Source organism: Paenibacillus favisporus, assembly GCF_040545415.1.
Lineage (GTDB): Bacteria > Bacillota > Bacilli > Paenibacillales > Paenibacillaceae > Paenibacillus_AQ > Paenibacillus_AQ favisporus.
Window position 1 is genome coordinate 860,072 of sequence record NZ_JBEPLV010000001.1, and the last position, 115,343, is coordinate 975,414.

Annotated in this window: 105 protein-coding genes and 1 riboswitch (2 of these 106 running past the window's edge); of the genes, 87 read left to right on the top strand and 18 right to left on the bottom strand. The window is 53.1% G+C overall.

Annotated features, from left to right (window positions below; translation table 11 throughout):
• Both glnA and ABID47_RS04135 read left to right on the top strand, forming a co-directional pair.
• Nucleotides 1-634: the 3' portion of a type I glutamate--ammonia ligase gene (gene glnA / locus ABID47_RS04130; RefSeq protein WP_076171222.1), read on the top strand. The gene continues 695 nt to the left of window position 1, outside the view; the window shows 634 of its 1,329 coding nt (coding positions 696-1,329); its start codon lies off the left edge, out of view; its stop codon occupies nucleotides 632-634.
• Nucleotides 635-789: 155 nt separating this feature from the next.
• A complete protein-coding gene (locus tag ABID47_RS04135) occupies nucleotides 790-915 on the top strand; it encodes a sporulation protein YjcZ (RefSeq protein ID WP_143811875.1) in 126 nt (41 codons plus the stop codon).
• A 169-nt stretch (nucleotides 916-1,084) separates the two neighbouring features.
• On the opposite strand, the gene ABID47_RS04140 is transcribed toward ABID47_RS04135, so the two are convergent.
• Nucleotides 1,085-1,261: a hypothetical protein gene (locus ABID47_RS04140; RefSeq protein ID WP_354495009.1), complete on the bottom strand. Its 177-nt coding sequence runs from the start codon at nucleotides 1,259-1,261 to the stop codon at nucleotides 1,085-1,087.
• Nucleotides 1,262-1,481: 220 nt separating this feature from the next.
• On the opposite strand from ABID47_RS04140, the gene catA reads away from it, so the two are divergent.
• The 6 genes from catA (at nucleotide 1,482) to ABID47_RS04170 (ending at nucleotide 8,687) form a co-directional block, all read left to right on the top strand.
• On the top strand, nucleotides 1,482-2,132 hold the full coding sequence (gene catA / locus ABID47_RS04145) for a type A chloramphenicol O-acetyltransferase (RefSeq protein ID WP_354495010.1): 651 nt from the start codon (nucleotides 1,482-1,484) through the stop codon (nucleotides 2,130-2,132).
• Between the two features lie 228 nt (nucleotides 2,133-2,360).
• The gene (locus ABID47_RS04150; RefSeq protein ID WP_145024182.1) at nucleotides 2,361-3,713 is read left to right on the top strand and encodes an extracellular solute-binding protein; all 1,353 of its coding nucleotides are present in this window, start codon (nucleotides 2,361-2,363) and stop codon (nucleotides 3,711-3,713) included.
• Nucleotides 3,714-3,840: 127 nt separating this feature from the next.
• Nucleotides 3,841-4,731, top strand: a complete 891-nt coding sequence (locus tag ABID47_RS04155; RefSeq protein ID WP_076171233.1) for a carbohydrate ABC transporter permease — start codon at nucleotides 3,841-3,843, stop codon at nucleotides 4,729-4,731.
• Nucleotides 4,732-4,746: 15 nt separating this feature from the next.
• Nucleotides 4,747-5,625, top strand: coding sequence for a carbohydrate ABC transporter permease (locus ABID47_RS04160; protein ID WP_084203932.1), 879 nt, complete (start codon nucleotides 4,747-4,749; stop codon nucleotides 5,623-5,625).
• Between the two features lie 67 nt (nucleotides 5,626-5,692).
• Entirely contained in the window at nucleotides 5,693-7,522 is a 1,830-nt protein-coding gene (locus ABID47_RS04165) for a sensor histidine kinase (protein WP_354495011.1), read from the top strand.
• On the top strand, nucleotides 7,497-8,687 hold the full coding sequence (locus tag ABID47_RS04170) for a response regulator transcription factor (RefSeq protein WP_354495012.1): 1,191 nt from the start codon (nucleotides 7,497-7,499) through the stop codon (nucleotides 8,685-8,687). Before ABID47_RS04165 ends, ABID47_RS04170 begins: the two co-directional genes overlap by 26 nt.
• 95 nt (nucleotides 8,688-8,782) lie before the next feature.
• On the opposite strand, the gene lexA is transcribed toward ABID47_RS04170, so the two are convergent.
• Nucleotides 8,783-9,409: a transcriptional repressor LexA gene (lexA, locus tag ABID47_RS04175; protein WP_076171240.1), complete on the bottom strand. Its 627-nt coding sequence runs from the start codon at nucleotides 9,407-9,409 to the stop codon at nucleotides 8,783-8,785.
• A gap of 239 nt (nucleotides 9,410-9,648) precedes the next feature.
• Between lexA and ABID47_RS04180 the strand changes: the two genes are divergently transcribed.
• From ABID47_RS04180 to ABID47_RS04200, 5 genes are all read left to right on the top strand, one after another.
• Entirely contained in the window at nucleotides 9,649-10,029 is a 381-nt protein-coding gene (locus tag ABID47_RS04180) for a LysM peptidoglycan-binding domain-containing protein (protein ID WP_116229859.1), read from the top strand.
• 101 nt (nucleotides 10,030-10,130) lie between these two features.
• Nucleotides 10,131-10,313 carry a DUF896 domain-containing protein gene (locus tag ABID47_RS04185; protein ID WP_076171246.1) on the top strand — a complete coding sequence of 61 codons (183 nt, stop codon included), beginning with the start codon at nucleotides 10,131-10,133 and terminating at the stop codon, nucleotides 10,311-10,313.
• A 253-nt stretch (nucleotides 10,314-10,566) separates the two neighbouring features.
• The gene (locus ABID47_RS04190) at nucleotides 10,567-11,082 is read left to right on the top strand and encodes a hypothetical protein (RefSeq protein ID WP_354495013.1); all 516 of its coding nucleotides are present in this window, start codon (nucleotides 10,567-10,569) and stop codon (nucleotides 11,080-11,082) included.
• Nucleotides 11,083-11,121: 39 nt separating this feature from the next.
• Complete coding sequence (locus ABID47_RS04195) at nucleotides 11,122-11,916, top strand: HAD family hydrolase (protein WP_354495014.1); 795 nt, start codon at nucleotides 11,122-11,124, stop codon at nucleotides 11,914-11,916.
• A 230-nt stretch (nucleotides 11,917-12,146) separates the two neighbouring features.
• Nucleotides 12,147-12,560: a FixH family protein gene (locus ABID47_RS04200; protein ID WP_354495015.1), complete on the top strand. Its 414-nt coding sequence runs from the start codon at nucleotides 12,147-12,149 to the stop codon at nucleotides 12,558-12,560.
• Between the two features lie 90 nt (nucleotides 12,561-12,650).
• On the opposite strand, the gene ABID47_RS04205 is transcribed toward ABID47_RS04200, so the two are convergent.
• Nucleotides 12,651-13,190 (bottom strand): 1,2-dihydroxy-3-keto-5-methylthiopentene dioxygenase, encoded by a 540-nt coding sequence (locus ABID47_RS04205; protein WP_076171258.1) that lies wholly within the window; start codon nucleotides 13,188-13,190, stop codon nucleotides 12,651-12,653.
• A gap of 205 nt (nucleotides 13,191-13,395) precedes the next feature.
• Here ABID47_RS04205 and metH point away from each other — a divergent pair, with 205 nt between their 5' ends.
• From metH to ABID47_RS04315, 22 genes are all read left to right on the top strand, one after another.
• Nucleotides 13,396-16,812 (top strand): methionine synthase, encoded by a 3,417-nt coding sequence (gene metH / locus ABID47_RS04210; RefSeq protein ID WP_435530597.1) that lies wholly within the window; start codon nucleotides 13,396-13,398, stop codon nucleotides 16,810-16,812.
• 102 nt (nucleotides 16,813-16,914) lie between these two features.
• Entirely contained in the window at nucleotides 16,915-17,847 is a 933-nt protein-coding gene (rnz, locus tag ABID47_RS04215) for a ribonuclease Z (protein WP_354495017.1), read from the top strand.
• A gap of 452 nt (nucleotides 17,848-18,299) precedes the next feature.
• A complete protein-coding gene (locus tag ABID47_RS04220) occupies nucleotides 18,300-19,097 on the top strand; it encodes a TIGR01457 family HAD-type hydrolase (RefSeq protein WP_373318987.1) in 798 nt (265 codons plus the stop codon).
• Between the two features lie 72 nt (nucleotides 19,098-19,169).
• Entirely contained in the window at nucleotides 19,170-19,985 is an 816-nt protein-coding gene (locus ABID47_RS04225) for an Fpg/Nei family DNA glycosylase (RefSeq protein ID WP_354495018.1), read from the top strand.
• A complete protein-coding gene (locus tag ABID47_RS04230; protein WP_163876161.1) occupies nucleotides 19,975-20,832 on the top strand; it encodes a deoxyribonuclease IV in 858 nt (285 codons plus the stop codon). Before ABID47_RS04225 ends, ABID47_RS04230 begins: the two co-directional genes overlap by 11 nt.
• A 39-nt stretch (nucleotides 20,833-20,871) precedes the next feature.
• The gene (locus ABID47_RS04235) at nucleotides 20,872-21,213 is read left to right on the top strand and encodes a cyclic-phosphate processing receiver domain-containing protein (RefSeq protein ID WP_145024202.1); all 342 of its coding nucleotides are present in this window, start codon (nucleotides 20,872-20,874) and stop codon (nucleotides 21,211-21,213) included.
• Nucleotides 21,210-21,530 carry a thioredoxin family protein gene (locus tag ABID47_RS04240; RefSeq protein ID WP_105442235.1) on the top strand — a complete coding sequence of 107 codons (321 nt, stop codon included), beginning with the start codon at nucleotides 21,210-21,212 and terminating at the stop codon, nucleotides 21,528-21,530. The genes ABID47_RS04235 and ABID47_RS04240 overlap by 4 nt, the downstream gene beginning before the upstream one ends.
• Nucleotides 21,527-22,300 (top strand): ABC transporter ATP-binding protein, encoded by a 774-nt coding sequence (locus ABID47_RS04245; RefSeq protein ID WP_354495019.1) that lies wholly within the window; start codon nucleotides 21,527-21,529, stop codon nucleotides 22,298-22,300. The genes ABID47_RS04240 and ABID47_RS04245 overlap by 4 nt, the downstream gene beginning before the upstream one ends.
• Before the next feature lie 7 nt (nucleotides 22,301-22,307).
• The gene (locus ABID47_RS04250; protein WP_354495020.1) at nucleotides 22,308-23,378 is read left to right on the top strand and encodes an SAM-dependent methyltransferase; all 1,071 of its coding nucleotides are present in this window, start codon (nucleotides 22,308-22,310) and stop codon (nucleotides 23,376-23,378) included.
• Between the two features lie 215 nt (nucleotides 23,379-23,593).
• Nucleotides 23,594-25,078 carry a serine/threonine-protein kinase gene (locus tag ABID47_RS04255; RefSeq protein ID WP_354495021.1) on the top strand — a complete coding sequence of 495 codons (1,485 nt, stop codon included), beginning with the start codon at nucleotides 23,594-23,596 and terminating at the stop codon, nucleotides 25,076-25,078.
• 34 nt (nucleotides 25,079-25,112) lie between these two features.
• On the top strand, nucleotides 25,113-26,141 hold the full coding sequence (locus ABID47_RS04260) for an SAF domain-containing protein (protein ID WP_354495022.1): 1,029 nt from the start codon (nucleotides 25,113-25,115) through the stop codon (nucleotides 26,139-26,141).
• 82 nt (nucleotides 26,142-26,223) lie between these two features.
• On the top strand, nucleotides 26,224-26,937 hold the full coding sequence (locus tag ABID47_RS04265; protein ID WP_354495023.1) for a hypothetical protein: 714 nt from the start codon (nucleotides 26,224-26,226) through the stop codon (nucleotides 26,935-26,937).
• On the top strand, nucleotides 26,934-27,779 hold the full coding sequence (locus tag ABID47_RS04270; protein ID WP_354495024.1) for a hypothetical protein: 846 nt from the start codon (nucleotides 26,934-26,936) through the stop codon (nucleotides 27,777-27,779). Before ABID47_RS04265 ends, ABID47_RS04270 begins: the two co-directional genes overlap by 4 nt.
• Nucleotides 27,780-29,687 (top strand): ATPase, T2SS/T4P/T4SS family, encoded by a 1,908-nt coding sequence (locus ABID47_RS04275; protein WP_354495025.1) that lies wholly within the window; start codon nucleotides 27,780-27,782, stop codon nucleotides 29,685-29,687. It begins immediately after the preceding gene.
• Complete coding sequence (locus tag ABID47_RS04280; protein ID WP_354495026.1) at nucleotides 29,677-31,752, top strand: hypothetical protein; 2,076 nt, start codon at nucleotides 29,677-29,679, stop codon at nucleotides 31,750-31,752. Before ABID47_RS04275 ends, ABID47_RS04280 begins: the two co-directional genes overlap by 11 nt.
• Before the next feature lie 14 nt (nucleotides 31,753-31,766).
• Entirely contained in the window at nucleotides 31,767-32,249 is a 483-nt protein-coding gene (locus ABID47_RS04285; RefSeq protein WP_116229876.1) for an ABC transporter permease, read from the top strand.
• 29 nt (nucleotides 32,250-32,278) lie between these two features.
• Entirely contained in the window at nucleotides 32,279-32,692 is a 414-nt protein-coding gene (locus tag ABID47_RS04290) for a hypothetical protein (RefSeq protein WP_354495027.1), read from the top strand.
• Entirely contained in the window at nucleotides 32,685-33,239 is a 555-nt protein-coding gene (locus ABID47_RS04295) for a hypothetical protein (protein WP_354495028.1), read from the top strand. Before ABID47_RS04290 ends, ABID47_RS04295 begins: the two co-directional genes overlap by 8 nt.
• Nucleotides 33,226-34,218, top strand: coding sequence for a hypothetical protein (locus ABID47_RS04300; protein ID WP_354495029.1), 993 nt, complete (start codon nucleotides 33,226-33,228; stop codon nucleotides 34,216-34,218). The genes ABID47_RS04295 and ABID47_RS04300 overlap by 14 nt, the downstream gene beginning before the upstream one ends.
• Before the next feature lie 148 nt (nucleotides 34,219-34,366).
• Entirely contained in the window at nucleotides 34,367-35,920 is a 1,554-nt protein-coding gene (locus ABID47_RS04305; RefSeq protein ID WP_354495030.1) for an ABC-F family ATP-binding cassette domain-containing protein, read from the top strand.
• A gap of 102 nt (nucleotides 35,921-36,022) precedes the next feature.
• Nucleotides 36,023-37,054 carry a thiazole biosynthesis adenylyltransferase ThiF gene (locus ABID47_RS04310; protein WP_354495031.1) on the top strand — a complete coding sequence of 344 codons (1,032 nt, stop codon included), beginning with the start codon at nucleotides 36,023-36,025 and terminating at the stop codon, nucleotides 37,052-37,054.
• Between the two features lie 146 nt (nucleotides 37,055-37,200).
• The gene (locus ABID47_RS04315; protein WP_354495032.1) at nucleotides 37,201-37,890 is read left to right on the top strand and encodes a response regulator transcription factor; all 690 of its coding nucleotides are present in this window, start codon (nucleotides 37,201-37,203) and stop codon (nucleotides 37,888-37,890) included.
• Nucleotides 37,891-37,933: 43 nt separating this feature from the next.
• Here the strand turns inward: ABID47_RS04315 and ABID47_RS04320 are convergent, their stop codons facing one another.
• Both ABID47_RS04320 and ABID47_RS04325 read right to left on the bottom strand, forming a co-directional pair.
• Nucleotides 37,934-38,452: a C40 family peptidase gene (locus tag ABID47_RS04320; protein WP_116229883.1), complete on the bottom strand. Its 519-nt coding sequence runs from the start codon at nucleotides 38,450-38,452 to the stop codon at nucleotides 37,934-37,936.
• 276 nt (nucleotides 38,453-38,728) lie between these two features.
• Entirely contained in the window at nucleotides 38,729-39,370 is a 642-nt protein-coding gene (locus tag ABID47_RS04325; protein WP_116229884.1) for a thiamine diphosphokinase, read from the bottom strand.
• Between the two features lie 178 nt (nucleotides 39,371-39,548).
• Between ABID47_RS04325 and ABID47_RS04330 the strand changes: the two genes are divergently transcribed.
• Nucleotides 39,549-40,202, top strand: coding sequence for a trimeric intracellular cation channel family protein (locus tag ABID47_RS04330; protein ID WP_089550280.1), 654 nt, complete (start codon nucleotides 39,549-39,551; stop codon nucleotides 40,200-40,202).
• Between the two features lie 21 nt (nucleotides 40,203-40,223).
• Nucleotides 40,224-40,688 carry a low molecular weight protein-tyrosine-phosphatase gene (locus tag ABID47_RS04335; protein WP_116229885.1) on the top strand — a complete coding sequence of 155 codons (465 nt, stop codon included), beginning with the start codon at nucleotides 40,224-40,226 and terminating at the stop codon, nucleotides 40,686-40,688.
• 196 nt (nucleotides 40,689-40,884) lie between these two features.
• Here ABID47_RS04335 and ABID47_RS04340 read toward each other — a convergent pair whose 3' ends face one another.
• Nucleotides 40,885-41,616, bottom strand: a complete 732-nt coding sequence (locus ABID47_RS04340) for an alpha/beta hydrolase (RefSeq protein WP_354495033.1) — start codon at nucleotides 41,614-41,616, stop codon at nucleotides 40,885-40,887.
• A gap of 259 nt (nucleotides 41,617-41,875) precedes the next feature.
• Between ABID47_RS04340 and pdhA the strand changes: the two genes are divergently transcribed.
• From pdhA to ABID47_RS04405, 13 genes are all read left to right on the top strand, one after another.
• Nucleotides 41,876-42,943: a pyruvate dehydrogenase (acetyl-transferring) E1 component subunit alpha gene (gene pdhA / locus ABID47_RS04345; RefSeq protein WP_145158804.1), complete on the top strand. Its 1,068-nt coding sequence runs from the start codon at nucleotides 41,876-41,878 to the stop codon at nucleotides 42,941-42,943.
• 54 nt (nucleotides 42,944-42,997) lie between these two features.
• Complete coding sequence (locus ABID47_RS04350) at nucleotides 42,998-43,978, top strand: alpha-ketoacid dehydrogenase subunit beta (protein WP_105442251.1); 981 nt, start codon at nucleotides 42,998-43,000, stop codon at nucleotides 43,976-43,978.
• Between the two features lie 32 nt (nucleotides 43,979-44,010).
• Nucleotides 44,011-45,330: a dihydrolipoamide acetyltransferase family protein gene (locus ABID47_RS04355; protein ID WP_116229889.1), complete on the top strand. Its 1,320-nt coding sequence runs from the start codon at nucleotides 44,011-44,013 to the stop codon at nucleotides 45,328-45,330.
• Between the two features lie 3 nt (nucleotides 45,331-45,333).
• Nucleotides 45,334-46,755 carry a dihydrolipoyl dehydrogenase gene (gene lpdA, locus ABID47_RS04360; protein WP_354495034.1) on the top strand — a complete coding sequence of 474 codons (1,422 nt, stop codon included), beginning with the start codon at nucleotides 45,334-45,336 and terminating at the stop codon, nucleotides 46,753-46,755.
• A 296-nt stretch (nucleotides 46,756-47,051) separates the two neighbouring features.
• On the top strand, nucleotides 47,052-47,921 hold the full coding sequence (locus ABID47_RS04365; RefSeq protein WP_181908926.1) for an AraC family transcriptional regulator: 870 nt from the start codon (nucleotides 47,052-47,054) through the stop codon (nucleotides 47,919-47,921).
• A gap of 163 nt (nucleotides 47,922-48,084) precedes the next feature.
• Nucleotides 48,085-48,381 (top strand): hypothetical protein, encoded by a 297-nt coding sequence (locus tag ABID47_RS04370; protein ID WP_354495035.1) that lies wholly within the window; start codon nucleotides 48,085-48,087, stop codon nucleotides 48,379-48,381.
• Nucleotides 48,356-49,360: an ABC transporter substrate-binding protein gene (locus ABID47_RS04375; RefSeq protein WP_354495036.1), complete on the top strand. Its 1,005-nt coding sequence runs from the start codon at nucleotides 48,356-48,358 to the stop codon at nucleotides 49,358-49,360. The genes ABID47_RS04370 and ABID47_RS04375 overlap by 26 nt, the downstream gene beginning before the upstream one ends.
• A gap of 63 nt (nucleotides 49,361-49,423) precedes the next feature.
• On the top strand, nucleotides 49,424-50,311 hold the full coding sequence (locus tag ABID47_RS04380) for a carbohydrate ABC transporter permease (protein WP_354495037.1): 888 nt from the start codon (nucleotides 49,424-49,426) through the stop codon (nucleotides 50,309-50,311).
• A gap of 16 nt (nucleotides 50,312-50,327) precedes the next feature.
• Nucleotides 50,328-51,203: a carbohydrate ABC transporter permease gene (locus tag ABID47_RS04385; protein ID WP_084203934.1), complete on the top strand. Its 876-nt coding sequence runs from the start codon at nucleotides 50,328-50,330 to the stop codon at nucleotides 51,201-51,203.
• A gap of 252 nt (nucleotides 51,204-51,455) precedes the next feature.
• The gene (gene thyA / locus ABID47_RS04390; RefSeq protein ID WP_354495038.1) at nucleotides 51,456-52,250 is read left to right on the top strand and encodes a thymidylate synthase; all 795 of its coding nucleotides are present in this window, start codon (nucleotides 51,456-51,458) and stop codon (nucleotides 52,248-52,250) included.
• A gap of 37 nt (nucleotides 52,251-52,287) precedes the next feature.
• On the top strand, nucleotides 52,288-52,776 hold the full coding sequence (locus ABID47_RS04395) for a dihydrofolate reductase (RefSeq protein WP_354495039.1): 489 nt from the start codon (nucleotides 52,288-52,290) through the stop codon (nucleotides 52,774-52,776).
• 278 nt (nucleotides 52,777-53,054) lie between these two features.
• Nucleotides 53,055-54,542, top strand: a complete 1,488-nt coding sequence (locus tag ABID47_RS04400; RefSeq protein ID WP_076171352.1) for a glutamate synthase subunit beta — start codon at nucleotides 53,055-53,057, stop codon at nucleotides 54,540-54,542.
• A gap of 109 nt (nucleotides 54,543-54,651) precedes the next feature.
• Nucleotides 54,652-55,095 (top strand): GNAT family N-acetyltransferase, encoded by a 444-nt coding sequence (locus ABID47_RS04405; protein WP_354495040.1) that lies wholly within the window; start codon nucleotides 54,652-54,654, stop codon nucleotides 55,093-55,095.
• A gap of 121 nt (nucleotides 55,096-55,216) precedes the next feature.
• On the opposite strand, the gene ABID47_RS04410 is transcribed toward ABID47_RS04405, so the two are convergent.
• Nucleotides 55,217-56,002 carry a TioE family transcriptional regulator gene (locus ABID47_RS04410; RefSeq protein WP_354495041.1) on the bottom strand — a complete coding sequence of 262 codons (786 nt, stop codon included), beginning with the start codon at nucleotides 56,000-56,002 and terminating at the stop codon, nucleotides 55,217-55,219.
• A gap of 213 nt (nucleotides 56,003-56,215) precedes the next feature.
• Here ABID47_RS04410 and ABID47_RS04415 point away from each other — a divergent pair, with 213 nt between their 5' ends.
• The 3 genes from ABID47_RS04415 to ABID47_RS04425 all read left to right on the top strand — a co-directional run bounded on the left by ABID47_RS04415 (nucleotide 56,216) and on the right by ABID47_RS04425 (nucleotide 60,517).
• Complete coding sequence (locus ABID47_RS04415) at nucleotides 56,216-57,187, top strand: ATP-binding cassette domain-containing protein (protein WP_354495042.1); 972 nt, start codon at nucleotides 56,216-56,218, stop codon at nucleotides 57,185-57,187.
• Entirely contained in the window at nucleotides 57,184-58,005 is an 822-nt protein-coding gene (locus tag ABID47_RS04420; RefSeq protein WP_354495043.1) for an ABC transporter permease, read from the top strand. The genes ABID47_RS04415 and ABID47_RS04420 overlap by 4 nt, the downstream gene beginning before the upstream one ends.
• Nucleotides 58,006-58,255: 250 nt before the next feature.
• Nucleotides 58,256-60,517: a type IA DNA topoisomerase gene (locus ABID47_RS04425; RefSeq protein ID WP_354495044.1), complete on the top strand. Its 2,262-nt coding sequence runs from the start codon at nucleotides 58,256-58,258 to the stop codon at nucleotides 60,515-60,517.
• A gap of 79 nt (nucleotides 60,518-60,596) precedes the next feature.
• Here the strand turns inward: ABID47_RS04425 and ABID47_RS04430 are convergent, their stop codons facing one another.
• Together ABID47_RS04430 and ABID47_RS04435 are read right to left on the bottom strand one after the other, a co-directional pair.
• On the bottom strand, nucleotides 60,597-61,361 hold the full coding sequence (locus ABID47_RS04430; RefSeq protein WP_354495045.1) for an HAD family hydrolase: 765 nt from the start codon (nucleotides 61,359-61,361) through the stop codon (nucleotides 60,597-60,599).
• A 13-nt stretch (nucleotides 61,362-61,374) separates the two neighbouring features.
• Nucleotides 61,375-62,292 carry an ArsR/SmtB family transcription factor gene (locus ABID47_RS04435; RefSeq protein WP_145132321.1) on the bottom strand — a complete coding sequence of 306 codons (918 nt, stop codon included), beginning with the start codon at nucleotides 62,290-62,292 and terminating at the stop codon, nucleotides 61,375-61,377.
• Between the two features lie 121 nt (nucleotides 62,293-62,413).
• Between ABID47_RS04435 and ABID47_RS04440 the strand changes: the two genes are divergently transcribed.
• The 5 genes from ABID47_RS04440 to ABID47_RS04460 all read left to right on the top strand — a co-directional run bounded on the left by ABID47_RS04440 (nucleotide 62,414) and on the right by ABID47_RS04460 (nucleotide 67,956).
• Entirely contained in the window at nucleotides 62,414-63,601 is a 1,188-nt protein-coding gene (locus ABID47_RS04440; RefSeq protein WP_354495046.1) for an MFS transporter, read from the top strand.
• Between the two features lie 117 nt (nucleotides 63,602-63,718).
• Nucleotides 63,719-64,444, top strand: a complete 726-nt coding sequence (locus tag ABID47_RS04445; RefSeq protein ID WP_076171370.1) for a phosphonate ABC transporter ATP-binding protein — start codon at nucleotides 63,719-63,721, stop codon at nucleotides 64,442-64,444.
• A gap of 44 nt (nucleotides 64,445-64,488) precedes the next feature.
• Nucleotides 64,489-65,820 carry an FG-GAP repeat domain-containing protein gene (locus ABID47_RS04450; RefSeq protein WP_354495047.1) on the top strand — a complete coding sequence of 444 codons (1,332 nt, stop codon included), beginning with the start codon at nucleotides 64,489-64,491 and terminating at the stop codon, nucleotides 65,818-65,820.
• Nucleotides 65,813-66,511: a response regulator transcription factor gene (locus tag ABID47_RS04455; protein WP_076171376.1), complete on the top strand. Its 699-nt coding sequence runs from the start codon at nucleotides 65,813-65,815 to the stop codon at nucleotides 66,509-66,511. Before ABID47_RS04450 ends, ABID47_RS04455 begins: the two co-directional genes overlap by 8 nt.
• The gene (locus ABID47_RS04460) at nucleotides 66,508-67,956 is read left to right on the top strand and encodes a sensor histidine kinase (RefSeq protein ID WP_076171378.1); all 1,449 of its coding nucleotides are present in this window, start codon (nucleotides 66,508-66,510) and stop codon (nucleotides 67,954-67,956) included. Before ABID47_RS04455 ends, ABID47_RS04460 begins: the two co-directional genes overlap by 4 nt.
• Before the next feature lie 71 nt (nucleotides 67,957-68,027).
• Here the strand turns inward: ABID47_RS04460 and ABID47_RS04465 are convergent, their stop codons facing one another.
• A complete protein-coding gene (locus tag ABID47_RS04465; RefSeq protein ID WP_212984227.1) occupies nucleotides 68,028-69,248 on the bottom strand; it encodes a glucose-1-phosphate adenylyltransferase in 1,221 nt (406 codons plus the stop codon).
• Nucleotides 69,249-69,444: 196 nt separating this feature from the next.
• Here ABID47_RS04465 and glgB point away from each other — a divergent pair, with 196 nt between their 5' ends.
• Nucleotides 69,445-71,565, top strand: a complete 2,121-nt coding sequence (glgB, locus tag ABID47_RS04470) for a 1,4-alpha-glucan branching protein GlgB (RefSeq protein ID WP_354495712.1) — start codon at nucleotides 69,445-69,447, stop codon at nucleotides 71,563-71,565.
• The gene (gene glgA, locus ABID47_RS04475) at nucleotides 71,562-72,992 is read left to right on the top strand and encodes a glycogen synthase GlgA (RefSeq protein WP_354495048.1); all 1,431 of its coding nucleotides are present in this window, start codon (nucleotides 71,562-71,564) and stop codon (nucleotides 72,990-72,992) included. Before glgB ends, glgA begins: the two co-directional genes overlap by 4 nt.
• A 111-nt stretch (nucleotides 72,993-73,103) precedes the next feature.
• On the opposite strand, the gene ABID47_RS04480 is transcribed toward glgA, so the two are convergent.
• On the bottom strand, nucleotides 73,104-74,852 hold the full coding sequence (locus tag ABID47_RS04480; RefSeq protein WP_354495049.1) for an alpha-glycosidase: 1,749 nt from the start codon (nucleotides 74,850-74,852) through the stop codon (nucleotides 73,104-73,106).
• Nucleotides 74,853-75,323: 471 nt separating this feature from the next.
• On the opposite strand from ABID47_RS04480, the gene ABID47_RS04485 reads away from it, so the two are divergent.
• The 4 genes from ABID47_RS04485 to ABID47_RS04500 all read left to right on the top strand — a co-directional run bounded on the left by ABID47_RS04485 (nucleotide 75,324) and on the right by ABID47_RS04500 (nucleotide 78,725).
• A complete protein-coding gene (locus ABID47_RS04485; RefSeq protein ID WP_354495050.1) occupies nucleotides 75,324-76,133 on the top strand; it encodes a transporter substrate-binding domain-containing protein in 810 nt (269 codons plus the stop codon).
• Nucleotides 76,134-76,302: 169 nt separating this feature from the next.
• Nucleotides 76,303-76,962, top strand: a complete 660-nt coding sequence (locus ABID47_RS04490; protein ID WP_212984223.1) for an amino acid ABC transporter permease — start codon at nucleotides 76,303-76,305, stop codon at nucleotides 76,960-76,962.
• Nucleotides 76,949-77,671 (top strand): amino acid ABC transporter ATP-binding protein, encoded by a 723-nt coding sequence (locus tag ABID47_RS04495; protein ID WP_076171392.1) that lies wholly within the window; start codon nucleotides 76,949-76,951, stop codon nucleotides 77,669-77,671. Before ABID47_RS04490 ends, ABID47_RS04495 begins: the two co-directional genes overlap by 14 nt.
• A gap of 238 nt (nucleotides 77,672-77,909) precedes the next feature.
• A riboswitch (cyclic di-AMP (ydaO/yuaA leader) is annotated at nucleotides 77,910-78,062 on the top strand.
• 3 nt (nucleotides 78,063-78,065) lie between these two features.
• Nucleotides 78,066-78,725 (top strand): 3D domain-containing protein, encoded by a 660-nt coding sequence (locus tag ABID47_RS04500; RefSeq protein ID WP_354495051.1) that lies wholly within the window; start codon nucleotides 78,066-78,068, stop codon nucleotides 78,723-78,725.
• 72 nt (nucleotides 78,726-78,797) lie between these two features.
• On the opposite strand, the gene ABID47_RS04505 is transcribed toward ABID47_RS04500, so the two are convergent.
• A complete protein-coding gene (locus ABID47_RS04505; protein ID WP_354495052.1) occupies nucleotides 78,798-79,652 on the bottom strand; it encodes a polysaccharide deacetylase family protein in 855 nt (284 codons plus the stop codon).
• A 271-nt stretch (nucleotides 79,653-79,923) separates the two neighbouring features.
• On the opposite strand from ABID47_RS04505, the gene ABID47_RS04510 reads away from it, so the two are divergent.
• The 7 genes from ABID47_RS04510 (at nucleotide 79,924) to mobB (ending at nucleotide 85,647) form a co-directional block, all read left to right on the top strand.
• The gene (locus tag ABID47_RS04510) at nucleotides 79,924-80,946 is read left to right on the top strand and encodes an NADH:flavin oxidoreductase/NADH oxidase (protein ID WP_354495053.1); all 1,023 of its coding nucleotides are present in this window, start codon (nucleotides 79,924-79,926) and stop codon (nucleotides 80,944-80,946) included.
• Nucleotides 80,947-81,190: 244 nt separating this feature from the next.
• Nucleotides 81,191-81,859, top strand: coding sequence for a PspA/IM30 family protein (locus ABID47_RS04515; protein ID WP_251676733.1), 669 nt, complete (start codon nucleotides 81,191-81,193; stop codon nucleotides 81,857-81,859).
• Nucleotides 81,860-81,969: 110 nt separating this feature from the next.
• Entirely contained in the window at nucleotides 81,970-82,374 is a 405-nt protein-coding gene (locus ABID47_RS04520) for a DUF350 domain-containing protein (RefSeq protein WP_076171403.1), read from the top strand.
• Between the two features lie 50 nt (nucleotides 82,375-82,424).
• Nucleotides 82,425-82,931, top strand: coding sequence for a DUF4178 domain-containing protein (locus tag ABID47_RS04525; RefSeq protein WP_116229915.1), 507 nt, complete (start codon nucleotides 82,425-82,427; stop codon nucleotides 82,929-82,931).
• A gap of 14 nt (nucleotides 82,932-82,945) precedes the next feature.
• A complete protein-coding gene (locus tag ABID47_RS04530) occupies nucleotides 82,946-83,707 on the top strand; it encodes a DUF4247 domain-containing protein (RefSeq protein ID WP_354495714.1) in 762 nt (253 codons plus the stop codon).
• Between the two features lie 129 nt (nucleotides 83,708-83,836).
• Complete coding sequence (locus ABID47_RS04535) at nucleotides 83,837-85,111, top strand: molybdopterin molybdotransferase MoeA (protein ID WP_354495054.1); 1,275 nt, start codon at nucleotides 83,837-83,839, stop codon at nucleotides 85,109-85,111.
• Nucleotides 85,108-85,647, top strand: a complete 540-nt coding sequence (mobB, locus tag ABID47_RS04540) for a molybdopterin-guanine dinucleotide biosynthesis protein B (protein WP_354495055.1) — start codon at nucleotides 85,108-85,110, stop codon at nucleotides 85,645-85,647. Before ABID47_RS04535 ends, mobB begins: the two co-directional genes overlap by 4 nt.
• 96 nt (nucleotides 85,648-85,743) lie before the next feature.
• Here the strand turns inward: mobB and xerS are convergent, their stop codons facing one another.
• Entirely contained in the window at nucleotides 85,744-86,826 is a 1,083-nt protein-coding gene (gene xerS, locus ABID47_RS04545; RefSeq protein ID WP_354495056.1) for a tyrosine recombinase XerS, read from the bottom strand.
• 184 nt (nucleotides 86,827-87,010) lie between these two features.
• Between xerS and ABID47_RS04550 the strand changes: the two genes are divergently transcribed.
• Both ABID47_RS04550 and ABID47_RS04555 read left to right on the top strand, forming a co-directional pair.
• The gene (locus ABID47_RS04550) at nucleotides 87,011-87,499 is read left to right on the top strand and encodes a GNAT family N-acetyltransferase (protein ID WP_354495057.1); all 489 of its coding nucleotides are present in this window, start codon (nucleotides 87,011-87,013) and stop codon (nucleotides 87,497-87,499) included.
• A gap of 193 nt (nucleotides 87,500-87,692) precedes the next feature.
• On the top strand, nucleotides 87,693-88,583 hold the full coding sequence (locus ABID47_RS04555; RefSeq protein ID WP_354495058.1) for an aldo/keto reductase: 891 nt from the start codon (nucleotides 87,693-87,695) through the stop codon (nucleotides 88,581-88,583).
• Between the two features lie 158 nt (nucleotides 88,584-88,741).
• Here ABID47_RS04555 and ABID47_RS04560 read toward each other — a convergent pair whose 3' ends face one another.
• Nucleotides 88,742-91,081, bottom strand: a complete 2,340-nt coding sequence (locus ABID47_RS04560; protein ID WP_354495059.1) for a helix-turn-helix transcriptional regulator — start codon at nucleotides 91,079-91,081, stop codon at nucleotides 88,742-88,744.
• Between the two features lie 410 nt (nucleotides 91,082-91,491).
• Between ABID47_RS04560 and ABID47_RS04565 the strand changes: the two genes are divergently transcribed.
• Genes ABID47_RS04565 through ABID47_RS04580 form a run of 4 tightly spaced genes read left to right on the top strand, consistent with a single transcriptional unit; the run spans nucleotide 91,492 to nucleotide 96,784 of the window.
• The gene (locus ABID47_RS04565) at nucleotides 91,492-92,481 is read left to right on the top strand and encodes an ABC transporter permease (protein ID WP_354495060.1); all 990 of its coding nucleotides are present in this window, start codon (nucleotides 91,492-91,494) and stop codon (nucleotides 92,479-92,481) included.
• Between the two features lie 31 nt (nucleotides 92,482-92,512).
• Nucleotides 92,513-93,400, top strand: coding sequence for a carbohydrate ABC transporter permease (locus tag ABID47_RS04570; RefSeq protein ID WP_145158854.1), 888 nt, complete (start codon nucleotides 92,513-92,515; stop codon nucleotides 93,398-93,400).
• 39 nt (nucleotides 93,401-93,439) lie between these two features.
• Nucleotides 93,440-94,972 (top strand): extracellular solute-binding protein, encoded by a 1,533-nt coding sequence (locus ABID47_RS04575; protein ID WP_354495061.1) that lies wholly within the window; start codon nucleotides 93,440-93,442, stop codon nucleotides 94,970-94,972.
• 33 nt (nucleotides 94,973-95,005) lie between these two features.
• Nucleotides 95,006-96,784 carry a glycoside hydrolase family 35 protein gene (locus ABID47_RS04580; protein ID WP_354495062.1) on the top strand — a complete coding sequence of 593 codons (1,779 nt, stop codon included), beginning with the start codon at nucleotides 95,006-95,008 and terminating at the stop codon, nucleotides 96,782-96,784.
• A 174-nt stretch (nucleotides 96,785-96,958) separates the two neighbouring features.
• Here the strand turns inward: ABID47_RS04580 and ABID47_RS04585 are convergent, their stop codons facing one another.
• Nucleotides 96,959-98,041 (bottom strand): GntR family transcriptional regulator, encoded by a 1,083-nt coding sequence (locus tag ABID47_RS04585; RefSeq protein WP_354495063.1) that lies wholly within the window; start codon nucleotides 98,039-98,041, stop codon nucleotides 96,959-96,961.
• Between the two features lie 520 nt (nucleotides 98,042-98,561).
• Here ABID47_RS04585 and ABID47_RS04590 point away from each other — a divergent pair.
• The 9 genes from ABID47_RS04590 (at nucleotide 98,562) to ABID47_RS04630 (ending at nucleotide 110,362) form a co-directional block, all read left to right on the top strand.
• Nucleotides 98,562-99,479, top strand: a complete 918-nt coding sequence (locus tag ABID47_RS04590; protein ID WP_373309561.1) for an ABC transporter permease — start codon at nucleotides 98,562-98,564, stop codon at nucleotides 99,477-99,479.
• Between the two features lie 12 nt (nucleotides 99,480-99,491).
• Nucleotides 99,492-100,388: a carbohydrate ABC transporter permease gene (locus ABID47_RS04595; protein WP_354495064.1), complete on the top strand. Its 897-nt coding sequence runs from the start codon at nucleotides 99,492-99,494 to the stop codon at nucleotides 100,386-100,388.
• A gap of 81 nt (nucleotides 100,389-100,469) precedes the next feature.
• Nucleotides 100,470-102,101 carry an extracellular solute-binding protein gene (locus tag ABID47_RS04600; protein WP_354495065.1) on the top strand — a complete coding sequence of 544 codons (1,632 nt, stop codon included), beginning with the start codon at nucleotides 100,470-100,472 and terminating at the stop codon, nucleotides 102,099-102,101.
• A gap of 61 nt (nucleotides 102,102-102,162) precedes the next feature.
• Nucleotides 102,163-103,788 carry a hypothetical protein gene (locus tag ABID47_RS04605; protein ID WP_354495066.1) on the top strand — a complete coding sequence of 542 codons (1,626 nt, stop codon included), beginning with the start codon at nucleotides 102,163-102,165 and terminating at the stop codon, nucleotides 103,786-103,788.
• 67 nt (nucleotides 103,789-103,855) lie between these two features.
• Nucleotides 103,856-105,481 carry a hypothetical protein gene (locus ABID47_RS04610; protein WP_354495067.1) on the top strand — a complete coding sequence of 542 codons (1,626 nt, stop codon included), beginning with the start codon at nucleotides 103,856-103,858 and terminating at the stop codon, nucleotides 105,479-105,481.
• Between the two features lie 72 nt (nucleotides 105,482-105,553).
• The gene (locus ABID47_RS04615; protein WP_354495068.1) at nucleotides 105,554-106,405 is read left to right on the top strand and encodes a sugar phosphate isomerase/epimerase family protein; all 852 of its coding nucleotides are present in this window, start codon (nucleotides 105,554-105,556) and stop codon (nucleotides 106,403-106,405) included.
• A 5-nt stretch (nucleotides 106,406-106,410) separates the two neighbouring features.
• Complete coding sequence (locus ABID47_RS04620) at nucleotides 106,411-106,614, top strand: hypothetical protein (protein ID WP_354495069.1); 204 nt, start codon at nucleotides 106,411-106,413, stop codon at nucleotides 106,612-106,614.
• On the top strand, nucleotides 106,607-109,651 hold the full coding sequence (locus ABID47_RS04625) for an alpha-mannosidase (RefSeq protein WP_354495070.1): 3,045 nt from the start codon (nucleotides 106,607-106,609) through the stop codon (nucleotides 109,649-109,651). The genes ABID47_RS04620 and ABID47_RS04625 overlap by 8 nt, the downstream gene beginning before the upstream one ends.
• Before the next feature lie 42 nt (nucleotides 109,652-109,693).
• Nucleotides 109,694-110,362, top strand: a complete 669-nt coding sequence (locus ABID47_RS04630; RefSeq protein WP_354495071.1) for an SGNH/GDSL hydrolase family protein — start codon at nucleotides 109,694-109,696, stop codon at nucleotides 110,360-110,362.
• Nucleotides 110,363-110,921: 559 nt separating this feature from the next.
• Here ABID47_RS04630 and ABID47_RS04635 read toward each other — a convergent pair.
• The 3 genes from ABID47_RS04635 to ABID47_RS04645 all read right to left on the bottom strand — a co-directional run bounded on the left by ABID47_RS04635 (nucleotide 110,922) and on the right by ABID47_RS04645 (nucleotide 113,799).
• A complete protein-coding gene (locus ABID47_RS04635) occupies nucleotides 110,922-112,508 on the bottom strand; it encodes a PucR family transcriptional regulator (protein ID WP_116229930.1) in 1,587 nt (528 codons plus the stop codon).
• Nucleotides 112,509-112,679: 171 nt separating this feature from the next.
• Nucleotides 112,680-113,216: a chromate transporter gene (locus ABID47_RS04640; protein WP_076171446.1), complete on the bottom strand. Its 537-nt coding sequence runs from the start codon at nucleotides 113,214-113,216 to the stop codon at nucleotides 112,680-112,682.
• A complete protein-coding gene (locus tag ABID47_RS04645; protein WP_354495072.1) occupies nucleotides 113,200-113,799 on the bottom strand; it encodes a chromate transporter in 600 nt (199 codons plus the stop codon). Before ABID47_RS04645 ends, ABID47_RS04640 begins: the two co-directional genes overlap by 17 nt.
• A gap of 268 nt (nucleotides 113,800-114,067) precedes the next feature.
• Between ABID47_RS04645 and ggt the strand changes: the two genes are divergently transcribed.
• Nucleotides 114,068-115,343 carry the 5' portion of a gamma-glutamyltransferase gene (gene ggt, locus ABID47_RS04650; protein WP_354495073.1) on the top strand. It continues 305 nt past the right edge of the window, so 1,276 of the gene's 1,581 nt are visible here — the first part of the coding sequence; the start codon lies at nucleotides 114,068-114,070; its stop codon lies beyond the right edge, outside the window.

Consider the following 115,343-nt stretch of genomic DNA (forward strand, 5'->3'; position numbering starts at 1 on the left):
GCCGCTGTTCGGCGTGAACGGTTCCGGTATGCACTGCCACCAGTCGCTGTTCAAAGGCAACGAGAACGCCTTCTACGACGAGTCCGACGAGCTGGGCCTGAGCGCCACCGCCCGCTATTACATGGCAGGCGTGCTGAAGCATGCCCGCGCCATGGCAGCCATCACGAACCCGACGGTCAACTCTTACAAGCGCCTCGTTCCAGGTTATGAAGCTCCGTGCTACGTGGCTTGGTCCGGCAGCAACCGCAGCCCGATGATCCGGATTCCGGCTTCCCGCGGTTTGAGCACACGCGTTGAAGTTCGTAACCCGGATCCTGCAGCGAACCCGTACCTGGCGCTTGCTGTTATGCTGAGAGCCGGCCTTGACGGCATCAGCAACGAGCTGAAGCTGCCGGCGCCGATCGACCGCAACATCTACGTGATGTCCGAAGAAGAGCGCATTGAAGAAGGCATCCCAAGCCTGCCGGCCGACCTGAAGGAAGCCCTCGGCGAACTCATCCGCGACGAAGTCATCATCGACGCGCTCGGCGAGCATGCCCTGGCTCACTTCTACGAGCTGAAGGAAATCGAATGGGATATGTACCGCACCCAAGTTCATCAATGGGAACGTGATCAATACATCACGCTGTACTAAGAGTGGACAATCCCCTGCACCTGACCGGTGCGGGGGATTTTTTTAAGGCTGCCCGGCAGCTGCCCAATCTCACTGTTCTTACCATTTAGCCTATACCTCTATATACTTTTCGCCATATGAATATGGTGTACCTTATAAATCAAGGAGGTTATCACATGAGCGATGGCGTTGGAGGCGTTGGAGTAGGATACGGTTATGGTGGTCTGTGGGGCGGAGGCGTAGGAGCAATCCTGGTTCTCTTCATCCTGCTGGTCATCATCACGAAAGCCTTTATTTACTAAAATAAAGGGTTCTGAAAGCCCGTTGGCATCTGCCGGCGGGCTTTTCTTGTCGGAACCGGCATCATCCTTTCAGCGATGCACACAGATCACTTTTTCAGCACATTTAAAGCCGCTCTTCATTTTCTGGCAAACGTAACGGGGTTCTCGACGGTTTCCAAATGAAGGTACATCAGTCTCGGCTTTTCAAAGATTGGATCGTGATTTCGTGCTCGGTTTCATAGTTTCTGCCGAGAATTTTGGCATTCAGCTTTCTTTCGATCATGATGGAGCAGCTTTTTCCGTCCGACGTGCCTTTGCCCCCGAGAATGGCGGCCAATCGGTCGCACAGCGTTTTGGAGATGTTCATAACCGGATTTCTCCTTTCATCTCTTGATGATCTAACTTATGTGAAACCGTGCTAGAAAGGGAAAGCAGGAGTCTATAACTCTATAAAATTGTTTTGTTGTCCAGCGAAATTGGATACAATGGCATAGTAACCAATCCTGTACATGGAGTGAGCGTCGTGGTGAAATCCGTTGATTTACCCTCCTAAAATCGCGAAATACACATTTTAGGAGGGTTCATTCATGAAATTTATTCCGATCCAAACCGGGCAGTGGGACAGACAGCCTTATTTTGACCACTATTTCAAACAGAACCGGTGCACCTTCAGCATGACAGCCAACATCGAAATCACCTTGCTGCTGGGCGAGCTGAAGAAGAGGGGGATGAAGCTGTACCCCGCCTTTTTGTACATGCTGTCCAGAATCGTAAATGCGCATGTGGAGTTTCGGATGGATATTCGGGAGGAGCAGGTTGGCTACTGGGAGCAGATGAGTCCGTGTTATACGATTTTTCATCCGGAAAACCATACCTTCTCTGCGATCTGGACGGAGTACAGCAGCAGCTACCGGAGCTTTATGGAACTTTACCGGGAGGATCAGCTCCGTTATGGGGAGAGCATGGGGCTGTTTACGAAAAAAGACATGCCGCCTCATACCTTCTCCGTATCCATGATTCCATGGGTCAGTTTTACCGGCTTTAACCTGAATCTGGATCATGGCGGAAGCTACCTGCTGCCGATCATCACGGGGGGCAAGTATTTTCGGGAAGGGAAGCACGTTCTGCTCCCGGTTTCGCTGCAGGTGCATCATGCCGTCTGTGACGGGTATCATGCCGGGATGTTTCTGCAAGAGCTGCAGCAGCTCGCCGACACCTGCACCGATTGGATGGATTGAGGGATGTACACGCTATAAAAGAGGATGAAAGGATTCTCAGGGGACCCTTACAGGGTTCCTTTTTTTTGTCGATTGTTCAGCAATGCCTCGTTTATAATATTGCATTGTCTGGGGCGATCATTTAAGGGGATCTTTAGAAATTAAACCTATTTCCTGAATTTCTCACCTCCCTTTTCGAGTCGAATCGCGGCATAATGAACCCATACCAAACAAAAAGGGGATAACAAGATGGCAAAGATGTCGAAATTATTAAGCATCGTGCTTACAGGCACCTTGGCGCTTAGTCTTACGGCTTGTGGAAGCGGTAACAAAGAGGATTCTGGCAGCAGCGCATCGGGCGCGGCCGGATCCAACAGCAGCACATCCGACACATCGAAGGACAAGAACATTACGATTACTTTCCAAAACATCTATCCGGACCCGACGGATCCGAAGAACAAGATCATGAACAAGATTGTGGATCAGTATGAGAAAGATCATCCGAATATCAAAATCGAACTGGATTCGCTCAACACCGACCAGCAGAAGCTGAAGCTGAAAACGCAGGCGGCCTCCAAGGAAATTCCGGACATTACGGTCGTGAACCCTGCGGCGCAAATGCAGCCTTTTGTCGATGCCAAGCTGCTGGCTCCGCTTGATGACATGCTGGCCGAGAACGGTCTGAAGGACACGTTCCAGGACGGGCTGCTGGACTGGTACAGCTTTAACGGCAGCACGTATGCGGTACCGGACGGCAACAATATCGGCGTGGTGTATTACAATAAAGAACTGTTTGAAAAGGGCGGCGTGAAGGTTCCAAGCACGTTTGAGGAAATGGTCGACGTCGTCAAAACGCTGAAATCCAAAGGCATTCAGCCGATGGCAATCGGCGAGAAAGACACCTGGACCGGTTCGTTCCTGTTCATGAACATGCTGCTTCGCACGAACAACGGCCCTGGATTCCTGAAGGACGTCCTCGACAAGAAAAAGACGTTTGAAGATCCGGCCTTCGTTGAGGCGGTTGACGCATTCCAAAACCTCGTGCAAGCCGGAGCTTTCCAGGAAGGCGCAACCTCCTTCGATTACAACGCCGGCGAGAACCTGTTCAAAACCGGTAAAGCAGCCATGTACTACATGGGAACCTGGGCAACCGGCGGCATTGAATCGTCTTCCGTCAACGGCAAAGTCGGCGTCTTCAAATTCCCGACGATCGGCGGCAAGGGCAACCCGGACGAATTCATGCTGGCACCGGGCAGCGCGTTCGCGATTGCAGCAGACAGCAAGCATCTTGCAGAAACGAAGGAGTTCCTCAATTACTTCATGCTGAACTTCCCGAAAGAAGCCTTTGAAGCTAAAGGCGCGGTCGGAATCGGTCAGAAAGTGGACGGAGACTTCAAGGCAGCAGGATATTCCGACATGGCGATGGACGTGCTGAACATGTTCAAGGAAGTCAAAGGCGGAGACCTGGCGTTTGACAACACGATGAATCCGGGCACGGCCCAGGTTCACCTCTCCAGCATCCAAAACCTGTTCGCCCAGAAGAAAAATTCGGCGGACGTGGCGAAAGAGCATCAAGCCGGGTTCGAAGATAACAATCAATAAACAACGGATACAGCTAGTTATAGAGAGAACAGGGATTAAACATGAAGGGGACGCATTTCGGATGCCGTTCCCTTCAATTCCCATGAGGAATATTGCAGCCAAGAAGGAGAAGGAGGAGAGGTAAGTCGTGAACGTGCTGAAGGTCTCCCGCTGGACGATTGCCGCGTTTGTGCTTCCTTGCTTAATCATCTATATCGGTATTGTGTTTGTTCCCATCCTCGTATCCATGTACAGCGGTATGCTGGACTGGAACGGGATCGGCGAATCGACGTTTGTGGGTCTGGCCAATTTCAAAAAGCTGCTGTTCCACGACTCGGTATTTTGGCCGTCGGTGCGGAGAACGCTGATGTTTGCGGTGTTCTCCATGGCCGAGATTCCGATCGCACTGCTTGTAGCCATACTGCTGAAGCGTTACGTGCGAAAACCGAATTTTTTGGTTTCCAGCTACTTTTTACCGGTCATCTTATCCGTCGTCGTCGTCGGCCAGCTGTGGAAAACGATCTATAACCCGGCTTCGATGGGCGGTATGCTGAATCAAATCCTGGATGCAGTCGGACTGCATTCCTGGGGCAAAGCCTGGCTCACCGATCCTTCGGTCGCCATGTATTCGCTGTATTTCGTCGCCCTGTGGCAGTACCTGGGTTACCACACCCTCATTCAATTTACAGGCATTTCGAATGTCCCGGACGATGTGTACGAAGCTGCCCGTATCGACGGTGCCGAAGGCTTTAAAGCGGATTGGCACATTACGTTTCCGCTGATTGTCCCGATTTTCAAAATTTCCATCGTGCTGGCCTTCATCGGCTCGCTGCAGGCTTTCGACATGATCATGGTCATGACGGGCGGCGGACCGGCGCATGCCACGGACGTCATTTCCACGCACATGTACAATATGTCGTTCACGTCCATGAAATACGGTTACGGAAGCTCGATCGCCGCATTCCTGGTGGTGCTCTGTCTGGCCGCCACGTTCTGCATCAACTTCATTTTCAACAAACTGGAGAAACGATACTCGTAAAGGAGGAAACCGCCAATGAACACAAGCACTGCCGTCGCTTTGAACAAGCAGGTGGCCGTAACCAGACGCAAACGGTTTTCCGTTACGAAGGCCATCGTGTTTCTGGTGCTGGGCATTCTGTTTGTAACCCAGGTGTATCCACTGTTGTGGCTGCTCCTGTATTCCTTGAAATCCAATGAAGAAATTTTGTCTGGCAGCTTTTTTGCCCTTCCGCATTCGCCGCAGTGGGCCAATTACAGCGCTGCGCTGGAGGGCAACTATTTTCGCTATTTGTTGAACAGCATCTTTGTCACATCCGTGACGATGATTGCGGTCATTATTCTCAGCTCCCTGTGCGCCTATGCGATCAGCCGTTTCCGGTGGCGCTTTGGCGGGGCGGTCATGGTCGTATTCTTGATCGGAATGATGATCCCGATGCAGGCGACGCTGCTGCCGCTCATGATCATTTTCAAAAACATGCATATTCTGAATACGCATCTGTCGATCATTTTGCCGTATGTGGCATTTTCCATGCCGATCGCCATCTTTATTCTGAGCGGGTTCATGAAAACCATTCCGCACGAGATCGAAGAATCCGCGGTGGTGGACGGAGCGGGAATCGGACGCATATTCTCGAGTATCATTTTGCCGATCTCGGTTCCGCCAGTGATGACGGTGTGCATCCTGACATTCATCAACATCTGGAACGAATATATTTTGGCTGCGACGTTTATCTCATCGGAAAAGCTGAAAACACTGCCGTTTGGCGTCAACAGCTTCGTCAGCCAATACTCGGTCAACTATGGGGCCATCGGCGCATTTCTCGTGCTGGGCGCGCTTCCGGTCATCATTATCTACTTCCTGCTGGCGGATAAGATCACCCAAGGTATGGTAGCTGGTGCAGTAAAAGGTTAGTAGGGCAAAGACGGCTTCTGTGATAGAATGACAAGTGGATGACCGGATACGAAAGGGGAATGTATCTGTGGGGCGACATTTTCGTTCGATTCACAGCCGTCTTTTTCTGCTGTTTCTATGCTGCATGACCGGCATATTGATATTGATCAGCGTCGTGTATTATTACCGCACGATTTCCATTATTCATACCAAGGTGAATGATATCGCCGAGAAGAACATTTCGCAGACCGCCGGACTGTTCAACTCGCTGCTTCAAGGCTACAACAGTCTCTCCAAGTCGCTCAACAGCAACTACGAGCTGACCCGGCTGCTTCAGGAGACCCATGTGAAAGAGACCGTCGCCATCGAAAACGAACGAACGATTACGAATATTATCGGAGCAGCTTACTATTCAAGGAACGATATAACGGGTATCCATATTCTGACCGACAGGGGCAAAGTGTACAGCTATGAGCGCCAGTTCGCCGGGGTTATCGACAACAATTACGCCCAGACGTCCTGGTATAACGAGCTGAACGCCTCGTCGGGCAATATGGTCTGGCTCGGGATGATGCCGAGATCGCCGATCAACACGCTGCAGCAGAAAGAGAACGTCTTTGTGTTCGGCCGGAAGCTGTATGATCTGAACACACACAAGCAGCTTGGCATCATGGTCATCGAAGCGAATCCTTCGTCCATCATGGAGGCGATGTCCAATGTGACGATCAGCCCGGGCAGCCGCGTGTACCTGATCGATCAGAACAACAACATCATCGCTTCGACCGGTAAAAAAGGGACGGAGGCGCCGCACTTTGCCAGCATCCCGAAGCCGGGTGCCGAGGACGGTATTCTGGTGGATGACAGCTCAAGCCAACTGGTGGTTGCTGCCAATACGCCTATGGCGGGCTGGACGATCTACGGTTTTACCCCGAAGCACGATATTCAGGCGGAAGTAAACCAGACGACCCAATATCTCGTTATCGTTCTGATCGTGCTGATTATCGTCTCGACGGTTCTGGCCACGCTGGTATCGCGCAACATTGCTTCCCCGCTGAAGCTGCTGATCCGGGAAATGAAAAAGGTGGAGATGGGCAATTTCAGCGGTTCGGTTAATGTCGACTCGTTTGATGAAATCAACAGCCTGGTGTCTTCCTTCAACCGGATGGTGCACCGGATGGATGAGCTGATCGAGACGATCAAGGTCACGACCGTCAGCGAGAAAAACGCGCAGCTGCAGGCGCTGCAATCCCAGGTGAATCCGCACTTTTTGTACAACACGCTGGACATGATTTACTGGATGCTGGATGAAAAGGGGAATGAACGCCTCAGCAGGGTCATTCTGTCGCTGTCGCAAATGTTCCGTTACAGCAGCAACTGGGAGGAGGCCTCCCGGACGACGCTGCGTCAGGAATTGGAGCAGATCCGGCATTATTTGACGATTATCGAGAACCGTCTTGAGGACAGGCTCGTACCGAAGATCGATGTGGATCCACAGTGGATGGACGTCACGCTGCCGAAAATGTCGATTCAGCCGATTATTGAAAACGCTGTAAAATACGGACTGGAGCCGCTGGATCGGCAGGGCATGCTGCTCGTGACGGCGGAGCAGGTCATGGACAATCTGCATGTCGTCGTTCGCGATAACGGGAAGGGAATGAACGAAGACACGCTGATGCGGGTTAGAAGCTTGCTGGAGGGCGGGAACCGCACGTCGCCCAAAGCGGAGGACAGAGACGGCCCCGTGCTTCGCCGTGGCATCGGTTTAAGCAATGTGCATGAGCGGATCCGAATGATGTTCGGCAGTCCGTACGGTTTATACTTGGACAGTCAAGAAGGGGAAGGAACGACGGTAACCATCCGTTTACCAATCCGGCACCAAGGAGGAATGGAAGATGAACATTTTAGTCGTGGACGATGAGCATGTGATCCGTGACGGAATTAAGCGCACCATCCACCGGGCCTATCCGCAGCATTATGTTCACCTGGCGGCGAATCCGGAGGAAGCGGTTCAGCAGCTGCGCAGACACCGGATTGACCTGGTGCTGACCGATATCCTCATGCCGGGAATGACGGGCCTTGAATTGATGCAGCTGTGCCAAGGCAGTTATCCGCATATCAAATGGGTCATTATTTCGGCTTATTCCGAGTTTTCCTACGCCCAAGAAGCTGTCAAGCTTGGGGCTAAGGACTATATGCTCAAGCCGATCGGGAAAGAGCTGCTGCTCTCCATGATATCCGGACTTGCTCAGGAGATGGATCGGGAGAACGAAATCGTGCGCGAGGCGGAGCTGCTGAAGTCTAACCTGAAGTATTTGCGCGAGGCTGTATTTCAGCGCTGGGCGAGCGGACTCGATACCGGGCGCCTTGACGTCGCGTCTATAATTGAGAGCTACCCCGCATTCCAACTGGTGATGGTTAAGATGGAGAGCGACGCGCCGGTGCATCTGGAGCATTTTATTATTGAAAATGTGCTTGGTGAGCTGATTGAAGCGCACGGCTGCGGATTTGTGACAAGCATGGACGAAACGAGCCTGATCGGTCTCGTCTCGCTGGAGGAAGAGGGAGGGATGAAACGCCTGACGGATGAGCTGCGCGCTAACTTGAAACGATGCGTCAAGGTGCCTTTCCAAATTCAGTCGACGGGACTCATCACAGATATTCACCGGGTGCCGGAGGAAGTGCGGCGGATGCGCCAGGAATCGGCATCGCTGGAGTACGAATACAACAACCCGGGCGGTAACCGCGCGATCGAGGTTGCGGTGCAGTACATCAAAGCGCACTATCATACGGATCTGTCCTTGGAAAAGGTAGCTTCGGTCGTGTTCCTGAATCCGGTCTACTTCAGCCAGCTGTTTAAGCAGAAGACGGGAAGCGGCTTCAAGGAATACGTCACCAATCTGCGGATCGAACAAGCCAGCAAGCTGCTGCTGCAAACGCAGTTGAAGCTGGCCGACATTTCGGACAAAGTCGGATATGTGGACGTCAAGCATTTTACCCAGGTGTTTCGCAAAAAAACGGGAAAAACGCCTACGGAGTACCGTCTGGAGCAAACGGCGGATTCCCGTGAGGCGTGTCCCACCTGAATCAACCTGCCTTGATCCCAACGCCGAATAGAGCCCTTGACCTTCCTGAGTAAGGAAGAGCAAGGGCTCTATTGCTGCTTGTCCAGCATCATCTGCTAGTGAATATCGCGGAACAGCCCGACGACTTTGCCCAGAATGGTGACATGGTTCAGACGCAAAGGTTCGTAAGCCGGGTTCTCCGGTTGAAGCCGGATATGGTCTTTCTCCTTGTAAAACGTCTTCACGGTTGCTTCATCCTCATCCGTCATGGCAACGACGATGTCCCCGTTATCGGCTGTCTGTTGCTGTCTCACGATGACGTAGTCGCCGTTATGAATGCCCGCCTCGATCATACTGTCCCCAACGACGGAAAGCATAAATACTTTCTCATCTCCGACATAGTGCTGCGGCAGAGGGAAGTAATCTTCAATGTTCTCCGTTGCCGTGATCGGCACCCCGGCTGTGACCTTGCCTACTACGGGAACTCTGGCGATCGTATGCGTGAACAGATTGCTGCTCTCGGATTCTTCTTGTCCCAACAGTTCAATGGCACGAGGCTTCGTAGGGTCTCTGCGGATCAAGCCTTTCTTCTCCAGTCGGTCCAAATGGCCGTGTACGGTCGAGCTGGAAGCCAACCCTACCGCCTCACCGATCTCTCGGACGGACGGAGGATAACCCTTGGCGCGGACTTCATTTCTGATAAATTCCAATATCGCTTGCTGCCGGCTAGATATCTTTGACATTCCCCATCAACCCCATTTAGTAACGTTTGGTAAAATTATAACATAGAACTGCCGTTCGTACAAACATAAGTTCTAAATGATTTTGCTTTGATGGAGCGGGATTTTTGCGGCTTCTGAATGAAGGAAACCAGCCTCTAAAAACATAGGAACAATTGTTCGAAAAAAGTATTGAACAAAACAAATGTTCGTGTTATATTGTTCTCATAAAACAAGAACAAACGTTTGGAGGCGTAATATTTATGCTGAAACACACTACATACCAAAGTATTTATAATAACCCATCCGTTAATCCATCCATCAATGAAGCTATAGCAACTCCTTGGTTGAAGAAAGTCCAGTCCTTCGTGCCAGGCCCTGCCTTGATCAAACTGATCCTGGCGGCCCTGATTATTTTGGTCGGATGCACAGGTGTCGTTCGCGTATTCGCGGGAACCTCGGATGATGTTCGGTTAGAGAAAAATGTCATCGTTCAGCAAGGCGATACGTTGTGGGGAATCGCTTCTGCCCATAAGCCGGAAGACATGGATATCCGCGCATACATTATGGCGGTGAAGAAGTATAACGATTTAACCAGCAGCGAAATTCAAGCCGGAGAAGTATTGGCACTCCCACAATATTAATAGAAGATAAATGATCAAGAGCTTGGAAAGGTGTGAACCTTGACAAGCTCTTTTTATCATGGCAAAGTTAGGTATGACTTGAATATTGGAGGAGTAATTGTATGGATATCGACAGCGTTGTAGAGAGAATTAATGAGCTTGCGCGCAAGCAAAAGGAATCCGGTTTAACCGAAGAGGAGATCGAAGAACGGGCCAAGCTTCGTGAGAGATACCTTCAGAATGTCCGCAGAAATTTCAGACAGCAGCTGGACTCGATTGAATGGGTGGATGAAGAGAAGAAATAACACCAGCGGCTGGATTAGACTCATACATTCGATCATGGTGTAGAATGACTCAAGGTATTGTATGGCTCACTACCGATAACAGAATGCTTCTATTGTAAGTGCACCAGGTTTCCTTCGTTTGTTTTCAATTATATAGAATGTGAAACTACAGGAATAAATGCTGTAAGCAGTATTGGGCCGTTATATATTAGGAAGTAAATGCAAAACTTTCGTTCAAACTATATAGACGAAAGCATCTTGAGGAGGTTCGTGAATGGCCCGTTCATGGGAAAGACAGGTAAGAAAAAATTCAGCGCAGCTGAACAAGCAGAGAAAGAAAGAGGGAAAGCCTTCCATCTATAGCACGGGAGGTCCTTCGGCTGACATTTATAAAGGAAGAAACTATGTGCTTCCGATTACGATGGTCGCTCTGGCTGCGGTCTACTTTCTGCTCGGGATGATCGGACAGGAGGGTACGGCGGGAAATAGCAGCATGACCTGGATCATTATGGCCATGTACGTGTTCTTGGGCTTGATGATCTTTTTGCGCAGGCCTTTCCTGCGTGTGGAGAAAAACGCCGTATCGACGATCAAGTTCAACCGGGATCGGCGCCTGACTGCAGACAATATCGCCAAGATCAAGCTAGCCAAAGGCTCTGTCGTGATTGAGCCGAAGGGCAAAGGCGGCAATTGGGTGTTCACTCGCCTGATCAACCGCTACGACACCGATGCCATAGGGGAACGTCTGGAGCGTTTTGCGCAGACCCACAATATCCCTTTGGAAAAATAAACAAATATAAGAGATAGCTGATGGAGAGGATGGAAGAGGATGCCGGTACAAGCTGTTTTTTTCGATTTGGACGATACGCTGTTGTGGGATGAGCGCAGCGTGAAGGAATCCTTTGAAGCGGTATGCGAGACGGCCGCCAAGGCGAAGGGCATTGATGCCAAGGAGCTGGAGGAAGCGGTCCGCAATGAAGCAAGGACGTTATATCAATCCTATGACACGTTTGCCTTTACCCAAATGATTGGAATTAACCCGTTTGAAGGGCTCTGGGCCAACTTCAGCGCAGGCGAACAACCTGAATTTCGCAGACTTGAGGAGCTCGCTCCAGGCTACCGCAAGGAATCATGGCGGCGCGGGCTGCTGAAGCTTGGGGTTGACGATGAACAGCTGGCCGGAGAATTGGCCGAACAATTTGCCGCCGAGCGTCGTTCCCGCCCCCATGTATATGAAGAGACCTTCCAGGTGCTGGACGAATTGAAAGGAAACAAGAAGCTGCTTCTTCTGACGAACGGCTGTCCTGCGCTCCAGCAGGAGAAGATCGCCGGCGTTCCTGAGCTTGCCCCATATTTTGACGAGATCGTCATTTCCGGCACATTCGGCAAAGGCAAACCGGATCCGACCATCTTCGAACATGCGCTTTCTTTGCTTGGATTAACACCGGAACAGACACTCATGGTCGGCGACAAGCAGACAACCGATATCAAAGGCGGAAACAGCGCCGGACTGACCACGGTATGGATCAACCGCACTGGAAAAGTTAAAGATCCGTCCATTGAGCCTGATTACGAAATTAAGCATCTGTCCGAGCTGCATCGCATCATTGCCGAACGGTCTTAAGTTGGATTTATACGTTAGCCTGCCCAGAGGGGAATCCCTTCGTCCGGCAGGCTTTTATTATACCTTGTGCATATGAATGCCCCGTTTGCTGAGCAGTATCGACCGCTCTCCGGTCAATTTGTTCCATTTTGTTAACAGTTGGATTGTTTGGGTGAGGCGATAATTATGTATAATGATGAAGAATATGGACAAACAGCATACATAGATAGACGTATAGGGAGTGACTTCGCTTGAGAAAGTACGGTTTTGTTGCTCTGCTGCTGCTGGCGGTATGGAGCATAGCAGGCTGCGGCAGCGGCGGCAGTGGTCATGCGGGCATGGACATGAGCGAGAGCATGATGGATCCGGTGCAGGTGGATCTAAGCTGGACGCCGGAGCAGGCCAAGGTAGGTAACCAAGTTACCATTGAAGTGAACGTAACGCAAAAGGATAAACCAGTCGATAAGGCCGATGAGGTTATGATTGAAATCGCGAAGGAAGGCGACAGCAGCAGCCATGAAAAGGTGGCCGCTCAGAACGCCGGCGGAGGGAAGTATACGCTCGATAAAACCTTCGATCAGGCGGGCACCTACAGCATCACGTCACATGTTACGGTAGGACCACAGCATACGATGCCGACGAAAAAGCTGACCGTGACGGAATAATCATCATCATGATTCGTTTGATAACGACAAGCAACCCCCGTCCTTCCTGGCGAAGGCGGGGGTTGCTGCGTATATCGCTATATTTATGGATTAGGACTGAAAGCTTGGGTCCTGAACCGGATGGGCGACCCAGCCGTTTTCTTCGATAAAGAGGCGGACGGCGATAATTTTACGATTGTCCATCAGCGTAAAGAAGTGGTTTGTATTTTCCGGAACGGAGATGACATCACCGGCTTCGAGCTCTACATTGAAGTAGCCGATGTCGCCTGCGCCCTTGATTACGAAAATTCCTTTGCCGCCCACGATTGCCCGGATTTCGTCTTCGGTGTGGGTATGAACCTCTTCGAATTTATTCAGCAGGTCTTCAAGGTTCGGCGTAGCGTCGGACAGCGTGATGACGTCCCAGATCTTGTAGCCGCGGCGGGCCGCCAGATCACGGATCTCCTCATCGTAGGTGTCCAGGATTTGCTTTTTCTGCTCGTCGTTCAGTTGAAAATTGGTTTGAAGCTCCAGAGGCAGCTTGGAAGCATCCCATTTTTCATAAAGAACGTTTTGATTGTTGAGGAACTCACGAACATTATCGTCGCCGGTAATCCGTTCGTTCGTATTGCGAATCACGATTTCAGCCATCTCTAAACCCTCTTTTCCACTTGGATTAATTCATATTATAGCGAACCATACTTTTGTTGTCGATTATATATTATACGAAAATCAGGCGCAAAACCCTCCCTTAAGGCATTTCTTGCACTTTTCTAATAAGGGCTATTCTGATAAACTAAGATTTAACGTTTGGCAGGGGGGACATACAGTGAACAGACCTGACTTGAAGGAATTAATGAAAGAACGAATATTGATATTGGACGGTGCCATGGGTACCATGATCCAGCAGGTCGACCTTGGCCCTCAGGATTTTGGTGGAGAAGAGCTGGAAGGCTGTAATGAAATGCTGGTCATTACCCGTCCCCATGTGATCGAACAGATCCACGAGAAGTATCTTGAAGCCGGGGCGGATCTCATAGAGACGAATACGTTCGGCGCTACCTCGGTCGTATTGTCTGAATACGACATTCCCGAGAAGGCGCGGGAGATTAATCTGCTTGCTGCGGAAATTGCCCGCAGAGCGGCGGATAAATTCAGCACGCCGGACAAGCCTAGGTACGTAGTCGGCGCGATTGGCCCGACGACGAAGACGCTGTCGGTGACCGGGGGCGTAACTTTTGAAGAGCTCGTGAGCAGCTATGAGGAGCAGGCGGTTGCCCTGATCGAGGGCAAGGTCGACGCCCTCTTACTTGAAACGAGCCAGGATACACTGAATGTTAAGGCTGGCAGCATCGGAATCCGGAATGCCTTTGCAAGCACTGGGATCACGCTGCCGATCATGATTTCCGGTACGATCGAACCGATGGGGACGACCTTGGCCGGGCAGAACATTGAAGCGTTCTACATTTCGCTGGAGCACCTGAATCCGATTTCGGTCGGCCTTAACTGTGCGACAGGTCCGGAATTCATGCGCGATCACATCCGTTCGCTCGCCTCCATGGCCAAAACGGCGGTCAGCTGCTATCCGAATGCCGGCCTTCCGGATGAGAACGGGCATTACCATGAATCTCCGGAGTCGCTGGCCCGGAAGATGGAAGCCTTTGCGGAGCAGGGCTGGCTCAATATTGCCGGCGGCTGCTGCGGAACGACCCCGGATCATATCCGTGCGCTGAACGAGGTCATGAAGGGTTACCAGCCTCGTCAAATGGAAGGGAGCCATCCGCCGGCGCTGTCCGGGATTGAGCCCGTGTACATTGAGTCGGACAACCGGCCATATATGGTGGGAGAGCGGACCAACGTGCTCGGCTCCCGCAAATTCAAGCGCCTGATCGTGGAAGGGAAGTACGAAGAAGCTTCGGAGATCGCCCGGGCCCAGGTCAAAAACGGAGCGCATGTCATCGACGTGTGCGTGCAGGATCCGGACCGGGATGAAGCGGAGGATATCAAACAGTTCCTGGAGCTGGTGGTGAAAAAGGTCAAAGTGCCGCTCATGATCGACACGACCGATCCGAAGGTCATCGACCTTGCGCTCAAATATTCCCAGGGTAAAGCGATTATTAACTCCATTAACCTTGAAGACGGTGAAGAAAAGTTCGAACATGTGGCTCCTCTCATCCACAAATACGGGGCTGCTGTCGTGGTGGGGACCATCGATGAGAGCGGACAGGCCATTGACCGAAACGACAAGCTGAATGTGGCAAAGCGATCCTACGATCTGCTCGTTCATAAATACGGCATTCCCGCTGAGGACCTGATTTTCGACACGCTCGTGTTCCCGGTTGGTACCGGTGATGAGCAGTACATCGGTTCTGCCAAGGAAACGATTGAAGGGATCCGTTTGATCAAGGAAGCGATGCCGGAGTGCCATACGATCCTCGGCATCAGCAACGTCTCGTTCGGTTTGCCGGAAGCGGGCCGCGAAGTATTGAACTCCGTCTTCCTGTACGAGTGTACGAAAGCGGGCCTGGACTATGCCATCGTGAATACTGAGAAGCTGGAGCGCTATGCCTCGATTCCAGAAGCGGAGCGGAAGCTGGCCGAAGAGCTGATTTACAATACGAACGATGAAACGTTGGCCGCGTTTGTGGCGGCGTTCCGGAATAAAAAGGTCGAGAAGAAAGAGAAAATTTCGAACTTGTCGCTGGAAGAACGGCTGGCTACCTATATCGTAGAAGGCACCAAGGAAGGGCTGATTCCCGACCTGGATGCTGCGCTGCAGAAGTACGGTGCCTTAGAGATCATCAACGGGCCGCTCATGGACGGCATGTCCGAAGTCGGTCGTCTGTTCAACAACAATGAGCTGATCGTGGCGGAGGTGCTGCAGAGCGCCGAGGTGATGAAAGCGTCCGTGTCCTATCTGGAGCCTTTTATGGAAAAGAACGAAACGTCCGTCAAAGGGAAGATGCTGCTGGCCACCGTTAAAGGCGACGTGCATGACATCGGTAAAAACCTGGTCGAGATTATCCTCTCGAACAATGGTTACCAAATCGTCAATTTGGGTATAAAAGTACCACCGGAGACGATCATCGAGGCTTACCGGAAGGAGCAGGCCGATTTGATCGGACTATCCGGTCTGCTGGTGAAATCCGCACAGCAAATGGTCGTGACTGCGCAGGATTTGAAAAATGCCGGCGTGAAGGTGCCGATTATGGTTGGCGGAGCAGCATTGACCCGCAGGTTCACCAAAACGCGGATCCGGCCCGAGTATGAAGGCATGGTCGTGTACGCGAAGGACGCCATGGACGGCCTTGACCTGGCAAACAAGCTGATGGATCCCGAGCAGCGCAGTCTGATGCAGGCTGAAATGGACGCGGAGCTCGAAGCGCTTTTGGCGGAAGCTGAAAAGCCGGTCGAGCTGCCGGAACTGACCCGTGCGGCCAAGTCCAACGTGTCGACGGATGTCCCGGTATTTAGTCCGCCCGATTTGGAGCGGCACATCATCCGCAACTATCCGATCGGCCACATCATCCCATACATGAACATGCAGATGCTGCTTGGCCATCATTTGGGGCTGCGCGGTCAGGTCGAGCAACTGCTGGAGAAAGGTGACGAAAAAGCGCTGGATTTGAAAGCAACTGTCGATGACGTACTGGATCAGGCCGCCCGAGAGGGGATTATCCAGGCGCATGCGATGTACCGCTTTTTCCCTGCGCAGTCGAGGGGCAACGACATTGTCATCTACGATCCGGAGGACCACTCCAAGGTGCTGCATACGTTTACGTTCCCGCGCCAAAACGTGGCACCGTTCCTCTGCCTCGCCGATTTCCTGAAATCGGTCGACAGCGGCAAGATGGATTATGTCGGCTTCCTGGTCGTCACCGCGGGACAAGGCATTTCGAAGCTGTCTTCGGAGTGGAAGGATAAAGGGGACTATCTGAAGTCCCATGTCCTGCAATCGGTAGCGCTTGAGACCGCCGAAGCGCTGGCCGAGCGCGTTCACCATATGATGCGCGATACGTGGGGCTTCCCTGACCCGGCCGATATGACGATGAAGCAGCGTCACGGGGCAAGGTATCAAGGCATCCGCGTCTCCTTCGGATATCCGGCATGTCCGGATCTGGAGGATCAGGAGCCGCTCTTCAAGCTGATGAAACCGGAGGATATCGGCGTACATCTGACCGAAGGCTTTATGATGGAGCCTGAAGCTTCGGTGTCGGCGATGGTGTTTGCCCATCCGGAAGCACGGTATTTTAATGTCGACAAGGTAAAATAATATATATTCGGTTCATAGCCGAACCGAAGCAAATGTCAGCAAAACCCTCCGATTGTTCGGGGGTTTTTTGCTGGCGCATTCTTGGAAAGAAGGTATAGCGTTATGGAACTGGAGTTTTTGGGTACCAATGCGGGGGTTCCTTCCCTGCAGCGGAACGTGACATCGATGGCGCTTCGGATGTACGAGGAGCGGCGAAGCTTCTGGATGTTCGATTGCGGCGAAGGCACGCAGCATCAAATTCTGCGGTCTTCATTAAAGCTGAGCAAGCTGGAGAAAATTTTCATTACCCACCTGCACGGTGATCATATATTCGGTCTTCCCGGGCTGCTCTCCAGCAGGTCCAACCAGGGCGGCACCACGCCCTTGCAGCTGTACGGACCTCCGGGGATCAAAAAATACATAGACACGTCGCTTACCCTCAGCCAGTCGCGAATTGAGTTTGAACTTGAGGTGATTGAGCATACGGGGGGAGTCATTTTTGAAGACGGGGAGGTCCGGGTTGAATCCCGTCTGCTGGAACACCGCATTGACAGCTATGGATACCGGATCATGGAAAAAGACAAGCCAGGCAGCTTGGACTTGAAACGCATGGCCGAGTACGGATTAAAACCGGGGCCGATTTACGGTCGTTTGAAGCGCGGGGAGAGCATCGACCTGGGAGACGGCCGGGTGCTGACACCGGCAGACGTGCTTGGTGCGCCGAAGAAGGGGCGCGTCGTTACGATCTTGGGCGATACCCGCCCTTGTGCCAACGTTCTGCCGCTGGCCGAACAGGCGGATCTGCTCGTTCATGAGGCCACGTTTCTGCATGAGCTTCATGAGACCGCACACAACTATCATCACAGCACGGCGCTTCAAGCCGCAGAAGCTGCCCGCGACGCGGGGGCCAAGGAGCTCATTATTACGCACTTCAGCTCACGTTACAAGGATATGGAGCACCTGCAGCCTCTATTGGCGGAAGCCAGGTCACTCTTTCCAAAAACGCTGCTGGCCGAAGAATTGGTGCTGTTTCCGGTGACCCGCCACGAAGAATAGGGAAGACATAGGGCAGGCGATAATGGAATGAAGGCTCCGGGCGAGCCTTTTTTCTTTAAGATTATAGAATTTATAAATTTCAGCGAAGCTGAACCATTCTATAATCGCAAGAAAAACTTCAGCTAAACGCAGTCTGTCTTCTTTGAAAGTACGTCGATAGACGTTTTTCTTACTGCAGCGGTTTATTGCCCGGATAATCATTATTTTCCGGGAAAGCGCAGGAAATGACACAACTTTGCACAATTGGACTTCCCGTGATAGGTTTCAGAGGAAACGCTTGACGAAATAATGGAGATAAACGTCCTTGCCGTCGTGCTTTCGGTTGCCACATTCCTCCGTTTTCTTTTACAATGGAACAAGCTGGGTTACAGGAAGCCTGGAAATCGACCGCTGCAGCGGGAGCCAGGCTTTTCGCAGCCATAAGTTTTACTAGATGAAACGAGGTATGTCCATTGAACACGCTGAGAACTACCCGCGGTCTGCTGATTGACCTGGACGGAACGTTATATCATGGGAAACATATGATACCCGGAGCGGACATTCTGATTCGAACGCTGCAATCGCGGGAAATCCCTTATTTATTCGTGACGAACAATTCTTCGAAAACGCCGGAAATGGTGGCAGCTCATTTGAACGAGATGGGTGTTCCCGCCGACAAAGAGAAGGTTTGCACCTCGTCACTGGCCGCCGCGCGGTATATCGCTGAAGAATCTCCTGGGGCCAGAGTGGCTATGCTAGGGGAAGATGGGCTTCGGCAGGCTTTGATTGAGGAAGGGCTCAAGCTCGTCGACGATGCGCCTGAATTTGTCGTGCAAGGCATCGACCGCTCTTTTACTTACGATACACTCGCCCAGGCCGTTCGCTGGATCCGTGAAGGTGCCCGATCTGTGCTGACCAATCCCGACCTTCTGCTTCCTTCCGATCACGGGCTCGTCCCGGGAGCCGGATCGCTTGGAGCAGCAATTGAAGCAGCTTCCGGTGTCAAACCGGTGATTATCGGGAAGCCTTCGAGCCACTTGATGAAATATGCTACGGATCGGCTGCAGCTGTCCCCGACCGAAGCCACTGTGATCGGTGATAATATGCGTACGGACATTGCGGCAGGGGCTGCCGCGGGATGTCAGACGATTTTGGTCCTGACGGGGCTCACGACGGAGAGCAACTTGCAGATGCACGTCGATGCAGCCGGCATCTCTCCGGACATCATTTGCCGTGATCTGACCGAGCTGACTCAGCTGTTGTGTCCTTGACACCTTCAGGGACCGTTTTATATACATTTACATGAACATCCGTGATGGATTTTGAAAGGATAGATGAACAAGATGCCGGAACTGCCGGAAATGGAAAATTACCGAAGATTGCTGTCAGAACTGATTATCAATGCTCCGATTACGAACGTGGTTGTCAACCGGGAGAAATCCATTAATGTTCCCGTTGAAAGCTTCAAGGAGGAGCTGCTTGGCACGAGAACGATTTTTGTGGAGCGGCGCGGAAAGCATCTCATTTTCCACCTGAACAACGGCCGCAGGCTGCTCCTGCATCTGATGCTGGGCGGCTTGATGTATTACGGAACCGAAGAGGATCGCCCGAAACGTTCTACCCAGATTGAAATTTCGTTTGGAGACCGGACGCTGTATTTTATCGGCCTTCGGCTAGGCCATCTTCATCTGCATTCAGCAAAAGAAGTCGATGAGCTGTTCGCTCCCCTTGGACCGGAACCGCTGGACCGCCGGATGAATCCGGAAAAATTTGCAGGAATATTGCAAGGGCGGCGCGGATCTTTAAAATCGCTGCTGGTCAACCAGCATGTTATTGCCGGCATCGGGAACTGCTATGCGGATGAAATCGCGTATGAAGCCGGTCTTCTGCCTTCGGTGAAGGTTCAGGACTTGACGGAAGCATCGGTTGCGAGGCTGTATGCTGCCATGCAGAAAGTGCTGCGGGAAGCCCTTGAAGGCGGGGGCTATATGGATACTCCGTTTATGGTGGGAGACCAGTTAACCGGCGGCTATGACGATCAGTGCAAAGTGTATGACCGTGAAGGGGAAGCGTGCTACCGCTGCGGCGGTACGATCAACAAATCCGAATTAAACGGGCGGAAGGTTTTTTATTGTCCGTCCTGCCAGCATGAGCAGTAACCAGCTGCTCATCGGCTGCCATGTCAGCACGCGCGGCGGTTATGGGAGAGCTGCCCGGCGGGCATGGGAGATCGGAGCAAGATCGTTTCAATATTTTCCGAAAAATCCCCGCAGCATGTCGATCAAAACGCTGGATGCAACTGCTGCGGCGGACTGCCTTACCTTTTGCCGGGAGCACGGCATGCCAAGCATTGCCCACACCCCGTATCCGATCAACATCGCAATCGGCGACAGCCGGGGCCGGGAGCTGTACGAGCTGACCGTCAAGTCGCTGCAGAACGATCTGATCATCGCCGAGGCTTGCGGCACGGTCGGCATCGTGGTCCACTTCGGACACTTCAAAGGACGCGATGCATTACAAGGCTACAAAAATATAATACAATGTTTAAACGAGACGCTGTCAGGCTGGCAGGGCAGCGCGAAGATTTTGCTGGAAAACCAGGCCGGCACCCCGGGCTCAATGGGCATTACGCTTGATGAGCTGGTAAACATCAGGCGGCTGAGCGATTACCCGGAGAAAATCGGCTTTTGCCTGGATACTTGCCATGCATACGCATCAGGTGTGTGGGATCCGCGTACGACCGATGCCCTCGTTGAGCGGGGCAGAGAGCTTGGATATTGGAGCGATCTGGCCGCAGTCCACCTGAACGATTCCAAATACCCGCTCGGGTCGGGAAAAGACCGCCATGAGCGGATCGGTCAGGGGTATATTGGCGAGGAAGCCTTTCAGGCGCTGCTCTCATATCCGGAATTCCATGGCAAGGCGCTCGTACTGGAGACGGACGCAGGCGAAGACGGTACGCACCGCGGCGATATCGCCAAGGTGAAAAGCTGGCCGATCGATTAGCCGTTTCGTTTTGTTTTTTAGGGAAGGAGGGACCCGAGCGTGATCCATCTGTTTTTGGATGACTATCGCCGTTGTCCGCAAGGCTTTACCCTCGCTCGCAATGCGGAGGAATGCCTTCTGATGCTTAAAGAGTGCGAAGTTGGCATATTGTCGCTTGATTTTGACTTGGGACCCGGTGAAATGACCGGCAAGGATGTGGTCAAGCATATGATTACGGACGCCTTATTCCCGCAGGAGATTTATTTGCATACGTCGAGTATGTGGGGGAAAAAGGAAATGTATGAGCTGCTCTATCATCATAAGCCAGAGCATGTCGTGCTTCATAATGGCCCAATGCCTCCAGATGTGCTTGAGCGGGTTGCGGGAGGGGAACCGCAATGAGGCATCTAAGCGAGCAGGAGCTGCTGAAGGAGCTTTGGACCAAGGGGCAGCCGCTGGCCGTCTTTTTGTATACTCCTTTCTGCGGCACGTGTAAAGCGGCCAGACGAATGCTTGAAGTGGCGGAGCATTTGCTGCCGGAGGGCATCGTGGCGGATGCGGACGTGAACATGCTGCCTCAGGTCGTTCAGCAGTATCAGATCCGCAGCGTGCCTGCGCTCCTCGTCACCGACGCGAACCGCAGCGCCAAGCCGTCCATCCGGTACAGCATGGGCTCCGTGGAGGACCTGCTGCAGGAAATTAGGGGAGTGATATCATGATTTCGATGAAGGACGTGACGCTGAGAAGAGAGGACAACCTCATTCTTGATCATGTGACTCTCGAAATAAAACCCGGGGAGCATTGGGCGATTCTCGGGAGAAACGGCTCGGGTAAAACGACGATGCTGGAAATGATGACGGGTTATCTTTTTCCCAGCTCGGGTACAATTGAAGTACTGGGTAATGTATATGGCGAGTGCGATGTCCGGGAAGTGCGCAAAGAAATCGGCTATATCAGCCCTTCGCTGATCGAAAGGCTGTCACTCAGCGACCCGGTTTGGGAAGTAGTGGCGACCGGAGCGTACGCTTTTTTGCGGTTTTATCAGGAGATTCCGGCGGACGTCAAAGAGAAGGCTTATAGTCTGCTGAAGGATATGCACTTGGGAGGACATGCGGAGCATCCCTTCGGCACGCTCTCTCAGGGCGAACGGAAAAAGGTACTGCTGGCACGCTGCTTGATGGTAGACCCCAAGCTGCTGATCATGGACGAGCCATGTGCGGGCCTGGACTTATATGAGCGGGAAAAGATGCTGGCCGAAGTCGACCGGCTTCGCCAGCGGAATATGACCGTGGTGTATGTGACCCACCATGTGGAAGAGATCGTGCCTCTATTCACCCATGTGGCGCTGATCCGTGACGGCAAAATCGCCGGTTCCGGTCCAAAGCAAGAGGTGTTGACTAACGAACTGATCAAGCGGACTTACGACATTCCTGCCAAACTGGAATGGGATGAAGGACGTCCATGGATTAAAGTGATTTCTGGAGGGTAAACCCATTTTGACTGATCATAACTTATCGAATAATGAAAACAGCGAGGAATCGGCAGATTCCATCTCAAGATTTATATGCACGGCAAACCATGGCTTCGCTCCTTATGCCCAGGAAGAGCTGCGCCGCAAATTCGGCAGCCTGAAAAGCCGCGTGCTCGTGTCGGGAGAGGTGTTCCTGTTAACGCTAAATGAAGAAGCCGGACGGGCCGTAGACATGATTATCAGCAGCCCGCCGATCTTTTTGCGTCACATCCAGCCTGTGCAGCTGGAGCAAAATGCAGAAGATATGGATCAGGCGGTCCGTGAGGTCAGCGCCTTCCTGCGGAACCGAAGGGAGCTTCATGGCGCAGCCGTGTCGCTCCAGGTTCGGAAAGCCGACGACAGCCTGTGGCAGGACAGTGCGGGCAAATTGCGCGAAACGCTGGCCGAGATGCTGAGCGACCTCGGGGCGGATTTCGTCGTGCAGGATCCGGAGTGGATCATTTCTATTTTTGCCGCCGGAAGCATGCTGTACGCCGGGGTTTCACGTCCATCCGGCAACTTGTCGGACTGGAGCGGCGGAGCAATCCGCTTTCAGCGTGAGGAAGGACAGATCTCCAGGGCCAAATTCAAGCTGCTCGAAGCCGAGCAGAGCTTTGGTATCGATTTCACCGCTTTTCACAAGGCGCTTGATATCGGAGCGGCGCCTGGAGGCTGGACGTCCTTTTTGCTGGAGCGCGGTTTACAGGTTACGGCCGTGGACCCTGCTGTCATGCATGAGTCGCTGCAGGGGCATCCCGCGTTGCGGATCCTCCGGAAAAATGCCTCAGAGGTAAAATTCAAGGATGAGGAATTTGATCTTCTTGTCTGCGATATGAGCTGGAGTCCGAAACAGATGGTGAAGCTGGTGAAGGAGCTGCTGCCAAGCCTGGCTGCGGGAGGAACGGCGGTTGTAACGGTGAAGCTGATGCATAAGAAACCGATGGCATTAATTGATGATGTCATTTCGTCGTTTGAGCAGGCTGAGATGCAGGTTCAGAGAGCCAAGCAGCTGTTTCACAATCGGGACGAGATCACACTTTATATGATTAAATATTAATCCCGTTAAATCCTGTGCTCATTAGCCTGAATTAACGAAGTAAATTTGGTTGGAAAATATTTCTTGCGAGATCCGACAATTTATTTTATACTAGTACCAAAATTAACCAAACGATAATATAGGGAAAGCATCCCGGAGTACGATTGTGGCTCAGGCCACGTCTTCATCCAGAGGGTGCTTTCCTTTTTTTGTCGTTCAGAAAGGTTGTGTATACGATGAGTCATCCTTCCAGGCTGCGTCCCGGACAAAGGATTGGAGGGAGGTACGAAGTAATCGCCAGCATTGGTGAAGGGGGTATGAGCCGGGTATACCTGGCAGCGGACCTGAAGCTTCCAGGCAAGCAGTGGGCCGTCAAGGAGACACCGTCGAGGCCCGAGCTGCTTCAGGGCTTGCAGGATGAGGCTGAGCTTCTCATCTCATTGAATCATCCCCGTCTCCCGCGAATCGTCGATTTTTTCGCATCGGATGAAGAAGGGTTCGCTTATTTGGTCATGGACTTCATTCAGGGTGTTACGCTCGAGAAGTATTTTAAGGAGAACCAATACAGGCTCCCGGCTGGAACGATTCTGCAGATCGCGAATCAGCTGCTGGAAGTGCTGGAGTATCTGCATGAGCATGAACCCGCGGTCATTTTTCGCGACTTGAAGCCATCCAACATCATGCTTGCCCGCCAGCTGGAAGTCCGATTGATCGATTTTGGGATCGCCAGAAATTACAAGCAGGATCAATATCAGGACACCGTTAAGCTCGGTACGGTCGGATTTGCGGCCCCGGAGCAGTATGGATTGGGGCAAAGTGACGCAAGGTCGGACTTGTACGGCTTGGGCGCCTTGATGCTGTATTTGTCCACAGGCGGCAAATGCAGCGAATGGAAGGAAGGGGTTCAGGAACTAATCCGCCCCGATATTCCGAAAGGCATGATCCCTATTATCCGCCGCTTGCTGAGCATTGAACCCGAAGACAGGTACCAATCGGCCAAGGAGGTACGCTCGGTCCTGGATTCCAACGGGATGCTGGGTACAGAACCGGTGGGACTGAAAGCGGGGAGGAAGCCGGGATTTCCGGGAACGCTGACGATCGCAGTCATGGGGGCCGGCAGCGGCACGGGGACAACCCATACGGCGATTGCCGTCGCGCATTATTTAGCCCGAAACTACGGCAAAGTAGCCCTTGTCGAGATGAATCTGCAATCGCCGGCGTTCGGCCGGATTCAGAGAATCGCGGCCGGCAGGACAGATAGCGTGCAAACGGGTGAGCGCAAGTTTGAAGTGCAGGGCGTGGATTACTGGCGGCAAACCGGGAGGGCAGACGTGATCTCCCTGCTTGGTGGAAGCTACAGCTTTGTGGTGATGGATCTGGGAGCTTATTTCGGTAATGACCGGCTGGAGGAATTTCTGCGTGCGGATATTCCCATTATTGTCGGATCGGGAGCGGAGTGGAAGCACCAGGATTTGGTCGGGCTCGTCCAGCAATTGTCCAGTCATCCGCAGCATAAGTGGATGTACTTTCTTCCGCTCGCACCGCAGGACGCTGTGCACCGGCTGCGGCGTACGCTGGGCACGTCCCGGGTATTTTCCATCCCTCTACAGGTAGATCCTTTTGACCAATGCGATGAGATGGACCGGGCATTTGTCCGGATATTCCAAGGGCTGCTGCCGGTCGCGGAGCGCAGACGAAAGTTCAGGTTTGGCTTAAGCTGAGATGCGACTATGAAGGAGGGGGTAATCGGGAAGTATGTCAAAGTTAAGGCAGCGAACGAAACATTTGATTTATGCAGGCTTAGCAGGCGCTTCGGCGATGGGACTGCTGTTTGCAGGCTATGCGGTCTGGAACGCGATGGAGCACAACAAACGGGAGGGAGCGATAGAGCGCCACTACCAGCGGCAAATCGCCGATTTGGAGCAGGCTCAGCTCCAGTCGCAGAAGTCAATGGCATCCGGGTGGACCATCTCCCGCGATGTTGCTCCCGGAGAGACGATCAAGCAGGGCGATCTGATTCAGATCAAGCTTCCGCTCGAGGCTGCCCCTGGCAACCTGATCACGGACAAGGACGGAGCTGCGGGAAGGACTGCCAAGATCGAGCTGGGCAAAGGTACGCCGCTAACCGAAGCGATGCTGTATGAAGGCCAGCCGACCGCACCAGATTTAAGAAACCGGGAGATGAAGGCGGTCTCACTGCCCTCCAACCTGAGGCAAGGGGATTCCGTCGACGTACGGATCCAGTTTCCTTCCGGTCAGGACTACATCGTGCTGTCCAAGAAAAAGATAGATAAGCTTGCTTCGCCAACGATGTGGATCAAGATGAACGAGCAGGAGATTTTGTCTTTGTCGAGCGCCATGGTGGATGCCTATTTGCATGATGCCGCATTATATGCGCTCACTTACGTTGAACCGGAAATGCAGAGCAGGGCGGTCCCGACCTATCCGGTAAATAAAGCCGTGATGAAACTGATTGCGAGCGACCCTAACATCGTAAACAAAGCGGAGCAGACGCTGGCTGAGGCCGTGCGCACAGCGCTGGAGAGCGACCTTGCCCGCGCGGATGCACAATCTCCAGGGAACGGCTCATTTTCGGCGTCGGAATATTCTTCAGGGTATGGTCAGGTCTCAGGATCTTCCTCTAGCACGCCAAGCTCGTTCCAGACGGACGGTTCAACCCCTGCCGGGGAGTCAGAGGACTCGTTTACGTTGGACCAACCGCAGCAGAACAAGCTGCTGGAACAGACAGTGAAAGAGGGTGGGAGTTCAACGGATCAACCATAGTTAAGAGCAGCCGGAGCTGTATGTAAGCAAAGCAACACGATGCGTGAACTTTTGAAAAAATCGACTGGCCAGGGGTGATGAGGTGAAGACGTGGATCTTTGCCGGAATATGCGACAAGAGCGAGCTGCTGCTCTATGTGTGCATGCTGCTTCGTGCGGCAGGGCAGAAGGTATTGCTGGTGGATGCGACCGAGAAGCATAAATATCCGCTATATATCGGACAGCTGGACAAACCGCTGTCTATAACGGAATTTTCCGGCTTTGATGTCGCTTCGGGTTTTGCGGATGAATCCGAACTGAGGGAACATCTAGCGTTAGTCGGGACACCGATAGAGCAATACGACGTGGTTGTGTTTGATATGGAGCAGGCGGAATTTTGCCCCCGTGATTCCTGGGAAAGCGCCGCTGCGTTGGTATGGGTCAGCGATTATGAGATTTGGACGCTGGAGCAGGGAAGGGATTGGTTGGAAGACCTGTTACGCGGGCATCTCGGCAGTACCCAGCAGGAATTCTATAAAGTGTACGTCCGGGCAGTGGATGATTTTTTTGATGAAGGGTACGCGGAAGGATATTTCGGCAGCCTCCCTGTGCTATGGAAGGAAGCATCTGTCGTCATCCCGTGGGTCGAGACGGATTATGCCTTGAAGCTGCAGAACGATCATACCCGGAAGGTACGGATCAGACGCCTGAGCCGAATATATAAAAAAAATCTATGCCTGCTGATGAGACTTCTGACAGATATGGAACCGAAAACAATCCATCGCGCCTTACGGAGCGCGGAAAGGAGCAAAGTATGAGTACAGTAGCATTTTGGAGCCCGCTAGAGGGAGGGAGCGGAAGTTCGGCGCACGCAGCAGCGGCTGCGGCTTGCCTCGGTTTGGAATATCGCCTGCGCATCCTTCTCGGTCACGGTGGTACGACGGGGGAACGTGTGGAAGGGGCGTTCCGAAGCAGCAGGCTGGTGCTCGACCATTCCCTCGTGTCGTTTCACGATCACGGTATGGACGCGCTGGAAAGGCTTGCGGTTAACCGGCGTTTATTCAGGGACAATTTCCGGGATTACACGATCCCAGTGCTGCCTGAGCGTCTCGACTTCGTCCAGGGAAATGACCGTCGGGGAGGAACGCTGCCGGGTTATCGCGCGCAATCGGTGCAGTCCATCGTAACGATCGCCAACCAATGTTATGATCTGGTGCTGCTGGATGCCGGGTCCGGGATGGGGGCAGCCGGGGATCCGGGGGACGGTGCGATGCTGGAGCAGGCGGATTTGATCGTCGTCAGCCTGACGCAGAGTGTTCAGGGATTGGAACACTTTTTCAGCGGGAGACACTATCCCGACCAGTTAAAGGATAAGCCGGTTATCCTTGTCCTTGGGCGCTACGACAAAGAATCCCACTGCACGCTTCACAACATTAAACGCAGGTTCGGGTATAAGGGCATTCTTCACGGAGTTCCTTACAATACGGATTTCATGGATGCGTGGAACATGCATGGTGTCATGAACTATATGCAGCGCAGCCGCAATCTAAACGATCGGCACCCATCGGCACACTTCTACTGCAGCATAAGGCAGCTGGCCAAAGACCTGATGAATTTGCTTGAAATACCCGCTTTGAAAATGGTGGGAAGGGGAGCTTGAATGTTTTCCGGACCGCTGTTCAACATTTTGTTTATGGCAATCATTCTATTATTTGCAGCTCTTTTCATTTACTTGAGATGGCTTGATCTGCGCAAACGGCCCCCTGTAGCCGGGACAACCGGCGTTGAATTTACGATCGAAGCGATGACATCCTTCGTCAAACAGACCCTTCATGAGCTGACCCACAGTCAACTAACCGACCTGGGACTGCATGAAGAAGAATACAAGCGCAGGCTGAATCAGCGCAGCGAGCTGCGCAAAGCGCTTAAGAACTGCATTTCCGGAGATGTTCATGAAAAGCAATACGTGAAGCAGTTTATGGCTGACTTGCTGGTCAAAAGTTATGGCGTGACGGAGGGCAACATAGACCAGGCGATTCCGTTTGCGGATCCAAGGCTTTTGGACGTACAGGATCAATTCGAAATTATCTTTTATTTATACAAACTGCAGTATGGCCAGGACGCGCTGTCGATGATGCTCGAACTGCACGGTTTAGCCGAACTGCGCGTGCTTCCTGGTTATGGCGATGAGCCAGTTTATGCTGTAACCGCCAGCGATGTGGAACAAATGTATGCCAATGAATCCCGAAGCCTGACGTTTTCGGAGAAGCTGGAAATTGTAGTTCAGCGTATTTACCAGCAGTTTAAAGGGTTTTCGGTCATCGATGAGCTCAGGGATCAGCGGATTGACGGGGTCAGCGGCGGTGTGAGCGGTATTTTGGCTGACGAGACATTCGCCGCCTCCTATGGACTGGACCCGCTGCGTATGCTGCAAGCTTCGGTTCAGCCGGATCGTAAAGCCAGAATGACCGAAAGCGTGTGGATATTTTACAGGGGCAAAACGATTCATATGGCCTGTCTGTCCTTCGGGACAGAGCTTGAGCTGAAGCGTGTCTGCCAGAACATTTATAAATACAATCACCCCGGTCAGCTGTCGGAAGCTAACGGCTACAAAGTAAACGAAATGAAGGACGGGTCGCGCGTCGTGGTGGTCAGGCCGCCGTTTTCGGAGTCATGGGCTTTTTTCGTCCGTAAGTTTGACATCCGCAGCGCGACGCTGGAGCAGCTGGTCACCGGGGACAACGCCCAGCTTCCGATCCAAATGCTGCGCTATCTCATGAAAGGGAGCCGAATTACGGCAATCACTGGGGCCCAGGGCTCGGGTAAAACGACGCTGCTGATGGCGATGATCGAGCATATCTACCCAACCTATACACTCCGGGTGCAGGAAATGGCGTTCGAGCTCCACCTCCGGAAGATTTACAGCCGCAGAAACATTTTATCGTTCCGGGAGACAGACCGCATTACCGGACAGGAAGGATTGGACCTTCAGAAAAAGACGGACGGCACGGTCAATATATTGGGCGAGGTGGCCAGCGACGGGGTTTCCTCCTGGATGATCCAAATGTCCCAGGTCGCCAGCTTGTTTACCGTATTTACGCATCACGCCAAGACGTTCCGCGATTTGATCTTCTCCCTGCGGAATTCTCTGCTGAAGAGCGGTGTGTTTCACCATGAAGCCGTTGCTGAACAGCAGGTGGTTCAAGTCATCAACTTTGACATTCATTTGAAACGGGATGCTGCCGGCAAACGGTACATCGAACGGATTACCGAATGCATCCCCAAGGAGAAGGAGCCGCTGGGCATGATTGAAGGGGGCACCCACGGGAGCATCAGGAAGATGCTAGGCCACTTCATGGAAATGCAGGCGGAATATTATCGCCGCGTTCATGACCAGAGCACCTTTTCCTCCCGGAACATCATCGAGTTTCGCGACGGAGGATATGTGGCCGCAGAACCCATTTCCGAGAGGAACTTCAGGGAAATGGCCGAGCAGATGAGCGTGGAAGATGCGGTCATGTTCAAGAATTTTGCTCAGACGAACTGGGGGAATGGATATGGAAGTTAGGCGTCTGCTGTTCCTGGTCCTGATCATTTCTCTGGCGTTGTTTGCGGTAGTCTATGCCGTCATGATGTGGCTGAATAACAGGTCGCGGCGGAACCGGCTGGAGCTGCTGAGCGATCCTGCGCGTCCGAAGGATGAATTGATGCTGCGCAAACGATGGCAGCAATTTCTTCAAACCGCTTATATCGTCGGTTGTTCTGTACCGCTTCTTTCAGCCTATATCCGAAAAGTAAGGAAACGGGTAAGCGGCGTTCATGCGTATGAGGAATTTTATCTCCGCCATGAGGTCATGAAGGTTACGCTTTCCATACTGGGGACACTGGGCATTTCAGTTGCGGTGCTGTTTTTGCTGAACCCGAGCTTAAGTTTCCTTCTGCTGGTTCTGCTTACTGCGGTGGTGATCAACAGCCTGTTGATCGACATGGTGGTTAACCGGCTGGAGCGGCGGCTGCTCGTCCAAATGCTCGATCTGTTCTCGGACATCCGCCACCGGTATCATCAGCATGGGATGGTGGATGAGGCGCTGCAGGAGGCGGCTGAATCGGCCGATGACGAGGCAGGCCTTCATACCCGAAAAATTGCCGAGGCGCTGATCAGCAATAACCCTTCCGAAGAATTGGAGAAGTACTATGAAGCTGCACCCAACCGTTTTCTGAAAGCTTTTGCCGGCATTTCTTATATGATCATGGAATTTGGCGACAAGGTGAAGGAGCAGGGCTCCATTTATTTGCAGGGACTTAGCGGGCTGACGAAGGAGATCCATCTGGAAATTTTGCGGCGAAGCAAGCTCGATTATCTGTTAAAAGGCCTCAACGTGATCGCGTTAGTTCCCCTGTTTTTTACCAAGCCGATCGAGCGATGGGCCAGAAGCAGCTTTCCGGCGATGGATGAGTTTTATATGAGCAAGCTTGGGTATGCGGCCAAAATTCTCATTTATATCGTGATTATCCTGTCGTTTGTTTTGCTGCAAAAGCTTCAACAGAATGATGAAACTACATACCGGGCGGGAAGAAACAGCCGCCCATGGGAGAAAGCAATCTCGCGTATTCCGTTATTCCGGGTAATGGCCGCATGGGTCGCCCCCCATCCGGGAAGCGCTGATTATTCCAAAGTGGTCCGCTTGATGAAGGAAACCGGAACCGAGCTGACCTATGAATGGTTTTACATCCGGCGGGTCGTCTACAGCCTCATTGTGTTTGCGGTTACGCTAACGATGACTTTGTATCTTCATCAGATGTCCAGGCATCACATCATGTACGATCCGGTGGTTCAGGACAGCTTCTTCGGGCAGACGACCATCACCCAGCAAGAGGAAGGCAAGCGTCTCAGCAGCCGGGACCAAGAGGTCATGAGAAGGGTGAACATGTCGCCGGAAGCTACCTATGCGGAGATTGCCGAACAGCTGCAGCAGGCTGAAAGCAAAGGCCTCGGCAAAGACGAGCTTGTAGACTCGGCTAACCGGATCCTCGGCAAGCTTCAGGCTTATCACAACGAGTATTTTAAATGGTGGGAGCTTGTGTTGTGCCTCTTCGCCGGCATGCTTGGATACGAATGGCCTTTCTGGCTGCTTCTGTTCCAGAGGAAGCTTCGCTATATGGACATGCGGCATGAAGTCTACCAGTACCAGACCGTCATTTCGATGCTGAGGGAGATGGACCGGATTTCGGTGGAGGAAATTTTGGAGTGGATGGACCGTTTTGCCGTCATATTCAAAATTCCAATTCAGAAGTGTCTCATCCATTATGACCACGGAGGGGAAATGGCTCTCCAGCAATTGAAGGAGGAGGTGCGGTTCACCGAGTTTCAAAGAATCGTGGACAAGCTGCTTCTTTCCGTGGAGAAAATACCGATCAGCCAGGCTTTCGACGATTTGGAAGGTGAGATGTCCTTTTATTTTGAGCAGCGAAAACAGGATTATGAGCGGATCATTGATACAAAAGCGGGTCTTGGCAGGCTGATCGGCTTTGCACCCATGTACTCCTTGATTTTCATCTATTTGGTCATCCCGCTGATTGCGATGAGCTTCATGCAGATGAACATCTATTACGAGCAAATTCAAAAAATATAAGGAGATGTAAACCTATGAACAACGCGTCCAGTGCATTAAAAGTAGCCGCAGGCATTTTTCTGACGATCGCCCTTATTACGATTGTCGTCATTCTGTTTATATCGGCGCAGGAAGCTACAAAAACCGCGCAAAACAATTTCTCGGACATCCAGACCGAGCTGTCCCAGGCTTCGTTTACGGTTTACGACGGAACAAGCATCAGCGGTTCCCAGGTGACGAATGCACTGCGAAAGTTCAAGGATAAGGACCAATTCGGTATTTTGGTGAAAACGGGCAAAAACAGGCAGGGTCAGTGGTACGGCAATCAGCTCAACATCAGCGCCGATATTGCGAGCGACAATTACGGTTCGGTGATCAATACAGGGCAGCGTGTAGGAAACTTGACGCAAACCGCCAACGAGTCCAGCAATGAGTATGTCAATCCAAGCGGAAAGTTTAAGGCAAGCATCGTGAAGGACAGCTCCAATGTAGTACGGGGACTTATATTTGAGCAGTAGGCAGGGACGGTGAAGGAGTGGCTTAGGTTATGAATCAGCACGCAGAAAGCATGATTTCCGTCAGTATAGCATTCATTTTGTTTATCAGCGCCTGCATCTTCGCTCTAAGCTTGACCGGAGAACTGAACCGTGCCGTGAACGGGGCAGGGCTCGCCGCCCAAGGACAGTTGAGAAGCGTACAGCCCGTTTTGGAAGCATCGCATGAGGATTGGGTCAGCGGCTCTCAAGTTGTGTTCAGTATGATGGGGCTTAACGATCCGGGTGTCCGGATTTCGGTAGACGGTGCAATTGTTCCCGGAGGTCCAGGGGAGGATGGGTTTGATTTCTCAATGATCGAGACCGGCGCGCTCTACTCCGTTGCTTATGAGTGGGACGGCTCCGGCGTCCTGACCGGCATCCATTTTGCGAAGTCGGAGAATAGGGAGAAGACCAGCCATGAGTAACGCCATCTCGAAGTTTGCGGCGGTGCTGCTGGCCGTGGTCGTCATGTATATTTATCCGGCAGCGGAAGCTTCGCAGCGGCAGGACGACCTTTCCCGCATCGTCGTTTATAATGCAGTGACGCAGTTCGTGGATGCCGTAAGGAACAAGGGCTATATCAGTCCGGTGATGTATGAGCAATTTCTGGAAGAAATTCAGGCGACGGGCAACGAGTTCGACGTGCAGATGGAGCATCTTCACAAGAAATATCAACCGGAATATACCGACGCGGCTGACCCGGGTACGTTTCAAAACAAGTTCAGCACCGTTTATGACGGATATTACACCTCTGACATTATGGATCATATATTTCCCAACACGACGGACCCCAAAGACGATGAATCGAGAGTCTACAAGCTCACGGCCGGAGACTTTTTTAAAGTTACGGTCAAAAATGTGAACCGGACGGCGGGAACGGTGATGTTCGATTTCGTTACAGGGGCATTGACCGGTGAGGCCGCAGTGATCGCTTTTCCGTATGGAGGCATGGTACTAAATGAAGATTACTGATTTTTGCCTCGTATTCATCGTCATATTCTTTCCGGTCTTTTTGATCGTGGGTTACCATGTTCAGGATCAGCGGAATGTTCGTTTTACCGAGCTGAAGTACGTTACAGCCTTGAGAACAGCCGTTCAGGACGCGGGGAGCATGCTGAACGTCAATGAGCGGCAGGAGTTTGAGTCAGGCTACGGCTCGGCGAAATTTTTTAAAGCGGATAAGGAGCTGGCCCTTGATACGTTTTACCATACACTGTATGCCAATTTGGGAATCGAAGAGGATGCGGCTGCGCAGCAGGTGCTGGACCGTTACATTCCGGCCGTAATTGTGATCGATTATGACGGATACTGGGTGTACGCGGAGGAGGAATATAAGGGAGCTGACGGCATGGCATATGCTAAGCATCTATGGCTTCCGAAAAAGCCGTATAGTTACAGCGACCGGGCAGGCAATCTGGTCCATTTTACGCTCGATAATGTCGTAGAAGCTTATCAAGCCGGCTCGGGCACTTGGATCAGGGGACTTCAAAGGGAGCTCGGACCGACATCGTCCATTCCTTTGCTGCAAGATGGGGTACGGTATGAGCAGGTAAGAAGAACGACCATCGTTCAGGCGATCGAGGACGACCTTGCCAATGTCATTAACAGGCATAATGAAAAGGCAGTCCGAAACGGAGCATCGTACGTGTTTACGCTTCCGCTCATTTCGCAGGAGGAGTGGAATAACTCGATCGACGATATCGGCATCTTGGCGTTTATCCAAGGCATCCCTATCGGCGAGCGAGCTTTGAACAATTACGCGCTAGGCAGCGGGAGATTGGTCAAGTCGACCGTGATCAAGGCGGGGGTGGATCACCGAACAGGTATCCGTTATTATTCCAAAGGTGATTGTGCCGGTGATTTGGACGCTGCGGAGACCTTCACGAGCGCCAAAGAAGCGGCTGCAAACGGCTATTTTGAGAAACCGTGCACACGGGCTTTCGAGCCGTAATGGTTTCTTCAATTAAGAAACCATGATTTCGTGGATTTCTGTTTTACGGCCGGCTCCTTCTTATGATAAAATGATGTCTTGAATGTCATTTCAATGACTTGATGCTAAAAATGAATTTTTATCATAGATAGGAGCGCAAAAAGCAGCTATGAGCTTATTGACAGTCGAAAACGTCTCCCACAATTTCGGGGAACGCACGTTGTTTAAAAACGTATCCTTCCGCCTCCTGGCCGGCGAACATGTAGGTCTCGTCGGTGCCAACGGTGTCGGAAAGTCAACCTTGATGAATATTTTGACGGGGCAGCTGCTGAAGGACAGCGGCAAGGTGGAATGGACGCCGAAGGTCCGCTACGGCTATCTGGACCAGCATACGAAGCTGACGCCGGGCAAAACGATCCGCGATGTGCTTAAGGATGCCTTTCTGCCGCTGCTCGAGCTGGAAAAAGAGATGATGGAGATCACCGAGAAAATGGCCGATGCGTCTCCCGAAGAGCTGGAGCTGCTGCTTGAGCAGATGGGCGATATTCAGGAACAACTGGATATCGGCGATTTCTACATGCTCGACGTTAAAGTGGAAGAGATGGCAAACGGTCTTGGCCTTAATGCGATTGGGCTGGACCGGGACGTGGCCGCCCTCAGCGGTGGTCAGCGCACCAAGGTGCTGCTGGCCAAGCTGCTGCTCGAGAAACCAACCGTTCTTCTCCTCGACGAGCCTACCAACTATTTGGACGTGGAGCATATCGAGTGGCTGACCCAGTATCTGAAAGATTATCCGCATGCCTTTATCTTGATCTCCCACGATACGGAATTCATGAACCAGGTCGTCGATGTCATTTATCATCTGGAATTCGCTAAACTGACCCGGTACTCGGCCAACTACGAGAAGTTTTTGGAGATGGCGGATATTTCAAAAAATCAGCATATCGATGCCTATGAGAAGCAGCAGGAATTTATCAAGAAGCAGGAAGACTTTATCCAGCGGAATAAGGCGCGTTATTCGACCTCCGGCCGGGCGAAGAGCCGTGAGAAGCAGCTGGAGCGCATCGAGCGGATCGATCGTCCGGAAGAAGCGGCCAAGCCGGTGTTTAACTTTAAAGAGGCACGGGCGAGCGGCAAGACGGTGTTTGAAGGGATCGATTTCGAGATCGGTTATACCCACGCCCTGCTTCCCAAAATGAGCATGACGATTGAGCGCGGAGAAAAAATCGCTATCGTCGGCTGCAACGGTGTCGGCAAATCGACGCTCCTGAAGACGATCATGGGTAAAATCCCGCCGATCAGCGGCAAAACGTACCTTGGCGATTTTCTGTATCCGGCCTACTTTGAGCAGGAGGTCCGCCCCGGCAACATCACGCCGATTGACGACGTATGGAATGAGTTTTCGTCTTTGAACCAGCACGAAGTGCGTGCTCACTTGGCCCGCTGCGGCCTGAAGAACGAACACATTACGCGTCCGCTCAATATGCTCAGCGGCGGCGAGCAGGCGAAGGTGCGGTTGTGCAAGCTGATGATGCGTGAAGCGAACTGGATCCTTTTTGACGAGCCGACAAACCATCTTGACGTCGTAGCCAAAGCCGAGCTGAAGCGCGCCCTTCAGGAATTTAAGGGGACGGTGCTGCTCGTTTCCCACGAACCGGATTTTTATGAGGATTGGGTCACCAAAATTTGGAACGTGGAAGAGTGGTCCGCGCAGCGGGCTTAACTGCCTTGTAAATATCGAGCACTCGCAGCAAACAATAACCAAAAGCATATCATAGCCGCTTTCCTTCGGGATGGCGGCTTTTTATGAAAGGAACGATGAGCGATGCAACATACAGGAGACCGTTACTCCCGGCAGGAGCGGTTTGCCCCTTTGGGCAGGGAAGGCCAGCAGAGGCTGGCGGACAGCCACGTTCTTATTATCGGCGCGGGGGCGCTTGGCACTTCGATTGCCGAGACGCTGGCCCGTTCCGGGGTGGGCCATCTCACGATCGCCGACAGGGATTATGTGGAGTGGAGCAATCTTCAGCGGCAGCAGCTGTTTTCCGAGGAAGACGCCCGGCGGCGGCTTCCGAAGGCGGTTGCGGCCAAGCAGCGCCTTGAGGCGATCAATTCGGAGATTGTCATCGACAGCCACATTATGGACGTGCGCGTCGATGAGCTGGAGGAGCTGGTCCGCGGGGTGGATCTGATCATGGACGGTACCGATAATTTCGATACCCGTCTACTGATCAACGATCTCGCCCACAAGCATGACCTCCCCTGGATATATGGGGGCTGTGTCGGCAGCTATGGCATCACCTATACCATTCTTCCCGGCAAGACGCCCTGTCTGAACTGCTTGCTGGGCACAGTCCCGCTCGGTGGAGACACCTGCGACACAGCGGGCATCATTCCACAGGCCGTACAGATGGTGACGGCCCACCAGACTACGGAGGCTATGAAGCTATTAAGCGGACATCCCGAGGCGTTATCGAACAAGCTGGTGTCCTTTGACCTATGGCGCAACGAGTGGATCACGATCGGCGTAGACCATGCGAAAATGGAGGATTGCCCGACCTGTGGTCATCAGCGGACATACCCCTACCTGTCAGCCTCAAATCTGGAGAAAACCGACGTGCTCTGCGGGCGCGACACCGTCCAGATCCGTCCAGGAAGCAAGCGGTCCCTCGATTTGGCGGAAACGGCCGACAGGCTGGCCAAGCTCGGAGAGGGCATCGTCGACGCGAATCCTTTTCTGGTATCGTTTCAATTGGAATCGAAGCGGATGGTCATCTTTGCCGACGGGAGGGTGCTGGTGCACGGCACCAAGGATATTCCCGAGGCGAGGTCGCTGTATCACCGGTATTTTGGGTAAAAGGCATCATTTTCAATTCAGACCATTCCGTACTCCGGAATGGTTTTTTATTTTGTGGCCACCATAAAGGGAAACAATCGGCGTGCTCGCCGGAGCAAGCGGTACTGACCGCACAGCATCAATACTAAAAAAGTCGGTGGGCTGACATGCACGAAAGCATCCTGGCATTGGGACTGGCGAGGGACAGTGAGGTCGTAGACGCTCTTCTGGAAGAGCGGTTCGAAATATATATTGCCGGGGACGAAGAAGAAGCTGCTCAATACGCGCGCAGCCATCCGGTCGACCTGCTGCTCATGGATTTGACCGATTCCGCTGTGCCTTTAACCCGGCTCATTCGCACCGTCCAGCGTGAGCAGAAGGGCCGGCGGTTCCCTGCCGTCGTTTTGACGCCGTCCGAGATGGACCTGCCTGTGTCCAAGCTTTTCCGTGCAGGCGCAAACGACGTACTGAAAAAGCCTGCCGACACCGACGAACTGCTGGCCCGGATCCGCAATTTGCTGTCGCTGTTCGGGCTGATCGAAGAGCAGTACGGACAGACGGTCACGATTGCCGACCTGGACATCGACCCCAAGAGCCGGACAGTAACGCGCGGTGGAATCCCTATTGAACTGACCGCAAAAGAATATGACCTGCTGCTGTACCTGGCCAGGCACGTCAACCAAGTGTGCAGCCGTGAGGACATCTTGAAGTATGTATGGGAATTCGAATTTCATATGGTGACCAATGTCGTGGATGTATATATCCGGCATTTGAGGAAAAAGGTTGACCGCGGATTTAAGAAAAAACTGATTCACACCGTACGCGGAGTGGGTTATATAATAAAAGAAGGCCAATAGTCCTACTGGACTACCAGCCATCCACGTTGATGTCTATTATAACCTACAGTACGCGGCGTGCTTTCAGATAAGTTCTCTTCCAGTTGCCGGAGTTCAGATTGGAGATCGTTACGCCGGGAGAACCGTACGTGTGCAGGATTTTACCGTTGCCGGCATACACCGCCACGTGAGTTACGTTATGTCCGTTGGCTCTGCTGCCGCTGGAGAAGAACACAAGATCGCCGGGCTTCAGGTTTGCTTTCGATACGGCTTTTCCGACTTTGGATTGCGCCACAGAAGTACGCGGCAAGTTTACGCCGTACTTCTTAAAGATATGCTTCATAAAAGAAGAGCAGTCAAAATTTCTTGTTGTGCTGGTCGAAGCGCCGAACTTGTATGGAGTACCCATATATTGTTTACCGTAATTGACGACTTTTTGTCCAGTCGTTGTCGATGTCGTTGCAACTTGAGTATTAGCGGCAGAGGCTTCCGTTACCTGTGCGCTCGTTGCGATCATTCCACCAAATCCTATAGATGCACATAACCCTACGGTTACTAATTTTTGGATCATTTGTTTGTTCATGTTGTATTACCTCCAAATTTCGTTTTCTTTCAGGCTCGTCTCCGAGTATAACAGCTTTGTAACAGCCTAAATTCTGGATGTGGTGTAACAAAACGTTGGGGCTGTAAGAGAAATGGGCTTTTATTAAAAAACGATTAAAAGTTACAAAAAATTAAGAAATACATATACCTACCTTTGAAGCAAATAAAAAACCCTTGATGTATCAAGGGTTTTCATTGTTTTTTGCAATTTTCATTTCGGTTACAAAATTGTTGTCAAAGCAAAGCTGCGGCTGTCTTAATCATTGCTTTGGATGACAAGCAGGAGTCCGCCTTCCACATTGATTGTGCCTTGGGAACCGGTTAATTGGTTGCTGATGCCGAGGGATTCTCCCATTTTAAGCGTGGCGTTGTCTAAGGGGTATTGGAATCCTGTTAATGTAATTCCGGTCACTTCGGGGGTCATAGGCAGCAGGGAAACATACTTGTACCCTCTATCTTGGACCTCAATGGAAGAGCCGGTGAGTGTCATATAATTGTTACGGTCCAGCAGAGCGCAGGAGATGTGGTGCTGCAAAACCCGGTTCATCATCTGGATATTGGCTAACGTGTGGTCGAGCCTCGATCCTGTAACCCCCATCAGCAAAATGATATCCGGCTGTTCTTTGATGGCAAGGTCCAACGCAAGCTCCGTATCGGTCAAATCCTTGTCGATGGGATCGCAATCAATGAGCTGCTTGCTGCCGCTTCTAACCTTCTGCAAATCGGCCGGAGATATGGAGTCAAAATCGCCTACAGCCAGATCAGGCTTATAATTGTTTTCTATTAAAAATAACGCTCCCCGGTCGGCACCGATCAAAAAGTCGGAAGGCCTGATTTCCTTCAAATACTGCTTGTGCAGATCGCCTCCGGAAAAGATCAATACCCGTTTCTGTTCCATCCTATTTACCTCCGATTGTCGCATTGACGGCTCTTGGCAAGCCCTTTAATTCGCTTTTTATCGAAAGGGCTTGGAAGTTATTCTAGTATAAATCAGAATAGATGGTTGCACAATTCGGCCGGCAGCGGCTACAATGGATGACAGCATATGTTAGGGAGAGGTCAGAAAGAAAGTGGACATGCACGTTTTTGAACTATTCAGCATGATCGGCACCATCGCTTTCGCCATGTCCGGTGCGCTCGTAGCCATGGAGGAAGAGTACGACATTTTGGGGATCTTGGTTCTCGGCCTGGTGACTGCCTTCGGCGGCGGGGTCATCCGCAATGTGCTGATCGGTGTGCCGGTGACGACGCTCTGGAGCCAGGGACTGCTGATCAAATTGGCGATCGTGGCGGTGATCGTCGCTTTCCTGCTGCCTGTAAACTGGATCAGGCACTGGAAGAGGGCGGAGGCGCTGCTGGATGCGGTGGGATTGTCAGCCTTCGCGATCCAAGGCGCATTGTATGCCGCCAACATGCATCATCCGCTCAGCGCGGTCGTTGTTGCCGCTGTGTTGACGGGCATTGGGGGAGGGATTATCCGGGACCTGCTCGCCGGAAGGAAGCCGCTTGTGCTTCGAGATGAAATCTATGCCGTGTGGGCGATGCTGGCCGGGGTAGCCATCGGACTACATTGGATCCAGACCACACTGGAAGTGATCGTTTTGTTTGCGGCGGTGGTGGTGTTCCGGATGCTGTCTGTTTTTTATAAATGGAAGCTTCCGCGGCGTTCGCTGCAGCCATCTGCCATACAGCCCGTCATCCGCGACGAGCGGCATAAGGAATCAGCATAAAGCTAGGAGGACGAGACTTACATGATTTCCGTTTTATTTGTTTGTTTGGGCAACATTTGCCGCTCACCGATGGCTGAGGCGATCTTGAGACATAAAGTGGGCGAGGCAGGGCTGGAAGGAAAGATCAGCGTGGATTCCGCAGGCACGGGAGACTGGCACCTCGGCAAGATTCCGCATGAAGGAACCCGGCGGATGCTGGATCAGTACAAGATCAGTTATGCGGGAATGAAGGCGAGACAGGTCGCGAGCAGCGATTTCGAAACCTTCGACTACATCGTCTGCATGGATGACAGCAACGCGGCGAACCTGCGCAAGCTTCCGGGGGGAGAACAGGCGACCGTTCTGAAGTTTATGGACCTGCTTCCGGATCATGAGCTTCGCGAAGTGCCGGACCCTTATTATACGGGGAATTTCGAGCAGGTTTACGAATTGATGGACGCGGGCTGCCAGGTACTTTTGGACAAAATATGCCAAGAAAAGCTATAATAGATAAGACACGCCCGAACGAGGCAATGATCAAAAAGGAAAGCGGCAGGCGCACTGCCGTTTTTTCAGGCTGGAATTGAAAGCGTAACCACTTGCGGGGATAAAAAAAGGTGAACGTCGGCTGAGCTGTGGCTGCTGCATTAGCATTCATACCGGAACATGTTCACCTTTGTGCTGTTCAATAGAGGGTAATGGGTCAGGCGCGGAGAAAATAGAGCAGTGCATCCGGCAGTTCTTTTTGCCAGAAGCCCCAAATATGCTTGCCGTCTTTCTCGGTATAATGAACGGTTGCGCCGCGGTCCAACAGCAGTTCTTTCATGCTTCGGTTAATCTCGACGAAGTTGTAGACTCCGAGGTCGCTCTCGAAATGGGTTTCCTGCAGGCCGACGATCATGTAGATATCGAGCCAGGACAAGTCATCGCTTTCGGCTACGATTTCCTGGGTGTCCGTATAGTAAGCGCCGGACAAGCTGATAATCCGGTGAAACATCTCCGGATAGTTCATAGCCAGGTGGAGCGAAACGCATCCTCCCAGTGAGTCGCCGGCCAGCACGCGCTGCCCGGGGTCTTGCCGCACGGGATATTTTTGCTCGATGAAGGGAATAATTTCTTCGGCAAAGCACCGGGTATAGGCCTCGAACCGGCTGCCGAACGGCGCATATTCTTCGGTTCGCACGGAGGTGTCGACCTCGACGCCTACGACGATGAAGGGTTCGGCGAGATCATCCAGAATCAGCTGATTGGCGATGGTCGCGATCCGGCCGAAATTAAAAAATTCCTCGCCATCCTGGCAGTAGACGACCGGATAGCTGATGACCTCGTGGTAGCCGGGCGGCAGATATACGCGCAGGTTACGGCTTTCATTTAAAAAGCGGCTCTCCAGTTGTTCCTTGTGAATGGTTCGTTTCAAGTATTTTGAATCCGTCATTCATGATCACCTTTCGTGCGGTTAATTTTTGCAATCGGGAAAACAATAAGTTACTATAACCCATGTTTGCCGATTTTGTACCTGTTTCCGTCAAAGCACTCTGTCTGTTATACAAAATAGATTCGCCTGTTATACATACAAAGCGCAAATATTTTGAAATTTAATCCGCAATAGCTTTGACGAAACGAATAAAACAGGTGTATAATAATTCTATAACAGCGGAACTTGATATTCAAATTTTTTTGTTGAGGTGAAGAGAATGAGCAAGGTTCCTTATGAAGTGTACACCGAGGAAGTCGAAGCGCTTTCCGTGCTTTCTCCGGACGGTGAAATTGTTAATGAAGCGAAAATGCCTAAACTTACTGATGATCAGTTAAAAGAAATTATGTACCGTATGGTATTTACACGTACTTGGGATGACCGTGCTGTTAACCTTGGACGTCAGGGCCGTCTCGGCTTCTACGCACCGGTTTCCGGTCAGGAAGCGACGATGGTCGGCAGTGAATTCGCGCTGGAGAAAGATGACTTTATCTGCCCGGGCTACCGCGACATGCCGCAGATCGTATGGCACGGACTTCCGCTATACCAAGCATTCCTGTACTCCCGCGGACATCAAGAAGGCGGCCGCATTCCTGAGGGCGTTAACGTCTTGATGCCGCAAATTATTATCGGTGCGCAAATTTTGCACGCGATGGGTATTGCCATGGGCTACAAGCTGAAGAAGCAGAAGCAAGTGGTCATTACGTACACAGGTGACGGCGGATCTTCCGAGGGCGACTTCTACGAAGGCCTGAACTATGCCGGACGCTTCAAACTTCCTGTCATTTTCTTCGTACAAAACAACGGCTACGCCATTACGACTCCTTTCGCAAAACAAACGGCATCCTTGTCGATCGCGCACAAAGCGGTTGCAGCCGGTATCCGCGGCGTAAAAGTCGACGGTATGGACGTGCTTGCCGTTATTAGTGCTGTTCAAGAAGCTGCTGAGCTCGCGCGGAGCGGCGAAGGCGCAACTTTGATCGAAGGCGTAACTTACCGGTACCGTCCGCACTCCTTGTCCGACGATGCAACCAAATACCGCACGAAGGACGAAGAAGGCGAATGGAACGCAAAGGATCCGATTACGCGCCTCGGCAAGTACCTGGAGAAGAAAGGCCTGTGGTCGGAAGAAGACACGGCCCGCGTGAAAGAGGAAGCCAAAGCGAAAGTAAACGAAGAGATCAAAAAAGCGGAACAGACTCAAAAAATGACCGTACCCGGCCTGATCGACAGCATGTTCGAACAAACACCGAAACATTTGGAAGAACAAAAGGCCGATTTCCAATAAATCGTTTGATCCGTTTTGCGTAGTTTAACGAATGTTTAAGGAGGAAATGAAGCAATGGCACAAATGAATATGAAGGAAGCAATCCGCGATGCGCTGCGCGTGGAACTCAAGCGTGACCCGAACGTGATTGTGTTTGGTGAGGACGTAGGTAATGTCGGCGGCGTATTCCGTGCGACGGAAGGGCTGCAAAAAGAATTCGGAGAGGAACGCGTCTTTGACACGCCTCTGGCTGAATCCGCGATCGGCGGCCTGGCTGTAGGCCTCGGGATCCAAGGCTTCCGTCCGGTAGCCGAAATCCAGTTTGTCGGCTTTATCTTTGAAGCGCTCGACCAAATGTTTGTACAGGCAGCCCGCATGCGTTTCCGTTCCGGCGGACGCTACAACGCGCCGATCGTATTCCGCACACCGTTTGGCGGCGGGGTTAAAGCGGCTGAGCTTCACACTGATTCCCTGGAAGGTTTGGCCGTTCAAACACCGGGTATTAAAGTGGTAGTCCCGTCGAACCCTTACGACGCCAAAGGCCTGATGATTGCGGCGATCCGCGACAACGATCCGGTGTTCTTCATGGAGCACTTGAACCTGTACCACGCGTTCCGCGCCGAAGTTCCTGAAGAGGATTACGTCGTTGAGCTGGGTAAGGCTAACGTGGTCCGCGAAGGTTCCGACGTGACGATCATCGCCTACGGCATGATGGTTCATACCGCTACGAAAGCAGCGGAAGAGCTTGAGAAAACGAAAGGCATCAAAGCCGAAATCATCGACCTGCGTACGCTGAATCCTTTGGATATCGATACGATCGTTGCATCGATCAAGAAAACAAACCGTGCCATCGTCGTACAGGAAGCTCAAAAAACTTCCGGCGTTGCGGCTGAGGTCATTGCTCAAATCAACGAAAAAGCGATTCTTCACCTGGAAGCTCCAGTACTGCGCGTAACTGGACCTGACACGGTATATCCTTTTGCCCAAATCGAAGATACATGGCTTCCTACACCGGCTCGAATCATCGCTGCAGTCAACAAAGTCATGGAATTCTAAGAATCGCAGTCATTCAATAGGGAGGTAGTAACGTGGCAAAATTTGAATATCGGTTCCCCGAACTGGGAGAGGGCTTGCATGAAGGCGAAATTATCAAAATGCATATCAAGCCCGGCGATAAAGTAACAGACGACGACATCATTATGGAAGTGCAGAACGACAAGGCGGTTGTAGAAGTGCCTTGTCCGGTTAACGGCACAGTACAGGAAGTATTCACGAAGGACGGACAGGTGTGCCGTGTTGGCGAAGTAGTCGCCATTATCGATGCAGAAGGCGAAGTGCCTGAGCAGGAAGCTCCTGCCGGCGATCACGGCGCCCAAGAAGCAGACGCAGCAAAAGGCAGTGCGGATACAACTTCTTCCCCTGCGGCAAGCAGCCCTGCTGATGCCAAAGAAGGCGGCGCTGACCAAGCTCCGGCTCCTGCAGCTCCGAACAAAGAAGTGCTGGCTACGCCAAGCGTGCGCAAGTTTGCGCGTGAGCAAGGCGTTGACATCACGCAAGTGAGCGGAACAGGCAACAACGGTAAAGTGACTAAAGAAGACGTCGAAGCCTTCAAGAACGGCGGCGGTCAAGCGGCAGCGCCTGCAGCAGCTAAGGCTGAAGACAAGGCAGCTGCACCTGCAGCGGCAGCAGCAGCTGCGGATCCGCGTGCTGAAGAAGAGCGTGTACCGTTCAAAGGAATCCGTAAAGCGATCGCTAACGCCATGGTGAAATCGGCGTACACAGCTCCGCACGTTACGATCATGGACGAAGTGGACGTAACCGAGCTGGTGGCATTCCGTACCCGCATGAAACCGATCGCCGAGAAGAAAGGCACGAAGGTCACTTATCTGCCGTTCATCGTCAAAGCGCTTGTGGCGGCCAGCCGTCAATTCCCTGCTTTGAACGCGACGATCGACGAAGAAAACAACGAAATCGTCTACAAGAAGTACTACAACATCGGTATCGCAACCGATACGGATAACGGTCTGATCGTACCGGTCATCAAAGATGCCGACCGTAAGAGCATCTGGATGATCGCTGACGCGATCCGCGACCTCGCGGCACGCGGCCGTGACGGCAAACTGGCTCCGGCAGAAATGAAAGGCAGCACGATCTCCATCACCAATATCGGTTCCGCCGGCGGCATGTTCTTTACTCCGATCATCAACTTCCCTGAAGTGGCGATCCTGGGTACCGGACGCATTACCGAAAAACCTGTTGTGAAGAACGGCGAAATCGTGGCAGCTCCAGTTATGGCCTTGTCCCTGAGCTTTGACCACCGCATCATCGATGGTGCTACAGCCCAAAACTTTATGAACTATATTAAATCACTGCTCAGCAACCCTGAGCTGCTGGTTATGGAGGTGTAAGATATGGTAGTAGGTGACGCTTCTCTCGATATCGATACATTAGTGATTGGTGCTGGTCCCGGCGGTTACGTGGCAGCCATCCGTGCTGCACAGCTAGGACAAAAGGTTCTGATCGTGGATAAATCCGAAGTGGGCGGCGTGTGCTTGAACCGCGGATGTATCCCTTCCAAAGCCCTGATTGCGGCGGCTCATCAATATGAGTCTGCCGTTCACGGCGAATCTTTCGGCGTAACTGCTGAAAATGTGAAAGTGGACTTTGGCAAAACCCAGGAATTCAAAAACGGCGTTGTGAAAAAGCTGACCGGCGGCGTTGCCGGCCTGCTCAAAGGCAACAAGGTTGAAATTTTCAACGGCGAGTGCATGTTCATCAACGAAAACGAGGCGCGCGTGTTCAACGAACACGAGTCCCCTCGCTACCGTTTCAAAAACTGCATCATCGCTACCGGCTCCCGTCCGATCGAGCTCAAAGCGTTCCCGTTCGGCGGCCGCATCCTGTCTTCGACAGAAGCGCTGAGCCTGCCTGAAATTCCGAAGAGCATGGTTGTCATCGGCGGCGGATACATCGGTGCCGAGCTTGGCCAAATGTACTCCAAATTCGGTACAAAAGTGACGATCATCGAAGGACTGGATTCCATCCTGAACGGATTCGATCCGGATATGACGAAGCTCGTTGTGAAGAGCATGACCAAAACCGGCGTGGAAATCATCACAAACGCCAAAGCGGAAAGCGCGACTCAAACCGACAATGAAGTTACGGTGAAATACTCCGTGAACGGCGAAACGAAAGAAGTGACTGCCGACTACCTGCTCGTTACGGTTGGTCGCCGTCCAAACACCGACGGAGAGCTCGGACTCGACCTGATCGGTATCGAATTGGATGACCGCGGCCTGATCAAAGTCGATCATCAAGGACGTACGAACAAGCCGCATATCTTTGCAATCGGCGACATCGTTAAAGGCCCTGCGCTGGCACACAAAGCTTCTTACGAAGGTAAAGTAGCGGCTGAAGCCATCGCCGGACATCCTTCCGTCGTGGACTACAAAGTCGTTCCTGCCGTAGCATTCGTCGATCCTGAATGCGCGAGCGTAGGCTACACCGAAAAAGAAGCAAAAGAAAAAGGCTACAAAGCAAAAGCAGCGAAGTTCCCGTTTGCGGGCAACGGGCGCGCCTTGTCCCTCAATGCTGCGGACGGCTTCGTGAAGCTGGTGTTTGACGAGGAATCTCAGCTCGTGCTGGGATGCCACATTGCCGGGGTGGAAGCTTCCAACCTGATCGCTGAGCTGGGCCTCGCTATTGAAATGGGCGCCACGCTGGAAGATATCGCTTTGACGATCCATGCGCATCCAACGCTGGGCGAAATCGTTATGGAAACTGCCGAGCTTGCGCTGGGCAATCCGATTCACGTGATCGCACCACGCCGTTAAGTTATCATCATATATAGAAGGAACTCAAGGAAAGAGCCGCATGAGGCGGCTCTTTCTTTTTTTGTTATTGAAGGGACTTCGTCATTTCAGGCGTTAGCGCCAAAGGAGCCGGATCCATTAACCTCTGAAGTAACCATCCTGAAAGGACAGTTCTGCAATCCACCCATATCATAATAAGAGGGGATATGTTGTTTTTCTAATTATTGGGATCATCTGGGTGATGATGCTGACCGGTTGAGGATTTTGCTACAATGGAAAGAGCAGAACGTTTCATTCGAGGGAAGGTGGGGGATGTTATGGGAACAATGACCTCATTTCTGGAAAGAGGACTGATGGACGAAGATTTTCCGATTCGTGTGGTTCAGACAGAAGAAACGTTTCTTTTTGCGCCGCATTGGCATGAAGAAGTTGAAATTGTATATGTAGCCGAAAGCGGGGCGCGCATCGAACTGAACCATCACTTATGTGAGCTGAAGAAAGGGGAGATTTTGATGATCAAGCCGGGTGAAGTCCATTCTTTTCTGCCCGGCACCGGCAAGCTGCTGATTATCGTATTTCGCATGCATTTTTTAACAGGAACGAACCCCTGCGGCCCGGATGAGCAAAGCTTAAAGTCGCTCGTTTCGCACAATACCGTCATTCCGGCACATCAAGTGCAGAAGGCCAATTTGGCGCTGATGATGAAAGCGATTGCTGAAGAAGAATCGGGCAGGCAGCCCGGTTATAAATGGTCCATGAAAGCAAGGCTGTACGACCTGATCGTTCGCTTGATCCGGCTCAAGCCGGGGCAAATGGAGGATGATTATCCAGGGGGAGCTTGCTCCGAGAGCAAGAAATTCGCCTTTATTGAGGCGGTGTGCGAGTATCTGGAAAGGCACTACGACCAGCCGCTGAAGCTGGATGACATTGCCGACCATACGAACTTTAACAAATTTTATTTATGCAAGCTGTTTAAGGAAGCCCGCGGCATGACGGTAATGGATTACTTGAATCAATACCGGATTGCACAAGCTAAATGGGAGCTGCTCGGCGGTTCGGAATCCATTCTGCAGATCGCTGTGCGGAACGGATTTAACAATCTGAACTCGTTCAACCGCATTTTTAAAAAGTACAATGGCTGCACGCCTTCCGAATTTCGCAAGCGAAGCGGCAGGACTGCGCAATAAATGAACAATCCAGACCAATATCCGATGAGCCCGGCCGGCAAAAATCCCATAAAATGATAACAAACTTAGATGTAAGCGTTTCCTTTTTAATCGTGGATGAGGGGGGACTAGTTGTTATCCTGGGATTGACCAACATCAAGCGAAAAGCAAAGGACGGGTGCTCATGAGAAGAAATCATTGGGGATATACCTTTATGCTGAGTCTGCTGGGCTTGTCCATCCTGCTGGCCGGGTGTACGGTCTCGGGCAAAGGAACGGGCTCAAGCCAGGAAATAACCGTATGGAGCTTTACCGATGAGGCGAATTACGCCATTGACAAGTTTGAGAAGAAGTACCCCGGGGTCAAGGTGAACTTCGTCAACATCCCGGGCAACTTTTACATCACTAAGCTGAAATCCGCCTCTGCAGACGGCTTCCAAGGCACCGGACGTGTTCATGCTCGAAAACGGAAATATCCGTGAGCTGATCGACGTTCCCTACCTGGAGAACCTGTCTGCGGCTCCGTACGATGCAAACAAGCTCATTCCTGAGCAGTATCCCTTCGTGCAAGCCAACGAAAAGGACTCTGAAGGGAACGTCAAGGCACTGGGTTACCAGGCGACACCTGGAGGCATTTATTACCGCCGGGACCTGGCCAAACAATATTTGGGCACAGACGATCCGGAGGAAGTCAGCAAGCAGATTGACTCCTGGGACAAAATTTTCGACATCGGCGAAAGGGTTGCCAAAGAAAGCGGGGGCAAAGTGCACGCCCTGGCGAATTGGAACGCCATTTCCGTCTCATACGAAGGCATTCCATGGGTCAAGGACAACAAGCTTGTCATCAACGACGCTTACCTGAAGGTGCTCGATATGGTGCGGGAAGCGCGGCAGCGGCATGTGCTGGCCGAATTTGATGACGGGAGCGCCGGATATGCCGCTTCCATGCAAAAGGGCGAAGTGATGTTCTATCCAGGGGCAAGCTGGGCGCTGCAGTACACGTTCAAGGCGAATGCACCGGATACCTCGGGAAAATGGGGACTTGCGCACGGCCCGGCCTCATTCAGCTCTGGGGGAACGTATATCGCTATGTACAGCAAAAGCAAAAACAAGGATCTGGCGTGGAAATTTATCCACTTCTACAATTTCGACCACGAGTTTTTGACCGAGCTGGCCCATGACCAGGACTATTTTACGAGCAATCGGGTCGTGGACGACCAGCTGGCTCCGACGCTGACTTCCGCTTACCTGGGGAACCAAAAGCACTTCGAGTTCTTTTCCGAGGAAGCGAAAAACGTGCCGAGCTATCAGCGGACGCCTTTTGATACGGTGATCAACAATGACATATATAAAAACGTGCTGCAGCTGTACCTGAACAACAAGATGAAGACGAAAGAAGAAGCCATCCAAAGAATTAAACGGGACGTCAAGCTCAGGTACCCCGAGCTGGAGGTGGATTGACGCTTAGCGGTTGATTATTCGGCTGCGACAACGTTGGAACAACCTATACCAGGAGGTGCGTCCATGTTTGCCAAATCGATACGGAAGGACCATTACGGTTATTTTTTCATTGCACCGTTCTTTATCATCTTTCTGCTGTTCGGATTGTATCCGATTCTATACTCGCTGTATATCAGCTTTACGAACTGGGACGGGATCCGGACGCCGGAATTCGTGGGGCTGGGTAACTACATTACGGTATTCCACGACCCGATATTTTACAAAACCTTTCTCAACACGCTGTTTATTTGGGGCGTGTCCGTCATCCCTCAGCTGACCGTTTCGCTCGTGCTCGCCTTTATTTTAAACGAGAAGTTCGTCAAGGGAAGAAACATCTTCCGTGCCGTCTATTTCTTCCCGCATATCGTCACCGCCGCTTCGCTGGGGCTGCTGGTAAGCCTGATCTTCGACTGGCAGTCGGGCGGGCTGAACCACTTTCTCGTCGAGAGCGGTATCATCCACGATCCGATCAACTGGAAGAACAACGCCTGGTTCATGCGGCTGATCGTGTCCTCGATTTTGTTCTTTCAATACTTCGGCTACTCCATGATCATTTATTTGGCCGGACTGCAGGGAATCGATCCTTCGCTGACCGAGGCCGCCCAAATCGACGGGGCTACGAAAAAGCACATTTTCCTGCACATCACGGTTCCGATGCTGAAACCGATCATTTTGTTCCAGGTCATCACCTCGATCATCGGCGGGATGCAGATCTTCGATCAGCCCTTTACCCTCACCAATGGCACGGGAGCGCCGGACCGCGCATCCATGACCAGCATCATGTACCTGTACAACGTCGCGTTTCAGAGCACACGGTTTGGCTACGGAGCCGCCATCGCATTTTGCCTATTCATCATTATCATTCTGTTCTCCGTCCTGTCGTTTGTGCTGACGAACCGGAAGAAGGCTTGAGGAAGGAGTCGATAACATGGAAGCGATTAGACCGATCCGGCGGGAACTTCCGTATGCCGCCAAGCCCAAACGCCGCCTGTCCGCCGGTATGGTGCTGCTGTATATTTTTCTGATCGGGTTTGCCATCATCTGTATCATCCCGTTTTATCTCATGCTGATCTACTCCAGCCACAGCAATGCCGACATCGCCTCGTCGTTCATTTTTCTGCCGGGGAAGGATTTGTGGGCGAATTACAGCAACATGGCCGCAAAAATCAACATTTGGCGTGGATTCATGAACAGCTTTTTCATTGCGGGATCCACGACGGTGCTGTCCCTGTACATCGGGGCGCTGACGGCTTACGGCTTCGCCAAATTCCGGTTTAAAGGCAACAAGCAGCTGTTCTTCGCCCTGCTGGCCACGATGATGGTTCCAGGGCAGCTGGCCCTGATCGGGGTATACCGGCTGTTCAGCACATTCGGCCTGCTCGACAGCTACGCGGCTATCATTCTGCCGGCGGCGGCGAACGCCTTTAACGTCTTTTTTATCAAGCAGTTTATCGACGGAAGCATTCCGGACGAAATCATCGAATCGTCGCGGGTCGACGGTGCGGGCGAGTTCCGGACGTTCAACCAGATCATCCTGCCGATTCTGGGTCCTGCGGTTTCCGCACTCGGCATCTTTACGTTCATCGGCTCATGGAACAACTTCCTCGGCCCGCTCGTCCTGTTCTTCTCGCAGAGCAAATATCCGCTGCCGGTTCTGGTCGCGCTCGTGCAGGGTTATTACGGGATGGACTACGGACTGTTGTACCTGGGTGTGGCGATTTCCATCGTGCCGATCATCATCGTGTTTGCGGTCTTTTCCAAGCAGATCATCGGGAGCGTGGCGATTGGAGCCGTTAAAGGGTAGCGCTGCGTCTGTCATATGAAAAATCTCGAGATGATGTAACGGCAACAAGGATTTGGCATGGGACGGTTCTTGGGGGAAGACCCTGGGAACCGTTTTTTTGCAGTTAGTTCCCGGTATGCGGCAAGCGGGCGGATTCTGGTCACTGGGGATGGACTTTTTTAGGTGTTTATCAACCATGCCCCCACATGGTAAACTAGAATATACACAATCATCAGATATATAGACATTCGGCATTGAGAGGAAGGATACAAAGTGCGAAACTATTTGGAGCTGCTGCAGGACATACTGGAACACGGTACCCCCAAGGAGGACCGGACCGGAACCGGCACGATTTCCGTCTTCGGACGACAGCTGCGGTTCGATCTGTCCAAGGGCTTCCCGCTCGTGACGACGAAGCGCATCCATTTGAAATCGGTCGTCCATGAGCTGCTGTGGTTTTTGAGCGGCGATACGAATATCCGGTACCTGAAAGAAAACGGCGTTTCCATATGGGACGAGTGGGCTGACGAGAACGGGGATTTGGGACCGGTGTACGGCTCTCAGTGGCGGAACTGGGAGGCACCGGACGGCACCCATATCGACCAGATTGCGAATGTGATCGAATCGATCAAGCGGAATCCGGATTCCCGCAGGCATATCGTGAGCGCATGGAACGTGGCGGAGATTGAGAACATGAAGCTTCCTCCTTGCCATTTCGTATTCCAATTCTATGTGGCCGGGGGCAAATTGTCCTGCATGCTGACGATGCGTTCGGTCGACACGTTCCTCGGACTGCCGTTTAATATTGCCAGCTACGCGCTGCTAACGCACATGGTAGCCCAGCAATGCGGGCTCGAAGTCGGCGAATTCATTTGGTCCGGCGGCGACGTGCATATTTATTCAAACCATTTGGAACAGGTCAAAACCCAGCTGGAGCGCGAGCCATTCGAGCTGCCTCAGCTTGTGATCAAACGGAAGCCCGAATCGATATTCGACTATAAGTTCGAGGATTTCGAGTTCGTGAATTATCAGCATCATCCAGGCATTAAGGCGCCGGTCGCCATCTAGTCGGCTTTCATTTTATGTTGAAGGGAGCTTTTTGACCATGACAATGACGTTTATCTGGGCCATGGGCTCAAACGGAGTAATAGGGCGGGACAACAAGCTTCCTTGGCGGCTTCCGCGGGATATGGCTTTTTTCAAGGAAAAGACGATGGGCAAAACGGTTCTCATGGGCCGCAAAACGTGGGAATCCTTCGGCGGTAAACCGCTGCCTGGACGCGACAACGTCGTCCTGACCCGCGATCCGGATTACGAGGCACCGGGAGCCCAGATCATTCATACGATAGAAGAAGCGGTTGAGCTCGGCAAGAATAAAGAGATCATGGTGATCGGAGGAGCGGAGATTTACTATAAGCTGCTTCCGGTAGCGGACTGCCTGATCGTCACCCGGATCGACGAGACGTTTGAAGGCGACACCTACTTCCCTGAAGTAGACTTCGGGGACTGGATTCTGCAAGAAGAGGTCGAAGGGATCACGGATGAGAAAAACCCGTATTCCTACCGTTTCTGCACCTATATCCGCAAAAGTTAACCGAAATTCATGTTATCACGACATGTGATCTCGATGTGAAATAGTACAAATAATTATGCGGATAATCCATTTAATATTCAAAGTTTCAAATGATACTATAATTGAAATATCTATGTAGAATGAACTTGAGCGTATCATGTTCTATCACGAAAGCTGCGCCGTGGTAAGGGGATAATACATGCACAGGCTCGGGTTCAATCTATCTACGTGTCGATAATGTGATAGATAGGAAGTAACTTTCAACAAGATAGAAAAGAACGGATGGGGGAAAATGCGTCATGTCAACACCAACAGGCTTTATGGAGTACAGCCGCCAGCTTCCGGCGGATCGCGATCCTGCAGAGCGGATTAAGGATTGGGAAGAGTTCCATAAACATATGTCCGAAGAAGAACTGCGCACCCAGGGCGCACGCTGTATGGATTGCGGAACACCTTACTGTCATACGGGAATCGATATGGCTGGAGGCACCTCGGGCTGCCCGGTCAACAATCTGATCCCGGAATGGAACAACCTCATCTACCGCGGCTTGTGGAGAGAAGCGCTGGAGCGCCTGCATAAAACGAACAACTTTCCGGAGTTTACCGGCCGGATTTGTCCTGCTCCATGCGAAGGCTCTTGTACCGTCGGCCTGATCGGCCAGCCGGTAACGATCAAAACGATCGAGCAGGCCATTATTGATAAAGGATTTGAAGAAGGATGGGTTGTGCCAAACCCACCGGAGAAACGTACAGGCAAACGCGTGGCGGTCGTGGGCTCGGGCCCGGCAGGACTGGCCGCGGCGGCACAGCTGAACAAAGCGGGCCACAGCGTGACGGTGTACGAGCGTGCGGACCGCATCGGCGGCCTGCTGATGTACGGCATCCCGTCGATGAAGCTCGACAAATCCGTTGTTCAGCGCCGTGTGGACCTGCTCGCAGCGGAAGGCATCCAGTTTATTACGAATACCGAAATCGGCAAGGACATTCCTGCACAGCAGCTCGTTGACGACTATGATGCCGTCGTGTTGTGCGGCGGAGCCACCAAACCGCGCGAATTCAACATTGAAGGCAGCGATCTGAACGGGGTTCATTATGCCATGACGTACTTGAACGGTACGATCAAAAGCTTCCTAGACTCGGGTCTTGCCGACGGGAACTACATTTCCGCAGAAGGCAAAGATGTCATCGTGATCGGCGGCGGCGACACCGGTTCGGACTGCGTTGCAACAGCACTCCGTCATGGCTGTGCAAGCGTTACGCAGTTTGGCACGCATGAGAAGGCGCCGCTGGAGCGCGATCCGATCAACAACCCTTGGCCGCAGTTCCCGAACGTATACACGCTGGATTACGCCCAGGAAGAGGCGAAAGCGGTCTTCGGCAGCGATCCGCGTGAATTTTCCATCATGACCACCAAATTTGTGGGTGATGACGAAGGAAACCTCCAGGAGCTGCACACCGTTCAAATTCAGCGGATGGTGGACGAAACCGGACGTAAAATCTACCAGCCGATTCCGGGAACGGAACGGGTATTCAAAGCGCAAATGGCGCTGATCGCCATCGGTTTCGACGGACCGGAGCAGACGATTACCGAACAGCTCGGCCTTGAAACGGACCGCCGCTCGAACGTAAAAGCGCGGAAGGGTAAATACAACACAAACGTGGACAAAGTTTTCGCAGCCGGCGACATGCGCCGCGGCCAAAGCTTGGTCGTATGGGCCATTAACGAAGGCCGCGAAGCTGCCCGTGAAGTGGACAAATATTTGATGGGTTCGACAGTGCTGGTATAAGATCGCCGGCTCATGACACGGGTATGATAGGACAGCAGCTCCGCATTGTTGGCGGGGCTGCTGTTTTTTCTGTATCAGGTCAAATAACGATGTAAGGAGGCAGAAATCAATGGGACAAATAACGGCTTATCGGGAAGAGGATCACGATCATTTGGTAGAGTTGTGGTACCGGGCGGTTCGGGAGACGCATGCTTTTTTAACCGAGGCAGATATCGCGTTTTACCGCCGGATTGTAGACGAGCAGGCGCTGAAGCACGTGGAGGTGTGGGTGGAAAAGGATGACAGCGGCGTCCCTTTGGGCTTCATCGGGCTGGACGGCAGTATGGTGGAAATGCTGTTCGTCGATCCCGACAGGCATGGACAAGGCATTGGCACCCGTTTACTCCGGTATGCGGAGCAGCTGAAGGGAAGCCGGCTGCGGGTCGACGTCAACGAGCAGAACGACGGGGCATACGCGTTTTATCAGCGGTATGGATTTGTACGGACGGGACGGTCCGAGCTGGACGGCTCCGGACGGCCGTTCCCGCTCCTGCATTTGGAACTGAAACGGTAAACTGGCAGGCTCAACCTGCCTCTTTAAAAACATCATGCTCTCCCAAGGTCTGGGATTATCAAAGGGAGAGCTGCTGATACATAGTTAAGTTAAAAATGCATCCGAAGCGAGTGCTCCCTTTTCATGGAGCTTCGCCGGGTGCTTTTTCCGCTTTGGCTTTTTGGAAATAATCAAACCACAAGCCTTTAATGTATTCTACCGGATCGATTAGTCCTTCTTCGATGCACAGCTCGACCAGCAAGTGAACCCCGAAGAACTGCCGCCGGTTTCGGTCATGGATACTCGATAACGCCTCCAGCGTCACCTTCTTCGCTTTTTCAACGCTGTGCTGCTCAACGCCTTGCACAATTTCTTTCATGTTTTCCAGCACATAAACCGTCTTCCTTAATGTACGAATCAGCAAAATTTGCCGGACATGCGTGGGGGTAAACAGCCTGTACCCGTTTTCGGGATCCCGTTCCGGCTGGATCAGCCCTTCTTTTTCCCAATGCCGGATCGCCGAGGGCTGCACATCCGTAAGCTCAGCTGCTTCGCCGATCGTCATGCGTCCCTTCAATCGTTTGCCCGAGACAAGCGGCAGTTCGGGATCCTGGAGTAAAGCCAGGGTCTGTTCGGCAACCGTTTTTTCATGCTGCAGACGAGCCTGCTCCTGATTGACGAGCCAGAAGGCTCCGTCCATGTCACGCTGTTGAATCAAGCGAAGCACTTCAGAGGTAATCCCGACCCCGAACCCTGAAAACATAGCCCGCAGGCAGCGGAAATAAGCCAGGTGCAGCTGGGTGTACAGGCGGTAGCCGTTATCCGACCGCTCCGGCTCGGGGACTACCCCCCAAGATTCATAGTGACGCAGGGCGCTTGTGCTGATATACAATTCCCTGGCGATTTCGATCGGCTTATAATAACGCATTTCCCTTTCCCCCTTATGCGCTTGGACTATCTTCACTCCCCCAAGGATAACATGCCGGCAAACACTGCACAAAAAGCTTTAAGTGACATGATAATGTTCTGTTGCAGGGTTACTTTGAATTCATATGAAAATTTAAGCCAGCCTTCCCATTTGCATGAGTGTTATAAAATTTGGATGTAAGTTGAATTTCAAGCGCTAAGTAGGAGGTAGAACATGGAACAAGAAGCAGCCGTTGACGTGCGCGGGCTAAGGAAAGCTTACGGCAAGGAGGATGTTCTGAAGGGATTGGACCTACGGGTTGAGCAGGGAACCGTGTACGGCGTACTCGGCCCCAACGGGGCAGGCAAGACGACGCTGATCGGCATTTTGTCCACGCTGCTCGCACCGGATTCCGGTTCGGTCCGGATCTTTGGACTCGACGTCGTGCGGGAAGCGGATGCCGTACGCCGAAGGATCGGGCTCACCGGGCAATTCGCCGCGGTGGACGAGGGGATGACCGGCCGCGATAATCTGGTCCTCTTTGGCAGGCTGGCGGGTTATTCCGCCAAAACGGCCAAAGTCCGGGCCGAACAGCTGTTGGATGCATTTGGCCTGACCGATGCGGCCGGGCGTTCGGCCGGAAAGTATTCCGGGGGCATGCGGAGGAGGCTCGATATTGCTGCGGCGATGCTCGTCGCTCCGGACCTTCTCTTTTTGGACGAACCGACAACCGGTCTGGATCCGCGGAGCCGCAGCGAAGTGTGGGATATCGTGCGCACTTTGGTGGACCATGGCACAACCGTGGTGTTGACGACCCAGTATCTGGAGGAAGCGGACCAGCTTGCGGACCGCGTGGCAGTGATCGGCGAGGGCTCCGTCATCGCCGAAGGAACGCCCGCCGAACTAAAGGCTTCGATCGGTTCAGGCTCGATTCAAATCCGGCTGGCCGACCCGAAGCAGCGGGAGGAAGCCGAGCAGGTCCTGCGGCGCGTACTTCAAACAGAAGCCCGGCTTCATGCGAACCCCGCCGAACTGTCGGCTCAAGTCTCCGATCCGCGGCAGGCTGCGCTGGCGCTGACGGAACTCAGTGAGGCAGGTATTTATACGCACCAATATTCGCTTGGAGAGCCTAGTCTTGACGAGGTTTTTCTCACGCTGACCGGCAGGAGCGCTCAAGCAGAAACTCTGAAGGAGGAGAACCGATGAGCGATACACAGTCCAAAATGGTGGCCGCCCTGAACTTGAGGGAGCGCCCGCCGCGGCCGAGCGCGCTGCAAGCGGTAATGACCTTTATTTGGCGCTCATGGCGGAAAACGAGCGGCAACGCGGCTTATTTAGCGATCGATTCGATCATTTTCCCGGCGGTCTTTCTGCTGATCTTTACGTATTTGTTCGGTGGCGCCATTTCCGGATCAACGGGAAATTACCTGCAGTATCTGCTGCCAGGCATGATGGTGTATACCGTCACCACCATGACGGTGTACATTGGCATCAATCTCAAAACAGATATCGAACGCGGTGTCTTTAACCGATTTCGAACGCTGCCGTTCTGGCAGCCCGCTGCGATCATCGGCACGATGGCCATCAACCTCATATCCTTCGCCGTGGGACTCATTACGACGTTAGGGCTCGGAATGCTGCTCGGATTCCGCCCGGAAGCGGGATGGTTTGGAGTGCTGTTGTCAATGCTGCTCGTGATGCTCTATGCTTTCAGTTTCAGCTGGATCTTTGCCTGCCTGGGGCTGACCGTACGGAAAACCGAATCGCTCACGACGATGTCCTATCTCGTGCTGTATCCGCTCATGTTTACGAGCAACGTGTTTGCCGACACGTCCACCATGCCGGATTGGCTAGGTCCGGTCGTTGCTTACAACCCCGTCAGTCTGGCTTCCGCATCCGCCCGGGCATTGATACACGGTACGGCGGGTACGGCTGCCCTGACCACCACGCTGATAAGCTTGGGATGTATCATTGCCGTGTTCATGCCGCTTGCATTTCAGCTTTACCGCAAAAAAAGCAAGTGACCGAAACCAGATGGAAACATCGTCAGGGACTGGCACCGCTTTGATTGTAACCCTTCCTGATCCTTGGAGCGGGAGGCCCTGCCGCCAAGAGATGACTCTCCAAAGGCTTTCCCGCTTGCATTGAAAAACGGGCCTCTCGTATGCTATCATAATTTAGAGTCAACTCTATCAGAACGTGGAAGTTATCCATGAATAAACCGGCCGGGAGCAGCTATTCTCGGCCTTTTTCCATGCGGGGAGCGAATGATTGTTGAAAACTCTAGTCATAGCAGAAAAACCGGATATGGGGCGCAACATTGCCGCGGTCATTGAGCCGAGGGCGAAGAATGCCCGCTCCTATCTGGAGGGGGAGCAGTATATCATTACCTGGGCTATCGGACATCTCGTCGGTTTGGCAGAGCCGGATGCCTATGATGACCGGTACAAGAAATGGAACTTTCGTGATCTGCCGATCATGCCCGACCAATTCAAAATCGTGCCGCATTATAAAACGAAAAACCAGCTGAAAACGATCGGGGAGCTGGCAAAACGCTGCGACCGGATCGTGAATGCCTGCGATGCGGGACGGGAGGGGCAGTACATCTTTGCGCTGATTCAGCAGCAGCTGAAGCTGAAGCAGCCCGTCCGGCGGCTGTGGATTTCGGACCTGACCGCGGAGAGCATCGCCAAGGGCTTCAGGGAGCTACGCGCCGCCGAGGAATTCGAAAATTTGACGCAGGCCGCCAGGGCCCGCAGCGAGGCCGACTGGCTTATCGGCATGAACGCGACCCGGGCGTTTACGACCAAGCATAATACGCTGCTGTCCGTCGGACGGGTTCAGACGCCCGTGCTGGCGCTCATATACGACCGGCAGAAGGAAATCGAGTCGTTTGAATCGCTGACGTATTACGAGGTTAAGGCTCATTTTCGCCAAGAGGCGCTGGAGTACACGGGAACGTGGCAGGGAGATCGGCTGACCTCCAAGGAGAAGGCTGAGGCGATTGCCGTCAGGGTCAAAGGGAAGGAAGGCAAAATCGCCAAATACGAAGTCAAAGATACGAAGGAGTATCCTTTTAAGCTGTATGACCTGACGCTGCTGCAGCGGGACGCAAACGCCAAGTTCGGCTTCTCCGCCAAGAAGACGCTGGACATCGCGCAGGCATTGTATGAACGGCATAAGGTGATTTCATATCCGCGGACCAACTCGAATTACGTCAATGAGCAAAATATTGAAGGGATGCATAAGGCGCTGCATATGCTGAAATCCACTTCATATCAGGAACAGGCTGAAGGGGCCAACGCATCCCTGGTACACAAGAACAACAAGGCGATCTGCAATCCGGAGAAGGTCGAGGATCATCATGCCATCCTGCCGACGCTTAAGCGGCCCGGCCAGCTGGGCAAGGAGGAACAGCAGCTGTACGACCTGATCATTCTGCGGTTTTTGTCCCAGTTCTATCCGCCTGCCTTGTACAAGCAGCATACCGTCTTGACCGAAGTCGAGGGGGACCTGTTCAAAACGAACGTGAAGGAGCTGCTGTCGCTGGGCTGGAAGGTGCTGATGCCGAGCACCGATAAGAGCGGGAAGAAAACGAAATCCGCAAAGCAGGAGGAAGAGGAAGAAGATCTGGAGTGGAATGACCGGGCTTTCGATCTGGATCCCGAGAAGCCGGTGAAATGCGGCAAGAGCGAAGCCAAAGAGAAAGCTACGCAGCCGCCAAAGAGCTATACGGAGGGCACCTTGCTGAAGGCGATGGAAAGCGCGGGCCGGACGATTGAAAACGACGAACTGCGTGACGCGATGAAGGACAGCGGTCTCGGCACGCCGGCCACCCGGGCGGCGACGATCGAACGGCTGAAGAAGGTCGGGTATATCGCTATGCAGGGCAAAAAGATCACGATTACCCAGAAGGGCCGGACGGCGGTAGAGCTCATTCGCCAGGCAGGCGTCGAGCTGCTGACTTCTCCCGAGATGACCGGGCAGTGGGAGCGGCGTCTGCATCAAATATCCAAGGGCGAGGCAGCCTCGGTTAAATTTATGGACAATGTCCGCAAATTTACGGTCTCCATCATCGAGAAGGTTGGTGTCCAGCAGGCGGCGCCATCTTCGCTCTTCGGTACGGATCAGGAGCAGGGCCGGGGGAAGCCGCGCTCAAGGTCGGCAGCAGGGAAGGGCAAGCGGGGTACAGGGACCGCTTCGCGAACGGCCCGCACGGAAACGGCCGCTGCTGCCGCGGCCCCCGGAACGCCGGGGGAACGGCTGACACATGGTCCATGTCCGCGGCCGGGCTGCCACGGCCAGATTATCGAAGGCAAAAAGGGTTACGGCTGTACTGCATTCAAAGACGGCTGCGGCTTTGTGATCTGGAAGGAGTTCTCCGGCAAAAAAATCAGCGCCAACATGCTGAAATCGCTGCTGGCTTCCGGCCGTACACAGCTGCTGTCCTTCAGCGGGACGGGGGAACCGTATAAAGCGCGGATCGTGCTGCAGGATCGAAGTTCCGGCAAACTGAGCATCGAGCGTTCGACTTAAATCAAACCAAAATCAAACCAAAAAGAACGGACCCTGGCGGGCCCGCTCTTTTTTTGCCTTTTTTATAGAGGCGGCACATTCACTGTCTCAAGGCGTTCGCGGAAGTTACGATGCTCTTGCTGTGGATAACCTCGGGAACTTCCTCGATGCTTGTGACCGTGTACAGGGAGCTGTCCGGTTTCTTCTGCAACTCCACCATGTTATAAATCCATTCGTTCTGCTGTTTGATATAGATGCTGTGGATTCCTGCCGATAATGCCGGCATCACATCGGTGCGCAGGGAGTTGCCGATCATCCAGGTGGAAGGGCGGTAGAAGCCGCCCTGCTTCAGGATGTTCTCCAGCGTCGCTTCGTTTTTGTGCTGCGTAATGTAGATCCGGTCGTCGAAGTACTGGCTCAGCTTCATCTGGTCAATCTTCCGCTGCTGTATCGCCGTTTCCCCGCCGGTATATAAGTACAGGTGATGTCCCTTCGATTTCAGCGACTCCAGCGTCTCCACCATGCCCGGATAGGGCTCCACTTCCTGCTCGTACACGCTCAAGCCGAGCTCCATCAGCTGCTTTTCTTCGTCCGGCTGAACGGGGCGGTTAAACTTGCGGCTGAAGAAGCGGTATGTTTCGATCAGCGATTTGGGGAAGATGCCGCTGCTGAAGCCAGCTTGGCTGACGGCCGCGACGTCGATTTCGATTTGCTTGCTGCGAATCTCTTCTGTTTTGATCTGGTGGGGCTCAAACCATTGTTGTACCCATTCAAAAAACTCCCCGAGGACGATGCCGAAATACTTGTTGCAGTGGATCAGCGTGTCATCCAGATCGAACAGAATATGCTGCTCAGGTGCTTTCACGTTAGGTCACTCCTTAAAGACGGATGTAGGACTCCAGAAACATCTGAAGCTCCGCCGCTCCGTCCGGACGAATGCTGAATTTCTCGGTGTTGTAGGAACCCAAATGGATGCGCAGTAGACCGGCTACCCTGAGGATCATCAAATGGTGCTTAAGCAGCTCCTGGGTCTGGTTCAGATCCCGCATCATATCGTCCAGGGAACGCGGCTTCTCCGCCGCATACCGCAGCAGGCGCAGCCGCTGCGGATCAGCCAGCGCATGCGTCATGCGCAGCAGGCAGGTCGGCGGCTCATCCTCCTGTTCTTCAGGGACGTCGACAGGATACTGGATCAGCATCATTTTCCGGTAAAAGCAGTAAACGTTGATCGGGCGGTTGTGCACGGTCGGGAATAACACGATGGTCTCCAGCCCGGGAACGTCTTCAACCACGAGCCCGCCGGAAGCGTACTCCACCAGGCTATGGGGCTCCATTTTGGTCAGCAGCATGCACTTCTCCTCCGCATCCTCTTCGATCAGCGGGATAATGGCGGGTTCCTCATGCTTGAAATAATGCTCATACCATAACTCGAGCAGCGGTGTATATGAATCACGAATTCGTTCAGCTTCCTTTACGGTTAAAGAAGGCAGGTAAGGGGAGGCGGCTTCGTACAGCACCTCTGCCGGCGTTTCATGCAGACAATCCAAAAAGGCGCGGACGGTATCGCCGTTTGCGCGGTGAATCGCCCAGGCATACAGCACGTCGTAATCGTCGAATGGCCAAGCTGCGGCCGGCCCTAGGGCGGACGTCACTTCAGGTGGAAGCTTGCCGCTCACTTCACCGATCCATTCGGGCCCGATGTCGAGGTTGCGAATCCATTTCTTCGAAATGTACACCATAAAGCTGCTAAGCAGCTCGTAAATCGGTGAAACGTCAACCTTTACTTCATAGTTCATGAAACCAATAACCTCCTATGAAATCTGTGCGCTCATTCCATTATGGCTTGTTGATAGCAGGGTTGTCCACTATAATGTTCAGGGAGTTTGAACGGATTTGCACTCAAGGAGGATATTTTCATTGTCAACACAGAACGACAGCAATCGCGGATTATCTATTCATTACCTCATTCTGATCACCGTGATCGTTGCGGCAGGGCTCAGTCAAGGGCTGCTGCTGCCGGTCCTGTCCATATTTTTGGAGCAAATGGGCGTATCGTCTTCCGTCAACGGATTAAACGCAGCCGCCCTGTACGTCGGATCGTTCGCCATGACGCTTGTCGCCGAGCGGACGCTGGGCGCGCTTGGCTTTAAGAAGCTGGTGAGCGCCGGCCTCGTGCTCGTGCTCGTCTCCGTCATATTGTTTCCGCTTGTGCCGAGCGTAAAAGTGTGGTTTGTCTTAAGGCTGCTCGTCGGCATCGGAGACAGCGCCGTTCATTATGCTGCCCAATTATGGGTACTGATGGTCACGCCGGCCGAATACCGGGGCCGAAACCTTTCGCTGTACGGCATGTCGTATGGCCTGGGCTTCAGCTTCGGGCCGCTGGGCATCCAGCTGCTGAAGTTCGGAAATGCAGTGCCCTTCATCGTGCTGGCGCTGCTGATGCTGCTCGTGCTTTTGCTGGTCTTGGCGAAGCTGCCCGATTTCCGCCCGGAGCGGACGGAAGGGGAGGCGCAGCCTCCGCGGCGCTTCCGCCGAAGCTATGCACTCGCCTGGTACGCCCTTCTACCCGCATTGCTGTACGGGTACATGGAAGCCGGGATTAACAGCAATTTTCCGGTCTACGGGCTAAGAACAGGGATGGGCGAGTCCCAGATCGCGTTCCTGCTTCCGTTCATCGGCATCGGCGGATTGATTCTGCAGCTGCCGCTCGGCATGCTGAGCGACCGCTTCGGCCGCAAAAACGTGCTCATCGCCTGCGGCCTCATCGGCGGCGCAGCCTTTATGGCCGTGCCGCTGGCAGGAACGGCGACAGCCTGGCTCGTTCTGCTCCTGTGCCTGGCGGGGGGCATGGTCGGCTCGTTTTTTTCGCTTGGCCTGGCCTACGCGGCGGATATTCTCCCGAAGGCGCTGCTTCCCGCAGCGAATGTCGTCGCATCCTTTCAATTTAATATAGGCAGCATCGCAGGGCCGAACATCGGGGGGACCCTGATGCAGTATGGGTGGAACGGAGGCATGTTCATCGTGATGGGCCTCGCCTTCGCCATATTCGGCGCCGTCGGCACCGCCTTTCGAACTTCGGGGGGACGCAGTCAGGAGCCGCTATAGAATAGTTTTTCCCAAAAGGTTCAATAATGTGCGAAAACTCTATATAATCGATATAATAGAAACGTATTGTTCAAACCCAAGAAGAGATAGAGATCACAGGACAAGAGGAGAAATGTCATGATACGAATTCAGCATTTAACCAAGTCAGTCGGTGTGGACAGAATTCCGATACTCAAAGGGGTATCCCTCGATATCCAGAAGGGCGAGCTTATCGCCGTTGTCGGTGCCAGTGGAAGCGGCAAGAGCATGCTGCTGCGGTGCCTGGCGCTGAAGGAAAAATGGGACGGAGGGACGTTTGTCATCGACGGCCAGGATGTGCTGAAGGAACCTCTCGGCGGAAAACGAAAAATTAGACGCGAATGGGCATACTTAGAGCAGAATCCCCAGCTCTATCCGAACCGGACCGGACTGAAGAACGTGCTGATCGGCCAAGCCAGTCAGACGCCGCTTTGGCGCATGGTGACGGGGATGGTCCGCTCGGACGATTATATGGGCGCGATGGACGTCATCGAGCAGATGGGTCTCTTGGATAAAGCCCGTATGAAGGCGGGCACGCTGAGCGGCGGTGAAAAGCAGCGCATAGCCATCGCAAGGGCCTTGGTTCATGGGGCCAAGGTTATTCTCGCCGATGAGCCGGTGGTCGGGCTGGACCCGAAATCGGCGGAAAGCGTCATGGAAACGCTGAAAAATCTGTGCGAGGAGGAGCGCGTCACCGTCATTTCCGTGCTTCCGATTGAGCTCGCCGAGAAATTTGCCACCCGTATCGTCGGGTTGTCTGGCGGGGAGGTCGCATTCGACATCCGCGGCCGCCGTCTGACGATGAGGGAAAAGAATATGATTTAGACTTTGCGCCCGCTTGCGGGCTTGGTATAGAAAAGAGTGATGCAATGCATTTGTTGAAGACAAACTGGATACGTGCTGCAGCTGCGGTCCTGCTGACGTTTGTGCTGGGCGGCTGCACGTTTATCAGCGACCCGGTCAGCTTGATGAAGACGCCGATGCTGTCTGCGGATAAAGAGACGCTGAGCTCGATCATCCACGCGCAGCTTCCCGATGGAGCGGATCTCATCCGCTCGAGGGAAGAAACCGACACAAACCTGATCCATTTCGTCGATCTGGACGGAGATAAGGTCAACGAGGCGGTCGTATTCTACGAAACGCCGGATCAGCAGGTGGTCATCCACTGCATGATTTTCAAGCTGGTCAACGGAACATGGACGAAGGTAACATCTTTCGACGGAGAGGGAAGGGTACTGGAATCTCTTCAGTTCAAGGACCTGAACAATGACGGCAAACCGGATATTATCGCCGGATATTCCAGAAGGGACGAAAACCCTGTGAACCGTTTGTACGTCTATACGTACACGGAGGGCAGCATCAAGAAAGACCTGATGCAGGATTACACCAATTTCGTCATTATGGACCTGAACGGGGACAAAAAGAACGACCTGACGATTATCAACCTGAAGCAGAATGATCAGGCGTTTGTGGCGACATACCAGTATGAAGAAGGCAGCTATGTCGAAATTGACAAGCTGGATATGGATCCGTACGTTTCGAATTATTACAATATTGTCGCAGGTAATGTCTATAAGGATCCAGAAGGTAAAGCCAAGGAAGGCATTGTGATCGATACCTCGATCGGCGGGGGAGACGCCTCTTATTCCAACATCATCGTGATGGAGGACGGGAAGCTGAAGTCCGTGTTCGGAGGCAATCAGGACACCACATTCAAGGATCTGCCGGTCAAGAGCGGCGACGTGAACAACGATGGGATCATCGAAATCGGCACCGTAGAGCCGCCGATCGGCTGGAACTATTTCAAGCCGGATGAAATTCCGAACTTCTTCGTATATTCGCAGTGGGACGGCAAACAAGGACTAAAATTCGTAGCTGAGCAATATCGTGATTTACAGAACGGCTTCGAGCTGGGCTTCTTCCCGCCGGAGTGGCATAACAAGGTGACGGTGGACACCAAGTCCATCAAGAACCAGTATTTGCGCTTCGTGATGGTCGATACCGGCAAAACGGTGGCCGAGATCAAATTTTTCACCCTGGCCGAGTGGGATAAACAGCATGATGAATGGAAGTACCTGTACCGGACGAACGACAAGGTGATCGGCTACAAGAAATACGGGGACTTTGATATCGATAACAGCAAAAAGCAGCTGAAGAACGAGGTACCCCCGATTGAAAGGAAGGAAAAGATCAGTGAGTAAAGTTTTAATTTTGGAAGACGAGGATTCCATCCGCAGTTTTATTGTGATCAACTTGAAACGCAACGGCTTCGATGTGCTGGAGGCGGCAAACGGGAACGAGGCGCTCGATAAACTGACGTCCAATCCCGATATCGATATCGCACTGCTGGACGTTATGGTTCCGGGGATCGACGGTTTTGAGGTATGCCGCCGTATCCGGGAAACGAACGAACGGATCGGTATTATCTTTTTGACAGCGAAAGTGCAGGAGCAGGACAAGGTGTACGCTCTGTCCGTCGGGGCGGACGACCATGTGAGCAAGCCGTTCAGTCCGACCGAACTCATCGCACGGATTCAATCGCTGCTGCGCCGGGTGAACGTTCACCGCGAAACAACGGCGAAGGTCAGCTTTCACTCCGGTCCGTTCAGCCTGGACCTGATCTCCAAGCAGTTCAAGAAGAACGGGCATGCGATCGAACTGACGCCGACGGAATTTTCGCTGATCCAATTTTTCCTCGAAAAAGAAAATACGCCTCTCAGCAGGGACGTACTGCTCGATCATGTATGGGGCAAAGAATATATGGGCGATCCTAAAATCGTGGACGTGAACATCCGCCGTCTCCGCCAAAAAATCGAGGAGAATCCGTCGGACCCCGAATTTTTACAGACCGTATGGGGCCACGGTTATAAATGGAAGGGTCAGGGACAATGATCAAGAAAGGCATACGCAGGCAGATTGTCCTGCACTACTTTATCGTAGTGTTCTCGGCGCTTCTGCTGGCGGAAGTCATTTTTTTATTAGCCATAAGAACGTATTACTATGACAGCATTTATAGTCATATTAAAAACCATATCGACAATGTGGAGGATTATTATTACCAGCGGATCAACCCGGGACTTGACGGAAACCGCGACCTGGCTTCCATGCTGACCTACTACGATCTGAACTCGGCCAACGTGCAAATTCTGGATACCCAGGGTAACGTGCTGATCAACTCTTCCGAGTTTCAGCCCGATATGTCTGTGAAGACGGCCGATATTTCCCAGGCGCTGTCCGGCAACGTCGGCCGTTGGGTCGGGCGTCAGGCCAGCACCGGCGAGAATGTCATGGCCGTGTCGAAGCTGGAGCAGAGCAGCGGGCAGGATGGCTATATCGTCCGTTATGTCACCTCGCTGGAAACGGTCAACGATAAATTGTTTAATCTAACCATGCTGGCCACGGGCGTAGGAGCGGCTGTCCTTGCCATCGTGCTCGTATTCAGTATGGGCCTTGCCAACTCAATCGTGCAGCCGCTGAACACGATTACGGCCGTCTCCGCCGAGATGGCCCGCGGCAAGTTTAACCAGCGGATCAAGGGCGACTACAAGTACGAGCTTGGCGAGCTGGCATCCACGCTGAACTATATGGCCCAGGAGATCGTCCGGAGCAATCAGGTCAAGGACGATTTCATTTCGTCGATTTCGCACGAGCTGCGGACGCCGCTGACGAGTATTAAAGGGTGGAGCGAAACGATCAATTCGGGAGGCTACGACCCCGAGGAGACCCGGATCGGCATGGAGATCATTACGAAGGAGACCGAGCGCCTGATTGGCCTCGTTGAGGAAATCCTCGACTTCTCCAAACTGCAGCAGAATGAGATGAAGATTGCGATTGGCCGGGTCGACATCAAAGAGCTGCTCCAGGAAATCATGCTGAACCTGTGGACGAAGGCGGAGAGCAGGCAGATCGAACTCCGGCTGAAGTCCGAGGATAGACCGCTCGTGGCCGGGGACGCGAACCGCTTGAAGCAGGTGTTCCTGAACCTGGTGGACAATGCGATCAAATTTTCGCATGAGCATTCGGCAATCGATCTGGTCGTGTACTTCGAAGGCGACAATGTCGTAACCGAAGTGAGGGATACGGGAATCGGGATCAGCGAGGACCACTTGGTCAAAGTGCGCGACCGGTTCTTTCAGGTGGATCCGCTTAACGGCGGCACCGGTCTTGGGCTAGCCATCTCCCAGCAGCTGGTTGAGCTTCATAAAGGAATTTTGCTCATCCAGAGCACGTTGGGGGAGGGGACGACGATCGTCGTGTCCCTGCCTCGGCTGCCGGAGAATACCGCTCAAACGGACGGTGCACCCGAGCTGCCTCCCGCAGACGAGAAACTTTCATGAAGTCCATACACATCAAAGAGCGAACTCCCGGAAAAAAGGGGTTCGCTCTTTGTATCTTCACACATATTGTATTAAGAGGATAAGCCTTCGGCACGCAGGCGTCCGGTTTTCTCGTATACATCCTGCAGGAGTCGGGAAGGCTGGGTACGAATGCTTGGTTTCGGCAAAACGGTTTCGTAAGGGCCAACTACCGTTACCTGACCCGGCGTTCCTTTGATGACCGCGCCGTCTTTTATGATCGCTCCTTCGCCAATAATGGCATGCTCGATCTGCACGTTGCGTCCGATCCGGACGTTCGGCATCACGACACTGTCCTTAATTTCGGACATTTTGCCGACTTCGACACCACAGAACATGACGGATTGATGTGCTATGCCGTCCAACGTGCACGTTTCGGAGATCAGGCAGTTGGTCGCCATCACGCTGCGGTTCCGTGTCGATCCGAGCTTCGTACGCCATGGACGGGTGTACATTGGCCATTCACTGTTATGCAGCTTCCAGTCCAGATCGTCGGACAAGAGGTCCATATGTGCTTCCCAAAGGCTGGCAACAGTGCCGACATCTCTCCAATACCCGTCAAAGCGGTACGCGAACAGTTCATCCTGATCCGCCAGCATCTTCGGAATAATATCCTTGCCGAAGTCATGGCTTGAGGCATCATTCGCGGCGTCCTCCATCAAATGTCTGCGGAGGTATTCCCATTCAAACAAATAGATGCCCATGGATGCCAGGTTACTTTCGGGTTCAGCCGGTTTCTCGGCAAAGTCCGAGATGCGCAGCGATTCGTCCACGCTCATGACCCCGAAACGGCTGGCTTCCTCCCAAGGCACCTCCATAACAGAGATGGTGGCTTTGGCGCCGTTCTTTTGGTGAAATTGAAGCATTTGTTTATAATCCATGTGGTAAATATGGTCACCGGACAAAACCAGTACATGCTCCGGCTGGTGACGGTCAATATATTCGATATTTTTATAAATGGCATCAGCAGTTCCCAAATATTCAGAAGATCCTGTGTTGTAAGAAGGCAGCAGGGTGATTCCGTCCTCTCCATTTTTTTGGAGGCCCCATGGTTCGCCTTCCCCGATATGCAGATGAAGCGATTCAGCCTCGTACTGCGTCAGCACACCGATGGTGTCAATGCCTGAGTTTACGCAGTTACTGAGAGGAAAATCGATAATACGGTAACGGCCGCCGAACGGAACAGCGGGCTTTGCCAGTTTCGATGTCAGAGGTGATAATCTGCGCCCTTCACCTCCGGCAAGCAACATGGCGATGCATTCTTTTCTCTTCATGTCGTTTCCTCCCATTCAAAATTGTCAATGTAGTACATAAATAAACGACTATCGCCCATCTGAAACGATTATATTGAAATATCACTGAAAAATTACAATTTTATCTTTCAGCGGTCATTTTTATTTTCATTTTGGCTACAATGGGGTAATGGTTTACATGCACTATATTCCTAAAGCAGGTGATCATTTGGAGAACATGAATAAGGCGCCGGGTCAGCCGCTGTCCGCGGAAGACATCTATTTGTTTCATGAAGGGACCTCCTATCACAGTCACAGGATGTTGGGCGCTCATCCTGCTGTGGAAGAAGGCGAGGAAGGCGTCCGGTTCACCGTCTGGGCGCCCCATGCCCAGGCTGTAGGCTTGGCGGCAGGCTGGAACAACTGGAACGGAGAAAAGGATTCGTTATATAAGATACCCGATTCAGGCTTTTGGACTCGCTTTTTCCCCGGAATCCGTTCAGGTACTTTTTACAAATATGACATGACCGGACCTGGCGGAGAACGGTTCCTGAAGGCCGATCCTTATGCGTTTCAGTCGGAGCTTCGCCCGGCCACCGCATCGGTGGTCACAGATCTTGCCGGATATGTATGGAATGACGGCCCCTGGCGTAGAAAGAGAAAAGCACCTTACCGCAAGCCGCTGAATATATATGAGATCCATTTCGGTACGTGGCGGCAGAAAGAGGACGGGACTTTTTATACATACCGGGAAATGGCTGATCTTCTTATTCCATATTTGAAGGAAATGCATTATACCCATGTCGAGTTTATGCCGCTTGCGGAGCATCCATACGATTTATCTTGGGGATATCAGGGAACGGGCTATTTCGCCGTGACGAGCCGCTATGGGACGCCGCATGACTTTATGTATTTGGTGGACGCCCTGCACCAGGCCGATATCGGCGTCATCCTGGACTGGGTGCCATCCCATTTCGCCAAGGACGCCCACGGACTCCGCCGGTTTGACGGGACGCCGCTGTTTGAATACAGCGATGCCTATAAAGCTGAAAAACCCGGCTGGGGCACGCTCAGCTTCGACTTCGGCAAACCCGAGGTCCGCTCGTTTCTGATTTCCAACGCGTTGTTCTGGCTGGATATGTTCCACATTGACGGGCTTCGGGTCGACGCGGTCACCAGCATGCTGCGGCTTGATTTCGAGAAGCAGGAAGGACAGTTCCAGCGCAACGAAAACGGTGGTCTCGAGAACACCGAGGCGATTGCTTTCCTGCAGCAGCTGAACACCGTGGTGTTCAGCTATTTCCCAAATACGCTGATGATGGCCGAAGAATCCAGCGCTTGGCCCGGGGTTACCGCGCCCGTGCACGAAGGCGGGCTGGGCTTTAATTACAAATGGAACATGGGCTGGATGAACGACACGCTGGATTATGTAGAAACGCCGTTTGACCAGCGGCCCGGGCGTCATCATCTGCTGACATTCCCGATTGCTTATGCTTATTCTGAGAATTATGCGCTGCCTTTATCCCATGATGAAGTTGTTCACGGCAAAAAATCGCTGCTCAGCAAAATGCCTGGGGATTACGGGCAGAAGTTCGCCGGACTGAGGCTGCTGCTTGGATACCAGATGACCCATCCCGGGAAAAAGCTGTTGTTCATGGGCGGGGAGTTTGGCCAGTTTATCGAATGGAAGGACCAGGAGCAGCTCGACTGGCTGCTGCTGGATTACGAGAGCCACCGCAGCATGCAGCGGTATACCGCGGAATTAAACCGGCTGTATCTGAACGAACCTGCGCTGTGGGAGCGGGATCATGAGCTTGAAGGGTACCAATGGATCACGCCGCATGACAACACGCAAAGCGTCATTTCGTACCTCAGAAAAGGGAAGAAAGCCGGTGACACCCTTGTCGTCATTATTAATTTTCAACCGGTGCGGCGTGAGCATTACCGCATCGGGATTGCCAAGGCCGGCGCGTACGTGCCTGTGTTCTGCAGCGAGGATTCCCGATATGGCGGAAGCGGCGAGTTTAGCGCCGAACCCGTGCAGACGGAGAAGATCCCTTGGCATGAACAAACGTGCAGTCTGGAATTAACGCTGCCGCCGCTCAGTATGCTGATATATAAAAGGGAGCAGCCTCGTACGAAAAAGGCGGTTCCGGGTAAAGAGAGTAAGCCAAGCAAGCGAAGTGCCGCGGCAAGGTCCGGCAAATCCGGTGAAACCAGCCGTGTGTCGGCGTCCAAAGGCAAGGAAGGGTTAGAAATGCCTACTGCAGAGACAAAGAAAAGATCGGGCAGAGGCACCGGAAGAAAACCGGTGACGGAAGACGGCCCGGGATCAATGAATAGGAGGCAGGAGAGATGAAAGTCATATTTGCAGCAGCGGAATCGACACCGTTTATTAAAACAGGGGGACTTGCCGATGTAATCGGCGCCCTGCCCAAAGCGCTCAAACGAAGCGGCGCGGATGTGCAGGTCATTTTGCCCAAACATAAAGGGATACCAAAGCAATTTAAGGATGAAATGCAGCATCTCACGGAAATAAAAGTGCCGGTCGGCTGGAGAAATCAATACTGCGGCATCGAAAAGCTCGTGTACGACGGCATTCCCGTATATTTTCTCGATAACGAATACTATTTCGGACGGGACGGCGTGTACGGATACATGGACGACGGCGAACGCTTCGCCTTTTTCAACCGGGCCGTGCTTGAAGTGCTTCCGCTGATCGGTTCCGAGCCGGACGTGCTCCACTGCCATGACTGGCATACGGCGCTTATTCCGGTGTTGCTGCAGGCGCACTACCGCCATAACGAGTACTACCAGCACATCCGTACCGTGTTTACGATACATAATTTGCTGTACCAGGGAATTTATCCTTACGAGGTACTTGGCGAACTGCTTGAGCTGGGGCACCAATATTTTACGCCAGAAGGCCTTGAGTTTTACGGAAACGTCAACTTTATGAAAGGCGGGATCGTCTACGCCGATCACGTGACGACAGTGAGTCCGACCTACGCCAGAGAGATTCAGACGGCCCACTACGGATATGGGCTGGAAGGGCTGCTGTATTCGCTCGGTGACCGGCTGAGCGGGATCGTAAACGGTGTGGATACGAAGAGCTACAATCCCGCTAACGATGCGAGCCTCTACGTAAAATACCGGTCGAACCTGGCGAAAAAGAGGGAAAACAAAGCGGGGCTCCAGCAGGAGCTCGGCTTGCCGGTTAAGCCGGACGTGCCGCTCATCGCAATGGTGACCCGGCTGGTGGAATCCAAGGGACTGGATCTCGTGACGCGAGTGCTGGACGAAATGCTGGATCACGACGGCTTCCAGTTCGTCTTGCTCGGCACGGGCGACTCCGCCTACGAGCATTGGTTCCGCGAAGCGGCAGGGCGGCATCCGGACAACATGTCGGCGCAGATCACGTTCAGCGACGCTCTGTCACGCAAAATATATGCAGGCAGCGACATGTTCCTCATGCCGTCGAAGTTCGAGCCATGCGGCATCAGCCAGCTGCTGGCGCTGCGGTACGGCAGCATCCCGATCGTTCGCGAGACCGGGGGGCTGAACGACACCGTGCAGTCTTACAATGAGTTTACGGGCGAGGGCAACGGTTTCAGCTTTACGGCGTTCAACGCCCACGATATGATGCATACGATCCGCCGTGCAGCTTCGTTTTACCAACAGCCGGAGCATTGGAGCAAAATCGTCAAGAACGCCTTTGCCGGGGATTACAGCTGGAACATGTCCGCCAAGGAGTATATGGACATTTATGAACGCGTCACCGTTTGAGCAACGGAGCTGGTACAGGCCGGCTCCGTGGTAATATCCACAGCCGCTAAGAATCCATTTGGAAAAAGCCTTCCGGAACTCCGGAAGGCTTTTCGTTATGAAGAAACCGATTTATTTGGTGAGATTTCGGTACAAAATCCGGTACCCGTAAGGGTCCAGACTGACGTTCATCGTTCCGTTCTGGGTAGGCACCTTTTCGCCTGATAAGGCGTCCTTCCAGTCGTTCGTAACCATCGGGTGGGACAGCACTTGCGGTTTGTCGGTGTTGTTCATCCAAATCGTGAAATGAACCCGGCTGTCCATGCGCTCGTAAATGATGTTGGGATTGCCCGGTTCCGCCTTCAAAAAGCGGAAGCGGCCTTCGCGGAGCGCCTTGTTTTTTTTGCGCAGACCGATGAGCAGCTTGTAAAAATCGTACAGCTCGCGGTCCTGCTTCTTCGGATCCCACTCCATGCATTTACGGCAGTCCGGATCGCCGCCTCCGGTGAGGCCCACCTCGTCGCCGTAGAAGATGCATGGCGTCCCCATGAACGTGAACAGGAAGACGACCGCCAGCTTCATCCGGCGCTTATCGTGCCCGACACGTGTCAAGAGGCGCGGTGTGTCATGGCTGCACAGCATGTTGAACACCACTTCGTTCGTCTGCTGCGGATAGCGCATCAGAATGGTGCCCATTTTGTTGGCGAACGTCAGTCCGTCCATGCCTCCGTTGAAAAACTCCAGCACCTTGTCGGCAAAAGGGTAGTTCATGACAGAGTCGAACTGATCTCCGACCAGCCAGGCCAAGGAATCGCTCCACACTTCCCCGACGATATATGCATCCGGATTGGCGTTTTTGACGACCATGCGGAAGTCCCGCCAAAAATGGTGGTCGACCTCGTTCGCCACGTCCAGCCTCCAGCCGTCCAGCTTGATTTCCTTGATCCAGTACTCGGCAACGTCCAGCAAATACTGCTTCACCTCGGGATTGGCCGTGTTGAACTTCGGCATATTGCCGAAGAAGCCGAACGTGTCATACGTGGCGATCCCGTTCTCAACCCGTGCCGGAAACTGGTTGATATGAAACCAATCGGCATATTTGGACTTTTCCCCATGCTTGAGGACGTCCTGGAACGGTGGAAACTGTTCGCTGCAGTGGTTGAACACGGCATCGAGCATGACGCGGATCCCTTTGCTGTGACAGGCTTCCACGACCTGCTTGAGCAGCTCGTTATCCCCAAAATGCGGATCAACCTGCTTATAATCGACGATGTCGTATTTATGGTTCGACGGCGACGTGAACAAAGGTGTGAAATATATCGCATTGATGCCCAGATCGAGTAGGTCGTCCAGATGATCCAGGACGCCCTGCAGGTCGCCGCCGAAGAAATTGTCCGTTGTCGGCTGTCCTCCCCAAGGCTGTGTCCCTTTCGGATCATTGCTTGGATCCCCGTTCGCAAAACGTTCGGGCATAATTTGGTAAAAAATAGCATCCTTTGCCCAATCCGGCACCTTAAACACGTCGATCTCATGTATGTAAGAAAATTCGTAATAGCCGCCCGTCGGCGCCGGACAATTTCGGTACAGCCCGTTGTCGAGCATGTAAATCGTTTCCTTGCCGGAAGTGATCCGGAACGCATAGCTAAGACGCTTGTATTTAGGCAGCACAGCAGCTTCCCAATAATCGAACATATCGTCGGTCGCGGCTTTTTCCATCGTAATTTCAAAATAGGTCGAATCCCAGTCGTATTTGTCTCCGGTCATCGCCACCACCGTATCCACGTCGTTTCGTTTGGTGCGGACACGCAGATGTATCGTCTTCGGATCGTATGCATAGGCCCATTTGTCCCGGGGGACATGGTATAAAGCTTCCAGCAGCATGACTACACCTCCACTAAATATCTAGCTATTTAATACCTCATTCCCGGAATGATGAACCATGGCTGCCGCCTTCATCTGACGTTTCGGTGAACTTTTTGCGTAGGAGTCCCCATTGCGTGTAATTACATAATAAGAAGAAGCTTTTCTTTCAAAGGGTGCAGGTTTTTGAAGGGATTTATGCATCGATATTAAGAAGGAGACGGGCTTTGAAATGGTAAATACATATTTATTCCGAAAAAGAGGGGGAGGTGACTAAAAGAAACAATAGAACTAGGAATAAATGGAATTAAAAAACTGTAATCCGCATTATTCTGGCTATTTTGAAATGTATTGACCACTGTATGAAAATGTCATTGCATAATCATGCATTTTTATTGTATGATTAGAACCGTGGTTTTTCGGGCTGGGCCGGATACGGATCATGCCTTTGAACAACAATAAGAATCATTGAAACGGACAGGAGAGATAGATATGAAAAGATGGGGTATTCTAACGGCATGCATTCTGCTGGCAGGCTCCCTGCTTGCCGGATGCGGAAGCAAACCTTCGACTGAGGGCGGCACGGCAGCGGGCGAACAGCCGGCCAGCGGCAAGACGATCGTGCTTGGAACAAGCGCGGACTTCCCGCCGTACGAATTTCATAAAATGGTGAACGGCAAGGACCAAATCGTCGGCTTCGATATCGAAATCGCCAAGGAAATCGCCAAAGACATGGGGGCGCAGCTTGAAGTCAAGGACATGAGCTTTGATGCGCTTCTCGGCGAGCTGTCCACCGGCCGCGTAGATTTTGTCATTTCGGGCCTTACACCAAACGAAGAACGAAAGAAACAAATCGATTTCTCGAACAACTACTATAAGGCGGAGCAGGCCGTTGTCGTCAGAGAGGCTGACAAAGACAAATACAGCACGATGAAAGCTCTGGAAGGAGCTTCGCTCGGCATTCAGAAGGGTTCCATCCAGGAGGACATCGCCAAGACGATTCCGGGGGCGAAGATCACCGGTCTGGGCAAAATTTCCGACATCGTGCTGCAGCTGAACTCGAGCCGCGTGGATGCCTCCATCATGGAGAAGCCGGTTGCCGAGGCATACATCAAGAACGTCAAAGGTCTGGTAATTGCGGATGCGGTTCCTGATTATAAGGAAGACGGCTACGCGATCGGGATCAAAAAAGGCAACACCGAGCTCGTGAACCAAATCAACAAAACGCTGGACCGTCTGAATTCCGAAAACAAGATTGAGCAGTACGTTGCCGAAGCGAGCGATTTGGCTGCACAGAAATAGAGGTTAAGCTGTCTGTTCTCATTTTATACATCGGATAAAATAGCGAAGCGAATTCGCTATTTTTTCTGTTCAATGATGGGTACCTTGTTTCAAAAATGTCCCGATCTGTTGTATACAGGGAAAGGATGGGACAGGCAGGTATGATGACAAAGGAGGTTCTTGGGTCTTTATGAATATATTCTCCGTTTTTTGGGAATACCGGACGTATTTTGCGACAGGTATCCAGTATACACTGCTCCTGGCGGCCATCGGCGTCATCTGCGGCTTCGTGCTGGGCATTATTATATCCTTGCTGCGGATGTCCCGCTTGTGGCTGCCGAAGCTGATCGGTTCGGTATGGGTGGAAGTTCTCCGCGGTACCCCGATGGTTGTTCAGCTGTTTATTATTCACTACGGTCTCGTGGCCTTCGGGGTCAAATTTACGCCAATCGAGTCCGGTGCAATTACGTTGTCCATTAACAGCTCCGCGTACCTTGCGGAAGTGTTCCGTGCCGGAATCCAGGGGGTGGACCGGGGCCAGTCGGAAGCGGCCCGTTCCCTCGGAATGACGCGCAGTATGACGATGCGGTACATCGTGCTGCCCCAAGCTGTAAAAAGCGTGCTGCCGGCCATCGGCAATGAGTTTATTACGATTATCAAGGAATCATCCATCGTATCGTTTATCGGCGTCACCGACTTGATGTACCAGTCGGGGGCTATCCAAGGAATTACGTATGATTACCTCAGTCCGCTGCTGGTCATTGCAGCCATCTACTTCATTATGACGTTTACCTTGTCCAAGCTGCTGGGGGCATTTGAAAGGAGGCTGAATACCGATGATCAGCGTTAAAGATTTGCGCAAATCGTTCGGCAAGCTGGAGATTCTGAAAGGGATCGACATCGACATCGCCAAAGGCGAGGTCGTCGTCGTGATCGGCCCCAGCGGCTCGGGAAAAAGTACCTTTCTCCGCTGTTTGAATCTGCTCGAAACCCCGACAGGGGGACAGATCACGTTTGAAGGCGAGCCGATTACGGACAAACGCCATAACATCAATGCCACACGCGAAAAAATGGGCATGGTGTTCCAGCATTTTAACCTGTTCCCGCATAAATCGGTGCTGCAGAACCTCATGCTGGCGCCGGTTAAGGTGAAAAAGCAGCCGCCGGCCGAGGCGGAACGGATTGCCCTTGACCTGCTGCGCACGGTCGGATTATCCGACAAGAAGGATGCGTATCCGTCCCAGCTGTCAGGCGGACAGAAGCAGCGGATCGCCATCGCACGGGCGCTGGCCATGCAGCCCCACGTCATGCTCTTTGACGAGCCGACTTCGGCGCTGGACCCGGAAATGGTCGGCGAAGTGCTGGAGGTCATGAAGAAGCTCGCGGAGGGCGGCATGACGATGGTAATCGTAACGCATGAAATGGGGTTTGCCCGGGAAGTCGGCGACCGGATCGTCTTTATGGACGGCGGACAAATCGTCGAGCAGGGGACGCCTGCAGAAGTGTTCGGTAACCCGCAAAACAGCCGTACGAAAGATTTTCTAAGCAAGGTCCTTTGACCAAGAGCCTGAATCTACAAATGATAAAGCCCTGGACGAGAATATTACTCATCCAGGGCTTTTTTTGTACCTTTTTATGAATAAATCGTTAAAATGAATGAAGATGTTGTAACTTTTTTGAAAGGAATTGAGCCGTTTCTCCCTTGCTTAAGTCAGCTAACAACTCTAAATAAAGCCTGATCATTCAAGGGTTTTGGATTGGTAACATTTTCATGCGCACAGGTTACAAAATTGTGATATATTTGTTGAGCCGAAACTTTTAAGGTAAAGTGCGGGGGATGTAATTTGTGTACATAGTACGCTTGGGGTGAATCGCACCAACAGGGCGTAGGGTTGTCTCCTCAATCCGAATCCGACAGCTAACTTCGCAGGCATCACGACTTAAGGAGGAACCATGAAAAGATTTAAAGGAATCAAGACACTTGCAGCCATCATCGGCATTTCTCTGGCGGTACAGACGGTACCCACGTTTGCGGACTCGGTCCATGTAGCGAAGGATGGAGACACCTTCTATACACTATCTAAACAATATGGCGTTAATTTGAATCAACTGATGAATGCAAATCCGAATGTACAAGCAACCAATATTTATCCGGGCCTGAAATTAAACGTTCCCGGAGCAAGCACAGCCAAGGCATTTGCCGCAGAGGACAGCGGCTCCATCATCACGGCCGCTTCCCTGAACGTCAACGGCGATGACAAAGTCGTGGAAGCATGGGGTAAAACCTTCGATTACTCCAAAACGCTGGACGTCCGAGCTACGGCATATTCTTCCTCAGCTAGCGAAAACGGCAAGTGGGGCGCAGTGGATTACTTCGGCAACCCGCTGAAGCTGGGTACGATCGCGGTTGACCCGTCCGTTATTCCATTGGGAACGAAAGTGCTCGTTACCGGTCACAGCTTCCCGGGCCTTCCGAAGAAAGCCTTCGTAGCGACAGCTAAGGATACCGGGAGCGCGATTAAGGGGAAACGCATCGACATTTTCGTACCGGGCAGCCCGGAAAGCGTCAGTGCCTTCGGATTCCAGGACGTTGAGCTGTACTTCATTAAATAGTTCAAGCTATTCATAACAACACGGAAAAACCGGCTTTTGTACGAAAGCCGGTTTTTTTGTACGCTCAGCGCGTTACTTGTCTTTTGGAACGTGAAGTAACCTCGGCAGCGTGACGAATGAATAGCCTTTATTTTTCAAGGTCCGAATAATGTCCGGAAGGGCATCGATCGTACCGCTGAGATTGGACGTGGTTCCGCCTCCCGCATGCTGAAGAATGATCGAGCCTTGCCCAACGGTGGACAGCACGTTGCGCTTGACCGCTTCCTTGCCGATTCCTTTCCAATCCAGCGAATCGACGTTCCAGTTTACGATTTTGTAGCCCTGCTGCTTGGCCCAGCGCAGTTGGCGTTCCGTGATGTCTCCATAAGGCGGCCTGATCAGCTTGGGCTTATAGCCGACGATGCCGTAAAGCGTGTTCTCCGTCCGCTTAATCTCGGCTACATATTCGTCCATCTCCAATTTGTGAAACACGGGATGATTATAGGAGTGGTTTCCGATCACATGTCCTTCACGGACGATGCGCTCGACCAGCTCGGGATGCTTCTTCGCCCGGCTGCCCATCACAAAAAAGGTGGCTTTAATATGATGGGCTTTGAGCACATCCAGGATCTGAGGAGTAAACCTGGGATCCGGCACGTCATCAAAGGTTAGGGCCACCTCTTTGACGCGCGGACCGTGAATTTTGAACGTTTCGGGATATTTTTTGATCAGCTGGCCGAGCGTGAGAATCTGCTGTTCCTTCCGCTTTTCTTTCGCCTCCCGGCTGCTGGTTTCCCGTGCAGGTTCGGAACCTGACGGATGTTCCGGGGGTTCACCGCCTTGAGCGGCGGCGGCCGGCCACCCGGACTGCCAAGGACAGATCAACATCAAGATCAGCATCAAGATCAGCAGGGAAGACAGCAATGTGCATAACAGCTTCTTTTTCATCCGTCTCGACTCCTTTCCACCGCGGACAAACAGCGAAAACATGATTATCCTTGTTATGTCCATAAGTTGATGCAATTATGTTGCTTTAAATCAGATGCTGGGCCACATTTTCATATCGTTCGGCAAAGCGTGTATAATAGAACTGATGGATTACGGTCGCTGCACATTGGCCGTAACCGCGAGGTATGGACAATGAGCGGCGGCGCTGCAATCATATAACCGTGTTGTCATATAGGCTTAATCACATACAACATAAAGGAGACACGAAGCAATGGCAGATCTATTTACACCTTATGTACTTAAAGGATTATCTCTGAAAAACCGGATTGTTATGCCTCCGATGTGCCAATATTCGGTACAGGCTGAGGACGGGATCCCTAACAATTGGCATTATGTCCATTATGTATCCCGCGCAGTCGGCGGAGCCGGATTGATTATCGTAGAGATGACGGGGGTTCACCCGGATGGACGGATTACGAACCGGGATACGGGAATATGGGATGACGGGCAGATCCCTGCTTACCGCAAAATCGTCGACGAAGTGCACGCCTATGGCGCAAGGATCGGCATCCAGCTGGGCCATGCCGGCCGCAAGGCGGAAGACGCGAACCCGCCTGTAGCTCCATCGGCCATCCGTTTTGACGAGAAATATAAAATTCCGAGAGCTTTGTCCACCGAAGAGGTCCAGAGTCTGGTTACCGCCTATGGGGAAGCGGCCCGGCGCGCGGTGGAAGCCGGCTTTGATACCGTGGAGATACACGGCGCTCACGGCTATTTAATCCATCAGTTCCATTCTCCGCTGACCAACCGAAGAGACGATGCGTATGGAAAAGACCTGGCTTTGTTCGGAGAAGAAGTCGTGAAAGCCGTCAAGAAGGCGGTCCCTGAAGACATGCCTGTTCTGATGAGAGTGTCAGCCAAGGAGTACGTGGACGGCGGTTATGACGTCGATTACTGCGCGGAAATCTGCCAACGATACCGGGATGCGGGCGTGGACGTATTCCATATTTCCTCCGGCGGTGAAGGTCATATCGGATCGAACGGCGGACCGAAGGCCGGCTCGGGGTACCAGGTGGAATTGGCGGAGCAAATGAAGGCAAAGCTGGATGTGCCGGTAATTGCTGTCGGCCGCTTGGAAAATTACGAGGAAGCGCAGCAGGTGGTGCTGGGAGGAAAGGCGGATCTGGTCGCAGTCGGCAGAGGCATGCTGAAGGATCCTTACTGGGCACTCCATGCGGCTCAAGAGCTGAACGGAGAACAGAAGATCCCGAAACAGTACTTGCGCGCTTTTTAACGGGGCATTGTGGAAATGAAGCTAATCAAACATTCACAACAAAACGCTGGAGTCAGATCGGTCGGATCGGCTCCCGCGTTTTTTAAACGGTAAACATAGCCTTGAATGAAGGCTCGTTGCTGCTATATTATGGAAGATGAACAAACCCGAAAAAAATTTTGGCGATTTTTGAAACGGTCCTAAAACTGCTGCGTAAAAGAGTATCAAGAAGAACACATTAACCTTTCAGGAGGAACAAGAAACCATGGCTATTTTCAAAAGACTGCGCGATTTAACAATGTCCAATATTAATGCGATTATCGATAAGGCAGAAGACCCGATCAAGATGACGGACCAATACATCCGTGATATGACCGAAGATTTGGAAGACGCGGAGAAGGCTGTAGCCGCTCAAATCGCCATCGAGAAAAAATTCAAGCAGCTGTACGAAGAGCAGCAGGCGCTCGTTGAGAAGCGTACCCAGCAGGCACACACCGCAGCCCAGGCACAGAACGTTGAGCTGGCCCGCCGTGCGCTGGAAGAGAAAAAATCAGCTGAGCAGAAAATGAACGAATACAAAGCAAGCTACGACCAGAACAAAGCTTCCGCCGACAATCTCCGTGCCAAGCTTGAGGAAATGCGCAAGCAGCTCACCGAAATGAAGAACAAAAGAGAGACGCTGGTAGCCCGCTATAATGCGGCCAAAGCGCAAACCGAAATCAACAAGGCGATGAACGGCTTCAGCACCGATTCTGCGACGAACGGCATGAAGCGGATGGAAGAGAAGATGCTGCAGATGGAGGCGCAAGCCGAAGCCAGCAACGAAATGTCCGCCAAAGGCAAATCGCTCGACGACGAGTTCGAACAGCTCGGTAAGGACAAAGAAGTTGAAGATGAGCTGGCAGCGCTCTTGAAGCAGTACGAGAACAAATAATCTGCCATAAACCAGGTATGATGAATAGCGAAGGGGAACATTTGTCATATTTCTCCTTCGCTTTTATTATGTATGAGTGAGACGTTGAGAAGATGTGGAGGCTAAGGTGGATGGATTTTAATATCATTAAAGGGATTCTGGTATGGACAGGTTCCGGGGCGATCCTGCTCTTTATTTTGATGTTTGTGGATTCGCTGTTTACCAAGTACAAAGATTTTGAAGAAGTGAAGGCGGGCAACATGGCGGTCACCTCGCGCCTGGTCATCAAGCTGCTGTCCCAGGGTTACATTCTGTCCGTTTCGATTCGGACTTCGAATAACCTGCTGGAAGCGCTTGTCGTATCGATCGTCTCCTTCTTGATCTTACTCGTGCTGGAAGCGATCGTGCGCGTCTTGATGAGATGGTGGGCAAAGCTTGACCTGGATACAGGTACACAGCAGGGCAAAGTGGGTTACGGCCTGTTTGCCGGTACGATCCATTTGGTGGGCGCCCTCATCATTACCGCCTGCCTGTAGCACGACCCCCAATATATATTAAAGTTTGATTACCTAAGGAGTTATAGCATATGAGTGTATTTAAAAGAATCGGCAACCTGTTTGCCAAGCCGGAACCGCCGAAACCGGAGAAGAGCATGCTGGCGCTGATGCCGGGAGATATTTGCGAGGTATCATTGGTCACATACGAAGTCATCGGACGCGTGCACAACCGCGGAAGAAACGCAGTTCTGCTCACGCTCCGGGACGGGAACACGATCGCTTACCTTCATATTGAAGAGCGCGAGACCTTGGAGTATGAATTGTACGCTCCCATCGACGGCCGGCTTGACAACCCTGCCGAAGTACCAACCGAAATCGAACTGGACGACCGGGTTTACTATATGGAAGAAGAATACATCGGTCATGTGTTGATTCAAGGCAAAACCCCGTTTACGCAAGGGGGAGAGCAGCACGTATGGCAGTACCAATCCGACGATTATCATCTGCTGCGGATCGAGTGGCAGAACGGACGCTTTATGCTGTATGAAGGAGAGAAAGTAATCCCAGGTGATGTGAAAGTCATCCGGGCCAATTAGAGGTGGGGCACATGATGGGTAAGAAGAGAAGCAGGTTTCTCGGCCTGAAGCTTCTGCTTGTCGCCAGCCTTGTGCTGTCTCTGCTGACCGGATGCGGTATCGGCTCGCCAAACGTCAAGGAGACATATCCGCTGGAGTCGGTGAACCGCGACGGTAACGCTACGTCGTATGTGTACCGGGCCGCGGACAAGACGGTTCCCGAGGTTGCGAAGGAGCTGACGGACGAGAAGAAGCCCGACCAGATGTCGCCGGAAGATGCCGACCGGATGTTCCTGGTGTACGGTAACGAATGGTACCATCTGCAGAAAGATACCGCCAAGCCAAGCGATACGCTGATCGAAATCGACTCGCAGCAGTATGTGCAGCGGAATTACGATTCAAGCTTCCTTCAGGGATATCTGACGGCGGCGCTCATCGGACAACTCTTTGATTCGTTCGGCGGGGGTGGCTCTTACCGGGGGTATACGAGCAGAGACATTTATCAGCCGAAGCAGGGAACGTACCACAAGCCGACAACCAACGATAAAAAGGTAGCGCCGCCGCTGACGGTTGAGAAGAAGGGATCGATTCTCCGCCGCGGCAAAAACAGCGACACGAATCCGAGCGTCGGTTCCGGAGGCAGCATCTTTGACCGAAAGAAAGATACGACGTCGCCGAGCAGGGGCAGCATATCAAGGGGCGGCAGCAGCGGCTCTGGCCTGTTTGATGCACCGAAGCGGTCGTATACGAAGCCGAAAACTCGCGTCGGATCAGGCAAGATCACAAGGCGCAGGTGACGGCTGGCCGCAAGCGAATATCCTGATGCCGTGTTCACGGCAGACGAAAACGCACGAAGCATGGATTCGTGCGTTTTTTTGTGTCATGATAGACAGTGGAGACATTTAGCAACGGAAGGATGATACATAATGGATCAGACACGAACCGATTACGATAAATTTCACCGGAAACCGATGCAGGTCAAGGATGCCCAAAGGCTGATCGCCGGCTATGTCGAGGCAGGTGCTGTAGAAACGGTACCGCTGGCGGAGAGCGTTGGGCGCTTTCTGGCCGAGCCCGTTACCGCCCCGCATCCGTTTCCACGGTTCCGCCGCTCGGGCATGGACGGGTACGCGATTCGGTCTGCCGACACGGCTTCTTGCAGCTCGGACGATCCGGTCTGGCTGGAAGTCATTGACGAGATTCCATGCGGCAGCGTGTCCAGCCAATTGATCCGGCCGGGGACGGCTGCGCGGATCATGACAGGCGCCGAAGTGCCGGACGGCGCGGACGCCGTCGTCATGCTGGAGATGACGGAGCAGCAGGAAAAGGACGGACGTGCCCGGGTTGGACTGAAGCGAAAAATCCAGGAGGGGCAAAACATAACCCCAATCGGACTGGAGGTTCAGGAAGGACAGCTGCTGCTTAGCCCGGGGACCCGTATTTCGGCCGGGGAAATCTCGGTGCTGGCGACGTTCGGCATTCATCGTGTCCCGGTGTACCGCAAGCCGCGGATCGCGATTTTCTCGACGGGGTCGGAGCTGCTGTCCGTCGAAGAGCCGCTGCAGCCGGGTAAAATCCGCAACAGCAACACGTACATGCTTGCGGCCCAGGTGCGGGAAGCGGGGGGCGAGCCCTTTATTCTGGAAGCCATTATGGACGATTTGCAGCTGGCACAAGCACGGGTCGAGGAGGCGCTGCAGAAATATGATGCAGTCGTGACCAGCGGCGGTGTGTCGGTCGGCGACTACGACATTATGGGCGATCTCGTCCGCGGCGGCGGAGTGGAGATGCTGTATAACAAAATCGCCATGCGTCCTGGCAGCGTCACGACGGCGGCCGTGAAGGACGGCAAGCTGCTCTTTGCGCTGTCCGGCAATCCCGGCGCCTGCTTCGTCGGCTTTGAGCTGTTCGTCCGGCCGACCATTCAGGGCATGATGGGAAGAAAGAATGCCTACCTTACGGAATGGTCAGCCGTCTTGGACGTCGACTATACCAAAGTGAACGCCTTTACCCGCTACGTTCGCGGAAGAATGGAAGTCCGCGATGGATTGGTGTATGCCGTTCCGGCAGCGGTGGACGAATCGAGCGTCATGGTAACGATCAAGGACAGCGACTGCCTGATCGTCATCCCGCCCGCCAAGGCAGTCACACCGGCCGGATCCAAGGTGCAAATTTTGCTGCTTAAAGAGGGATCGAGATGAGCTGGCAAGAAGCGAAACCGCCCGTCTGGCAAATCGTTGGGTATAAGAACAGCGGCAAGACGACACTCGTCTGCAGTCTCGTCGAGTTGCTTGCGGCCAAAGGCGTAAGGACAGCGGTGATTAAGCACGACGCCCACGATTTCGACATCGATCATCCGGGAACGGACTCGTACCGGCACCGGAAATCGGGGGCGGGTGCAGTCGCCCTTGTGTCCTCGCGGCGTACAGCCGTGATCGAGGAAGCGGAAACCGGGCTGGACGAGCTCATCGGGCGGTTTTCCGCATACGACATGATTTTAGTGGAGGGCTTTAAGCAGGCGGAGTATCCCAAACTCGTGATGGTCCGCAGCCAGGAAGACCATTCGCTCGTTTCCCAATTAACATCCGTGAATGCGATCGTCTCCTGGCTTACCGATGACAAGGTGAAGGGGGGCATAGATGTGCATCTGGATTCCGTTCCGGTATTTGGCGTCAATGACACCGGCCGGATCACGGAATGGCTGCTTCACCATAGTAAGCACGGTATGACAGAATGAACGGAAACTATCCGTTTGCAATAAAAAAACAGCACGCCCATCCTGATGTACCGGATGCGGCAGTGCTGTTTTTTATGGTGACCTCGCCTAAAGCCGTTACGGTTCCAGCCTCCGCTCAATCGCCTCGGACATCGTTTTGTCCGTGAGATGGGCGTAAACCTCGGTCGTTTCGGTGGAGGCGTGGCCGAGCTGTTCTTTCGTTTTGTAAATATCGTTCTGCAAATAATAGTCGGTGGCGAAGGAATGCCGGAGCTTATGTACAGTGAGATAAGGCTTGCCGAAACGCTTGGCATACTTGATGATCATCGCCTGGATCGCCCGTTTGGTCATGCGTCCGCCTTCCTGATGCCCGTTCGGAAGCGCTGCAAACAGCGCTTTTTCCCGCTTGGGCACCTTGTATCTGGACTGACGAAGGGTAAGGTACTGGGCCAAATCATCCCTTGCCTGCTCGCGGAAATAGACCGGGGTCTTGAACGTCTCGTCGTTATTGCCCTTCCGGTACACATACAGCATCTTGTTGTTCATGTCCAGATCATCGACATTCAGGTTAACGACCTCGGACACCCGAAGTCCCGAATTCAAAATCAGGCTGGCAATGCAGGCGTCGCGTTCCTTATTCAGCTCATGGGCGTGGAGCGCCTGCTTGTTATTGGCGACATCCTTGGCGTAGCCGTCCATAATATAACCGATAAACTCCAGCAGCTCGTCTTCCTCGAGGATCTTCCCTTTCAGCTTGGCGGCCGTGTCTTTCGGTTTGTGGATCCGTTTGATCTCTACTTTCGCCATAATGTTGCGCTTCAGGAGCGGATAAAAGTTGTCATCCTCGGCAATTTGGCTTAAGTAATGAAACAGGGAGCGCATGGAAGAAAGCTTGCGGGAGACGGTAATTTTGGAGTTGGCACTCTCCCGGCGGGTCGTTAAATACAAGCGGTAGCTGACGACGTCTTCCATCCTTAGCACCTCCAGCTCTTCCAGCGTTACCTTGCCGTTGTCCGGCGCAGCGGACAATCCTTCGGCCCGGAGCCAGTTGAAGAACGTTTCGTAATCCCGGATATATTCAAGCAAAGTGGACGGCGACAGATCAGGCAGCTTGTAATCGATAAATTGCTGGACGTACCAAGGCATGGTCAGCACTTTGTCGTCGAGCTTTCTCCGGTCTTGTTCCTTTTGAACGTTCATCGTCATCCCTCATCTTTCCTTTTCTTCGTATCTTTTTATATTAACACAATGGGCGAACAGATGTCCGCTTCAATTGCGTATATGTCAGGGAATCCGTCCGCGTATAACCTTGCCCGTCCGTTGACAAAGTTATATAGTGGAAATGAAATCAGGATCGTGAACAGGAAAATAGGAAGGTGAAGTTATGGAGTTCAGGCTGGACCTGGTTCCCCACAAGCGCAGGCAAGTTATCTACAATTTGATGCAGCTGTATATGTACGATTTTTCCCGCTACCAGGATATCGTGGTGGATGATAACGGCAAGTTTCCCGAATACCCGGGAATCGATGAGTACTGGCGCAGGGGAACCGGCAAGCATGCTTTTTTGATTTCTTACGACAAAGTGCCGGCCGGTTTTGCGCTGGTGGACCGGTTGTACGACCCGATCGAAGGCGACTTTTACATGACGGAGTTTTTTATTATGCAAAAATACCGCCGCACCGGCATGGGAACCTGGGCTGCGAAGGCGCTGTTCGATCGGTTCAAGGGCAGATGGAAGGTGACCCAGATCAAAAACAATCTGCCGGCCCAGGCCTTCTGGCGGAAAGTGATCGGCAGCTACACGAACGAGCGGTATTCGGAAAAGGTCCACCCGCAGTATGGCAATATCAGCCAATATTTTAGCAGTTTATAGATGGATCTGAATACATAGGCTCTCGTTGGCAGGGAAATCGAGCATTTCTTGAATCGGAACGGGCCGGGGAGGAAAAACCGTCAATGCCAGCGGTTTAGCAATCCTCCGCTTTGGGTAAACATCTCATATACTGTGTAAATGTCACTTCGTATCTATGAACGCATCCAATTATGAAACCAGGGAGGATTTCATTATGGAAAGACGGGCATTCGGCAAGACAGGCATGGAAGTGAGTATTTTGGGCTTTGGCGGCGCGGAGATTGGCAAGGAAACGGACCTTTCCAAAGTCGAGCAGCTGCTGGGCAGCGCGCTTGATGCGGGACTGAACATGATCGATACGGCGGAGTGCTACGGCGACAGCGAGGAGCTGATCGGCAAAACGATGGCGAACCGCCGCAGCGAATATTATTTATTCACCAAGTGCGGACATGCTTCCGGCTTGGAGTATAAAGATTGGGACCCTGAGCTGCTGGAGAAAAGCATCGACCGCAGCCTGAAGCGGCTGCAGACCGATTACGTCGACTGTATCCATCTGCACAGCTGCTCGGAGGACGTGCTGAGACAGGGCGCGGTGATCGAGGTGCTGCAAAAGGCCAAGCAGCAGGGGAAGACACGGTTTATCGGATACAGCGGCGATTCGATTGACGCATTGTATGCAGTGCAAACCGGCGTGTTTGACAGCTTGATGGTGTCGCTCAACATCGCCGACCAGGAAGTGATCGACCTGACGCTGCCCGAAGCGCGTAAGCGGGGAATGGGGATCATCGCCAAGCGGCCGATCGCCAACGTAGCCTGGATTTACGACAAGCTTCCCGAGAACGCCTACCCGTATCAATACTGGCAGCGGCTGAAGGAGCTGCAGTATGACTTTCTGCAGGACAACGAGCAGGCGGTGGCGGATGCCCTTCATTTTACGCTGGATACGCCCGGGGTGGATACCGCGATCGTGGGAACGAACAAGCCCGGACGCTGGTCGCAGAACGCTGAGATGCTTGCAAGCACGAGCCTGAGCCATGATAAGTACCAGGAGATCCGGGCGCGCTGGAAGGAAGTGGCCCCGCGGGACTGGGTGGGTCTGACGTAAAGTAGACCAGCCTGACGTAAGGCTTCCCGGGGCTAAACGGCTCATGACGAAGCACTATTCACCTTAATGAATTGCCCGATAGAGAAGGCTCCCTCTGGAACACTTCAAGTTCCGGAAGGGAGCCTTTTTTGCATGCCCGGAGACCGGGTAAACCACTCTTATTCAGCCTTTCCCAGCTTCGTTTCGCTAAATTGAAGACGGTACTGCCCAGGCGTCATTCCCTCAAGCTTTTTAAACATCCGGTTAAAATACGGCGGCTGATAGCCTACAGATTTGGCGATTTCGTTCATTTTGAGGTCGGTCGTTAGCAGAAGCTTTTTGCAGCGGCTGATTTTGAGTGCCGTTAAATAATCAATGTAATTCGAGCCGGTCATTTGGCGGAACGCCTTGCTGAGATGCGACACGCTGACTCCGGCTTCCATGGCGAACGTCTCGAGGGAGATATCGCACATGTAATTGTCGTGAATGGTTGCCAGCACCTGATCCACGATATCCTTCATGGCATGCTGGTAGCTCTTGGACAGCATGTCGATGTACGGCCGAATGACCCGTTTGCCGAACCACTGGATACACGCCTCGGAGTCCCTCAGCGTCCTCAGCTCCTCTTCCAGCTGGACGCCGTCAAATATGGCGTACGGGTTATGTCCCGATTGCAGCATGGACCGGTACAGGCTGCTCTTAAGGCGCATCAGTCCCTGGTGGACGACCCATTCCGGCGCGCCTTCATTTTTCAGAGCGGTCACGAACCGCTCCAGGATGTCGGCTGCCTCGCGTTCCAGCCCGAGGTTCAGCGTATGCGTAAATTCCTGCTCCAGATCGTATGGAAAATCGACTTCGGGATTGGCCTGCTCAAGCACGGCGGTTGCATCCAGCAGCTGGCTCTCCGACGTAAACGTGCGGTAGCTGAGCGCTTTGCGCGACTGTTCCAGCAGGAAAGGGATGTCCATCCACAGCGGCGCCGGGCCGTTCACGACGATTGTCGACGGCATGCGCAGCACATGCTCCAGCGCGCGGAGCATATCCCCGCCAAGCCGGAGCAGTTCATCCCGCGCATCCATAGCGGAGGTTTCCGGAAATATCAGCACCGCGGCAATCGAACCGTCGAGCAAATCGAGCGTATGCACATAGGCGGCCGATGCCTCCGACATTTCGCCGACGATGTTGATGGCCGCGTAGGTGATGAGCTGGCTGTCCTTTTCTGTCAGGGGAGCCTTGTGACCGTCAAGTCCGTGCAGCTGGCAGACCACGACCGAAAACAGGCAGCCTGTCACGTCGAGCTGCAGGGCGCGAAGCTTTTCGGTCATTTCCGTCTCTGATAAATGGGCGGCTTGTCCCAGCACAAACTGGTTGATCAGCGCTTCCCTGACTTTGGGAGTGGATTGATCCAGCCGGCTCTGCAGCGACTCGTTGGCGAACCGGTACTGCTGCCATTTTGCCTCGATATAGGCCATTTCGTCGGACGGGTCGGCGTCTTCATCCGTTTTGCCGTCCCTGACCAGATCCATGACTTTGCGGAACGGCTGATAGAAGCGGTTGGACGCAAACCAGCTCAGCCCGAGCGCGGCGATGAGAGACACGATCCAATAGACGACCACCACATGCGTATAGGCACTGTTGGGCGCGGTGACTTTGGATGACGGGGTACCCGTCACAAAGGTCCAGATCTGGTTCATTTTTTCAAAAGAAACCGCATTCATGAGGAACTGCTCATGATCCGCACGGATTTGAAAGCGCGACTGGCTGTCATACGTGCGCTTGGTCGAGCCGAGCTGTTCCATGATCCGCGGCAGAAGCTCGGGATACGATTTGGCGGCATCCGACTGACCAATGACGACGTCGCTGCCATCGAGAACATAGGCGGCCTGGTCGGGGGTCACGTTCAATTGGAGCATGGCCGGGTTGACGTAGAGGACGAGCGCCCCGTAAGAGGTTTGGCCGTTAAAAGGCAGCTTCATGACGATTGCGTGTTTGGAGCCGCTGCGCCCGAACGGCCGGGTGAGATGATTCGTCCAGAAAATGCCTTTATCCCCGTTCATGAGACTGTTCCAAACGGCACGATCCGCCGGATCGTCCAGCGTGCGCAGGCCGAGGACCGGCTGCAGCAGCACATTCTGCTTCGGTATATACAAATAAGCCTGATCGATCAGCGATTCCCCGTTTTCGATCAGCGACATCGTGTCCAGCAGTTCCTGGGTCTTTTCGAACTCATCGACATAGTTCATGTCAGCGATCGCAGGCTTAAAGATGGGGTTGGCCATCATATGCAGGGCGTATTGTACCAGCTGGGCGAACTGGCCGTCGATTCTGCGCACGGATTCCCGCAGCATGATCTCGTTATTTTGCTGATATTGCTGGATCAGGTACCGGTTGCCGACATACCCGCCAATGCAGCTGACGATCGTGATCGGAATACAGGTCAGCAGGATCGCAAGCGCGATGCTTCTCCAGTATACGGTCCCTTTCGATGCGAACCTTTTCGCCAAGTAGTCTCTCAACATGGTATCCACTCCCGCTCGTTTGCTTCCGCACTGAATCTTGATCATGACGATAGTATGTTTATCATAACGAACGGCAGCGGGGTTGAATAGACCTGTAACCCATGAATTTCCGCCAGTCAAAAAAGTGCAATCCCCAGAAACGGACACGCGGAAATGATTGATCGAAAGCGGCCTCAGCCGCTTCGATTAAAGAATTGGGCATGACCATGGGTGTGGCGCCTGTTCTAGCGGGAAAGAAAATCGAATTGCCGGAAATCCGGCCGCTCCCTAACATGATTCACATAAGCGGCCACAGGGCGGCAGGCTCACAACCTCCGGATGGATATCAACCCGGGCAGCAGCCAGCCATCCCGATTGCCGTGGACCGGCAAGCAGGGGACTGACATTTTTGACGAAAGAGAGGGAGCGCGATGAGCGAAACATCGATGGGCGGGCAGTCCGAACGGCGATCCGCCCCGGGGAAATCTGCCCCGCTAAGGGAGATCACGCTGAAGAAGCGGAGGCTGTGGCCGGATCTTCGGCGCGACAAATATTTGTATTTACTGGCCATGCCGGGGCTGCTGTTTTTCATTATTTTTAAGTACATCCCCATTACGAATCTGGTCATTGGCTTCCAGGATTATTCCCCTTACCTGGGGATCATGGGCAGCAAGTGGGTCGGATTTGAGCACTTTGTCCGCTTTTTCTCCAATCCCGATTTCTGGATGCTGCTCCGCAATACGCTGGGCATCAGTCTGATGAATCTGGTGTTCTTCTTCCCGGCTCCGATTATTTTGGCCCTGATGATGAACGAAGTGAGAAATCAGATCATGAAGCGGTCGGTTCAGTCGCTGATCTATATTCCGCATTTTCTGTCCTGGGTGCTGATTTACGGGCTGACGTATTTGATGTTCTCCCAGTCAGAAGGGCTGATCAACAAGCTGCTGGAGGCAAGCGGGAGGAGCACCGTCGATATGTTATCGAATCCGCATTATTTCTGGGGCATGCTGACGGTTCAGTCCATTTGGAAGGAAGTAGGGTGGGGTACGATCATCTTCCTCGCGGCGATCGCAGGCGTCGATCCCCAGCAGTATGAAGCAGCTGTCATGGACGGTGCCGGGCGGTTCCGCCGGATGTGGCATATTACGCTGCCCGCGATGCGCAATGTCATTATGATCCTGTTCATTTTGCGTCTCGGCACGATTATGGATACCGGCTTCGAGCAGGTGTACCTGATGATGAACGCGGCGGTAACGGAGGTGGCCGAAGTGTTCGATACCTATGTATACCGGGTCGGCATTCGCCAAGGCGAGTTCAGCTACAGCACGGCCATCGGCCTGTTCAAATCGGTCGTCGGCGTCGTCCTGGTCGTCCTTGCGAACAAGGCCGCTAAACGCCTGGGTCAAGACAGCTTGTATTAAAGGTAAAACTTCGAAAGGAGAGTTGCAGCGGATGGAACTGTCCCTGACCTGGAAAGACCGCTTGTTCAGCCTGTCCAACGGCGGGCTGCTGATTCTGTTCAGCCTGGCCATGGTGTTTCCGATTTATTATACGATTGTGCTTTCGTTTACGGATCCGACGGAGTATTATACGAGGGATTTGATTTTGTGGCCGCATCACTGGTCGCTGGACGCGTACCGCTATCTGCTCGGCAACGGCTTGTTCGTCAATTCGGTGCTGATCAGCCTGTTTCTGGCTACCGTGGGCACGCTGCTGAGCCTGCTGGTGACCGGGGGACTGGCCTATGCCATCTCGGTCCGCCGGCTCCGGTTCCGCAGGACGATGATGGTCATGATCCTGATTACGTTTTTGTTTACGCCGGGACTTGTGCCGCTGTACATGGTGGTCCGAAACCTCGGCCTGATCGACAGCGTCTGGTCGCTGATCTTGCCGTCGCTGACGAGCGGCTGGTACGTGCTGCTGATGAAAGGCTTCTTCGACAGTATCCCGGACAGCCTGGAAGAGGCCGCGCGGATCGACGGCTGCACCGAAATCAGCGTGTTCTGGCGGATTATCATTCCGTTGTCGCTGCCGGCGGTGGTCGCTTTCGGGCTGTTTTTTGCGGTGGGGTACTGGAACACCTATTTCAACGCGATCATGTTCATTAATGAGCAGAACAAATGGCCGCTGCAGGTGCTCCTGCAAAATATGCTCGTCGATCCGACGACGATGGGCGGCGGCGAGAACGCCAATATCAGCGTTACCATGAACCGGCAGATGCCGACGGAGACGCTCAAAATGGCCGCGGTAGTCATTGCGACGATTCCGATTATGCTCGTATATCCGTTCCTCCAGAAGCACTTCGCCAAAGGGGCGATGGTGGGCTCGGTCAAGGAATGAAGATATATAACAGGGTAAATCCAAAGGAGGTTATTCTCTATGAAAAGACAAGCAGAACAGAGAGCAAGGCATTGGTTCATCAAAACGCTCGTTGTGGCGGTGGGCACCAGCCTGCTGCTGTCCGCCTGCGGCGGCGGGGGTAAAAGCGGTTCGGCGGATTCTTCGGCCCCGACCAAGATACAGATGCAAACACTGAATTACGCGACCGAGTTTATCGACAATACGAATCCGATCTGGAGGGAATTTGAGAAACGCACGAACACACAGCTGGATATTACCTGGCTGTCGCCGACAACGTCCGAGGAGAAAATTAATGTCATGCTGGCATCCGGCGATCTGCCGGAGGTGACGTTCGTGGAATCGCTGCTGAATCCGCAGCTGCAAAAAATGATTGGCCAAGGCGTGTTCTGGGATCTGACCCCGTTCATCAAGGAATACCCGAACCTGAGCCAGCCCGCGCTCGCCGAAATGTGGACGGATTCGAAGGTCGACGGCAAAAATTACAGCATTCCCCGCTATTACCCGAGCTATGGAGGAGGGGCGTTCCCGATTTTGCGCAAGGATTGGATGGACAAGCTGGGACTGCAGACCCCGACCACCATGGACCAATTTTTCGACGTGCTGAAGGCGTTCAAGGAGAAGGACCCGAACGGAAACGGCCAGGCGGACGAAATTCCATATGCCGCCAACAGCGATACGATGGGCTTTGTGTATGGAGTGTTCAACGGCGTGCAGGGTGCCTGGAAGCTGAAGGATGACAAGCTGGTGCCGACGATTACGGAAGACGCGTCGCGGGATGCGCTCCTCTGGATCAAAAAAGCGTATGACGCCGGACTGTTCCCGAAAGATTTCGCGATCCTGAAGTACTCCCAGACGGTCGACCTGATCCGGGGCGGCAAATCGGGCGGCACGTCGCAGTCGATGAACCACGCCTGGGTGACGGGCTCCAAAATCAGGGAAGTGGTGCCGACGGCCGATTACATGCCGATTACCTATCTGCAAAACGCGGAAGGGGAAAAATATACGCCATCCGGATCGCCGTATTACGGCGTGTACCTGATCCCGAAAAAAGTGCCGGAAGCCAAGGTGAAGAAAATCCTTGAATTTTTCGATTTCGCGTACGGCAAGGAAGGCAATGAGCTGGCAACTTATGGCATTGAGGGCGTCGACTACACGGTCGAGAACGGCCGCAAAATCCCGACGCCTCAGGCAGCCAAGGACCAGGTGGGCGACGGCAACATGAACAATCTGATCCACCTCATCAGCGACGATATGTCGATCGGAGCGGTCGGCATGCCGGACGACGTATACAACCGTAATGTGGAAATCGTCAATGAGCGCAAACAAATCAAAACACCAAACCCGGGCAACGAGCTGTACTCCGAAGCCTACAATAAATACTATCCGGAAATTTCGAAAAAAGTGAGCGATATGCGCACCAAAGTGATCATCGGTAAGGATACGATCGAAAACTACGACAAGCTCATCGAGCAGCTCCGCAGCGATCCGACGCTGAAACAGGTTGCGGATGAGATGACAGAGGCTTATCATAAAAAAATGGAAAGCCAGTAACCTCCAAATTCCATTCATGAGAGAGGCGAAACGATGAGTGTACTAAGCGTTCAAGGAAAGCAGTTTGTGTGGGACGGCGAGCCCATCCGCCTGGTTTCCGGGGCGATCCATTATTTTCGGGTCGTTCCCGAGTATTGGCGGGACCGGTTAACGAAGCTGAAGGCTTGCGGCTTTAACACGGTGGAGACCTATGTGGCCTGGAATATCCACGAGCCCAGAAAAGGGGAGTTCGTGTTCGATCACGGGGCGGATCTCGTCCGCTTCATCGAAACGGCCGGTGAACTTGGCCTGCATGTCATCGTAAGGCCCAGCCCGTATATTTGCGCCGAATGGGAGTTCGGCGGTCTGCCCGCCTGGCTGCTCAAGGAACCGGGCATCCGTCTGCGCTGCAATGACCACCGGTATTTGGGCCACGTCGATGCTTATTATGACGTGCTGATTCCGAAGCTGGTTCCGCTGCTTAGCACGAACGGCGGGCCGATCATCGCGATGCAGATCGAGAACGAATACGGCAGCTATGGCAATGACAAGGCGTATCTGAACCATTTGAAGAAAGGGCTTACATCCCGCGGCGTGGACGTGCTGCTGTTCACCTCGGACGGGCCGGGAGATTTTATGCTGCAGGGCGGCATGGTGGAGGGCGTGCTGGAGACGGTCAACTTCGGGTCCCGTGCGGTTGAAGCCTTTCAGGAACTGGAAGCCTATCAGCCGGACAAGCCGTATATGTGCATGGAGTTCTGGAACGGATGGTTTGACCATTGGGGCAAGCCGCATCATACCCGCGATGCGGCGGATGCTGCGCGCGTGTTCGAGGACATGCTGGCGGCCGGCGCTTCGGTCAACTTCTATATGTTCCACGGCGGGACGAACTTCGGCTTTTACAACGGCGCGAACTGCGGGGAAGAAGGGTACGCGCCGACCGTCACCAGCTATGATTACGATTCCCCGCTGAACGAATGGGGAGAGCCGACAGAGAAATTTTATGCGGTCCGGGATGTTCTATCGAAGTACGTGGACCTGCCGGAACTGCAGCTTCCCGATCCGATCGAGCGGAAGAGCTACGGCGAGGTCCGCCTGACCGACCGGGTCGACTTATTCGACTCGCTGTCTGACCTGTCTGACGCGGTGGAGCGGGCTGTGCCGGAAACGATGGAGCAGCTGGATCAGGACTACGGCTTTATCCTGTACACGACCTTCGTCTCCGGGCCGCGCGGCGAAGCCGACCTGATCCTGCAGGAGCTGCGGGACCGTGCACTCATTTTTGTCGACGGGGAGTACCGGGGCGTCGTGCAGCGCTGGGATGAGCAGCGCAGCCTGAAGCTGACGATTCCGGCCGGCGGCGCGAAGCTGCAAATTTTGGTGGAGAACCTCGGAAGGGTCAATTACGGGCCGTACATGCACGACCCGAAAGGGATTACCGAAGGGGTCCGGTTAGGCAACCAGTTTTTGTTCGGATGGACGATCCACACGCTTCCGCTGAACAACCTGGACCAGCTGGCCTTTGTTCCGCATCTGAAGGAAGAAGGTGCCGCCGGCTTGGATGCTGCAAGCCACAATACCCCGACATTTTACAGAGGCACCTTTGAGGTAAGCGGAACCGCCGATACCTTCTTGGACGTCACAGGCTGGACGAAAGGCGTCGCTTATATTAACGGGTTTAACCTCGGCCGGTACTGGGAGGTTGGGCCGCAGTCCACGCTGTATATCCCGGCACCGCTGCTGCGCGAAGGCCGGAACGAAATCATACTGTTCGAGCTGCACGGTACGCGGCAGCCGTCCGTCACGCTGGCGGATCAGGCAAAGCTGGGTTAAAGCGGACAAAGTTAATTCCTGCAAGAAAGAGCAGCATGACATGAACTTATCATATAGATCAGGATCATCGTCTCCTGAACGGGAAAAGGGAACGGCCTTAGGCGGCCGTTCCCTTTTTGATTTGTGGTTAGCTCAGTTCATTATGTGAAAAATTCATAATAGAAAAGCAGAGCGTCATGGCTCTACGTTGGACCGGATCGACTCGCGGATGACGAGCTCCGTGGACAGCAATATTTTTTTGGATCCGCCGGACATGTCGTTGCTGCTCTCAAACAGCAGTTTTGCCCCTTCATAGCCCAGCATCTCGAAGGGCTGATTGACGGTGCTCAACGATACTTTGGCATATTTCGAGCTTTCTACGTCATCGAATCCCATGATCGATATTTGCTCCGGAATGCTGACCCCTTCCTGCGTAAGCTGCCCGATCACTTCGAGCGCGCGTCTGTCGTTGACGCAAAACAGGGCGGTGAGCTCGCCTCTCTGAATTTGCTGCAGCAGCTTCGCATAATCTAATTCCCGCTGAAGAAACAAGACATCGTCATCCGGCCCGAGCGAGGCGTCTGCCATGGCATGGCGGTATCCGTTGTACCGTTCGACCTCGGTGCTCAGATGAAAATCATAGGCGGCGAAACCGATCTTCCGGTGGCCCTGGGCGATTAAATACGCAACAGCCTCATAAGCGCCGTCATGGTTATTGCATGTAATGCAGTTGACCGGATAACCGGCAGGAAAGCGGTCGAGCATGACGAATGGGATCGACTTCTTCCGGATTTCGTTGAGATACTCCCTTGCCGCGTCGGGATTGGCGGAATAAATCAGCAGCCCGCGGTTCTCGGACTGAATCAGCTTCAGGATCAGCTCCCGCTCCTGTTCGACATCATTTTCCACAAATTCAATGATAAGTTTGCATCCCTGCTGGTTCAGAAAGGATTGCACGCCTTTGATAATCTTCATATACGAACTGTCGTACATATCATTGCCGGAAATGATAAAGGTCACGTAATTGGACGTTTGGTTGACTGGTTCCGCCGGATTGGCGACAAAGCTGCCTTTTCCCCTGATCCGGTAGATGACGCCTTCATTGACGAGCTCCGCCAATGCTTTCCTTACCGTAATGGAGCTGACGTCCAGCAGCTTGGAGAACTCCGATTCGCTCGGAATCCGGTCATCCTTGCCAAGCTCGTTATTCTCGATTTGCGACAGTACATAATCTTTCACCAGCTGGTACTTAGGCAATGTTGTATCGTTCTTGCTCATGCAGGGTCACCTCTTATATGGACATATACTTACTTATAACGCCTTGTTTGTTAAATAGTATACCAAGTTGTGCAGACTAACTCAACTTTATTGTATAAATCCGGGTCGAGTAGATGGGGTGTTTATGCGGGTTATCTTGAAAATTGTTGATTTTATCCGTAAATATCCTATTTTCCACGGCGTGAGTGGATAGTATACTAACAACGTTGTATTAAAATCATAAATCTATATATTGACGACCAAATTAGTATGTGTTATTCTTCGCTTAGCATAACAACTCCGGGGAAAATGCATATGGTTTTACCTGCTTGAAGAGTAAGTTTAAGTTTTGTCTTACCATCTTATCCGTTGCAGAGATTTAAGTTTGCACGACTGTTTGAAAGCGTTTCGATCTCGGGGAGAAGGTTTTTAACAGCAAGTGTTGAATGCGCTTTCAAAGGCGGGCGTATCTGATGTGTTTTTCGGTGAAGAACGGCCGGAGTTCAAACGATGACTTGAAGTAACTAGAAAAGGGGTGTTTATGTTGGCGGCAACCAATAAAAAGCGATGGTCCAAACTGTGGAAACACCGATATCTGTACCTGATGGTGTTGCCCGGTATGATCACAGTGCTGGTCTTCAGCTACTTTCCGATGTATGGAATCACCATCGCCTTCAAGGATTACAACGCATCAAAGGGGATTATGGGAAGCCCTTGGGTCGGCTTTAAATATTTCACCACGTTTTTTCATGACCCGATGGCTTTCCGTGTGTTAAAAAACACGCTGCTTTTAGGTCTGTATACGCTGCTGTGGTCGTTTCCTGCACCTATTATCCTCGCCTTGTTATTTAACGAGCTGAGGAACAAGCATTTTAAAAAATTCGTCCAGACCGTTTCGTACTTTCCTCATTTTATTTCAGTGGTGATCGTTGCGGGGATGCTGAAGGACTTTACGGCCAGAGACGGCCTCTTCAACCAAATCATTACATACTTTGGCGGCACCCCGATCATGTTTCTGCTGGAGCCGGGTTATTTCCGAACGATCTTCATCTCTTCCGGCATATGGCAGGGGGTTGGCTTTGGAACGATCATTTACCTTGCCGCTTTGAGCGGGATCGATCCGACCTATTACGATGTGGCGGAAGTGGACGGAGCGAGCCGGTGGAAAAAGATCGTGCACATTACCTGGCCCTCGATCAAACCGACAACGATCATCCTGCTGATTTTCGCCTTGGGCGGAATTTTGGGATCCGATTTTCAGAAAATTATTCTGCTGTATTCGCCTGAAACTTACAGCGTGGCTGACGTCATAGGATCGTATGTTTACCGTCAGGGGATCCTCGGCGCAAGATACGAGTACACCACGGCCATCGGATTGTTTATGTCGGTCATCTCCTTTGTCATTTTGTATATTTCCAATTGGGTCAGCCGCAAAGTCTCGGAGACGAGTTTGTTTTAGGGGGGGATAATCTTGAGAAAAATCAGCTTCGGTTCCAGAGTGTTTGACGCCTTTAATATTTTCATCATGCTGTTGATCCTTGTCGTTGTGCTGTACCCCATTCTGAATATTATCGCTACCTCCTTCAGCAGCGGGAAGTACATCGCAGCGGGGAGCGTTACGATTTGGCCGAAAGGCTTTACCGTACAGGCTTACGCAGACGTATTTAAAGACTCGCTCATTTATAAGGGGTACCTGAATTCCATCCTTTACGCGGTAGGTTCTACCGGTATTATGCTGCTGTTCACCTCGCTGCTGGCTTATCCGCTGACCATTCCCGGATTTGCGGGAAAGAAATTTATCACCATCTTTCTGATGATCACGATGTTTTTCAGCGGGGGCTTAATTCCTACTTACCTGCTCATGCGCAGTCTGCATCTGCTTGACACCGTTTGGGTCATGATCCTTCCCGGCGCGGTTGGAGCTTACAATGTGTTTTTGTTCCGGACCTTCTTTTCGAATGTGCCGGCAGAGCTGAAAGAATCGGCGGTCATGGATGGAGCCAACGATGTCGTCGTCCTGTTCCGGATCGTCCTGCCGTTGTCGAAGGCACTGCTTGCGACATTTGCCTTGTTTGGTTTGGTAGGAAGCTGGAACAGCTGGTTTGAAGCGCTCATCTATCTTAAGGATCAGGATAAGTATCCGCTGCAAATGATTCTGCGAAACTATTTGTTTGCGCTGGATACCAACGCGATCCAAGGCAGGGTAGGTGCCGGTAACGTGGCCATCAATTCTTCGGGATCCTCGCTTGACCCGAAGGCGATCCGAATGAGCGTGATCATCATTACGATGTTCCCTATTATGGCGATTTACCCATTCTTTCAAAAGCACTTTACGAAGGGCGTATTAGTGGGAGCGATTAAGGGCTGACAACATATGTTCACCATGGATGTAAGAGGAAAAATTCTTTTACGCCATATTAAAATAATCAAATTTCAAGGAGGAATTGGGATGGTTAAAAAAGCAAAAATGCTCAGCCTGATCCTGGCTTGCATGCTGGCCTTTTCCGTCACGGCCTGCTCCAAGTCCGACGAGACTTCCAAAGATTCTGCGGATGGCGACACGTTATCTTTTTCCGTAACGCTTCCGTCGAGCGGGGTGGACAACGAGAACAGCATGATCGGCAAGGAATGGAAGAAGCAGATGGAAGCCAAGCTGGGCAAAAAACTGAATATCAAGTTTAATTATATTCCGTCATCGGAATATGACGAAAAAGTAAAGCTCATGATTGCGAGCGACGATTTGACGGATTTTTTCGTCACGCCATTATTTTACGACATCACGGACATGGCTGAACAAGGCCAAATTCTTGAGCTCAGCCAGTATAAGGATTTAATGCCCAACTATATGAACTATCTCAGCAAGGTGAAGAACGGCATGTCGCGTGTGACCAATTCCGAAGGGAAAATGTATTCTTTCAAGGAAACTTCGACGCCCAGATTTCCGGAGGATAAAGGCTTGCTGATTCAAAACGTATCCGCTTACAGATACGATGTATTCAAAGCGAACAACATCAAAATTCCGGAAACGCTGGATGAATTTTATGACGCGGCCAAAAAGCTGAAACAGCTGTATCCCGATAAGTACCCGGTGGATACGAAGTGGAACAGTTTGAGATCGCTCTTCTCCGCGAACCACATCAAGGACGACATTTACTGGGATGGCAGCAAATACGTGTACGGCATTTTTAATGAAGGATATAAAGACGCCCTTCAGTTCGCGAACAAGCTGTATTCGGAGCAGCTGCTGGATCCCGAGTACACGATCGATACAGACGACACGATCCGGAAGAAGGCGATGAATGGCGATACTTTCATGTGGCTGACCCAGTGGTTTACGGAGCCGGGAGATTACACGAGAAATGCGGATGACGGCAAAATATTTGCAGTTTCGCTGTACCCAGACAATCCGAAGTACGGAAAGGCTTGGCAGGAAGCGACGAACGGAAATACCCCGGACCTGGGCTGGGCCACGTTCTGCATCAGCTCCAAAGCCAAAAATCCGGAAGAATTAATCAAGCTGATCGATTTACAGTATTCCGACGAAAACATCAGGCTCGTGACTTGGGGAATCGAAGGAACGACCTACAAAATCGGAGAAGACGGCAATCCGACCTTTATGGATTCGTTTAAAACGGCGAAGGATCCATGGCTGGAAGGGGATAAGTACGGGATCCGGGCAAGCAAAAATTATAACCCGGGTTTGCAAATGGTCAACGATGCCAGAGCATTCGTAGATTTTGCCGCAACGGATTATACCGTATTTAACGGCAAGTATGAGGAAGTCCCGCTTGAAAAGTCGCCTTATCTGACAAGTCTGCCAATGCCGAACAACGATTATGTCCCTTCGTGGTACAGCGAGCCGGCCATCCAGTTCACACCGGACGAAAGCCAGGAAATATCCGAGATCATGAATCCGATCAAAACGTTTGTTACGGAAGAGCAGGCAAAGTTTGTCGCCGGGAAGCAGAGCTTTGACAACTGGCCGAAATTTATCGATCAGGTTAAAAAAATGGGCGATATCGACAAAGTGTTGAAAATTTACAACGACGCGGCCCAAAGAGTCCTGTCCAAAACGTCTTAACGAACAGCATCGAGACCATTCCACCAATGACAAATCGACAAGAAGTCGGGAGGAAGCCGAGATGGTATTGAAGATGAAAATGTGGAAGCAGGCGGGTGCATGGACCTGCGCCGCGCTGCTGTTAGTCACGATGGCACCGGGCGTTACGCCGGCCCAGGCTGCAGGAAGCAGCGCCGAGCAAAAAGCAGGCAGCACGTTGAAAACGGTACAGGAGCCGTTCATGATCAAGGTCGTGGATGCCGAGACGGGCCGGGGCATTCCGCTGGTTGAGCTGAAGACGACGAATAACATTTTGTATTATACGGACAGTGCGGGCGTCGTGGCATTTGACGAACCGGGGTTGATGGATACGACGGTCTTCTTCCATATGTCCAGCGATGGCTACGAAATTCCCGCCGACATGTTTGGCAACCGCGGGCAGGCGGTCGAAGTTACGCCTGGCGGCAGTGTTACGCTGCAGATGAACCGGGTCAACATCGCCGAGCGGCTGTACCGGGTGACCGGCCAGGGCATTTACCGAGACAGTCTGCTGCTCGGTTTGAATACGCCGATTCAACAGCCGGTCATCAACGGTCTGATTATGGGCCAGGATTCCGTGCAGACGATCGAATACAACGGGAAGCTGTACTGGTTCTGGGGCGATACGGACAGACCGGCCTATCCGCTGGGAAATTTCCGCACGACGGGCGCTACGTCGGAGCTGCCGCAAAACGGCGGGCTTGACCCAGATGTCGGCGTGAATCTGAAGTATTTTACCAAAGAGGACGGATTTGCCAAGAGCATGGTGCCTACGCTTCCCGACGGGGGGAATATGGCTTGGATTTTCGGTCTGATGACGGCAAAGGACAGCACGGGAAAAGAGCGTCTGCTAACGGGTTACACGACGCTAAATCCTGACATCGTTGCGCGCGGCATCCTGGTCTTCAACGATCAGACGGAGCAGTTTGAACAGGCCGTCCAGTTCCCTTCCAAGGACGATTGGCGCCATCCTGGAGGTCAGGCGACCTATTACGAGGAGAACGGCAAGGGATACTGGCTGTTTACCGAGCACCGGATTCCGAACTTACGTGTGGCCGCCAGCTACGACGCCATCACCGACTATACCCAATACGAGTCGTTTACGTGCCTGACGCCGGGAGCGGCTTACGACGGCGCGAATACGTCCCTTGAGCGCGACCAGAACGGCAAGCTGGTATGGGGCTGGAAGAAGAACACCCCGGTGCTGACCCAGGATCAAGAAAAAGAATTGATCGGGTTTGGCCTGATCAAGGCGGACGACCCGCGCTACTACCAGCTGAAAGATGCCGATACCGGCGAAGAGGTTTCGCTGGCGCAAAGCTCCGTCGAATGGAATGATTACCGGCAGCGCTACGTCATGATCGGACAGCAGGTGATGGGCAAAACGTCGGTTCTCGGGGAGATGTGGTACGCGGAAGCAGACTCGCCCCAAGGCCCCTGGACGACGGCGAAGAAGATCATTACGCATAACAACTATACCTTCTATAACCCGGCCCAGCACAAGTTTTTCTTCAAAGACGGCGGACGCGTCATTTACTTCGAGGCGACCTATACGAATACGTATACAGACCATACTCCAACACCGCGCTATAACTACAACCAGGTCATGTACAAGCTGAATCTTGACGATCCGCGGCTTGGTCTTGAGCCAGTTCAGAACCGCAAGTGACGGCTGATGCGGAAGCGGACATTATTCGCCGATCCCAATAGGGCACTCCGCCCAGGAGGTAAACGAAATGAAATGGAAGCCTTGGAAAAGCGCGGGCATCTGGACCTGTGTCATGCTGACGGTCATGACGGCGCCGGGCGCCGCGATGGCGGCTCAGGCGGAAGGGAATAGCGCCATGCCGGATGTAAGCAGCGCTAAGAAAATCGTTCAGAAGCCGTTTATGATCAAAGTCGTGGATGCGCAGACGGGTCGAGGGATCCCGCTGGTCGAGCTGAAGACGACGAGCAATATTTTGTACTATACGGACAGCGCCGGTGTTGTGGCTTTCAATGAGCCGGGCTTGATGGATCAAACGGTCTTTTTCCATATGTCGAGCGACGGCTATGAGGTGCCGACAGACATGTTCGGTTACCGCGGCCAGGCTGTTGAAGTGACGCCCGGCGGAAGCGTGACGCTGAAAATGGACCGGGTCAACATTGCTGAGCGGTTATACCGGGTCACCGGTCAGGGCATCTACCGTGACAGCGTCCTGCTTGGCCAGAAGCCGCCGGTCAAGGAGCCGCTCCTGAACGGACTCGTGATGGGCCAGGACTCCGTCCAAACGATAAAGTACCGCAATCGGCTGTACTGGTTCTGGGGCGATACGGACAGACCCGCTTATCCCCTCGGGAACTTCCTTGTGACGGGTGCCACATCGAAGCTGCCGGAAAAAGGCGGTCTCGATCCCGATACCGGCATCGATTTGGATTACTTTACGAAAGAGGACGGTTTCGTTAAAAGCCTGGTTCCCCAGCTGCCTGACGGTGCCGGCATCGCCTGGGTGTTCGGCTTGATGACCGCCAAAGACGGCAGCGGGCAGGAACGCCTGCTCGCCGGTTACAGCACGCACAATCCCGAGCTCAGCGCCTTCGGCATTCTTGCCTTTAACGACGAGAAGAAGGAGTTCGAGCAGGTCGTCCAGTTCCCTTCCAAAGACGATTGGCGCCATCCGGGCGGCCAGGCGGCTTATTACGAGGAGGACGGCAAGGGCTATTGGCTCTTTACCGAACACCGGATGCCGAACCTGCGAGTCGCCGCAAGCTACGACGCCATCACCGATTATACCCAATACGAATCGTTTACGTGCCTGACGCCGGGAACGACTTACAACGGGGCCCAAACATCCCTTGAACGCGGCGCGGACGGCCAGCTTGTATGGGGCTGGAAAAAGAACACCCCGCCGCTCACCCAGGATCAAGAGAAGGAGCTGATCGATGCCGGGCTGATCCATGCGGACGATCCAACCTACTTTCAATTAAAAGACGCCGATACCGGCGAAAAGGTTCAAATCGCTTCAAGCTCTGTCGAATGGAACGATTACCGGCAGCGTTACGTGATGATCGGGCAGCAGACGCAAGGCAAGTCCTCCGTGCTCGGGGAAATATGGTACGCGGAAGCTCCGGTGCCTCAAGGTCCTTGGACCACGGCCAAAAAGATCGTCACGCACAACAACTATACTTTTTATAACGTGGCCCAGCATAAGTTTTTCAATAAGGAGGGCGGCCGGATCATCTACTTCGAGGGCACGTATACGAATACGTTCACCAATCATGTCCCGACGCCGCGTTATAACTACAATCAGGTCATGTATAAGCTCGACTTGGCCAATCCGAAGCTTGGGCTGACGCCGGTCCAGGGAACGAGTGGTTCATAGAGCGCCGGGTTGCTCAGGCAGATTGCAAGGGGATGGAGATTTTTTTCAAACAACAGTGAGGAGGAATATCACATGCTGAAGGGATTGACGCTTGCCGGTTTGGGAGCAGTCGAAAGTGAAGAGAGGTTCATTGAATTGGCGGGTGAGGGCGGTTTTCAAGCGGTTGACATCGATGCCCGGGGATTGATCGAGCGGCTGGGAACAGAGGGGGCTGCGGCTAAGCTTGAACGGCACGGAGTCGTCATCGGTGCGATCGGCCTGCCTGTGGAATGGAGGGCGGGCGAGAATGAGTTCCTCGCCGGGCTGCCCGGCCTGACGGAAGCGGCTGCCGCGGCCCGAGCGCTGGGATGTACGCGCTGTTGCACGTACATTCTGCCATCGACCGACGCCAAACCGGCGCACTTCATGGCGGTCGCCACCCGGCGCCTGCGCATCTGCGCCCAAATTCTCGGCGCCTATGGCATCAGGCTCGGACTGGAATTCGTAGGTCCGCATCATCTGCGGACGGCGTGGAAATACCCTTTTATCTGGACGATGGAAGAGACGCTGGATTGGGTCGAAGCGATCGGCGAGCCGAATGTCGGCCTGCTGCTGGATGCGTATCATTGGTATACGAACGGTCTCTCCGTAGACGACATCGAGCGGCTGCAGCCGCAGCAGATCGTTCACGTGCATATCAACGACGCACCGGATCTGCCGGTCGAGGCCGTGCTGGATAACGGGCGTCTGTACCCTGGGGAAGGCGTCATCGACCTGGAGGGCTTTTTAAGAGGGCTGGAGCGCATCGGATATGACGGTATCGTATCGCAGGAAGTGCTGACGCCGGCCATGCCGGAGGACACGCCGGAACAGCTGATTCGCCGCTCCAAATCCGGGTTCGATCGCGTATTCTCCGCTGCCGGAATCGGTGCGGGAGGCAGATAAGTCCGATGGAGCGGGCGGCAACATCGTATTTTGTAGACGGATACCATGGCGGGATTAAGGGGCATATGCCCCTTGGATCCTGGGCGGATGTGATCCAGCCGTCCTCTCGTGTGAACCTGTCGCTGCAGCATGGTCTCGCCACGCTCCGGTACAGCGGCATCCGCTGCAACCCAGATCAATTCATAGGATGTGATCCGTCATTTGGATAAGAGAAAAGAGATTCTATACCATGTTGAGAAGCTGCTGAAGGATAAAAACCGTTACATTTATAACGTGGTCTCGCCGGTCGATTTTACCTGCTTTGTCACGAAGGAGCGGCTATCCTTCGATGAAATAGAGAGTAAGCGTTTTGAAGCGATCGAGCCGGGCGACCGGTGGGGCGAAGACTGGACGTATGCATGGTTTCACTCATCGGTTACAGCTCCCATGGAAGCCGAGGGCAAACGCTTGGTCATCCGGGCCGATTTCGGTTCGGAGGCGACAGTCTACGTGAACGGAATCGTACGGGGCGCGCTGGATCTTCAGCACCATGACGTGACGTTGACACGCAGCGCTAAGGCCGGCGAGCGGTTTGAAGTCACCGCCGAGGCGTATGCCGGACATTCGGGAATCCAACCGATGTTTGGGGAATCGCAGCTTTGCCTTTTTGAAGAGGAAATCTATCAATTTTATGTCGATTTGGAATGTTTGGTTCAGGTCCGAAATCATATCGATCCGGATTCGCTGCGCGCGGCGGAAATCGACCGCGGTTTAACGGAGGTCGTCCGGACGATCGACTGGGGGCTTGCGAAGGATGCGCTGACGGATAACGTTCGCAAGTGCCGGCAGCGGATGGCGCCGCTCCTGGAATGCGTAAACGGATCGACGGCGCCCTTGCTGTACCTCATGGGGCAGTCCCATCTCGATATCGCCTGGTTGTGGCCGATGGAGGAAACGAAGCGGAAAATCGCCCGGACGATGTCCAATCAGCTTGCCCTCATGGAGGAGTATCCCGATTACCGCTACGTCCAGAGCCAGCCGTACTTGTTCCAGCTTGCCAAGGACCTGTATCCCGAGTTATACGCACGCATCCAACAAGCGGTGGAGGAAGGACGGATCATTCCGGAAGGCGGCATGTGGGTGGAATCCGATACGAATCTGCCCGGCGGGGAGAGCCTGATCCGGCAAATACTGCACGGCAAGCGCTTTTTCAAGGAGGAGTTCGGCAAGGAAAACGAAATGCTGTGGCTTCCCGACGTGTTCGGATACTCCGGCAACATGCCGCAAATTATGAAGGGCTGCGGGCTCCGGTATTTTGCTTCCGTGAAAATGTTCCAGACGTACGAGAACGTGTCGGACCCGTTTCCGTACAATACCTTTCTTTGGGAGGGGATCGACGGCTCGCAGGTGCTGACCCATCTGCTGGATTATGGCGATTTTCCGATTCGAGTCAATCCGTCGTTTCTCATCCGGCAATGGAATGATCGGGTGCAGAAGGACGGCATTGCGACAAGACTCGTACAGTTCGGCCACGGCGACGGCGGCGGCGGGGCGAACCGGGACGACTTGGAATTCCTCCGCCGGCTAGGAAATTTGGAGGGGGTGCCGCGTACGGCGCACGGATCGCCGATCGACTATTTTGAAGATCAGATCGAAAGAGGTGTTCCGGACGCCAAATATGTCGGGGAGCTGTACTATCCGGCGCACCGGGGAACCTATACGACGCAGGCTCAGATCAAGCGGCTAAACCGGAAGGCGGAGGTTGGGCTTCATGAGGCTGAAATGTGGGGTGCCGCCGCCAGCCTGCTTCAGCGCCGGGCCTATCCGTACGAGGAGATGGACCGGTTGTGGAAGAAGCTGCTGCTGCATCAGTTCCATGATATTTTGCCGGGCACGTCCATTCACCGCGTCCATGAGGAAGCGCAGGCAGAGCTGACGGAATTGAACGGGCTCGTCGATGCGATGGCTTCCGGCGCAAGAGAGGTGCTTGCGGGTAGCGGACGTTCCGGTGTTACGGTGTTTAACTCGCTCTCCTGGGCAAGAAAAGAGCTGGTTGCCCTGCCCGAAGGTGTAGAAGGTGTCGCGGACCGGGACGGAAAAACGCTCCCTGTGCAGCGGCATGACGGCAAACGTTACGCCGAAGTCGAGACGCCGTCTGCGGGATGGGCGGCATACACGGTTACTGCGGCTGACGTAACACCGGAAGCGCCGGGACAAGCTGTCCTAGTTGCTGCGAAGTCGCATCTTGAGAACGAATACTTAGCCATTGAGATAAATGAATACGGCGAGATCGTCAGCATCCTGGACAAGGAAACCGGAACGGAATGGACGGCGGGACATTGCAACGCCATGAAGATGTACCGCGATCAGCCTTCGGCGTTCGATGCGTGGGAAATCGACCGCGGCTATCAGGATGCTCCGGTCGCGTTGGATGAGAAGGCCGAAGTCTATGTCACCGCAGACGGGCCCCTGTTTGCTAATATCCGCGTTGAGCGCATGCTTCATCGATCCAAATTAATCCAGGATATCCGGATCCGGGCCGGCAGCCGCCGCGTTGAGTTTCACACGACGGTACATTGGCATGAGAAGAACAAAATGCTGCGGGTCGATTTTCCTGTACGTGTCCATGCGAACGAATCGTTACAGGAAATTCAGTTCGGTTACGTCAAACGGCCAAATCATGCTTCCAGGCCCCACGATGCCGACCGGTTCGAAGTATGCCAGCATAAGTGGGCGGTGCTTGCGGAGACGAACCGCAGCTTTGCGCTGCTGAACGATTGCAAGTACGGGATCGCCGTGCAGGACAACATGATTAGCTTGACGCTGCTTCGTTCGCCGACGCATCCGGACGAAACGTCGGATCAGGGAACGCACAAGTTTACGTACGGATTCTTTGTATGGAACGGGTCATTTCTGGACAGTCCCGTCGTTCAGGAAGCGTATGAGCTGAACTATCCGGTAAGCCTCGTGCACGGTGGAAACCAGGTGGGTCATAAGTCTTTCCTGCAAACGGATCAAGCCAGCGTAATTACAGAGACGGTCAAGCTGGCCGAAGACGGATCGGGAGACTGGATCATCCGGGCCTATGAATGCAAAGGTGCCACCGTATCAAGCGGATTGACCTTTGACCTCCCCGTCAAAACAGCGTACGAAACCAATATGCTGGAGGAAGTGACGGCCGATCTGCCGGTTGCTGAAGGGAAGCTCAAGCTGGATTTCCGCCCTTTTGAAGTGAAAACGATTCGGCTTGTGCTGCTTGATTCGTAGAAGAGGGAGTAGAAGGAACAAAAGATGGGGGGAAGCGCGAAGATGAAGATGGACAAAGGACAGCGCCTGGTCATGATCGGCGATTCGATTACGGACTGCGAGCGGAAATTCCCTTACGGGGAAGGGTTGTTTCAAGGCGTAGGCAAAGGGTATGTGTCGCTCGTGGACACCCTGCTTCAGACGGCGTATCCGGAGCTGAACCTGCGGGTTACGAACATGGGAATCGGCGGCAACACGGTCAGGGATTTGAAAGAAAGGTGGCAGACGGACGTACTGGATCTGAAGCCGGATTGGCTGTCCATTATGATCGGCATCAACGACGTGTGGCGGCAGTTCGACCAGCCGGCGATTCCGGAATCGCATGTGCTGTTGGAAGAGTATGAGCACACTTTGACCGAATTGGCGGAGCAGGTTCGCCCTCGTTTGAAAGGGCTTGTCATCATGACTCCGTTTTATATCGAACGCAGCGCCGAGGACGGGATGAGACGGCGGATGGATGAGTACGGCCGGGCGGCCCGCAGGGTTGCCGATCGCGTCGGTGCGTTATTTGTGGACACGCAAGCGGTGTTTGAGCAGATGTTGGGCTACGTGCACCCTACTGCAATCGCATCGGACCGGGTGCACCCGAGCCTGACCGGCCACATGCTGATCGCACGAGCCTTCCTGCAGACAATCGACTTCGATTGGAAGCGTATGAGCGGTGAGGCTTGACTGCGATAACTGTCAGGATATGAAACAGGAATAGGATCAGAATCAAGCACCTGCGAGTGATCAAAGCCGACTAAGGTGTTAATATAACAATATGTGAAAAATTCACAATAAATGCAGGTTAAAGGGCGAGCGTATTTCATACGCTTGCCTTTTCCTGCTTACACTCCGGTTTATTTGCTTACGGCTAAAACGGTCATGATGCTTTGGCATTGATCACGAAGGAAGAATACGAAACAACGGGGAACGTGCTCAGCCGCTTGATCCGACGCATGAACGCAACGAGCACTGAGGACTAACCGAATTAAATGTATTAAAAAATCAACATATGAAAAATTCACAATAGAAAACAGTATCATATTCGTATCTAGACCATACCTACCTAAACCATCATTTCTGCGGATCTATACCGGAAAAAAAGGCGGCTTGCGCCTGATATCTACCGCCTTATCGCAAAAGCATCCTCCTGATCGGAGCGGCACGTCTCAGGGGATGCTTTGTTGCGAATTTATAGTGTGCTTGCTTGTGGGACAGCTGGACATTCTGACCGTCCTGCTTCCGTTTACGTCCGCAGCATATCCCGGAACATTAGGACCAGTTTCAGCCGCAGCAGGTGGTGATAATCCTTGAAGTCGACCTGAAGCAGCTCACTGATTTTCTCGAGCCGGTAGGCGGCAGTGTTGCGGTGTATAAACAGCTGCTTGGCGGTTTCGTGGATCTGTCCGTTGTTCGCCATGTACAGCTCCAGCGTTCGCAGCAGCTCTTGGGCGGAGTCGGGGGCTCGGTCCTGAAGCGGGGCCAATGCCATTTCGACGAACTGCCGCATTTTATGAACCGGGACGGATTGGAAAATATAAGAGATTTCCACGTTGGCAAACTCGACGACAAAAGCGTCCAGGTTGAGCCGGGCGGCCGTGTCGCGGGCGTTCTGGCATTCACGGTAAGCCGCTTCCAATTGATCGGGCCGGGTTTTGATATGGCTCACCGTCATGCGCAGATGCCTGCCGGCTTTGGCGGCAAGCTCGAAAAAGACACGTGTCAGCAGCTGAGGCAGCTTGCCGGAGCTTCGCGGGAGCTCAGAAGGAAAGATCGAGAGAATGGTGTCCTCGAGTTGAAAATGCAAAGGAGATAAATCCTTGAGCATCGGATGATAATGGAATTCCTGCTTGACGCTCTTGAGCAGATGGTCGGCCCGGCCGGTGTATTCGGGATCGCATGTGGTAAGCACGCATTGGAAAGAATCGCTGCCGAAAGGGATGCCGTGGCTGGAAGCACAGGCAACGAGCGCTTCGGCGGAGACTTGCTGCTTGAGGTAGTTTTTCAGCATAGCCGCAAATTCGTTCTGGGTCGATTGGGTGAGATCGTTGCGTTCAACTGCGTTCAAATGATAGCCGATAATTTCGGCCGCCTGGTGGTACAGCCCTTCCTCCTCCTTCATCGGAATGCCGGGAGGAAGCCGGAAAATCGCCCGGCTGTTAAAATCATGCTCCTGGCCAGGGCTTTTCAGGGGCACGCACAGCAGTCTTCCCTGCTCGCAGCGGAGCCACTGCGGCGTATCTTTGAGCTGACGTTTTTTGAGCAGCTGCATTTCGTCTGTGGTCAGGGTGCTGAAGAGCGTTTGGCCGCGCATGCCGGTGACGGCAAGGGGCACGCCGAGAATCTCGCGGATCCGGTCAAACAGGCGGCCCGTATCAACAGGGGATAGGGCAAAGCGGATGAGCTCCTTTTGTTTGTCCAGGACGTTTTGGAGGAGGAGCGTGTTCTTTTGCAGTTCGGCATTGAACAAGCCTTTCATTTGATCCGAGAACGTAAACGGAAAGGGAAGCTCGATGAGGGGAAAACCGAGGCGGTCTGCTTCCTGCAGCATTTCGTCGGGGACCGAAGCCCAGAACCGTCCAAGCTTGATCCCGATTCCCGCCGCCCCTTTGTCAACCAGCTTCTGCAGCAGGCGGACCCCATCCGCGGGATTGTCCTTGATCAAATAAGCCGTCGTGAACAAGATATCCCCTTCCCGGACCCAGTCCGAAATATCGGGTGCATCCATCACGTTGACCGATTTGACGATGCGGTTCAAACCGCTGCGGCCTGCGGTCAGTTTACCTTCAGAAAGCGGGTAAATGGTGAGTGCATCTTCGATGGTCAAATACATACAGTCATCATCCTTTCGCAACTGAACTCTGTCGAAACCCGAAACGTACAAGGTAAGCCCTTGGGGAAGGGCTGTACCGGATTGAATTCAATCATCAGGAAAGGCGGTTACTGCAACAGGGGATAGAATCGGACGGCCGTCCGGGTTCGCTCAGGGCTACGGAGGGGAGGACTATCTTCCCAGAAAGATGCCTCCGTAAACAAAAGCGCCAACGATGACGAGCGCGGGATGAACTTTGCGGCGCTGCATCAGCCAGTACGAGATGAGGGCGATAGCGCCGAATTGGATCCAGCCGATGGAGAGTATCGACTCTTTGGAGCTTTGAATGGTGAGCTGCAGCATCATGACGGCGATGACAGGCTGCACGAGCAGCGTCATGCCCTTGACGGCCTGAGACTGCTTGTATTTCTGCAAAATTCGCATCAATACGATCAGGGCGACGGCGGACGGCACGACGGTGGCTGCTTCGGCGGCAAGCACCCCCATCCATCCGGCCGCATCATAGCCCACGTAAGCGGCGATCTTCGTCGCGATCGGCCCGGGGAGCGAATTGCCGAGAGCGAGCATGTTGGAAAATTCGGCGCCCGACAGCCAGTGGTAATGCGGCACGATCTCCCGGTACATAAGCGGAATGGAGGAGGGGCCGCCGCCATAGCCGAATACGTTGGCTAGAAAGAAGCCGATGAGGAGTTCAATCCATGTCTCCATGGCGGCGTTCCTCCTTCCGTTTGCGGGTTTCTTTCAGCTTGCCCATAACTTTAAAGTGTACCGAGCCATAGGCAAGCGCGATCGCAATCAGGATCGCCGGGTGCAGCTGCACCCACTCCAGCAGGACAAACGCCATGACCCCGCAGGCGAGCGCCATATATTTGCCAAGGCCTTTGACTGCCTTTTCGCCGAACTCGTAACACATTTGACCCAGCATGACGGCCACGACCGGAATGACCGCTTCGATCATGCCATGGATGATGCGGGACGAACTGAATACGTCGATAAAAGAGACTAGGGCGATCATCGCAACCGCAGTGGGTAGAATATGGGCGAGCAGCCCGACCAGCGCACCGAGCGTTCCTTTCAGGCGGTAGCCAAGATAGGCGGCCAACTTGGTCGCGATCGGACCGGGCAGCGTGTTGGCGATGGCCAGCACCTCCCCGAATTCCTCATCAGCCATCCACCTGTACCGGGAGACCGCCTCGTGCCGGATGAGGGGGACGGTCGACGGACCGCCGCCATACCCGAGAATTCCGGTCCGGAACATGGCGAGGGATAATTCTGCGTATGTTTTCAGCATGGTGCACTTCCTTCCTTGTCTATCAACTATTCTGGCATTTCCTCTCGGATTCGGGTAGGATGCGAGGGGCGCATTCTACAGGCAAAGCTCTGGCATCATGGGAAAGGGAGTTGGACCGTTTCCGAAGCTGGTGATCATCCGTGCAGCATTGATGTTATTTAAATTTACACTATAACGGTTTTCCTTCCGGATGAAAAGTAGTTATTGCCAAAAAATCCTGCTGCATGTTAATTTAGTTAACAATTTAAGGATGCAGGAGGGATGAGTGATGAGGCAGGCTTCAATCGGCACGAAAACGATGGTGGTCAGCCCCCATGCACTGGCATCGGCCGCGGGTGCCCGAATACTGGAAAAGGGCGGGAATGCCTTCGACGCTGCGGTTGCCGTCAGCAGTACCCTGGCGGTCGTGTATCCGCATATGACCGGGCTGGGTGGCGACTCATTCTGGCTGTTGTACAGTCCCGGAGAGGGTGCAGTCCGGGGTTACAACGGAAGCGGCCGCTCGGGGTACAAGGCATCGCCGGAGGCATATGCCGGCGAGCAGGCCATTCCGAAGCGGGGGATCCGCAGCGTACTGACCGTTCCAGGCATGGTGGACAGCTGGAGCGCCATTCTGCGCGAGTATGGTACCCTGCCGCTTGGGGACGTCCTCGAGCCGGCAATGACTTACGCCGGAGCGGGCTATCCGGTATCCCGCAGCCAGTACGCCAATACGAAGCTGTGCGCCGGGCTGCTGGCAGCGAATCCCTATTCGGCTGCAGCGTATTTGCGAGGCGGCGGTGTCCCGCCGGCAGGCACCCGCTGGATCCAAAGCGGCTTGGCCCAAAGTTTGCGCCGGATCGCGTCGAATGGCCGGGACGAATTTTACCGGGGCGGATTAGCCCGGGATATCACGTCATACATCCGGAAGTCCGGCGGGCTGCTGCTGGCGGACGATTTCGCCGATCATGAGGGCAATTGGGTTACCCCGCTCACCGGTTCCTATCGCGATCTGGAGCTGTATCAGCTTCCTCCGAATTCGCAAGGTTTTACGGGCATCGTGATCGCCCAAATGCTCGAACATTTTGATTTTAACAGTATTCCGCACGGTTCGGTAGCATTTTACCACGTACTGGTGGAGGCGGTGAAGCTGGCTTTCCGCGACCGCAACCTTGAGCTCACCGATCCGGATTTTCGAAATATTCCGGTGGATCGCTTTCTGGATAAGGACTACTGCAGGGAATTGGCGGGACACATAAGCCGCGATTCGGCCGTTCCGCTCACCGCCGAACCGCTCGGCAGCGATACGGCGTATGCCGCCGTGGTGGACGGGGACGGCAACGCCGTTTCTTTTATCCAAAGCCTGTACTTTGAATTTGGATCGGGCGTGACCGCTGGGGAAACGGGCATTCTGCTGCAGAACCGCGGCTCGTTTTTCTCCCTGGACGAGTCTTCCGCCAACCGGCTTGAACCACGGAAACGGACTTTTCATACCCTGATGCCTGCCCTTGCGCTCAAGGACCAGAAGCCTTATTTGCTTTACGGCTCGATGGGAGGAGAAGGAC

Coding starts and splice junctions, on each gene's coding strand:
- ABID47_RS04205 (WP_076171258.1), bottom strand. CDS start 13,190: ATGGCTGAAATCGTGATTCGCAATACGAACGAACGGATTACCGGCGAC.
- glgA (WP_354495048.1), top strand. CDS start 71,562: ATGAAAGTCATATTTGCAGCAGCGGAATCGACACCGTTTATTAAAACA.
- ABID47_RS04385 (WP_084203934.1), top strand. CDS start 50,328: ATGGAAGCGATTAGACCGATCCGGCGGGAACTTCCGTATGCCGCCAAG.
- ABID47_RS04550 (WP_354495057.1), top strand. CDS start 87,011: ATGGAGTTCAGGCTGGACCTGGTTCCCCACAAGCGCAGGCAAGTTATC.
- ABID47_RS04335 (WP_116229885.1), top strand. CDS start 40,224: ATGATTTCCGTTTTATTTGTTTGTTTGGGCAACATTTGCCGCTCACCG.
- ABID47_RS04320 (WP_116229883.1), bottom strand. CDS start 38,452: ATGAACAAACAAATGATCCAAAAATTAGTAACCGTAGGGTTATGTGCA.
- ABID47_RS04325 (WP_116229884.1), bottom strand. CDS start 39,370: ATGGAACAGAAACGGGTATTGATCTTTTCCGGAGGCGATCTGCACAAG.
- glgB (WP_354495712.1), top strand. CDS start 69,445: ATGAATAAGGCGCCGGGTCAGCCGCTGTCCGCGGAAGACATCTATTTG.
- pdhA (WP_145158804.1), top strand. CDS start 41,876: ATGAGCAAGGTTCCTTATGAAGTGTACACCGAGGAAGTCGAAGCGCTT.
- ABID47_RS04445 (WP_076171370.1), top strand. CDS start 63,719: ATGATACGAATTCAGCATTTAACCAAGTCAGTCGGTGTGGACAGAATT.
- rnz (WP_354495017.1), top strand. CDS start 16,915: ATGGAACTGGAGTTTTTGGGTACCAATGCGGGGGTTCCTTCCCTGCAG.
- ABID47_RS04170 (WP_354495012.1), top strand. CDS start 7,497: ATGAACATTTTAGTCGTGGACGATGAGCATGTGATCCGTGACGGAATT.
- ABID47_RS04640 (WP_076171446.1), bottom strand. CDS start 113,216: ATGGAGACATGGATTGAACTCCTCATCGGCTTCTTTCTAGCCAACGTA.
- ABID47_RS04460 (WP_076171378.1), top strand. CDS start 66,508: ATGATCAAGAAAGGCATACGCAGGCAGATTGTCCTGCACTACTTTATC.
- ABID47_RS04600 (WP_354495065.1), top strand. CDS start 100,470: ATGGTTAAAAAAGCAAAAATGCTCAGCCTGATCCTGGCTTGCATGCTG.
- ABID47_RS04245 (WP_354495019.1), top strand. CDS start 21,527: ATGATTTCGATGAAGGACGTGACGCTGAGAAGAGAGGACAACCTCATT.
- ABID47_RS04290 (WP_354495027.1), top strand. CDS start 32,279: ATGAATCAGCACGCAGAAAGCATGATTTCCGTCAGTATAGCATTCATT.
- ABID47_RS04150 (WP_145024182.1), top strand. CDS start 2,361: ATGGCAAAGATGTCGAAATTATTAAGCATCGTGCTTACAGGCACCTTG.
- ABID47_RS04225 (WP_354495018.1), top strand. CDS start 19,170: ATGCCGGAACTGCCGGAAATGGAAAATTACCGAAGATTGCTGTCAGAA.
- ABID47_RS04645 (WP_354495072.1), bottom strand. CDS start 113,799: ATGCTGAAAACATACGCAGAATTATCCCTCGCCATGTTCCGGACCGGA.
- ABID47_RS04295 (WP_354495028.1), top strand. CDS start 32,685: ATGAGTAACGCCATCTCGAAGTTTGCGGCGGTGCTGCTGGCCGTGGTC.
- ABID47_RS04515 (WP_251676733.1), top strand. CDS start 81,191: ATGGCTATTTTCAAAAGACTGCGCGATTTAACAATGTCCAATATTAAT.
- catA (WP_354495010.1), top strand. CDS start 1,482: ATGAAATTTATTCCGATCCAAACCGGGCAGTGGGACAGACAGCCTTAT.
- ABID47_RS04195 (WP_354495014.1), top strand. CDS start 11,122: ATGCCGGTACAAGCTGTTTTTTTCGATTTGGACGATACGCTGTTGTGG.
- ABID47_RS04605 (WP_354495066.1), top strand. CDS start 102,163: ATGGTATTGAAGATGAAAATGTGGAAGCAGGCGGGTGCATGGACCTGC.
- ABID47_RS04480 (WP_354495049.1), bottom strand. CDS start 74,852: ATGCTGCTGGAAGCTTTATACCATGTCCCCCGGGACAAATGGGCCTAT.
- ABID47_RS04560 (WP_354495059.1), bottom strand. CDS start 91,081: ATGTTGAGAGACTACTTGGCGAAAAGGTTCGCATCGAAAGGGACCGTA.
- ABID47_RS04375 (WP_354495036.1), top strand. CDS start 48,356: ATGCTCGAAAACGGAAATATCCGTGAGCTGATCGACGTTCCCTACCTG.
- ABID47_RS04435 (WP_145132321.1), bottom strand. CDS start 62,292: ATGAACTATGAAGTAAAGGTTGACGTTTCACCGATTTACGAGCTGCTT.
- ABID47_RS04490 (WP_212984223.1), top strand. CDS start 76,303: ATGAATATATTCTCCGTTTTTTGGGAATACCGGACGTATTTTGCGACA.
- ABID47_RS04635 (WP_116229930.1), bottom strand. CDS start 112,508: ATGTATTTGACCATCGAAGATGCACTCACCATTTACCCGCTTTCTGAA.
- ABID47_RS04270 (WP_354495024.1), top strand. CDS start 26,934: ATGAGTACAGTAGCATTTTGGAGCCCGCTAGAGGGAGGGAGCGGAAGT.
- lpdA (WP_354495034.1), top strand. CDS start 45,334: ATGGTAGTAGGTGACGCTTCTCTCGATATCGATACATTAGTGATTGGT.
- ABID47_RS04570 (WP_145158854.1), top strand. CDS start 92,513: ATGGAACTGTCCCTGACCTGGAAAGACCGCTTGTTCAGCCTGTCCAAC.
- ABID47_RS04510 (WP_354495053.1), top strand. CDS start 79,924: ATGGCAGATCTATTTACACCTTATGTACTTAAAGGATTATCTCTGAAA.
- xerS (WP_354495056.1), bottom strand. CDS start 86,826: ATGAACGTTCAAAAGGAACAAGACCGGAGAAAGCTCGACGACAAAGTG.
- ABID47_RS04405 (WP_354495040.1), top strand. CDS start 54,652: ATGGGACAAATAACGGCTTATCGGGAAGAGGATCACGATCATTTGGTA.
- ABID47_RS04160 (WP_084203932.1), top strand. CDS start 4,747: ATGAACACAAGCACTGCCGTCGCTTTGAACAAGCAGGTGGCCGTAACC.
- ABID47_RS04505 (WP_354495052.1), bottom strand. CDS start 79,652: ATGAAAAAGAAGCTGTTATGCACATTGCTGTCTTCCCTGCTGATCTTG.
- ABID47_RS04495 (WP_076171392.1), top strand. CDS start 76,949: ATGATCAGCGTTAAAGATTTGCGCAAATCGTTCGGCAAGCTGGAGATT.
- ABID47_RS04420 (WP_354495043.1), top strand. CDS start 57,184: ATGAGCGATACACAGTCCAAAATGGTGGCCGCCCTGAACTTGAGGGAG.
- ABID47_RS04590 (WP_373309561.1), top strand. CDS start 98,562: ATGTTGGCGGCAACCAATAAAAAGCGATGGTCCAAACTGTGGAAACAC.
- ABID47_RS04140 (WP_354495009.1), bottom strand. CDS start 1,261: ATGAACATCTCCAAAACGCTGTGCGACCGATTGGCCGCCATTCTCGGG.
- ABID47_RS04285 (WP_116229876.1), top strand. CDS start 31,767: ATGAACAACGCGTCCAGTGCATTAAAAGTAGCCGCAGGCATTTTTCTG.
- ABID47_RS04485 (WP_354495050.1), top strand. CDS start 75,324: ATGAAAAGATGGGGTATTCTAACGGCATGCATTCTGCTGGCAGGCTCC.
- ABID47_RS04555 (WP_354495058.1), top strand. CDS start 87,693: ATGGAAAGACGGGCATTCGGCAAGACAGGCATGGAAGTGAGTATTTTG.
- ABID47_RS04380 (WP_354495037.1), top strand. CDS start 49,424: ATGTTTGCCAAATCGATACGGAAGGACCATTACGGTTATTTTTTCATT.
- ABID47_RS04315 (WP_354495032.1), top strand. CDS start 37,201: ATGCACGAAAGCATCCTGGCATTGGGACTGGCGAGGGACAGTGAGGTC.
- ABID47_RS04585 (WP_354495063.1), bottom strand. CDS start 98,041: ATGAGCAAGAACGATACAACATTGCCTAAGTACCAGCTGGTGAAAGAT.
- ABID47_RS04190 (WP_354495013.1), top strand. CDS start 10,567: ATGGCCCGTTCATGGGAAAGACAGGTAAGAAAAAATTCAGCGCAGCTG.
- metH (WP_435530597.1), top strand. CDS start 13,396: ATGAAAGAACGAATATTGATATTGGACGGTGCCATGGGTACCATGATC.
- ABID47_RS04305 (WP_354495030.1), top strand. CDS start 34,367: ATGAGCTTATTGACAGTCGAAAACGTCTCCCACAATTTCGGGGAACGC.
- ABID47_RS04135 (WP_143811875.1), top strand. CDS start 790: ATGAGCGATGGCGTTGGAGGCGTTGGAGTAGGATACGGTTATGGTGGT.
- ABID47_RS04565 (WP_354495060.1), top strand. CDS start 91,492: ATGAGCGAAACATCGATGGGCGGGCAGTCCGAACGGCGATCCGCCCCG.
- lexA (WP_076171240.1), bottom strand. CDS start 9,409: ATGTCAAAGATATCTAGCCGGCAGCAAGCGATATTGGAATTTATCAGA.
- ABID47_RS04575 (WP_354495061.1), top strand. CDS start 93,440: ATGAAAAGACAAGCAGAACAGAGAGCAAGGCATTGGTTCATCAAAACG.
- mobB (WP_354495055.1), top strand. CDS start 85,108: ATGAGCTGGCAAGAAGCGAAACCGCCCGTCTGGCAAATCGTTGGGTAT.
- ABID47_RS04300 (WP_354495029.1), top strand. CDS start 33,226: ATGAAGATTACTGATTTTTGCCTCGTATTCATCGTCATATTCTTTCCG.
- ABID47_RS04450 (WP_354495047.1), top strand. CDS start 64,489: ATGCATTTGTTGAAGACAAACTGGATACGTGCTGCAGCTGCGGTCCTG.
- ABID47_RS04400 (WP_076171352.1), top strand. CDS start 53,055: ATGTCAACACCAACAGGCTTTATGGAGTACAGCCGCCAGCTTCCGGCG.
- ABID47_RS04415 (WP_354495042.1), top strand. CDS start 56,216: ATGGAACAAGAAGCAGCCGTTGACGTGCGCGGGCTAAGGAAAGCTTAC.
- ABID47_RS04340 (WP_354495033.1), bottom strand. CDS start 41,616: ATGACGGATTCAAAATACTTGAAACGAACCATTCACAAGGAACAACTG.
- ABID47_RS04180 (WP_116229859.1), top strand. CDS start 9,649: ATGCTGAAACACACTACATACCAAAGTATTTATAATAACCCATCCGTT.
- ABID47_RS04230 (WP_163876161.1), top strand. CDS start 19,975: ATGAGCAGTAACCAGCTGCTCATCGGCTGCCATGTCAGCACGCGCGGC.
- ABID47_RS04530 (WP_354495714.1), top strand. CDS start 82,946: ATGGGTAAGAAGAGAAGCAGGTTTCTCGGCCTGAAGCTTCTGCTTGTC.
- ABID47_RS04310 (WP_354495031.1), top strand. CDS start 36,023: ATGCAACATACAGGAGACCGTTACTCCCGGCAGGAGCGGTTTGCCCCT.
- ABID47_RS04500 (WP_354495051.1), top strand. CDS start 78,066: ATGAAAAGATTTAAAGGAATCAAGACACTTGCAGCCATCATCGGCATT.
- ABID47_RS04280 (WP_354495026.1), top strand. CDS start 29,677: ATGGAAGTTAGGCGTCTGCTGTTCCTGGTCCTGATCATTTCTCTGGCG.
- ABID47_RS04620 (WP_354495069.1), top strand. CDS start 106,411: ATGGAGCGGGCGGCAACATCGTATTTTGTAGACGGATACCATGGCGGG.
- ABID47_RS04615 (WP_354495068.1), top strand. CDS start 105,554: ATGCTGAAGGGATTGACGCTTGCCGGTTTGGGAGCAGTCGAAAGTGAA.
- ABID47_RS04465 (WP_212984227.1), bottom strand. CDS start 69,248: ATGAAGAGAAAAGAATGCATCGCCATGTTGCTTGCCGGAGGTGAAGGG.
- ABID47_RS04410 (WP_354495041.1), bottom strand. CDS start 56,002: ATGCGTTATTATAAGCCGATCGAAATCGCCAGGGAATTGTATATCAGC.
- ABID47_RS04260 (WP_354495022.1), top strand. CDS start 25,113: ATGTCAAAGTTAAGGCAGCGAACGAAACATTTGATTTATGCAGGCTTA.
- ABID47_RS04185 (WP_076171246.1), top strand. CDS start 10,131: ATGGATATCGACAGCGTTGTAGAGAGAATTAATGAGCTTGCGCGCAAG.
- ABID47_RS04520 (WP_076171403.1), top strand. CDS start 81,970: ATGGATTTTAATATCATTAAAGGGATTCTGGTATGGACAGGTTCCGGG.
- ABID47_RS04610 (WP_354495067.1), top strand. CDS start 103,856: ATGAAATGGAAGCCTTGGAAAAGCGCGGGCATCTGGACCTGTGTCATG.
- ABID47_RS04370 (WP_354495035.1), top strand. CDS start 48,085: ATGAGAAGAAATCATTGGGGATATACCTTTATGCTGAGTCTGCTGGGC.
- ABID47_RS04275 (WP_354495025.1), top strand. CDS start 27,780: ATGTTTTCCGGACCGCTGTTCAACATTTTGTTTATGGCAATCATTCTA.
- ABID47_RS04535 (WP_354495054.1), top strand. CDS start 83,837: ATGGATCAGACACGAACCGATTACGATAAATTTCACCGGAAACCGATG.
- ABID47_RS04525 (WP_116229915.1), top strand. CDS start 82,425: ATGAGTGTATTTAAAAGAATCGGCAACCTGTTTGCCAAGCCGGAACCG.
- ABID47_RS04255 (WP_354495021.1), top strand. CDS start 23,594: ATGAGTCATCCTTCCAGGCTGCGTCCCGGACAAAGGATTGGAGGGAGG.
- ABID47_RS04350 (WP_105442251.1), top strand. CDS start 42,998: ATGGCACAAATGAATATGAAGGAAGCAATCCGCGATGCGCTGCGCGTG.
- ABID47_RS04240 (WP_105442235.1), top strand. CDS start 21,210: ATGAGGCATCTAAGCGAGCAGGAGCTGCTGAAGGAGCTTTGGACCAAG.
- ABID47_RS04330 (WP_089550280.1), top strand. CDS start 39,549: ATGCACGTTTTTGAACTATTCAGCATGATCGGCACCATCGCTTTCGCC.
- ABID47_RS04365 (WP_181908926.1), top strand. CDS start 47,052: ATGGGAACAATGACCTCATTTCTGGAAAGAGGACTGATGGACGAAGAT.
- ABID47_RS04580 (WP_354495062.1), top strand. CDS start 95,006: ATGAGTGTACTAAGCGTTCAAGGAAAGCAGTTTGTGTGGGACGGCGAG.
- ABID47_RS04395 (WP_354495039.1), top strand. CDS start 52,288: ATGACAATGACGTTTATCTGGGCCATGGGCTCAAACGGAGTAATAGGG.
- ABID47_RS04630 (WP_354495071.1), top strand. CDS start 109,694: ATGAAGATGGACAAAGGACAGCGCCTGGTCATGATCGGCGATTCGATT.